The organism is Herbaspirillum sp. GW103 (genome assembly GCF_000261365.1).
Classification (GTDB): Bacteria; Pseudomonadota; Gammaproteobacteria; order Burkholderiales; family Burkholderiaceae_D; genus Herbaspirillum.
Genome location: NZ_AJVC01000003.1, coordinates 345199 through 456271, shown reverse-complemented (window position 1 = coordinate 456271; position 111073 = coordinate 345199). Strand labels below are relative to the sequence as shown.

At 62.5% G+C, this 111073-nt stretch carries 117 protein-coding genes (1 of these 117 cut by a window edge); 39 read left to right on the top strand and 78 right to left on the bottom strand.

What is annotated here, in order from left to right:
• The first annotated feature begins 83 nt into the window (after nt 1-83).
• Nucleotides 84-1013 (top strand): triacylglycerol lipase, encoded by a 930-nt coding sequence (locus tag GWL_RS05560; RefSeq protein WP_008327587.1) that lies wholly within the window; start codon nt 84-86, stop codon nt 1011-1013.
• Between the two features lie 101 nt (nt 1014-1114).
• Here GWL_RS05560 and GWL_RS05555 read toward each other — a convergent pair whose 3' ends face one another.
• Nucleotides 1115-1462 (bottom strand): hypothetical protein, encoded by a 348-nt coding sequence (locus GWL_RS05555; protein ID WP_034350146.1) that lies wholly within the window; start codon nt 1460-1462, stop codon nt 1115-1117.
• Between the two features lie 123 nt (nt 1463-1585).
• Complete coding sequence (locus GWL_RS05550) at nt 1586-2431, bottom strand: ferritin-like domain-containing protein (protein ID WP_008327584.1); 846 nt, start codon at nt 2429-2431, stop codon at nt 1586-1588.
• 159 nt (nt 2432-2590) lie between these two features.
• On the opposite strand from GWL_RS05550, the gene GWL_RS05545 reads away from it, so the two are divergent.
• The 4 genes from GWL_RS05545 to GWL_RS05530 are packed head-to-tail and all read left to right on the top strand — an operon-like array spanning nt 2591 to nt 4694.
• A complete protein-coding gene (locus GWL_RS05545) occupies nt 2591-3115 on the top strand; it encodes a gamma carbonic anhydrase family protein (protein WP_008327583.1) in 525 nt (174 codons plus the stop codon).
• Nucleotides 3116-3135: 20 nt separating this feature from the next.
• Nucleotides 3136-4065: an Hsp33 family molecular chaperone HslO gene (hslO, locus tag GWL_RS05540; protein ID WP_008327581.1), complete on the top strand. Its 930-nt coding sequence runs from the start codon at nt 3136-3138 to the stop codon at nt 4063-4065.
• Between the two features lie 14 nt (nt 4066-4079).
• Nucleotides 4080-4376 carry a hypothetical protein gene (locus GWL_RS05535; RefSeq protein WP_157174199.1) on the top strand — a complete coding sequence of 99 codons (297 nt, stop codon included), beginning with the start codon at nt 4080-4082 and terminating at the stop codon, nt 4374-4376.
• A 15-nt stretch (nt 4377-4391) separates the two neighbouring features.
• Nucleotides 4392-4694, top strand: a complete 303-nt coding sequence (locus GWL_RS05530; RefSeq protein ID WP_237713523.1) for a type II toxin-antitoxin system RelE/ParE family toxin — start codon at nt 4392-4394, stop codon at nt 4692-4694.
• Between the two features lie 8 nt (nt 4695-4702).
• Here the strand turns inward: GWL_RS05530 and GWL_RS05525 are convergent, their stop codons facing one another.
• Entirely contained in the window at nt 4703-5425 is a 723-nt protein-coding gene (locus tag GWL_RS05525; RefSeq protein ID WP_008327575.1) for a pseudouridine synthase, read from the bottom strand.
• Between the two features lies 1 nt (nt 5426).
• Complete coding sequence (locus GWL_RS05520; RefSeq protein ID WP_034350140.1) at nt 5427-6254, bottom strand: RNA methyltransferase; 828 nt, start codon at nt 6252-6254, stop codon at nt 5427-5429.
• 318 nt (nt 6255-6572) lie between these two features.
• Here GWL_RS05520 and GWL_RS05515 point away from each other — a divergent pair, with 318 nt between their 5' ends.
• The 5 genes from GWL_RS05515 to GWL_RS05495 all read left to right on the top strand — a co-directional run bounded on the left by GWL_RS05515 (nt 6573) and on the right by GWL_RS05495 (nt 11031).
• Nucleotides 6573-7370 (top strand): inositol monophosphatase family protein, encoded by a 798-nt coding sequence (locus tag GWL_RS05515; protein ID WP_006712869.1) that lies wholly within the window; start codon nt 6573-6575, stop codon nt 7368-7370.
• 86 nt (nt 7371-7456) lie between these two features.
• Nucleotides 7457-7981, top strand: coding sequence for a VOC family protein (locus GWL_RS05510; protein WP_008327569.1), 525 nt, complete (start codon nt 7457-7459; stop codon nt 7979-7981).
• A 32-nt stretch (nt 7982-8013) separates the two neighbouring features.
• On the top strand, nt 8014-8769 hold the full coding sequence (locus GWL_RS05505; RefSeq protein WP_008327567.1) for an alpha/beta fold hydrolase: 756 nt from the start codon (nt 8014-8016) through the stop codon (nt 8767-8769).
• A 173-nt stretch (nt 8770-8942) separates the two neighbouring features.
• Nucleotides 8943-10484 (top strand): DEAD/DEAH box helicase, encoded by a 1542-nt coding sequence (locus GWL_RS05500; protein ID WP_008327566.1) that lies wholly within the window; start codon nt 8943-8945, stop codon nt 10482-10484.
• A gap of 61 nt (nt 10485-10545) precedes the next feature.
• Nucleotides 10546-11031, top strand: coding sequence for an N-acetyltransferase (locus GWL_RS05495; RefSeq protein ID WP_008327565.1), 486 nt, complete (start codon nt 10546-10548; stop codon nt 11029-11031).
• Nucleotides 11032-11129: 98 nt separating this feature from the next.
• Here the strand turns inward: GWL_RS05495 and speB are convergent, their stop codons facing one another.
• Complete coding sequence (gene speB, locus GWL_RS05490; protein WP_008327564.1) at nt 11130-12083, bottom strand: agmatinase; 954 nt, start codon at nt 12081-12083, stop codon at nt 11130-11132.
• A gap of 137 nt (nt 12084-12220) precedes the next feature.
• Here speB and GWL_RS05485 point away from each other — a divergent pair, with 137 nt between their 5' ends.
• Nucleotides 12221-13120, top strand: a complete 900-nt coding sequence (locus GWL_RS05485; protein WP_008327563.1) for a LysR family transcriptional regulator — start codon at nt 12221-12223, stop codon at nt 13118-13120.
• Between the two features lie 78 nt (nt 13121-13198).
• On the opposite strand, the gene GWL_RS05480 is transcribed toward GWL_RS05485, so the two are convergent.
• The 6 genes from GWL_RS05480 to GWL_RS05455 all read right to left on the bottom strand — a co-directional run bounded on the left by GWL_RS05480 (nt 13199) and on the right by GWL_RS05455 (nt 19381).
• Nucleotides 13199-14332 (bottom strand): ABC transporter ATP-binding protein, encoded by a 1134-nt coding sequence (locus GWL_RS05480; RefSeq protein WP_008327561.1) that lies wholly within the window; start codon nt 14330-14332, stop codon nt 13199-13201.
• Entirely contained in the window at nt 14329-14979 is a 651-nt protein-coding gene (locus tag GWL_RS05475) for an ABC transporter permease (protein ID WP_008327559.1), read from the bottom strand. The genes GWL_RS05480 and GWL_RS05475 overlap by 4 nt, the downstream gene beginning before the upstream one ends.
• A 10-nt stretch (nt 14980-14989) precedes the next feature.
• Entirely contained in the window at nt 14990-15904 is a 915-nt protein-coding gene (locus tag GWL_RS05470; RefSeq protein ID WP_008327557.1) for a glycine betaine ABC transporter substrate-binding protein, read from the bottom strand.
• 72 nt (nt 15905-15976) lie between these two features.
• Complete coding sequence (locus tag GWL_RS05465) at nt 15977-16690, bottom strand: ABC transporter permease (protein WP_008327554.1); 714 nt, start codon at nt 16688-16690, stop codon at nt 15977-15979.
• 592 nt (nt 16691-17282) lie between these two features.
• Entirely contained in the window at nt 17283-17990 is a 708-nt protein-coding gene (locus tag GWL_RS05460; protein WP_008327552.1) for a DUF4197 domain-containing protein, read from the bottom strand.
• A 56-nt stretch (nt 17991-18046) separates the two neighbouring features.
• Entirely contained in the window at nt 18047-19381 is a 1335-nt protein-coding gene (locus GWL_RS05455) for an MFS transporter (protein WP_081486064.1), read from the bottom strand.
• A 338-nt stretch (nt 19382-19719) separates the two neighbouring features.
• On the opposite strand from GWL_RS05455, the gene GWL_RS05450 reads away from it, so the two are divergent.
• Nucleotides 19720-20118 carry a TM2 domain-containing protein gene (locus GWL_RS05450; RefSeq protein WP_008327547.1) on the top strand — a complete coding sequence of 133 codons (399 nt, stop codon included), beginning with the start codon at nt 19720-19722 and terminating at the stop codon, nt 20116-20118.
• 18 nt (nt 20119-20136) lie between these two features.
• Here the strand turns inward: GWL_RS05450 and GWL_RS05445 are convergent, their stop codons facing one another.
• The 8 genes from GWL_RS05445 to GWL_RS05410 form a co-directional block, all read right to left on the bottom strand.
• Entirely contained in the window at nt 20137-20331 is a 195-nt protein-coding gene (locus GWL_RS05445; protein ID WP_008327546.1) for a DUF1289 domain-containing protein, read from the bottom strand.
• A gap of 267 nt (nt 20332-20598) precedes the next feature.
• Nucleotides 20599-21966, bottom strand: coding sequence for a hemolysin family protein (locus GWL_RS05440; RefSeq protein ID WP_192811557.1), 1368 nt, complete (start codon nt 21964-21966; stop codon nt 20599-20601).
• A 133-nt stretch (nt 21967-22099) separates the two neighbouring features.
• Nucleotides 22100-23608 carry a sulfite reductase flavoprotein subunit alpha gene (locus GWL_RS05435; RefSeq protein WP_008327543.1) on the bottom strand — a complete coding sequence of 503 codons (1509 nt, stop codon included), beginning with the start codon at nt 23606-23608 and terminating at the stop codon, nt 22100-22102.
• Between the two features lie 5 nt (nt 23609-23613).
• The gene (locus tag GWL_RS05430; RefSeq protein ID WP_034350136.1) at nt 23614-24621 is read right to left on the bottom strand and encodes an FAD:protein FMN transferase; all 1008 of its coding nucleotides are present in this window, start codon (nt 24619-24621) and stop codon (nt 23614-23616) included.
• Nucleotides 24622-24695: 74 nt separating this feature from the next.
• A complete protein-coding gene (locus tag GWL_RS05425; RefSeq protein ID WP_008327539.1) occupies nt 24696-25526 on the bottom strand; it encodes a DUF4198 domain-containing protein in 831 nt (276 codons plus the stop codon).
• A gap of 64 nt (nt 25527-25590) precedes the next feature.
• Complete coding sequence (locus GWL_RS05420; protein WP_008327538.1) at nt 25591-26136, bottom strand: DUF2271 domain-containing protein; 546 nt, start codon at nt 26134-26136, stop codon at nt 25591-25593.
• Nucleotides 26137-26210: 74 nt separating this feature from the next.
• Entirely contained in the window at nt 26211-26879 is a 669-nt protein-coding gene (locus GWL_RS05415; RefSeq protein WP_008327536.1) for a PepSY-associated TM helix domain-containing protein, read from the bottom strand.
• Nucleotides 26880-27088: 209 nt separating this feature from the next.
• Complete coding sequence (locus tag GWL_RS05410) at nt 27089-27760, bottom strand: glutathione S-transferase family protein (RefSeq protein ID WP_008327535.1); 672 nt, start codon at nt 27758-27760, stop codon at nt 27089-27091.
• Between the two features lie 58 nt (nt 27761-27818).
• Here GWL_RS05410 and GWL_RS05405 point away from each other — a divergent pair, with 58 nt between their 5' ends.
• Entirely contained in the window at nt 27819-29261 is a 1443-nt protein-coding gene (locus GWL_RS05405) for a PLP-dependent aminotransferase family protein (protein WP_008327526.1), read from the top strand.
• A gap of 38 nt (nt 29262-29299) precedes the next feature.
• Here the strand turns inward: GWL_RS05405 and GWL_RS05400 are convergent, their stop codons facing one another.
• The 3 genes from GWL_RS05400 to GWL_RS05390 form a co-directional block, all read right to left on the bottom strand.
• Nucleotides 29300-29584: a helix-turn-helix domain-containing protein gene (locus GWL_RS05400; RefSeq protein ID WP_008327525.1), complete on the bottom strand. Its 285-nt coding sequence runs from the start codon at nt 29582-29584 to the stop codon at nt 29300-29302.
• Between the two features lie 11 nt (nt 29585-29595).
• Nucleotides 29596-31923 carry an FdhF/YdeP family oxidoreductase gene (locus GWL_RS05395; protein WP_008327522.1) on the bottom strand — a complete coding sequence of 776 codons (2328 nt, stop codon included), beginning with the start codon at nt 31921-31923 and terminating at the stop codon, nt 29596-29598.
• A 236-nt stretch (nt 31924-32159) separates the two neighbouring features.
• Nucleotides 32160-32648, bottom strand: a complete 489-nt coding sequence (locus GWL_RS05390) for an Lrp/AsnC ligand binding domain-containing protein (protein WP_034350541.1) — start codon at nt 32646-32648, stop codon at nt 32160-32162.
• A gap of 151 nt (nt 32649-32799) precedes the next feature.
• On the opposite strand from GWL_RS05390, the gene GWL_RS05385 reads away from it, so the two are divergent.
• Nucleotides 32800-34101 carry a D-amino acid dehydrogenase gene (locus GWL_RS05385; RefSeq protein WP_008327519.1) on the top strand — a complete coding sequence of 434 codons (1302 nt, stop codon included), beginning with the start codon at nt 32800-32802 and terminating at the stop codon, nt 34099-34101.
• Between the two features lie 93 nt (nt 34102-34194).
• On the opposite strand, the gene GWL_RS05380 is transcribed toward GWL_RS05385, so the two are convergent.
• Nucleotides 34195-35889 carry a methyl-accepting chemotaxis protein gene (locus GWL_RS05380; RefSeq protein ID WP_008327517.1) on the bottom strand — a complete coding sequence of 565 codons (1695 nt, stop codon included), beginning with the start codon at nt 35887-35889 and terminating at the stop codon, nt 34195-34197.
• A 162-nt stretch (nt 35890-36051) separates the two neighbouring features.
• The gene (locus GWL_RS05375) at nt 36052-36864 is read right to left on the bottom strand and encodes a helix-turn-helix transcriptional regulator (protein WP_034350538.1); all 813 of its coding nucleotides are present in this window, start codon (nt 36862-36864) and stop codon (nt 36052-36054) included.
• A 170-nt stretch (nt 36865-37034) separates the two neighbouring features.
• Here GWL_RS05375 and GWL_RS05370 point away from each other — a divergent pair, with 170 nt between their 5' ends.
• On the top strand, nt 37035-37925 hold the full coding sequence (locus GWL_RS05370) for a DMT family transporter (protein WP_008327514.1): 891 nt from the start codon (nt 37035-37037) through the stop codon (nt 37923-37925).
• Nucleotides 37926-37949: 24 nt separating this feature from the next.
• Here the strand turns inward: GWL_RS05370 and GWL_RS05365 are convergent, their stop codons facing one another.
• The 11 genes from GWL_RS05365 to GWL_RS05340 form a co-directional block, all read right to left on the bottom strand.
• Nucleotides 37950-38867: an SMP-30/gluconolactonase/LRE family protein gene (locus GWL_RS05365; protein ID WP_008327513.1), complete on the bottom strand. Its 918-nt coding sequence runs from the start codon at nt 38865-38867 to the stop codon at nt 37950-37952.
• A gap of 123 nt (nt 38868-38990) precedes the next feature.
• Nucleotides 38991-39272, bottom strand: a complete 282-nt coding sequence (locus GWL_RS22920; protein WP_081486033.1) for a YrhB domain-containing protein — start codon at nt 39270-39272, stop codon at nt 38991-38993.
• The gene (locus GWL_RS05360; protein ID WP_008327511.1) at nt 39262-39459 is read right to left on the bottom strand and encodes a hemagglutinin repeat-containing protein; all 198 of its coding nucleotides are present in this window, start codon (nt 39457-39459) and stop codon (nt 39262-39264) included. Before GWL_RS05360 ends, GWL_RS22920 begins: the two co-directional genes overlap by 11 nt.
• A 381-nt stretch (nt 39460-39840) precedes the next feature.
• Nucleotides 39841-40104: a hypothetical protein gene (locus GWL_RS22915; RefSeq protein WP_081486032.1), complete on the bottom strand. Its 264-nt coding sequence runs from the start codon at nt 40102-40104 to the stop codon at nt 39841-39843.
• On the bottom strand, nt 40101-40346 hold the full coding sequence (locus tag GWL_RS23295; protein ID WP_157174198.1) for a DUF4258 domain-containing protein: 246 nt from the start codon (nt 40344-40346) through the stop codon (nt 40101-40103). The genes GWL_RS22915 and GWL_RS23295 overlap by 4 nt, the downstream gene beginning before the upstream one ends.
• A gap of 45 nt (nt 40347-40391) precedes the next feature.
• The gene (locus tag GWL_RS05355; RefSeq protein WP_034350132.1) at nt 40392-40640 is read right to left on the bottom strand and encodes a MafI family immunity protein; all 249 of its coding nucleotides are present in this window, start codon (nt 40638-40640) and stop codon (nt 40392-40394) included.
• Nucleotides 40641-40744: 104 nt separating this feature from the next.
• Nucleotides 40745-41146, bottom strand: a complete 402-nt coding sequence (locus tag GWL_RS22910; protein ID WP_081486031.1) for a hypothetical protein — start codon at nt 41144-41146, stop codon at nt 40745-40747.
• Nucleotides 41147-41179: 33 nt separating this feature from the next.
• Nucleotides 41180-42637 carry a hemagglutinin repeat-containing protein gene (locus GWL_RS24010; RefSeq protein WP_008327509.1) on the bottom strand — a complete coding sequence of 486 codons (1458 nt, stop codon included), beginning with the start codon at nt 42635-42637 and terminating at the stop codon, nt 41180-41182.
• The gene (locus GWL_RS24005; protein ID WP_008327507.1) at nt 42597-43895 is read right to left on the bottom strand and encodes a hemagglutinin repeat-containing protein; all 1299 of its coding nucleotides are present in this window, start codon (nt 43893-43895) and stop codon (nt 42597-42599) included. Before GWL_RS24005 ends, GWL_RS24010 begins: the two co-directional genes overlap by 41 nt.
• Nucleotides 43896-44123: 228 nt before the next feature.
• Entirely contained in the window at nt 44124-44444 is a 321-nt protein-coding gene (locus GWL_RS05345) for a hypothetical protein (protein WP_192811556.1), read from the bottom strand.
• Nucleotides 44445-44485: 41 nt separating this feature from the next.
• Nucleotides 44486-45430 carry a hemagglutinin repeat-containing protein gene (locus tag GWL_RS05340; protein ID WP_237713522.1) on the bottom strand — a complete coding sequence of 315 codons (945 nt, stop codon included), beginning with the start codon at nt 45428-45430 and terminating at the stop codon, nt 44486-44488.
• Between GWL_RS05340 and GWL_RS05335 the strand changes: the two genes are divergently transcribed.
• On the top strand, nt 45386-46798 hold the full coding sequence (locus GWL_RS05335; RefSeq protein WP_008327505.1) for a ShlB/FhaC/HecB family hemolysin secretion/activation protein: 1413 nt from the start codon (nt 45386-45388) through the stop codon (nt 46796-46798). The two genes, GWL_RS05340 and GWL_RS05335, sit on opposite strands and share 45 nt — an antisense overlap.
• Nucleotides 46799-46842: 44 nt before the next feature.
• Here GWL_RS05335 and alkB read toward each other — a convergent pair whose 3' ends face one another.
• The 4 genes from alkB to GWL_RS05315 all read right to left on the bottom strand — a co-directional run bounded on the left by alkB (nt 46843) and on the right by GWL_RS05315 (nt 50248).
• Complete coding sequence (gene alkB, locus GWL_RS05330; protein WP_008327504.1) at nt 46843-47496, bottom strand: DNA oxidative demethylase AlkB; 654 nt, start codon at nt 47494-47496, stop codon at nt 46843-46845.
• Entirely contained in the window at nt 47493-48404 is a 912-nt protein-coding gene (locus tag GWL_RS05325; protein WP_008327503.1) for an alpha/beta hydrolase, read from the bottom strand. The genes alkB and GWL_RS05325 overlap by 4 nt, the downstream gene beginning before the upstream one ends.
• 53 nt (nt 48405-48457) lie before the next feature.
• The gene (ada, locus tag GWL_RS05320) at nt 48458-49570 is read right to left on the bottom strand and encodes a bifunctional DNA-binding transcriptional regulator/O6-methylguanine-DNA methyltransferase Ada (RefSeq protein WP_008327501.1); all 1113 of its coding nucleotides are present in this window, start codon (nt 49568-49570) and stop codon (nt 48458-48460) included.
• A gap of 159 nt (nt 49571-49729) precedes the next feature.
• A complete protein-coding gene (locus GWL_RS05315; RefSeq protein ID WP_008327495.1) occupies nt 49730-50248 on the bottom strand; it encodes an Lrp/AsnC family transcriptional regulator in 519 nt (172 codons plus the stop codon).
• Between the two features lie 147 nt (nt 50249-50395).
• Between GWL_RS05315 and hppD the strand changes: the two genes are divergently transcribed.
• A complete protein-coding gene (gene hppD / locus GWL_RS05310) occupies nt 50396-51520 on the top strand; it encodes a 4-hydroxyphenylpyruvate dioxygenase (protein WP_008327494.1) in 1125 nt (374 codons plus the stop codon).
• 181 nt (nt 51521-51701) lie between these two features.
• A complete protein-coding gene (locus tag GWL_RS05305) occupies nt 51702-52055 on the top strand; it encodes a FlxA-like family protein (RefSeq protein WP_008327493.1) in 354 nt (117 codons plus the stop codon).
• 33 nt (nt 52056-52088) lie between these two features.
• Here GWL_RS05305 and GWL_RS05300 read toward each other — a convergent pair whose 3' ends face one another.
• The 7 genes from GWL_RS05300 to GWL_RS05270 form a co-directional block, all read right to left on the bottom strand.
• A complete protein-coding gene (locus GWL_RS05300; RefSeq protein ID WP_008327492.1) occupies nt 52089-53459 on the bottom strand; it encodes an MFS transporter in 1371 nt (456 codons plus the stop codon).
• Between the two features lie 44 nt (nt 53460-53503).
• The gene (locus GWL_RS05295) at nt 53504-54343 is read right to left on the bottom strand and encodes an ABC transporter substrate-binding protein (protein WP_008327491.1); all 840 of its coding nucleotides are present in this window, start codon (nt 54341-54343) and stop codon (nt 53504-53506) included.
• A gap of 252 nt (nt 54344-54595) precedes the next feature.
• On the bottom strand, nt 54596-55300 hold the full coding sequence (locus GWL_RS05290) for an ABC transporter ATP-binding protein (protein WP_034350128.1): 705 nt from the start codon (nt 55298-55300) through the stop codon (nt 54596-54598).
• Nucleotides 55300-56076: a high-affinity branched-chain amino acid ABC transporter ATP-binding protein LivG gene (livG, locus tag GWL_RS05285; protein WP_008327488.1), complete on the bottom strand. Its 777-nt coding sequence runs from the start codon at nt 56074-56076 to the stop codon at nt 55300-55302. Before livG ends, GWL_RS05290 begins: the two co-directional genes overlap by 1 nt.
• Complete coding sequence (locus GWL_RS05280) at nt 56073-57299, bottom strand: high-affinity branched-chain amino acid ABC transporter permease LivM (protein ID WP_008327477.1); 1227 nt, start codon at nt 57297-57299, stop codon at nt 56073-56075. The genes livG and GWL_RS05280 overlap by 4 nt, the downstream gene beginning before the upstream one ends.
• 43 nt (nt 57300-57342) lie before the next feature.
• The gene (gene livH, locus GWL_RS05275) at nt 57343-58269 is read right to left on the bottom strand and encodes a high-affinity branched-chain amino acid ABC transporter permease LivH (RefSeq protein WP_034350126.1); all 927 of its coding nucleotides are present in this window, start codon (nt 58267-58269) and stop codon (nt 57343-57345) included.
• Between the two features lie 98 nt (nt 58270-58367).
• Nucleotides 58368-59498 carry a branched-chain amino acid ABC transporter substrate-binding protein gene (locus GWL_RS05270; protein ID WP_008327475.1) on the bottom strand — a complete coding sequence of 377 codons (1131 nt, stop codon included), beginning with the start codon at nt 59496-59498 and terminating at the stop codon, nt 58368-58370.
• Between the two features lie 412 nt (nt 59499-59910).
• Here GWL_RS05270 and GWL_RS05265 point away from each other — a divergent pair, with 412 nt between their 5' ends.
• A complete protein-coding gene (locus GWL_RS05265) occupies nt 59911-60723 on the top strand; it encodes a phosphodiester glycosidase family protein (protein WP_050978069.1) in 813 nt (270 codons plus the stop codon).
• Between the two features lie 549 nt (nt 60724-61272).
• Here GWL_RS05265 and GWL_RS05260 read toward each other — a convergent pair.
• Complete coding sequence (locus tag GWL_RS05260; protein WP_008327473.1) at nt 61273-61560, bottom strand: hypothetical protein; 288 nt, start codon at nt 61558-61560, stop codon at nt 61273-61275.
• Nucleotides 61561-61779: 219 nt separating this feature from the next.
• Between GWL_RS05260 and GWL_RS05255 the strand changes: the two genes are divergently transcribed.
• Together GWL_RS05255 and GWL_RS05250 are read left to right on the top strand one after the other, a co-directional pair.
• Entirely contained in the window at nt 61780-62631 is an 852-nt protein-coding gene (locus GWL_RS05255) for a M15 family metallopeptidase (RefSeq protein ID WP_008327472.1), read from the top strand.
• Nucleotides 62632-62777: 146 nt separating this feature from the next.
• A complete protein-coding gene (locus GWL_RS05250; RefSeq protein WP_008327471.1) occupies nt 62778-62978 on the top strand; it encodes a hypothetical protein in 201 nt (66 codons plus the stop codon).
• A gap of 153 nt (nt 62979-63131) precedes the next feature.
• Here GWL_RS05250 and GWL_RS05245 read toward each other — a convergent pair whose 3' ends face one another.
• The 12 genes from GWL_RS05245 to GWL_RS05190 all read right to left on the bottom strand — a co-directional run bounded on the left by GWL_RS05245 (nt 63132) and on the right by GWL_RS05190 (nt 73910).
• Nucleotides 63132-64067, bottom strand: a complete 936-nt coding sequence (locus GWL_RS05245) for a CysB family HTH-type transcriptional regulator (RefSeq protein ID WP_008327469.1) — start codon at nt 64065-64067, stop codon at nt 63132-63134.
• Nucleotides 64064-65143, bottom strand: coding sequence for a sulfate/molybdate ABC transporter ATP-binding protein (locus GWL_RS05240; RefSeq protein ID WP_008327467.1), 1080 nt, complete (start codon nt 65141-65143; stop codon nt 64064-64066). Before GWL_RS05240 ends, GWL_RS05245 begins: the two co-directional genes overlap by 4 nt.
• Before the next feature lie 9 nt (nt 65144-65152).
• Complete coding sequence (cysW, locus tag GWL_RS05235) at nt 65153-66058, bottom strand: sulfate ABC transporter permease subunit CysW (protein WP_008327466.1); 906 nt, start codon at nt 66056-66058, stop codon at nt 65153-65155.
• A 1-nt stretch (nt 66059) separates the two neighbouring features.
• Nucleotides 66060-66950, bottom strand: a complete 891-nt coding sequence (gene cysT / locus GWL_RS05230) for a sulfate ABC transporter permease subunit CysT (RefSeq protein ID WP_008327465.1) — start codon at nt 66948-66950, stop codon at nt 66060-66062.
• A 158-nt stretch (nt 66951-67108) separates the two neighbouring features.
• Complete coding sequence (locus tag GWL_RS05225; RefSeq protein WP_008327464.1) at nt 67109-67693, bottom strand: alpha/beta hydrolase; 585 nt, start codon at nt 67691-67693, stop codon at nt 67109-67111.
• Between the two features lie 107 nt (nt 67694-67800).
• Nucleotides 67801-68016 carry a molybdopterin-binding protein gene (locus GWL_RS05220; protein ID WP_006464491.1) on the bottom strand — a complete coding sequence of 72 codons (216 nt, stop codon included), beginning with the start codon at nt 68014-68016 and terminating at the stop codon, nt 67801-67803.
• A gap of 106 nt (nt 68017-68122) precedes the next feature.
• Nucleotides 68123-68956, bottom strand: coding sequence for an ATP-binding cassette domain-containing protein (locus tag GWL_RS05215; RefSeq protein ID WP_008327463.1), 834 nt, complete (start codon nt 68954-68956; stop codon nt 68123-68125).
• 30 nt (nt 68957-68986) lie between these two features.
• Complete coding sequence (gene ssuC / locus GWL_RS05210) at nt 68987-69832, bottom strand: aliphatic sulfonate ABC transporter permease SsuC (protein ID WP_008327462.1); 846 nt, start codon at nt 69830-69832, stop codon at nt 68987-68989.
• Nucleotides 69833-69839: 7 nt separating this feature from the next.
• Nucleotides 69840-71006: an FMNH2-dependent alkanesulfonate monooxygenase gene (gene ssuD / locus GWL_RS05205; protein WP_008327452.1), complete on the bottom strand. Its 1167-nt coding sequence runs from the start codon at nt 71004-71006 to the stop codon at nt 69840-69842.
• Nucleotides 71007-71111: 105 nt separating this feature from the next.
• Nucleotides 71112-72095 carry a sulfonate ABC transporter substrate-binding protein gene (locus GWL_RS05200; RefSeq protein ID WP_008327449.1) on the bottom strand — a complete coding sequence of 328 codons (984 nt, stop codon included), beginning with the start codon at nt 72093-72095 and terminating at the stop codon, nt 71112-71114.
• Between the two features lie 141 nt (nt 72096-72236).
• Nucleotides 72237-72833, bottom strand: coding sequence for an NADPH-dependent FMN reductase (ssuE, locus tag GWL_RS05195; protein WP_008327447.1), 597 nt, complete (start codon nt 72831-72833; stop codon nt 72237-72239).
• A 63-nt stretch (nt 72834-72896) separates the two neighbouring features.
• Nucleotides 72897-73910 carry a sulfate ABC transporter substrate-binding protein gene (locus GWL_RS05190; protein WP_008327445.1) on the bottom strand — a complete coding sequence of 338 codons (1014 nt, stop codon included), beginning with the start codon at nt 73908-73910 and terminating at the stop codon, nt 72897-72899.
• 331 nt (nt 73911-74241) lie between these two features.
• Between GWL_RS05190 and GWL_RS05185 the strand changes: the two genes are divergently transcribed.
• Nucleotides 74242-75027, top strand: a complete 786-nt coding sequence (locus GWL_RS05185; protein ID WP_008327443.1) for an IclR family transcriptional regulator — start codon at nt 74242-74244, stop codon at nt 75025-75027.
• A 111-nt stretch (nt 75028-75138) separates the two neighbouring features.
• Here the strand turns inward: GWL_RS05185 and pbpG are convergent, their stop codons facing one another.
• Together pbpG and GWL_RS05175 are read right to left on the bottom strand one after the other, a co-directional pair.
• Nucleotides 75139-76239, bottom strand: a complete 1101-nt coding sequence (pbpG, locus tag GWL_RS05180) for a D-alanyl-D-alanine endopeptidase (RefSeq protein ID WP_008327441.1) — start codon at nt 76237-76239, stop codon at nt 75139-75141.
• Nucleotides 76240-76655: 416 nt separating this feature from the next.
• Nucleotides 76656-77417, bottom strand: a complete 762-nt coding sequence (locus GWL_RS05175; RefSeq protein WP_008327440.1) for a class I SAM-dependent methyltransferase — start codon at nt 77415-77417, stop codon at nt 76656-76658.
• Nucleotides 77418-77546: 129 nt separating this feature from the next.
• Here GWL_RS05175 and GWL_RS05170 point away from each other — a divergent pair, with 129 nt between their 5' ends.
• Complete coding sequence (locus GWL_RS05170; RefSeq protein ID WP_008327439.1) at nt 77547-78347, top strand: helix-turn-helix transcriptional regulator; 801 nt, start codon at nt 77547-77549, stop codon at nt 78345-78347.
• A gap of 16 nt (nt 78348-78363) precedes the next feature.
• On the opposite strand, the gene GWL_RS05165 is transcribed toward GWL_RS05170, so the two are convergent.
• Together GWL_RS05165 and GWL_RS05160 are read right to left on the bottom strand one after the other, a co-directional pair.
• Nucleotides 78364-79263, bottom strand: coding sequence for a DMT family transporter (locus GWL_RS05165; protein WP_034350122.1), 900 nt, complete (start codon nt 79261-79263; stop codon nt 78364-78366).
• A gap of 43 nt (nt 79264-79306) precedes the next feature.
• Nucleotides 79307-80239, bottom strand: a complete 933-nt coding sequence (locus GWL_RS05160) for a histone deacetylase (RefSeq protein ID WP_175343163.1) — start codon at nt 80237-80239, stop codon at nt 79307-79309.
• Nucleotides 80240-80599: 360 nt separating this feature from the next.
• Here GWL_RS05160 and GWL_RS05155 point away from each other — a divergent pair, with 360 nt between their 5' ends.
• Nucleotides 80600-81163, top strand: coding sequence for a phasin family protein (locus tag GWL_RS05155; RefSeq protein WP_008327434.1), 564 nt, complete (start codon nt 80600-80602; stop codon nt 81161-81163).
• 87 nt (nt 81164-81250) lie between these two features.
• Here the strand turns inward: GWL_RS05155 and GWL_RS05150 are convergent, their stop codons facing one another.
• From GWL_RS05150 to GWL_RS05130, 5 genes are all read right to left on the bottom strand, one after another.
• Nucleotides 81251-82057, bottom strand: coding sequence for a molybdopterin-binding protein (locus GWL_RS05150; protein WP_008327433.1), 807 nt, complete (start codon nt 82055-82057; stop codon nt 81251-81253).
• A gap of 124 nt (nt 82058-82181) precedes the next feature.
• Nucleotides 82182-83027, bottom strand: coding sequence for an EI24 domain-containing protein (locus tag GWL_RS05145; protein WP_008327432.1), 846 nt, complete (start codon nt 83025-83027; stop codon nt 82182-82184).
• Nucleotides 83027-84013, bottom strand: a complete 987-nt coding sequence (locus GWL_RS05140) for a sterol desaturase family protein (protein ID WP_008327431.1) — start codon at nt 84011-84013, stop codon at nt 83027-83029. Before GWL_RS05140 ends, GWL_RS05145 begins: the two co-directional genes overlap by 1 nt.
• An 81-nt stretch (nt 84014-84094) precedes the next feature.
• Nucleotides 84095-84916 carry a polysaccharide deacetylase family protein gene (locus tag GWL_RS05135; protein WP_008327430.1) on the bottom strand — a complete coding sequence of 274 codons (822 nt, stop codon included), beginning with the start codon at nt 84914-84916 and terminating at the stop codon, nt 84095-84097.
• Between the two features lie 28 nt (nt 84917-84944).
• Nucleotides 84945-85928 (bottom strand): cytochrome D1 domain-containing protein, encoded by a 984-nt coding sequence (locus tag GWL_RS05130; protein ID WP_034350116.1) that lies wholly within the window; start codon nt 85926-85928, stop codon nt 84945-84947.
• A gap of 366 nt (nt 85929-86294) precedes the next feature.
• Here GWL_RS05130 and GWL_RS05125 point away from each other — a divergent pair, with 366 nt between their 5' ends.
• A complete protein-coding gene (locus GWL_RS05125) occupies nt 86295-86651 on the top strand; it encodes an FKBP-type peptidyl-prolyl cis-trans isomerase (protein WP_008327428.1) in 357 nt (118 codons plus the stop codon).
• 18 nt (nt 86652-86669) lie between these two features.
• Nucleotides 86670-86927: an acyl-CoA-binding protein gene (locus GWL_RS05120; protein WP_008327426.1), complete on the top strand. Its 258-nt coding sequence runs from the start codon at nt 86670-86672 to the stop codon at nt 86925-86927.
• 110 nt (nt 86928-87037) lie between these two features.
• On the opposite strand, the gene GWL_RS05115 is transcribed toward GWL_RS05120, so the two are convergent.
• The 4 genes from GWL_RS05115 to GWL_RS05100 all read right to left on the bottom strand — a co-directional run bounded on the left by GWL_RS05115 (nt 87038) and on the right by GWL_RS05100 (nt 92251).
• On the bottom strand, nt 87038-88018 hold the full coding sequence (locus tag GWL_RS05115; RefSeq protein WP_008327424.1) for a D-glycerate dehydrogenase: 981 nt from the start codon (nt 88016-88018) through the stop codon (nt 87038-87040).
• 46 nt (nt 88019-88064) lie between these two features.
• Nucleotides 88065-89477, bottom strand: a complete 1413-nt coding sequence (locus GWL_RS05110; protein WP_008327423.1) for a sodium:proton antiporter — start codon at nt 89475-89477, stop codon at nt 88065-88067.
• Nucleotides 89478-89626: 149 nt separating this feature from the next.
• Complete coding sequence (gene pncB / locus GWL_RS05105; RefSeq protein WP_008327420.1) at nt 89627-90802, bottom strand: nicotinate phosphoribosyltransferase; 1176 nt, start codon at nt 90800-90802, stop codon at nt 89627-89629.
• Nucleotides 90803-90997: 195 nt separating this feature from the next.
• Entirely contained in the window at nt 90998-92251 is a 1254-nt protein-coding gene (locus tag GWL_RS05100; protein WP_008327418.1) for an ABC transporter substrate-binding protein, read from the bottom strand.
• 381 nt (nt 92252-92632) lie between these two features.
• Here GWL_RS05100 and fdxA point away from each other — a divergent pair, with 381 nt between their 5' ends.
• The 5 genes from fdxA to nth all read left to right on the top strand — a co-directional run bounded on the left by fdxA (nt 92633) and on the right by nth (nt 97394).
• Nucleotides 92633-92956, top strand: a complete 324-nt coding sequence (gene fdxA, locus GWL_RS05095) for a ferredoxin FdxA (protein WP_034350114.1) — start codon at nt 92633-92635, stop codon at nt 92954-92956.
• Nucleotides 92957-93267: 311 nt separating this feature from the next.
• The gene (locus tag GWL_RS05090) at nt 93268-94341 is read left to right on the top strand and encodes an NAD(P)/FAD-dependent oxidoreductase (protein WP_008327414.1); all 1074 of its coding nucleotides are present in this window, start codon (nt 93268-93270) and stop codon (nt 94339-94341) included.
• A 317-nt stretch (nt 94342-94658) separates the two neighbouring features.
• Nucleotides 94659-95894: a polyhydroxyalkanoate depolymerase gene (locus GWL_RS05085; protein WP_008327412.1), complete on the top strand. Its 1236-nt coding sequence runs from the start codon at nt 94659-94661 to the stop codon at nt 95892-95894.
• Between the two features lie 130 nt (nt 95895-96024).
• The gene (gene rsxB / locus GWL_RS05080; protein ID WP_034350529.1) at nt 96025-96747 is read left to right on the top strand and encodes an electron transport complex subunit RsxB; all 723 of its coding nucleotides are present in this window, start codon (nt 96025-96027) and stop codon (nt 96745-96747) included.
• Nucleotides 96744-97394 carry an endonuclease III gene (nth, locus tag GWL_RS05075; RefSeq protein ID WP_008327408.1) on the top strand — a complete coding sequence of 217 codons (651 nt, stop codon included), beginning with the start codon at nt 96744-96746 and terminating at the stop codon, nt 97392-97394. The genes rsxB and nth overlap by 4 nt, the downstream gene beginning before the upstream one ends.
• A 7-nt stretch (nt 97395-97401) precedes the next feature.
• On the opposite strand, the gene GWL_RS05070 is transcribed toward nth, so the two are convergent.
• Nucleotides 97402-98583: a branched-chain amino acid ABC transporter substrate-binding protein gene (locus GWL_RS05070; protein ID WP_008327406.1), complete on the bottom strand. Its 1182-nt coding sequence runs from the start codon at nt 98581-98583 to the stop codon at nt 97402-97404.
• Between the two features lie 280 nt (nt 98584-98863).
• Here GWL_RS05070 and GWL_RS05065 point away from each other — a divergent pair, with 280 nt between their 5' ends.
• A complete protein-coding gene (locus GWL_RS05065; RefSeq protein ID WP_008327399.1) occupies nt 98864-99295 on the top strand; it encodes a DUF1841 family protein in 432 nt (143 codons plus the stop codon).
• A 76-nt stretch (nt 99296-99371) separates the two neighbouring features.
• On the opposite strand, the gene GWL_RS05060 is transcribed toward GWL_RS05065, so the two are convergent.
• From GWL_RS05060 to GWL_RS05050, 3 genes are all read right to left on the bottom strand, one after another.
• Nucleotides 99372-99725 carry a cytochrome c gene (locus GWL_RS05060; protein WP_008327398.1) on the bottom strand — a complete coding sequence of 118 codons (354 nt, stop codon included), beginning with the start codon at nt 99723-99725 and terminating at the stop codon, nt 99372-99374.
• Between the two features lie 14 nt (nt 99726-99739).
• The gene (locus tag GWL_RS05055) at nt 99740-100060 is read right to left on the bottom strand and encodes a cytochrome c (protein WP_034350112.1); all 321 of its coding nucleotides are present in this window, start codon (nt 100058-100060) and stop codon (nt 99740-99742) included.
• 366 nt (nt 100061-100426) lie between these two features.
• Complete coding sequence (locus GWL_RS05050; RefSeq protein WP_008327396.1) at nt 100427-102676, bottom strand: site-specific recombinase; 2250 nt, start codon at nt 102674-102676, stop codon at nt 100427-100429.
• A 193-nt stretch (nt 102677-102869) separates the two neighbouring features.
• Here GWL_RS05050 and GWL_RS05045 point away from each other — a divergent pair, with 193 nt between their 5' ends.
• Genes GWL_RS05045 through GWL_RS05035 form a run of 3 tightly spaced genes read left to right on the top strand, consistent with a single transcriptional unit; the run spans nt 102870 to nt 105550 of the window.
• On the top strand, nt 102870-103745 hold the full coding sequence (locus GWL_RS05045; RefSeq protein WP_008327395.1) for a MoxR family ATPase: 876 nt from the start codon (nt 102870-102872) through the stop codon (nt 103743-103745).
• A 26-nt stretch (nt 103746-103771) separates the two neighbouring features.
• A complete protein-coding gene (locus tag GWL_RS05040; RefSeq protein WP_008327394.1) occupies nt 103772-104359 on the top strand; it encodes a GNAT family N-acetyltransferase in 588 nt (195 codons plus the stop codon).
• Nucleotides 104360-104380: 21 nt separating this feature from the next.
• Nucleotides 104381-105550, top strand: a complete 1170-nt coding sequence (locus GWL_RS05035) for a VWA domain-containing protein (RefSeq protein WP_008327392.1) — start codon at nt 104381-104383, stop codon at nt 105548-105550.
• Nucleotides 105551-105554: 4 nt separating this feature from the next.
• Here GWL_RS05035 and GWL_RS05030 read toward each other — a convergent pair whose 3' ends face one another.
• Nucleotides 105555-105755, bottom strand: coding sequence for a heavy-metal-associated domain-containing protein (locus GWL_RS05030; protein ID WP_008327390.1), 201 nt, complete (start codon nt 105753-105755; stop codon nt 105555-105557).
• Between the two features lie 164 nt (nt 105756-105919).
• Between GWL_RS05030 and GWL_RS05025 the strand changes: the two genes are divergently transcribed.
• From GWL_RS05025 to GWL_RS05015, 3 genes are all read left to right on the top strand, one after another.
• Nucleotides 105920-108172 (top strand): cation-translocating P-type ATPase, encoded by a 2253-nt coding sequence (locus GWL_RS05025; RefSeq protein WP_008327388.1) that lies wholly within the window; start codon nt 105920-105922, stop codon nt 108170-108172.
• 2 nt (nt 108173-108174) lie between these two features.
• The gene (gene cueR, locus GWL_RS05020) at nt 108175-108597 is read left to right on the top strand and encodes a Cu(I)-responsive transcriptional regulator (protein ID WP_008327386.1); all 423 of its coding nucleotides are present in this window, start codon (nt 108175-108177) and stop codon (nt 108595-108597) included.
• A gap of 209 nt (nt 108598-108806) precedes the next feature.
• The gene (locus GWL_RS05015) at nt 108807-109709 is read left to right on the top strand and encodes an alpha/beta fold hydrolase (protein ID WP_034350527.1); all 903 of its coding nucleotides are present in this window, start codon (nt 108807-108809) and stop codon (nt 109707-109709) included.
• A 9-nt stretch (nt 109710-109718) separates the two neighbouring features.
• Here GWL_RS05015 and cadR read toward each other — a convergent pair whose 3' ends face one another.
• On the bottom strand, nt 109719-110171 hold the full coding sequence (cadR, locus tag GWL_RS05010; RefSeq protein ID WP_008327380.1) for a Cd(II)/Pb(II)-responsive transcriptional regulator: 453 nt from the start codon (nt 110169-110171) through the stop codon (nt 109719-109721).
• Between the two features lie 81 nt (nt 110172-110252).
• Between cadR and GWL_RS05005 the strand changes: the two genes are divergently transcribed.
• Nucleotides 110253-111073, top strand: partial view of a heavy metal translocating P-type ATPase gene (locus GWL_RS05005; protein WP_008327377.1) — the start only. The gene runs 1507 nt beyond the window's last position; the window shows 821 of its 2328 coding nt (coding positions 1-821); it begins with the start codon at nt 110253-110255; the stop codon falls past the right edge of the window.

The following is a 111073-nucleotide window of genomic DNA, read 5'->3' as shown; positions in this document are numbered from 1 at the left end:
GCCCCGCCGCGCTCTGTTATGCTCTCGGCCGAAGGGTTGCAGCCGCATGCCCTTGGACCTGACCGCCTCCGACCGACGCCCGCATGATTTCACGCATCTCCAGAACCCTGCTCCTCATCCAGTTCGGCATCGCGATCCTGTTCTACTTCCTGTTGCGGCATTTCGACTGGCCCATCCTGGCCGCTGCAGGAGGGGGCGTACTGATCGTGCTGCTGCTGCGCGCCCAAATCACCGCCAACAGCTTTTTCCTGACCTGGCCCTATCGCGGCCGCACCTCCAACCCGGTGGAGATCACCTGGCTGCAGATCGCCACGCTGTTCCTGCGCGAATTCCGCGCCACCATGCTGTGCTCGTCCTGGGGCATGCCCTTCCTGCGCTTCGAACAGTTCAGCTACCCCGACACGACCTCGCTGCCGGTGCTGCTCATCCACGGCTACGGCTGCAACAGCGGCTATTGGCGCTGGATGAGCCTGGAGCTGCGCGAAGCCCGCATTACCCACTACGCGCTGGACATGGAACCGGTCTTCGGCAGCATCGATGACTACGCGCCCCTGGTGCATGCAGCCGTGCAACGCGTACTGGCCGAGACCGGGCAGAAAAAGATCGTCATCCTCGCCCACAGCATGGGCGGACTGGCTGCCCGCGCCTACCTGCGCGATCACGGCTGCGACCGCGTGGCCCGCGTGATCACCCTGGGCACGCCACACCATGGCACGGCCATTGCCAACTTCGGCATCGGCATCAACTGCGGTGAAATGAACTGGCTGGGCCGCTACGAAGAAGGACGCAGCAGCGAATGGTTGCAAAAGCTGGCCGCCACCGAAGAAGCCGATGCGCTGGGCCACATCGTGTCGATCTATTCCCAGCACGACAACATCATCTCGCCGCAAAGCTCGGCCCACCTGGAGGGCGCCTGGAACATCCCGGTCATCGGCATCGGCCACGTCGCCCTGGCACTGGAACCCTCGATCCAGAAGATGGTGATCGACCTGATCCACAACGCCCGCGACTGAGCGCAGCGTCCGCTTGCGCCCTGCAAGCAAGAAGCCGTCCGGCGGGAGCGGGACGGCTTCTCGGATGAGGCTGCACCGCCTCCGGCGGGGCCAGGGTGGGCTTACTTCTTGGATGCGTCCTGCAGCTTCTGACCGGCTTCTTCCATCTTTTCACCGGTCTTCTGGGCCAGCTCCTTGGCGCCTTCCTTGGTCTTTTCGTAGGCTTCCTTGGCGTCGGCCTTGGCCTTGTCCATGGCGCCATCGAGCTTGGAACCGGACTCGGAAGCCTGGTCCTTGGTCTGGCCGCTCACTTCATCGAGTTTCTTGCCGGCGTCCTGCACCGCACCGTCGATCTTCTTGCCCAACGCTTCGGCCGGACCCGGCTCTTCCTTCTTCTGGCAGGCCGCCAGCAGGGTAATGGCCGCCAGACTCACCGCCACGCCGGCCAGCAGTTTGGACATCTTGTTCATGTTCTCATCCTTTCCATTCATGGTTGACGATCCCGAGCTATCGGGATGGGGGTGACGATAGCACAGCGGCAAGCGCCTGCCTGCCGCTGCGAAAATTGCTTACATTTCTTGCAAATCCGTCGATCATCGCGAAACGTCGCTGAACATCAACATTTCTTCATCAGAAAAGCCAGCCGCGCGGCGCGCCTCCAGATTGAAGGGGCCGCGCAGCGGCGGCGCCCGGTGGCGCCGGCACAGCTCGGCGAAGCTTGTCACGGGATCAAGCTGGCGCTGCGCGCACAGCCAGTTGAACCAGCGGTTGCCGATGAGTACATGGCCGACCTCGTCGCGCATGATGATATCCAGAATCTCGGCGGCCGCCAGGTCACCGGCCTGCGCCAGCTTGGCGCGCACCGGCGGCGCCGCGTCCAGCCCGCGCGCTTCGAGCGTACGCGGCACCAGGGCGATACGGGCCAGGACGTCGTCCTTGGTCGATTCGGCCATGTCCCACAAGGCGTTGTGGGCGGTGAAATCGCCATAGCGGTAGCCTAGCGTCTTCAGATGATCGGCCAACAAACTGAAGTGATAGGCTTCCTCGTCGGCCACCTGCAGCCAGTCTTCATAGAATTGGCGCGGCATGCCGGCAAAGCGCCAGAGCGCATCCAGCGCCAGGTTGATGGCATTGAACTCGATATGCGCCAGCGCGTGGATCAGCGCAGCCCTGCCCTCAGGTGTGCCCATGGAACGATGCTTCACCTCCAGCGGCGAAACCAGCTCGGGGCGCGCCGGGCGGCCAGGGATGCCGGTGGCAGATTCGGTGGCGGCCAGGTCGTCCGTTTCCAGCGCTACCTGCCCCGCCTGCCAGGCAAGGCGCAAGGCCCGCACGGAACTGCACTTGAGCGCAGGATGCGTTTCCCTCAGGCAAGACAGCGCGGCGCTACGCAGGCGGGTGAATGAAAAGACTTCATCTGGGGACGAGACGTGATCCAAGGAACTGACTTTCAGGGAAGGTAGAATACGCGGTTGAGGACGCCGACTTTGCCTCCATATGAAAAAATATGAAGATAAATGTCCAATAATGCAAGCCGGGACAAGGCAGAGCCGAGGCATCACCCACCGACCAGCAGGTAACGAGGAGACAATTTTATTATGGCGATCTACCAATTGGCAGAGGACATTCCCGAGATCCACGACACCGCCTTCGTGGCCGAGTCGTCCACGGTCGTGGGCAAGGTGAAGATGGAGGCGCATTCCAGCGTCTGGTTCAACGTGGCCATTCGTGGCGACAATGAGCTCATCACCATCGGTGAGAACAGCAACGTGCAGGAAGGGGCGGTGCTGCACACCGATGTGGGCTATCCGATGGTGATCGGCAAGAACGTCACGGTCGGGCACCAAGCCATGCTGCATGGCTGCACCATCGGTGAAGGTGCGCTCATCGGCATCCAGGCGGTGGTACTCAATGGCGCCAAGATCGGCAGGAACTGCCTGGTCGGCGCCGGTGCCCTGGTCACCGAGGGCAAGGAGTTTCCCGACAACTCCCTGATCATCGGTGCTCCCGCCAAGGCGGTGCGCCAGTTGAGTGAAGAAGATATCGCGCGCATGCGGGCGGGCACCGACAGCTATGTCCAGCGCGCGCAACAGTTCAAGACCCAGCTCAAGCGCATAGCCTGAGCGGTCAAGCAAAGGAAACGATGAAAGACACGCTGCAAAAATTCCTGGTCGACAACGCGCCCGTACGAGGCGAACTGGTCGAGATTTCCGATACCTGGCGCCAGGTGCAAGCGCGCCGCGACTATCCCGTTGCGGTCCGTACGCTCCTGGGCGAAATGCTGGCCGCCTCGGCCCTGCTGTCGGCCAATCTGAAGTTCAACGGCATGATCGTCATGCAGATCCATGGCGACGGCCCGGTCAAGCTGCTGGTGGTCGAATGCGACTCCGAGCTGCAACTGCGCGCCACTGCCAAGCTGGCTGACGGTGCCGAGATGGCTGACGATGCCACGCTGACCGATCTGGTCAACGCCAATGGTCATGGGCGCTTCGTCATCACGCTCGATCCCAAGGACAAGCTGCCCGGCCAGCAAGCCTACCAGGGCGTAGTGCCGCTGGATGGCGAGAGCGTGGCCACTGTCATCGAGAACTACATGCTGCGCTCCGAACAGCTCGATACCAAGCTGTGGCTGGCCGCGGACGAAAAGGTCTCGCGCGGCCTGCTGCTGCAGAAGCTGCCTTCCATTGGCGGTACCGCAGCGCCAACTGCCAAGCCGGAAGGTGAACTGGAAGACTGGAACCACATGGTCATGCTGGGCGATACCTTGAAGCGCGAGGAATTGCTCTCCACCGACATCGCCACGCTGATGCACCGCCTGTTCTGGGAGCAGACCATCCGCGTCTTCGACCCGGTGCATCCGCAATTCCACTGCTCCTGCTCGCGCGAGAAGGTCGGCAACATGTTGAAGATGCTGGGTCAGGAAGAAGTGGCTGAGGCACTGTCACAGATGGAAAAGCTGGCCATCGACTGCGATTTCTGCGGCCAGCATTACGAGTTCGATGCGGTCGATTGCGCACAGCTGTTCGTGGCCGATGTGGGTGGTGCGAGCGAGGCGAGTGACGCGCGGCATTGAGCGGGCGCGAGTGGGTGGGGCAGAAGAATTTCGGGAAAATCGGAAAGAACAAGGTTCCGGCAAAAACCGGCAGCGGTATTTCAAATGGCCAGGTCTATAATCGCCGAATGACTTCCGCCACCCACCTCCTCGCCGACAAATACCCTGTGGCCCGCGACGCCGGGCCGTCCGCCATCGGCCCGCGGACAGAGGAAGAGCAAAAGCTTCTGGCGCTGATCGACGAGGGCCTGCAATCCGGCCCCGCCATCGACATCACCATTGACGAGCTCGCCAGTCAACTACGCGAGCGCATCCGTAACAAGACAGCATGACAGGTGCGCATGCGCATGCGTTTGTCCCCCGTCGCGCAACGCGACATCCTCGACATCACCGACCATTACACTGAACTTTCGCCACACCTGGGCGAACGCTTCACGGAAGAACTCACCACCACCTTACACGACCTGACAAGGCAACCCGGCATGGGATCGCGGCGCTATGCCCACCTTCTGCCGGATCGCTCGCTGCGGATGTGGCGGCTGGATCACTTCCCTTACCTTCTGTTCTATCGCGCGCGCGATGACACCTTCAGTCTGCTGCGCGTGCTGCACGAACGCCGCGCCCTGTCAGCGGATGCCCTGCGTTACTGAGCCCTGGCTTACTCTGCATCCGGCACCAGCAAGGCCATCTGCCCGGCATCCAGATACGTCCACTCCCCTTCTTCCAGTTCCAGCGCCTCCAGCTGCAAGCCGCCGATGGCGGTGCGCTGCAAGGCGCTGCAATGGTTGCCGGCTGCGGCCAGCATGCGCTTGACCTGGTGATACTTGCCCTGCTCCAGCACGATTTCCAGCAGGTTCTCACCCAGTTGACGGCAACGGGTAGCCGCCAGCGGCGCCGGTTCGTCATGCAGTTGCACGCCGGCCTTCAGTTGCGCGATCAGGGCCTCGGTCACCGGCTCGGCCGTGGTGGCCGCATAGACCTTGGGCACGTGGCGCTTGGGTGAGGACTGCGCGTGAATGAACGCGCCGTCGTCGGACATCAGCAGCAGGCCGGTCGTGTCGTGATCCAGCCGCCCCACCGGCTGCACGTCGCGCCAGGTGAACTGTTCCGGCAGCAGCGTCAACACGCCCGGATGATGGCTGGGCTTGCGCGAGCATTCGATGTTCTGCGGCTTGTTGATGGCGATGTAGACGTGTTCGCGGTATTCCCACTCTTCCTCGAAGATGGTCAGCACCAGGCCGTTGGTATCCGGGGTGGCGCGGTAGTCGTCCACCACCTCGCCATGAATCGACACTTCACCATCCTCGATGAGTTCACGGCAATATTTGCGCGAACCGAACCCCTGCGATTGCAGGATGCGGTCCAGGGTCAGCTTGGCCATGTCAGCCTTCTCCTTGTTCGTTTTGTTCTTGCCGGCCGGCCTTGGCCTGCTTCGGTTCCAGAATCTGGCGGGCGATGCCGCGCAGGATGTTGACCTCTTCGGTCTCCAACTGGGCGCGCGAGAACATGCGTTTCAAGCGCGGCATCAGCTTCTTGGGATTGTCCGGGTTGAGAAAATCGATGGCCACCAGCGCCTGCTCCAGATGCGCGAACATGCCCTCGATCTCGGCCACGCTGGCGCTCTGCCCATGAAAGCCCACCTCACCCGGCGCGCGCGCATCACCGCTGGTCTGCATCGGGCCACCCTGCACTTCCAGCTCGGTCATGCGGCATTCATAGGCCAGCACCTGCACCGCCTGCGACAGGTTCAGCGAGGAATAGTCCGGGTTGGCGGGAATATTGAGCAAGGCATTGCACTTCTGCACCACCTCATTGGGCAGGCCGAAACGCTCATTGCCAAACAAGAGGGCGGCATTCAGGCCGGTATCACGGGAAAGCTGCCCCGCCAGCTCGCGCGGCGACACCACCGGCGGCGAGAATTCACGCAAACGGGCACTGACAGCGGCAGCGAAGTTGCATCCCTGCAACGCTTCTTCCACGCTGCCAACGATGCGTGCATTTTGCAACACATCCAGCGCGCCGCTGGCGAAGGCAATGGCTTCATCTTCCTTCACCGCGTCCGGAAAGCGCGGATTGACCAGCACCAGCTCCGAAAAGCCCATGGTCTTGATGGCCCGTGCGGCCGAGCCGATGTTGCCGGGACTGCTGGTATTGACCAGCACGAAACGCAAACGGCTGAAAAGAGATTGTCCTGACACTTGCTTGTTCATTTAAAATAGCGGGATTCGCGCCCCAGGATCAGATATTGGCAAAACGCCAATATTGCAGCAAGGCTGTCAACCCAGGTCGACTTTGTTAGCCGACTTGAACGGTGCCATTGCCCCTGGACTGCCTGGCAAACCCGCAAGCATAACAGCCGCGGGCGGCGCAACGCTCATTAATTTCATCGTCGCACTGGTTTGACTGCCGGGTTTCGCCTGGCCAGCTGTTCCGCATGCTTGTCGCGGAAAGCCGGCTGGTCGGCCATGGCGACGATGAGCAACGCAGCCATCGTCTTCGGTGGCCGCAATTTTAACGGAACCATCGGAATGATCATCCCACCCATGCTCAATACGGCGATCAAGGCAGCCCGCCGCGCCGCTACCATCATCAACCGCGCGTCCTTCGACGTGTCGCTGCTGAAAGTGTCGAAGAAGTCGCACAACGACTTCGTCACCGAGGTGGACAAGGCAGCCGAGGATGCCATCATCGACGTGCTCAAGAACGCCTACCCCGACCACGCCATCCTGGCCGAGGAATCGGGTGCGTCCGACAACCTGCACGATGAAAACGAAAACGTCTGGATCATCGATCCACTGGACGGCACCACCAACTTCATCCACGGTTTCCCGCAATACTGCGTCTCGATCGCCCTGCAACAGCGCGGCATCATCACGCAAGCCGTGGTCTACGACCCCACCCGCAACGATCTGTTCACCGCCTCCAAGGGTGCTGGCGCCTACCTGAACGAAAAGCGCATCCGCGTGGGCAAGCGCGACAAGATCGCCGATGCCCTGATCGGTACCGGCTTCCCCTTCCGTGACCTGGATGGCCTGAACGAATACGTCACCATGTTCAAGGTCATGACCGAGCACAGCGCCGGCCTGCGCCGCCCGGGCGCGGCCGCCCTGGACCTGGCTTATGTGGCCGCCGGTCGCCTGGATGGCTTCTTCGAAAAGGGCCTGAAGCCCTGGGACATCGCCGCCGGCTCCCTGCTGGTGACCGAAGCGGGCGGTATCGTGGGCACCTTCAAGGGTGACTCCGACTACCTCTACAAGGGCGACGTCATCGCCGGCAGTCCGAAGATCTTCGCGCAGCAAGTGAACCTGCTCTCCGAATTCGCCTGAACGACGCCATTGCAATAAACCCGTCTCCTCATGGCGTCCGGCATTGCTGCTATAGTGCGGCTACCGGCGCAGACCGAGGAGACGACATGAACATTCCTTCCCAGCAAGCCAGCAACGAGCAGGCCCATTGCGCGTTGCCGCCCGGCTACCACAGCGTCACTCCCTACCTGATCGTCAAGACCTCGGCTGATGCCATCGCCTTCTACCGGCGCGCCTTCGACGCGGCCGAGATCATGCGACTGGACGGCCCGCACGGCAAGGTCTGGCATGCCGAGATCCAGATCGGCAATGCCCGCATCATGCTGGCCGACGAACATCCCGAACTCGGTTTCCTGAGCCCGCAAACCCTGGGTGGCGCAGGCGTGAGCCTGCTGATCTATGTCGCCGATGTCGATACGGTATTCACCCAGGCGCTTGCCGCCGGGGCGGTACAACTGCGCCCGGTACAGAACCAGTTCTACGGTGATCGTTCCGGCACCCTGCGCGATCCCTTCGGTCATGTCTGGTCCATTGCCACGCATATCGAAGATCTCAGCAATGAAGAAATCTGCGCGCGCTCGCGCGAGATGCTGGCGCGCCGCTGCAAGAAGCTGGCCGACGAAAAGAACTGATCCATCCTGACCAGAATACGACCGGAAGCCCCATGCCCTTTGCCCTCAGCGACAACCGCAAGATTCACTACCAGGTCGAGGGCCGAGGCCCGTCCCTGCTGCTGCACCACGGCTTTACAAGCAGCCTGGAAGCCTGGCGTTTCTTCGGCTTCACGGCGGTGTTGCGCGAGCACTACCAGGTCATCCAGTTCGATGCGCTGGGCCACGGCCAGAGCGACAAGCCGCATGATCCAGCCGCCTACACCCAAGTGCAGCGTTGCCGCGATGCCCTGGCCGTGCTGGATGCAGTGGGCATTGAACGAACCCACTTCTTCGGTTATTCGCTGGGCGGCTGGGTCGGCTACGGCCTGGTGCGCCATGCGCCCGAACGGCTGCACAGCCTCATCCTGGGTGCTGCGCACCCGTATGAAGATCGCAGCTGGGATGGCTTCCACGGCATCGACGGACGCGATCCGGAAGCCTTCATCGCCACCTTCGAAGGCTTGCTCGACGAACAGATTTCAGCGCAAGTGAAGATGCTCATCCGTGCCAATGACCTGGAGGCGCTGGCCGCTGCCGCCCAGCAGCCGCGCCCCTCGCAGGAAGACCTGCTGGCCCGCATGGACCTGCCCTGCCTGCTCTTCTGCGGCGATGCCGATGCGCGTCATGCGGCAGTCCAACGTACGGCGGCCTTGTTGCCGCAGGGTGAATTCGTCAGCTTGCCGGGCGTGACCCACTTCGGCGGGCTGATGCAGAGCGCACTGGTTTTGCCGCCCGTGCTGAGCTTTCTGGCACAGCGTCAACGATGAGCTGAGCGCGGGCCTGTCTCAAAATAATTCACGTCGTACGCGGGCTGCGCTGTTATACTGCGGCCTGCGCGGCGTATAGCCAGTCAAGTCCGCGCCCTCCTCAAGTTCCAACCCGTTTGCCTGCGACTGGCGCCCGCAAGGGGCCACAGGCCAAACCCCAATTTCAGAGTCTCATGTCATTTTCCGCGCTCGGCTTGTCCGACGAAATCGTTCGTGCCGTTTCCGAACAAGGCTATACCTCCCCCACCCCGATTCAGGCCCAAGCCGTCCCCGCCGTGCTCTCCGGCGGTGACCTGCTGGCTGGCGCCCAGACCGGCACCGGCAAGACCGCCGGTTTCACCCTGCCGCTGCTGCAACGCCTCTCGGCCATGCCGCGCCAGAAGATCAACGGCCACCTGCCCATCCGCGCGCTGATCCTGGCGCCCACCCGAGAACTGGCAGCCCAGGTCGAAGAAAGCGTGCGCCAGTACGGCAAGTACCTGCCGCTGACCTCCGCCTGCATCTTCGGCGGCGTCGGCATCCATCCGCAGATCGCACTCTTGAAGCGCGGCGTCGATATTCTGGTCGCCACCCCCGGCCGCCTGCTGGACCACATGCAGCAAGGCACCGTGAACCTGCAGCACATCCAGATCCTGGTGCTGGACGAAGCCGACCGCATGCTGGACATGGGCTTCATCCGCGACATCCGCAAGGTGCTGGCCGCGCTGCCGCCCAAGCGCCAGAACCTGCTGTTCTCGGCCACCTTCGCCGATGAAATCAAGAAGCTGGCCGACAGCCTGTTGAACAACCCGGCCCTGATCGAAGTGGCGCGCCGCAACTCCACCGTGGAAGTGATCGCCCAGAAGATCCACCCGGTCGACCGCGACAAGAAGCACCCCATGCTGGCGCACCTGATCAAGACCCACCAGTGGAAGCAGGTGCTGGTCTTCACCCGCACCAAGCACGGCGCCAACAAGCTGGTCGAGCAACTGGCGCGCGACGGCATCACCGCCATGGCGATCCACGGCAACAAGAGCCAGTCGGCCCGCACCAAGGCCCTGGCCGAATTCAAGGACGGCAAGCTGACCGCCCTGATCGCCACCGACATCGCCGCGCGTGGCATCGACATCGACCAGCTGCCACACGTGGTCAACTACGATCTGCCCAATGTGCCGGAAGATTACGTCCACCGCATCGGCCGCACCGGCCGCGCCGGCGCTACCGGCGAAGCCGTCTCGCTGGTCTGCGTGGATGAGCGCGACCTGCTGCACGACATCGAGCGCTTCATCAAGCGCGAAATCCCTGTGGAAGTGATCGCCGGTTTCGAACCCGATCCGACCGCCAAGCCGCAACCGATCCAGCTGCGCAGCGGCCAGGGCCGTCACCAGAACGGTGGCGGACGTGGTGGTCAACGCAGCGCCCCGCGCAAGCCAGCCGGCAACGGCAATGCAGCAGCACCCAAGCCGACCGGTGGCAACGCCGGTCATGGTCAAGCCGCCAAGCCACGCGCAGCAGCCAATGGCAACGGTAACGGCAATGCCGCCCGCGGCCAGGGTGGACGTGGCAATGGCGGCGGCAACGGTGGCAATGCGGGCAACGGCGGCAACAATGCCAACCGCGCTCCCAAGCCTGCCAATGCCAACGGCCAGCCGCGCAATGCCGGCCAGCAGCAGCGCCAGGGTGGTCCGCGTCCGTCGGCCCTGACCCATGGCGGCCAGCGCGCAGCGGGCAAGTAAGTCCGCAGCCAGCCCCTGCTGATCAACAACGTTCATCATCCATCACAAGAAAAGGAACGACATGAGTGTGACCGTCATCAAGGCCGACCTCGGCAACGCCGCCCACGCGGCAGCGCTGTTCGAGACGCTCAATGCCTACGCTTGCGACGCCATGGGCGGCGGCAAGCAGCTCTCCGACTACGTGCGCGAGAACCTGGCCGCCGAACTGAAGAAACGTCCCACCGCCCATGTCTTCCTGGCCTTCGATGGCGAGACCCCGGCGGGTCTGGCGACCTGCATCGAAGGTTTCTCGACCTTCGCCTCCAAGCCGCTGCTCAATCTGCATGACCTGGCCGTGATGCCGGCCTATCGCGGCCAGGGCGTGGCCAGGCTGCTGCTGGCGGCGGTCGAAGAACAAGCCCGCCAGCTGGGTTGCTGCAAGCTCACGCTGGAGGTCCTGGAAGGCAATGCAGTGGCGCGCTCGCTGTATCGCGCCTGCGGCTTCGAGGGCTACGAACTGAAAGCCGAAACCGGCAAGGCCATGTTCATGCAGAAGCCGCTGAGCTGAACGCTGTCAATCTGATTGCCTGCAAAAAAGCCTGCATCGACCCATGCAGGCTTTTTGCTTTTTTGCCGGATCCTTCACATCCCGTTAGTTCCGCTGCCTCAGGCCCGGTATTTCACGCCCGGCAGGATGCACAACATTTCATACGCCAGATTGGCCGCCACCAGCGCGGTAGTCCCGGCCTGGTCATAGGGCGGCGACACCTCCACCACATCGGCCGAGACGATATCGAGCCCCTTGCATCCACGAATGATTTCCAAGCCCTGCTGCACCGTCAGCCCGCCAATCTCCGGCGTGCCGGTGCCGGGGGCAAAGGCGGGGTCCAGGCCATCGATGTCGAAGGTGAGATAGACCGGGCCATCCCCCATCTGGGTACGTACCTCTTCCATCAGCGGCACCAGCGAACGGTGCCAGCAGGCTTCGGCCTGCACCACCCGGAAGCCCTGGGCGCGGCACCAGTCGAAGTCGTCGGCGTGATAGCCGGTACCGCGCAGGCCGATCTGCACCACCCGCTGCGGGTCCAGCAAGCCTTCCTCGAAGGCGCGCCGGAACGGTGTGCCGTGGGCGATCTTCTCGCCGTTCATGGTGTCATTGACGTCAGCATGGGCATCCACGTGGATCAGCCCGACCGGGCCGCGATGACGCGCCATGGCGCGCAGGATGGGCAAGGTCAGCGTGTGGTCGCCTCCCAGGCTGATGGTCTTGCAGCCGGTGGCATAGATGCGCTCATACGCCTCTTCGATCATGCGCACTGAATCCAGCAGGCTGTAAGGATTGAGGGCGACGTCGCCCAGATCGGCCACCTTCAGGGAATCGAAGGGCGCAGCACGGGTGGCCATGTTGTAGGGGCGCAGCAGTACCGATTCCGTACGGATCTGGCGCGGCCCGAAACGCGTCCCCGAGCGGTTGGAGGTGCCGATATCCAGCGGTACGCCCACGAAACCCACATCCAGCCCGAGCGGATTGTCCACATGCGGCAGCCGCATCATGGTGGCGATACCACCAAAACGCGGCATTACGTTACCGCCGAGAGGTTGATAGAGATCATGTTCCATCGATGTGCATCCTTGAGTGTTCAGTAAGATGCAGTCGATTCTAGCGAGCCATTGAAGATGGAAATATCTCGATCTGACGACGCTTGCATCGACAATTATCGATGTAAAATCGACCACGCCTCCAACCCCGCACCCCCATGCTCAACAACATCTTCGATCTGGACCTGCGCCTGATCCGCGTCTTCCTGGCGGTGGTCGATTCCCACGGTGTCTCGGCGGCCCAGGCCCGGCTCAACGTCGGGCAATCCACCATCAGCACCCAGTTGAACACGCTCGAAACCCGGCTCGGCTACCGCCTCTGCGAGCGCGGCCGTTCCGGCTTCCGGCTGACCGCCAAAGGCGAGAAATTCGCCCTGGCGGCACGACGCATGATGGAAGCGCTTGATGAATTTGGCATGCAGGCGCGCCATCTCGACAAGCGCCTGGTCGGCACGCTGTCCATCGGCCTCATGGGCCACACTCCGGCGCAACACAATCACCGCCTGGCCGAGGTGATCCGTCGCTTCCGTGAGCGCGACGAAGCGGTACGCATCGAACTGCTGGTGCGCCCACCCGGCGAACTGGAAGAGATGCTGCTCAAGGGCAGCATCGCCCTTGCCATCGGCTACTTCTGGCGCCGTGTGACGGCCCTGCACTACACCCCGCTGACACTGGAACGCCAGGTGGCCTATTGCGCCCCGCCCCATCCCCTGTTCGACCAGCCCGGCGAGATCGCACCGGAACAGGCCGCCGCTTGCTCCTGGGCCTGGCGCGACTACCCGGTGCCGCCCGAACACCTGCCGCTACAACAACGCAACATCATGGCCATGACCGGCAACATGGAAGCCATGTCCATCCTCATCCTCTCCGGCCAGCACCTGGGCTACCTGCCCGAGGAAATGGGTCGCCAGTACGAGGCGCGCGGCCAGATGCGCGCCTTGAACCGGGCCAAGCTGGCCTATGACGTGGACATCAGCGTGGTCACCCATCGCAGCAGCGAGCGCACGCCCATCGTGGCAGCCTTCCTCGAAGACCTCGACCTCCCGCAAGCGCAATAAAAAAAGGGCGATGCCTGCGCATCGCCCTTTCCGTCTTCCTGCTTTTTTGCTTTTTGCTTCACATCAGGCCAAGCACGATCAAGCCGCCATCGCCATCCCGCGCGACTTCCCGGAGCTCAGATAGCTGGCGATGGAATCCTGCGTCACTTCGCCCACATAGCTGCCATCATTGGCGATGACCGGCATCCAGCTGGTGCTGTGCTTGTACATCTTGGAGAGCACCACCCGCAGGTTCTCTTCCGGATCGGCATTCATGGTGAAGGGACGCACCTTGTCCTCGGCCACCCCGGTGTTGCCGCGCACGTCGCGACGGGTCAGATAGCCCAGCGCCCGGTTGTCGGCATCGATGATGGTCAGATAGCGCGAATCCTGATCATCCATCAGCGCCAGGGCCTGGTCGCAGGACACATCCGGATGGGCCGTCGCCGGCGTGGTGGCGGCCTCGCCGGCACGTACCAGCAGCAGGCGCTTCAAGGTATGGTCCTGCCCCACGAAGGCGCTGACGAAATCATCCTTGGGACGCGCCAGCAAGGTATCGGGATTATCGAACTGCACCAGCTTGCCGGCGCGGAAGACGGCCACCCGGTCGCCCAGCTTGATGGCTTCGTCGATATCGTGGCTGACCATGATGACGGTCTTGTTGAGCTGGCGCTGCATCTGGAAGAACTCGTTCTGGATCGATTCACGGTTGATCGGATCGACCGCGCCGAAGGGTTCGTCCATCAACAGCACCGGCGCATCGGCCGCCAGCGCACGGATGACGCCGATACGCTGCTGCTGGCCACCGGAGAGTTCGCGCGGATAGCGCTTCAAGAATTTCTTCGGATCCAGCGCCACCATGGCCATCAGTTCGGTGGCACGCTCCTGGCAACGCTTCTTGTCCCAGCCCAACAGGCGCGGCACGATGGTGATGTTTTCCTCGATGGTCATGTTGGGGAACAGGCCGATCTGCTGGATCACGTAGCCGATGTGGCGGCGCAGTTCCACTTCATCGATGCCGGAGGTGTCCTGGCCGTTCAAGAGCACGCGGCCCGAGGTCGGGTTGATGAGGCGATTGATCATCTTCAGGGTGGTGGTCTTGCCGCATCCCGAAGGGCCGAGGAAGACGCAGATCTCGCCTTCAGCCACCTTCAGGCTGACGGCATCCACCGCCTTGACCTGCGTACCATCCTTTTGGGTGTAGGTTTTGCTCAGTTGGTCCAGTTCGATCATTTTTGTACTCCTTTGGGTGTCAGGATTTTCTGCAGACGTTCCAGCAGGGTGTCCGCGATGATGGCCAGCACGCTGATCATCACCGCGCCCACCACGAGTTTCTGCATGTTGCTCTGGCTGATGGCATGCAGGATCAGCACGCCCAGCCCACCGGCACCGATGATGGCCGCAATGGCCATGACGCCGATGTTCATCACCACGGCAGTGCGCACACCGCCCAGGATCACGGGAACTGCCAGCGGCAGGTCCACCATACGCAGGCGCTGCCAGAAGGTCATGCCGATGCCGATGCCGGCTTCCTTGATACCGGCCTCGATGTTCTCCAGCGCCAGATAGGTGTTGCGCATGATCGGCAAGAGCGAGTACAGGAACACGGCCGTGATGGCCGGCAAGGGGCCGATGCCGGCGCCAAATTGCGAGAACACCGGGATCATCAGGCCGAACAATGCAATCGAAGGCAGCGTCAGCACGATGGTCGCCAGTCCCATCAGGGGACCGGCCAGCCAGCGCACCCGCACGATCAGGATGCCCAGCGGTACGCCGATGGCAATGGCCAGGCTCACCGCGATGCCCACCAGCTCAAGATGCTGCAGGGTCAGCTCAAGGATGTTGCGCCAGTCCGATTGCAGGTAGTCGAAGATATTCATGGTCCCCTCCTCAGATCAGGCCGGCTTGCTTCAGGAAATCGGCAGCCACCTTGGCCACCGGTTCCTGGTCGATGTCGACACGCTTGTTCAGTTCGGTCATGGTCGCCGTGTCGATCTTGGCCGACAGGGCATTCAGTTGCGCGGCCAGCTCGGGATTCTTCTCAAGGATTTCCTGGCGCACCACCGGAGTGGCCTTGTAGGCGGCAAAGTAACCCTTGTTGTCATCCAGCAGTTGCAGATCGAAACCCTTGATGCGGCCGTCCGAGGCGTAGGTCAGGCCGACGAACAGCTGTTCATTCTTCAGCGCCGTGTAGACCAGACCGGGGTCCATCTGCTTGACTTCGCTGCGATCCAGCTTGAAGCCGTACAACTGCTGCATCGGGCCCAGGCCGTCGGGGCGCGAGGCGAACTCGTAGTCCACGCCCATGAGGTGCGGCTTGCCCCCCTCCTTTTCATCTTCGTTGATGCGCTCGGCCAGGTCCTGCAGCGAGCGGATGTGGTACTTCTCGGCCAGTTCGCGCGGCATGGCGAAGGCGTAGGTATTGTTGAGCTCCGATTGATTCAACCAGACCAGGCCGCGCGGCGCGTCCAGCTCCTTGACCTTCTGGTAGATCTGGTCGGCATCGAGCTTGTCCTCGATGTGGTTGTAGACGATCAGGGCGGTCCCGGTGTAGTCCCAGACGATGTCGAGCTGACCGCTTTCCAGCGCCGAACGCATCAGGGTGGTGCCCAGGCCGTTCTTCAGTTCGGTGTCATAACCCTTGGCGCGCAGGTATTGCGCGGTCATGTCCGAGAGCAGCAACTGCTCGGTGAAGTTCTTGCCGCCGATGACCAGGGTCTGCGCCTGCGCCCGGGCCGTGCCGAACATGGCCAGCGCCAGCGCCAGGGCGCACAGGGCGTATTTCGCAATGGTCTTGCTTGTCATGCTTTCCTCTCTACCGCTGTGCCCGATGCTGCCGGCGTGCGGTCGTTCTTGTGATGGAAATGAAATGTCGGATCAGGCCCGCAGTCCGCGACGCGCCAGGTAGAAGCCCGACAGCGAGGTCACCAGGGCATCCAGCACCAGTGCCAGCAAGGCGGTCGCGGAAGCCCCCAGCAGCAGCTGGCCATGGTTGTTGAGGTAGATGCCCGGGAAAATCAGCCCGCCCAGACTCTCGCCACCGATGAGCATCGACAGTGGTGCGCTGCCGACATTGATCGCCAGTGCCGTGCGCACGCCGCCCACGATGATGGGCAGTGCATTGGGCAATTCCACCCGCAACAGGATCTGGTACGGCTTCATGCCGATGCCGCGGGCCGCTTCCTTCATGGCCGCCGGCACGTTCTTCAAGCCCTCGTAGGTATTGCGCACGATGGGCAGCAGCGAGGCCAGCCACAACGCCAGGATGGTCGGACCATTGCCGATGCCGAAGGCCGCCAGTGCCAGCGCCAGCACCGCAATGGACGGAATGGTGTTGCCGATGTTGAAGATCTGGATGAACTTTTCTGCACTGCGTTGCGCACCCGGGCGGGACAGCGCAATCCCGGCCGGAATGCCGGTGAGCAGTGCCAGCACCATCGAACTGAAGACCAGTTCCAGATGCTTGCCGGTGTAGTAGACCAGGTCACCACGATACTTATGGATGACGTCCGGACCTATCCACCAGACCAGGCCTGCGATAACCAGCGCAAAACCAAGCGCGCCGGCGAAGACGTGACGAACACGTGTCATGTTACCCCCTGTTGGTATAGCCGAGGCGACATGACGCCGCTACGACGGGTTTCTGGAATCAATTTTTTAGAGGTTCGCTTGCCCCGTTGGGCGTATCGTTTGGATGCGAACCGAAGCTGCAAAGGCAGCGATGAAACCGAAGCGATGAAGCCAGCCTCGGCATGATGCTTACCGGACAGGGATGGGAACGGGTCACCGTGGAGAACGGGAGAGCATTCGCGCTGCCAGCCGGAAATTTGGACAACCCGCACATTGCGGATCGGACACTGCTATAGGGTCGTTGTTGAACAAGGATGTCGCATAGACAAACGATAGTTTAAAGCAATCGCTTAATGCTGTCCAGCAATGTAGCAATGTAAATCGATAACTTACAGATCTGAAGCACTTTTAAAAGTTCCCAACAGCATGCAATATGCTACTAAAAGTGGGCATCCCGAAAACCGCTAGTGCGGCGCTATCCCTTGCCCCACGCGGTTCCCGCCGAGCTTGACGATCCGACAAGAGCGGGCAAAAAAAATCGCCGGACCTCTGTACGAGGCCGGCGAAATTTTTTGGGGAAACGCGAGCAGAGGGCCGCGTCGCTGTCCTGCGTTCAGCGCATGGCGCCGAAGACCTTGCCGAGAATGGCACTGCCGCTGCCCACGGGATCCTTGCGGATGGCCTTTTCTTCCTCGCCGATCATGAGGAACAAACCGTCGAGGGCGCGCTGAGTGACATAGCCTTCGACCGTGCTCTGTGAGCTGCCCACCAGTCCGGACTTGGCGACCTGGCCCATGACGGCGTTGTAGCGGCCGGAGAGGCCGTTCTTGTCGGTGATCCGCTTGACGATGGGCAGGAACTTCACGGCCAGTTCACCCGAGGTTTTCTGACGGAAGAAGTCGGTGACGGAGGTATCGCCGCCGGCCAGGATATTCTTGGCGTCGCTCACGGACATGGACTTGACGGCGTTCATCAGCAGTGGCTTGGCCAGCGGGACGGCGGCTTCGGCGGCGTGGTTCATGTCGGCCACCAGGCCATCGACCTGGCTGCCCATGCCGGTCATGCGCAGGATGGGCATGGCCTGCTCCAGGGCGCCAGGCAGCTGGATCTTGACCTTGTCATTGCCGAGGAATCCATTGGGCCGCCCCAGGTTGGCCACGGCGCTGCTGGCCCCTTTCTCCAGCGCCGCTTTGAGGCCGGCGGTGGCGTCCTGGTTGCTCAGGTCCGAGAGAGAAAAGGCGAATGCGCCACTGCAGGTGAGCAGAAGGCCGACAGCCAAAGCGCGGCGCACGGCAGAGACGGGAAAACGGGAATTGGGCATGCGCGACTCCATGGTTCAGGATGCGGGGATGATAGCAGGCTGCCCCCACCTGCTCCTCATTTGCCGCGTGACAGCTCCAGCCCGGCATTGCGCGGCAGCTTGCCGCTGATCGGCACCGAAGCCACCGAAAACAGGCCGATGACCAGGAAGGCCGGCCAGAAGTCAGTTTCCACGATGGTGGCGTGGCCCTGCAGATGATTGGACAGTTGCAGCACGATACCGGCCACCGTCACGCCCAAGCCCAGCGAGAGTTGCTGGATCACGCTGGCCAGGCTGGTCACGCGGCCGGCGTCACGATTGTCGATGTCGGCATAGGCGATCGAGTTCAGGCAGGTGAACTGCAGCGCCGGGAACACCCCGCCCATCAACACGATGGTGACGATGAGCAGGTAAGGCGTATGAATGCTGAAGATGCCATAGGCCGCCAGCGCGATACCGGCGAACACCGCATTGACCATCAGCACCGTGCGAAAACCATAGCGACGCAGCACCCGGCTGGCCAGCAGACGGATGAAGAGCGAGCCGAAGGCCGAGGCACAGGTGATGCTGCCGGCCTGGAAGGCGGTCATGCCCAGTCCCTCCTGCAGGGCCAGCGGCAACAGGAAGGGCACCGCGCCCAGACCGATGCGAAACAGAGAGCCCCCCACCACGCTGGCATGCAGCGTGGGGATGCGCAGCAGGCGGAAGTCCAGCAAGGGATACGGGATCTGGGTGGAATGGCGGTAGTACATCGCCAGCGCGATGGCGCCGATGGAACACATGGCCACCGGCGTGGCGCCATCGACCAGGTGGCTGCCGAACAGCGACAGGCCCAGCATGATCATGGCCGCGCCCACCGAGGTGAGTACGAAACCCTTCACGTCCAGCGGTGCCGGATCGTCTTCCTTGAAGTTCTCGATGAAGCGGTGCGCCAGATACAACCCCAGGAAGCAGAACGGGATATTGATCAGGAACACCCAGCGCCAATGGAAGTAAGTCGTGATGAAGCCGCCCAGCAGCGGCCCGACCACCGGCCCCAGCAGCGCCGGCAAGGTGAGATAGCTGACCGCCTTGACCAGCTCGGACTTGTCCACCGAACGGGCGATGATGACCCGCCCCACCGGCACCATCATGGCCCCGCCGATACCCTGCAGGAAGCGCGCAGCCACGAAGGTCACCAAAGAACCCGAGACCGCGCAGAGGATGGAACCGGTCATGAAGACGATCATGGCCGAACTGAACACCTTGCGCGCCCCCAGCTTGTCAGCCATCCAGCCGGAAATCGGAATGAACACGCCCAGCGCCGCGACATAGGCAGTCATGGCCAGTTTGAGGGTGATCGGGTCCTGGTTGAGATCGCGCGCCAGCGCGGGCAGCGAGGTGGCCAGCACGGTGGCGTCCATGTTTTCCATGAACAGCGCACAGCCGACAATGAGCGGAATGAGCAGCGAAGGTCGCACAGTTGGCAACGGGGACAATGACAGTGGCGGAATTCCAGGGAGGCTCTTCGTTCTTCGGCCTCCTGAAGTTCAACAGTTTATACCAGTTGGCCTTTTCTTGCGGGCAAGCCGTCGGATCGCCACAACGATATGAACACTTTGGCAGACAGGCTGCCGCCTTCTGACAAGTAGCTTCACCTGGCCGGCGAGGCACTTTATCGATGCGCCCGTGGCACAATGCAGTGCGGCTTGCTGCACGAAGCAATCTTCATATCACCGCATTTCCAGCCACCCTCTCATTTGGAACCGGAATGAACAACGACACCCACAGCAAAACCTTGGGCTATCTGCTCTGGATCTTCGGATTCCTGGGCGCACACCGTTTTTACTATGGCAAGCCGGTCACCGGCACGATCTGGTTTTTCACGCTGGGCCTGCTGGGCATCGGCTGGATTGTCGACCTGTTTCTGATCCCGTCGATGGACCGCGAGGCTGATCGCCGTTTCGTGGCTGGCGAGATCAATTATTCGGTGGCCTGGTTGCTGCTGACCTTCCTGGGCATTTTTGGCGCCCATCGTCTGTACATCGGCAAGTGGATCAGCGGCATCGTGTATTTCTTCACGGGCGGTTTCTTCCTGCTGGGGGTGCTCTATGACTTCTGGACCCTCAACGCCCAGATCTCCGAGCGCAATCACGGCGGTCGCAGCTGAGCCCTGCGGTCCTGCGCCCTACTTCTTCTTCAATGCCTTCAGGCGCCTGGCAGCCAGCTCCACGGTGTGGAGCTGCTCCTTGCGCTTCATGGATTTCCAGTCCTTGATTTCCTCCCGGGTGCGGCCGCATCCGGTACAGACTTCGTGTTTGAGCTTGCACAGCGAGACACAGGGGCTCTTGACGTCTTTTCCCACTTCCGGTTTCCACTTCATTCATCTGCAGACACTCTCGACTGTACTGCAATGCTGCAAAGGCTGCTCACGCCGCGTCCAGACAAAAAAGCCCGCATCCTTGCGGATGCGGGCCAGCCCACGACTACCTCTGCTACGTTTTGCTACAGATTGCTACAGGTATCACAGCCGCCTGCTTTCCCCGAGTACCAGTCTTTCAAGCAAGCGACTGGACGGGAGTATCCAGATTTACACGGCCTTTGGGCATAGGAAAATTCTGAAAAATTGAAATGAATTTGTGGCGGGCTGCTATTCGGTTTTGCTCGCTTGCCGGTGTTGATCGGATTTGTCCGATTTGTCCGACTTGTCCGATTTTTCCGCCTTGTCCTGCTTGAAGCGCGTCACCAGCAACTGGTTGATGCGATTGCCCTCGATGTCCACCACCTCGAACTTGAAATCGGAAAAGAGCACGAAATCGGTCTTCTTGGGGATCTTGCGCAGCATGTACATGATGAAACCCGCGAGGGTTTCATAACCCACCGGATTGGGATATTCGTCGATGTCCAGCTCGTTCATCACATCATTCAAGGGCGTGAGACCATCCATGAGCCAGGAGTTTTCATCGCGTCGCACGATCTGCTGCTCTTCCTCGGTGATGGCCAGGAGATTACCCATGAGTACGCCCGTCACGTCGGTGATGCTGATGATGCCCACCACCAGTGCATATTCATTGACCACGATGGCCAGGTCTTCATCCATGGCCTTCATGCGTTCCAGCACTTCCCACAGGTTCAGCGAGTCGGGAATGGACAAGGGCGTATGTACCAGCCCCTTGTCGGTCAGGGAAAACTGTTCGCCCTTCAAGAGGCGCTTCAACACATCCTTGCTGTCGATATAGCCCAGCACCGCATCGATATGCCCATCGCAGACCAGGAAGCGCGAATGCGGATGGTCGATGATCTTCTGGCGGATCATGTCTTCGCTGTCGGTCAGCAGGAAATAGACGATGCTGTCACGCGGCGTCATGGCCGAGGGCACGTAGCGGCTTTCCAGTTCGAACACGTTCTCGATGAGGTGATGCTCCTGCGTGAGCAGCACACCGGCCTGGGCGCCGGCATCGACCATGGCGTGGATCTCGTTGGGCGTGATCACTTCCTGGCGCACCTGCGGCAGTCCGAACAGCGTGAAGATCCACTTCGACAGACTGTTGAAGAACCACACCAGGGGCTTGAAGATCGTCTCCAGCAGCAGCATGGGCTTGACCAGCGCCACCGCCGCGCGCTCGGGCGCGACCATGGCCAGGCGCTTGGGCATGAGGTCGGCAAAGAGGATGAAGAAGGCCGTCACCACCAGGAAGGACATGGCGAAGCTGGCATTTTCCAGCAGCGGGCCAGTATAGAAAGTGCTGATCAGCTCACGCATGTGCGGCGTGAGTGCGGGCTCACCCACCACCCCGCCCAGAATGGCCACGGCATTCAGGCCGATTTGCACTACCGTGAAGAAATTGCCCGGCTGGGCCTGCAAGGACAGGACGCGGTCGGCGTTCTGTACGCCTTCCTTGGACATCATTTCGAGACGGATCTTGCGCGAGGCGGCAATGGAGATCTCGGCGCAGGACAAAAAGGCGCTGACCACGACCAGGAGCAGGATCAGCAGCAGACTGGTGAATATGCTCATGTTGTTCATGTTGTTCTTATCTCATTGATTTGACGTGACATTCTCTCGCGCAACGGGGAGAAAAAGCAAATTTCACGCCAAACACGGATCAGATGAAGCCTTGTGCATGCCTGCCAGGCGTCCGCTCCCCGCCTCAATACACGTCGCGCCGATAACGGCCCTGCTCGGCCAGTGTCTGCAGGGCAGGTTCACCGAGGATCTCCTGCAAGGCCAGTGCCACGCCGCCGGCCATGCCCTGCAGGCTGCCGCAGACGTAGAGACTGGCGCCCTCCTGCACCCACTGCCGCAATGCGTCGGCGGCCTCGCGCACCTTGTCCTGCACGTAGATACGCTCGGGCTGGTCACGCGAGAACGCCAGGTCCAGCCGCTGCAACCAGCCCTGGGCCTGCCAGTCCAGCAGTTCCTGCTGATGGAAGAAGTCATGCTGGCGCGAACGCTCGCCGAACAGCAGCCAGTTGCGCCGCTGTCCGGCTGCCACGCGCTGGCGCAGATGCGCACGCAAGCCGGCCAGGCCGGTCCCGTTGCCGATCAGGATCAAGGGGCGATCATCGCCGGGACCGTGGAAACTGCCGTTGCTGCGCACGCGCAGGGCGATCTCCTGACCCGGCCGCGCATGCAGCCCCAGCCAGCCGGAGCCCAGGCCGGGGCGGCCATCGGGCAGGTGCATCAGGCGCACCATCAGTTCCAGCGCGCCATCGGCGGGCAGCGAGGCAATCGAGTAGGCACGATGCGGCAGCGCCGGCAAGGCTGCCAGCAATTCTTCATCGGGCAAGCTGCGCAATGCGGCGAGCTGGTCGGCCTCGTGCGGCAGCAGGCGAGTGGCCAGCGCAGCACGCAGGGACTCGCCCTGGCGCCCGATCGCATGCAGGAAGGCGTCCACGGCAGCCCCGCTGTTCTGCGGGCCGATCTCGGCGATATCGCCTGCCTGCCACTCTGGCGAGGGCAAGTCGAGCGGCGTCAGGCTCAGGTGAAACACCGGATCCCCCTGGCTGTCCGGATTGAGCACGCGCCGCCCGGCCAGACGCCAGCGGCCATAAGCGGGCGCGCTCCAGTCGGCTTCATCGCTGTGGCCGCTCAAGACACCCAGTTGATGCTGCCAGTGACGCAGCGCACCCTCGTCGCCGTTGTCGACCTCGATGGCATCGAATAGCGGCTGTGCGTGGCGGCGGCACAGCCAGGCGTGCAGCGCATGGCCGAACGCGCAGTATTGCTGATAGCTGCGGTCGCCCAGGGCCAGCACGCCGAAACGCAGGTCCGGCAAAGCGGCGCTGTCGCTGCTGCCCAGTTGCCGGGCCAGTGCGGAGGCATCATCGGGGGCGTCGCCCTCGCCTGTGGTGCTGGCCACGAACAGGGCCAGGCGCGTGGCTTGCAGATGGACATCGGTCAACTGTCCGGCAGGAAGCACGCACACCACCAGGCCACCTGCGCGCAAACTTTGCGCGGTCTGCCAGGCCAGTCGCTCAGCTGTACCGGTCTGGCTGGCAAAAACGACCAGTACGGTCTGCGGGCCAGTGGCCTGTACACTTCCCCACTCTGCTTGTCGACGCTGCTGCGCACGGCGATGGACGATGAAGGTCATCACGCAGAACACCAGGTAAGTCAGCGCCACCAGCGCGGCCATCAGGTAACGGGTCTGCATCATGCCGCTCACGCCAGCATGGCGGCCAGCGCCGGGGTCAGGCTTTCGCGGAAGCCATTGGCCTGGCGGCTGATGAACAGGGCGGCAACGCCGCGTTCACGGGCAAAGGACAGTCCGGCTTCTTCGCCCAGTACAGTGAGCACCGTCGCCAGCGCATCGGCCACCATACATTGCCGGTGCAGTACCGTAACAGAGGCCAGTGCAGTGCGCACCGGTGTACCGGTACGGGGATCGATGGTATGGGCAAGGCGCTGGCCGTCGCGGTCGATATAGCGACGATAGTCACCCGAGGTGGCGATGGCCAGGCCGTGCAGGGCCACCACCATGCCGGGATGATCATCCTGCGGCGGGCGTTCCAGCGCCACCCACCAGGGTTGGCCATCGGCCTTGACCCCTTCCCCCACCAGTTCCCCGCCCACCTCGGCCAGCCAGCTCACGCAAGCGCAGTCGCGCAGCGCCTGCGCCACCAGGTCCACTGCATACCCCTTGGCAATGCCGGAGAAATCCAGATGCACCCCGCCCGCCTGCTGCACCTGGCGCTGCGCCCGGTCGAGCAGGATGCGCTGCCAGCCGCAACGCTGGCGGGTGCGCTCCAGCAGCGCCGGTTGCGGCAGGCACAGGGCCTCCCGCGCAACGCTGCCGGCGCCGAAACCCCATAAATCCACCAGCGGACCGATGGTCGGATCGAAGGCGCCATCGCTGTCCACGGCCATGGTGAGCGCGGCATCCAGCACCGTGAAGAAGGCTTGCGGCAGCGCGTGCCAGCTGCCTGCCGGGGCGTGGTTGAAGCGGCTGATGAGGGAATCGGGCTCCCAGGTGCTCATCTCGTCGATGACCCGCTGCAACTGCGCCTCGATGGCTGCGGCAATGGTCTGCGGCGTGACGCTGCGCGGGGCCAGCGCCTGCACGCTCCAGGTGGTCCCCATGGTCTGCCCGGACAGGCGCCGGAGCGCCACATCGGGCGGCAGGATGGACGGGGCTTGCAGGTCGACGGGGATCAGGACGCGGTGGGACATCGTCATCTTCGGCAATGAAAACGGCGCCTGCAATACAGGCGCCATCGGGGTCAATCAAATGCAGTCAGGCGCGATCAGGGCAGCACTTCGACGGTCGCGATATAGGTCGCGCGACGCTGGGTCGCCTGCGGCAGCGAGGTCTTCTGGTCGGAGACGCTGGCTTCCATCCAGTACATGCCGGGACCTGCCCACTTCACGCTGAACTTGCCCTGGGCATCGGTCTTGAGCTTGGTGTCCTGCAGCTTGTCGCGGTAGCGGATGCCGCCGGGCACCAGCTCCACGTCCACATCCGACGCCGGCTTGCCGTCGAGCAGCAGCTGGAAGCTAGCGGTGTCGCCGACGACCAGGTCGGTGGGATGGGTCAGCGGTTGCAGCTCCAGGCCCACGCCGGTGGTGGCCAGCGCGGCCTGGCTCGGCTTGCCGGCCGTGACGAAGGTTTCCACGCGACTGTTCATCTGGGTCACCTTCAGGTCGGTGGCATTGGCCGGGATTTCCTTGGCCAGGGTCTCGGCGGTACCGCGCCAGCGTTTCTGCTGACCATCCACCTTGTAGCTGGCGAAGACGCCATGGTTGACCACGGCGATCTTGTAGGTACCCGGCTGGCTCAGTTGCACATCGAAGGTGCTGCGGTACTTGCCGGTAGAGGCATTGACGGCTTGCACCGGCTTGCCATCGGGACCGGTCACCACCAGCCCATCCAGGCGCAAGGGGAAGTGTTCGAAGTAGAACAGGTCATTGGAGACGGCGGCATCGACCGTGACCCAGGCTTGATTGCCCGAGAGAACGGTGGCCGAGGGCAGCAGCCACTGGCGGTGGGCATGGGCCGACAGTGGCAGGCTCATGGCCAGGGCCAGGGCGGCGATCTTCATGGAGCGAGCAGCGAAATGCGGGAGGGATAACGACATGGCAGCTTCCTTGTTCTGATTGATCTGATTGTTCTGGTGAGGAAATCAAAGCGGGTGGACGGGATCAGGGCTTCAGGTCCAACGTCACGGCCCCCAATTCGCTGCTGCCCTGAGCCTTGGCGCTCTGGGTCGACTTGGGCGGCCACTGGAACGGCAGCTTCACCAGTTCGCGGCCACCGACTTCACGCGCGGCTTCGACCATGAGCACGTAGTCGCCGGGAGCGAGGTTGGCGATCGGTCCCTTGCCGGAGCCGAAATTGAGTTTCTGTTCACCCGGGGCGCGGGTGGCACCGCTGACGCCATCGATGGGCATCTGCTGCTCGCGCCCGCTGCGACGCCACCACTGGCGCATGTCCTTCAACCACTTTTCGCCTTCCTTGTCCTTTTTCTTCATGTCGTACCAGACCGCCAGGTTGGCGGCCACGCTCTGGTCGGCACGCTCGATCCAGGCGGCCAGATAGGGACGGTGATACTCGGCCACGTTCAGGGTCGGGATATCGATCCGGAGAGTCATCTCCGCTGCACCGGCCGGGGCGGCAGCGGCAAACAGCGCCGCCATGGCCAGGGCCAGGGCAGTCGGTTTCAACAGGGCGGACTTGCTACGCTTCATGGGACCTCGCTAAAGAAGACAGAATGATTGGCTGCAAGCCGCAAGAGCTTGTCTGGCTGAGGGAAACGACGAATTCAGTGAATGAAGAGCAGCGCCAGCAGCAAGGGCGCCACCAGCCCCAGCGCCACCAGCGGCCAGGTCGCCGGGCGCTTGCCGGCGTGCATCTGCAGCAGGAACAGGCCGGTGATGCAGAACACCAGGCAGGCCACCGCAAACACATCGATGAACCAGCTCCAGGCCACGCCGGTATTGCGGCCCTTGTGCAGATCGTTGAAGTAGGAGATCCAGCCGCGGTCGGTCTTTTCGTATTCGACCTGACCATCCTCCAGCCCCACCCGCAGCCAGGCATCGCCGCCCGGTCGCGGCAGGGCCACGTAGAGCTCGTCGGCCGACCATTCGGCGTCGTGATGATCGACGCTCACCGCCAGCTCGCGCTCGGTCCAGTCACGCAGGGCCGCAGGCAGTGGCGACTTGCTGGCGCCGTTGGCATCGGCCGCTTCAGCCTGTTGGCGCAGCGATGCCAACAGGGGCGCGGGCAGCGTGGCCTTGCGATGGGTGACCTGGGGCTTGGCCTCGATCTGGGCGGCGTGGTTCAGCGTCAGCCCGGTGGCCGCGAAGACCAGCATGGCCACCAGGCAGATACCGGAACTGATCCAGTGCCACTGGTGCAGCTGCTTGAGCCAGAAGGCGCGACGTTTCTGGTCGGCGACGACGGGGAGCGAATGGGCGGCAACGGGCTTCATGAGACGGCAGCGAGGTCGGGAAAGAGAACGGCACGAGGATGGGCAGCCCCGCACCAAATAATAATAATTCTCAATTATATCTGGACTCATCCTTGCATCGCCAGCCATAGCAAGCACTTTTACTTTGCGATACATGAAGATACAAAAACGGCATCCCGCCCCACCGCAGTGGAAGGAGATGCCGTCAGGACTGCAATGCGAGGCGTGATTCAGCGCAGCAGCTCGTACGGTCCGCCCTTCTCCAACGCACGCTGATAGGCCGGCCGCGCGTGGATGGCTTCAAGGAACTTGAGCAGGTTGGGAGAGCGCCCATCCAGCCCGCCGCGCGCCCGCATGCCTTCCACCACGAAACTCATCTGGATGTCCGCGCCGCTCAGGGTCTGGCCGGCGAACCAGCCATCCTTGCCCAGTTCGGCTTCCATGTAGCGCATCTGGCGCTCGATCTGCGGCGCCACCAGGCGGCTGCGCATGCCGGTGGAGAGCATGTTGGCAATCGGACGGATCAGGGCCGGCACGGCCTTGGGCATCTTGCTGAAGATCAACCCCAGCAGCAGCCAGGGCATGGCCGAGCCCTCGGCGAAGTGCAGCCAGTAGCGGTAGCGCAGGCGCTCGGGGGTACCGGCTGCGGGCAGCAGGCCGCTGTCGGCACCATAGCGCTCCAGCAGGTACTCGACGATGTTGCCCGATTCGGCAATGGTCAGATCGCCATCGGTGATGACCGGGGATTTGCCCAGCGGATGCACCTTCAGCAGTTCCGGCGGGGCCAGCATGGTCTTGGGGTCGCGCTGGTAGAACTTGATCTCGTAGTCCAGGCCCAGCTCTTCGAGCAGCCACAGCACGCGCTGGGAGCGGGAGTTGTTCAGGTGATGCACGGTGATCATGGCGGCGTCCTTGTAGAATGCGGGGCTAGAACTCTAACATTGACCCGATCCCCACTCCATGGCCGTCACGCCTCTTTACAAACAATTTGCCGACCAGCTCGCGGCCTCCATCCGCGACGGCGTGCTGCGCCCGGGCGAGCGCATCGCTTCGGTACGCATCGCCAGCCAGCAGCACAAGGTCAGCGTCACTACCGTGGTGCGCGCCTACGAACTGCTGGAAAGCCGCGGCATCATCGAGAGCCAGCCGCAGTCCGGCTATTTCGTGCGCGAGCAGGCCGAGGCCGTTCCCCGCCCGGTCATCAGGCCGCCCTCGCAGGCCGATCACCCGGCATGGCAGGAATCCACCGAAGTCGACGTCAGCCGCCTGGTGCTGGCTACGCTCAAGACCATCCAGCAGGATGGCACCGTGCCGCTGGGCTCACCCTATCCCAATCCGGCGCTGTTCCCTTCGCACCGGCTGGCGCAATACGCCGGCCGCATCGCGCGTCACGCCAGCCAGTCCAGCGTGTTCGACGACCTGCCGCCGGGACATCCCGACCTGCTGCGCCAGATCGCCCGGCGCTATCTGGAAAACGGACTCAAGGTCGATCCCGAGGAAATCGTCGTCACCGTCGGCGCCACCGAGGCCATCAATCTCTGCCTGCAAGCCGTGGCCCGTCCCGGCGACACGATTGCGGTGGAGACGCCGACCTTCTACGCCATGCTGCACGCCATCGAACGTCTGGGCATGCGGGCACTGGAGATCCCGACCGATCCGCAACGCGGCATCGACGTGGGGGTGCTGGAAGAACGAATGAAGACGCAACCGGTGGCGGCCTGCATGGTGATGCCCAACTTCCAGAACCCGCTGGGCTTCCAGATGCCGGACAGCGAAAAGGAAAGACTGGTGCGCCTGGCCGAACAGCACCAGATGCCGCTGATCGAAAACGCCGTCTACAGCGAACTGTATTACGGCAATGCCCATCCTTCTTCGCTGAAGAACTACGACCGCGAAGGGCTGGTGCTGCACTGCTCGTCCTTCTCCAAGAGCCTGACCTCAGCGCATCGCATCGGCTGGGCCATGCCGGGACGCTATCGGGCGCAGGTCGAGAAACTCAAGTTTCTCAACACGCTGGCCACCCCGACGGCGCCGCAGCGCGCGATTGCCGAATACCTGACGCAGGGCGGCTATGAGCGCCACCTGCGACGCGTACGCCGCGCCTTCGCCCAGCAGCGCGACATGATGCGGCATTTCGTGCTGCGCTTCTTCCCGGCGGGCACGCAGGTGTCCGAGCCGCAAGGCGGGTATGTGCTGTGGGTGGAATTGCCGCACCGGGTCGATGCGATGGAGTTGTATCGCCGCAGCCTGGCGCTGGGGATCACGGTGGCACCGGGGCGCATCTTTGCGGCGACCAACCGGTACAGTCACTTCATTCGCTTGAATTACAGCTATGCCTGGTCGAAGGAAACCGAGCAGGCCTTGAAGCTGGTGGGGAAACTGGTGGAAGAACTGGCGGGGTGAGTGTGCGGCGCGCCTGATCGGTGCACCGCAAACCGCATTTACTGAGGCGACACCAGCAAGCTCACGCTGCCGGTCCCATCCTCATTCATCTCGACCTTCACCACACCAGCCTCTTCCAGCGCCGAGAGAAACCGCCGCAAGGTACTCATGCGCAATTGCGTGCGCTTGGACAAGCGCGCCAGCGACAGCGCCCCGCCCTCTTTCTCTTCGGCATCGGCCTGCAGGGTTTCGACGATCAGCAGCACTTCGGGCGGCACGCCCATCTGCTGCGCGCGGGCCTGCAAATCCGCATCCTGCGGGGCGGACATTTCGATGATGCTCATGTCCGCCTCCATCACGCCGCCGAACGCTGTACCGCCGAACGCGACAACAGCACCGGAATGGACTTGGAAGTAGGCGTACGCGCCTTGTCGGCAAAGCTTTCCAGCGGCACCAGCGGGTTGGTCTCGGGATAGTAACTGCCGATACAACCGCGCGGAATGTCATATTCCACCAGCAGGAAACCATCGGCGCGGCGCTCCACGCCGTCATCCCAGACGCTGGTGATGTCGACCCATTCACCATCCTTCAAACCCAGCATCTGCAGGTCCGCCGGGTTGATGAAGACCACGCGGCGCTGGCCAAACACGCCGCGATAACGGTCGTCCATGCCATAGATGGTGGTGTTGTACTGGTCGTGCGAACGGGTGGTCATCAGGGTCAAGAGCTTCTCGCCATGGATCGCGCGGGCGCGATGGATGGGCGTGTCCTTGGGGATCTCATGGACGATGAAGTTGGCCTTGCCGCTGCCGGTCTTCCAGACGCGGTCGCGCGAGGCCACGCCCAGGTGGAAGCCGCCCGGATTGGCGATGCGTTCGTTGTAGCCCTTGAAGGCGTCATATACCTTCTCGATGGCATCGCGGATGCGCGAATAATCCTCGGCGTACCACAGCCAGTCGATCTTCGGACCATTGTTGCGCGACTTCATGGTGGCTTCGGCCAGGTGCGCCACGATGGCCGTCTCCGACATCAGGTGTTCGGAAGCCGGCTTGTTGATGCCGTAGGAGACGTGCACCATGCTCATCGAATCTTCCACCGTCACGCCTTGCGGACCGGACTTTTGCAGGTCGATCTCGGTGCGGCCCATGGTCGGCAGGATCAGCGCATCGCGGCCATGCACCAGGTGGCTGCGGTTGAGCTTGGTGGTGATGTGCACCGTCAGGTTGCAGGAGCGCATGGCCTCGAAGGTGCGCGGGGTGTCGGGCGTGGCCATGGCGAAATTGCCACCCAGACCGATGAAGACCTTGGTGCGGCCTTCCAGCATGGCCATGACCGAACCCACGGTGTCATTGCCGTGATGGCGCGGGGCCTTGAAACCGAACACCTGTTCCAGACGATCCAGGAAGGCCGGGGTCGGTTTCTCGTCGATGCCGACCGTGCGGTCACCCTGCACGTTGGAGTGGCCGCGCACCGGGCACAGCCCGGCGCCCCGACGACCGATGTTCCCGCGCAGCATCATCATGTTTGACAGCAGCTGAATGGTAGCCACCGCGTACTTGTGCTGGGTCAGGCCCATGCCCCAGGTGGCGATCACGGCCTTGCCCTTGACGTAGACCTGGGCCAGTTTCTCGATGTCCTCGCGCGAGACGCCGGACTCGGCGACGATGTCGTCCCAGCTTTCGGCGCGCGCCTGGGCGGCGAATTCCTCGAAGCCGGCCGTGTGTTCCTCGATGAACTTCACGTCGATGACGCGCTCTGTACCGGCCACCTTGGCCGCGTCATCCAGTTCGATGGTGCGCTTGATGACGCCCTTGATCAGCGCCAGATCGCCCCCCAGCGTGGGGTGGATGAACATGGAACTGATGCGGGTGCTGCCCATGGTCAGCATCTCGACCTTGCTCTGCGGATCGGCAAAGCGTTCCAGACCGCGTTCCTTCAAGGGGTTGATGGCCACGATGGTGGCACCGCGCTTGGAAGCGTGGCGCAGCTCGCCCATCATGCGCGGGTGATTGGTGGCCGGGTTCTGGCCGAACAGCAGCAGCGTGTCGCAATGATCGAAGTCTTCCAGCAGCACCGTGCCCTTGCCGATGCCGACCGTGCCCGGCAGGCCCACGCTGGTGGGCTCGTGGCACATGTTGGAGCAGTCGGGGAAATTGTTGGTACCGTACTGGCGCACGAACAGCTGGAACAGGAAGGCCGCTTCGTTGCTGGCGCGGCCGGATACATAGAAGTCAGCCATGTCCGGATCGGGCAAGGCGTTCAGGTGCTTGGCCATCAGCTCGAAGGCGGCGGACCAGTCGATCTTCTTGTACTTGTCGGTGGCGGCGTCGTACACCATGGGATGGGTCAGGCGGCCGTGTTCTTCCAGCTCGTAATCCGATTGCTGCATCAGCTCGGTGACGGTGTGCTTCTCGAAGAACTCGGGGGTGACGCGCTTCTTGGTGGCTTCGGCGGCCACGGCCTTGACGCCGTTTTCGCAGAATTCGAAGGTGGAGGTGTGTTCGCGGTCCGGCCATGCGCAACCGGGGCAATCAAAGCCGTCAGGCTGGTTCTGCGACAACAGGGTACGCAAGCCCTTGCCGTCGGCCACGTGTTCCTTGACCAGGTTCAGCGCCACGTATTTCAGTGCGCCCCAGCCGCCTGCGGGTTGATTGTATTGCTCGATTCTTGGTTTGGAAGGCATGATGTCTCGGGTCGGAGTGGAGTCCAGTGTAGGTGAAGTCTAGGTCACACACGTCCCAACCGGAATGCACAGGAAGACACGACGGATTCAAGCACAGTGCCTGTCAAGCCGCGCACGCAAGGACATGGCAGCTATCTGTACTGTAGTGACTGATGCTGGTGTCTGCTTTGCGTACCGGAACTGTCCGGCCACTGTACTGTTATCCGTACGTCAATCTGTACAGGCCTCTGCCGGGCTCAATCATCCAGCGGCAGCGCCAGGGTTTCCTTGATCTCTTCCATCACCACATAGCTCTTGGACTGCGCCGCCCCGGGCAGTTGCAGCAGGATGTCGCCGAGCAGCTTGCGGTATTCGGCCATGCCGCGGATGCGCGCCTTGATGAGGTAGTCGAAGTCGCCCGAGACCAGGTGACACTCCTGCACCTCGGGAATGCGCAGCACCTCACGGCGGAACTGTTCGAACATGTTGCCGGACTTGTGGTTGAGCGTGATTTCCACGAACACCAGCAAGGTCGCCCCCAATGACTCCGGATTGACGCGCGCGTAATACCCGCTGATGACGCCATCGCGCTCCATGCGCCTGACCCGTTCGATGCAGGGCGTGACCGACAGGCCGACCTGCTCGCCCAGTTCCTTCATGGAGATGCGGCCATCCTTTTGCAGCACCGCCAGGATGCGATGATCGAGTTTGTCGAGGGTGCGGACGGACTGTTGCTGAGTTCTCATGAAATTTTCCCGTTTCAGCGCCATTTTCATGAATCGTTCATGAAATCAGCCATAAATACGCGAACAAACACTGCTTATTCACCCATATGATAGCTGAATCTTCTAATCCACCAGCCTATTGCAGCGGCATCATCAACACGGGGAGTTCAGCATGCGCGTCGTCATTCTTGGAAGCGGTGTCATCGGGGTCACCAGCGCCTGGTATCTGGCCAGGGCCGGCCACGACGTGACCGTGCTGGACCGCCAGCCCGGCCCCGCGCTGGAGACCTCCTTCGGCAATGCCGGCCAGATTTCCCCCGGCTACGCTTCACCGTGGGCTGCACCCGGCATTCCGCTCAAGGCCATCAAGTGGATGTTCCAGGAACACGCCCCGCTGGCCATCCGCCCGGACGGCACCCTCAATCAACTGCGCTGGATGTGGCAGATGCTGCGCAACTGCAATGCCGACAGCTACGCCGTCAACAAGGAACGCATGGTGCGCTTGGCCGAATACAGCCGCGACTGCCTGCGCGACCTGCGCGCCGACGTCGGCATCCCCTATGAAGGCCGCCAGCAAGGCACGCTGCAACTGTTCCGCTCGCAGGAGCAGCTCGATGGCGCCGCCAAGGACATCGCCGTGCTGCAGGAAGCCGGTGTCCCCTTCGAACTGCTGACGCCCGGGCAACTGGGCGGCGCCGAACCGGCACTGGAAAAAGTCCGCGGCAAGCTCACCGGCGGCCTGCGCCTGCCCAACGATGAAACCGGCGACTGCCAGCTCTTCACCACGCGCTTGGCGCAGATGGCCGAGCAACTGGGCGTGAAGTTCCGCTATGGCGTCTCCATCGACGCCCTCACCATGGCCGGTGGCAAGATCGCCGGCGTGGTCTGCGGCAAGGAACTGGTACAAGCCGACAGCTACGTGGTGGCCCTCGGTCCCTACTCGCCGCAGATGTTGCGCGAGGTGCCGGGGCTGCCTGCCATTCCGGTGTATCCGCTCAAGGGTTACTCGATCACCGTACCGATCACCGATGCCTCGGCCGCTCCGGTCTCGACCATTCTTGATGAGACCTACAAGATCGCCGTTACCCGTTTCGACGACCGCATCCGCGTGGGCGGCATGGCCGAGATCGTCGGCTATGACACGGCCCTCAAGGCCAAGCGACGCGCCACGCTGGAACTGGTGGTCAACGACCTCTTCCCCGGTGCCGGTGATACCAGTCAAGCCAGCTTCTGGACCGGGCTGCGCCCGATGACGCCGGACGGCACGCCGGTGGTCGGTGCCACGCCAGTGTCGAACCTGTACATCAACACCGGCCACGGCACGCTGGGCTGGACCATGTCCTGCGGCTCGGGCCAGTTGCTGGCCGACCTGATCTCGGGCCGCCGCCCCGCCATCGCCCATGAAGACCTGTCGGTAGCGCGCTACCTGTCCTCGGGCGGCCACGTGCAGACACCGCGCCTGGCAGGCGCCTGATGAGCGAACGGGTCCATCCTCGATAGTCTCTTCTGCATCCCTCGCAGAATGGTTGGCCGGAGTGAATTGCTCCGGCCTTTTTTATGCGTGCGGTCAGGTCAGCGACAGCGCAGCCGGTGCAGCCGAAATCACGGGTGCTGCCGAAATCACGGGTGCTGCCGAAATCACGGGTGCTGCCGAAATCACGGGTGCTGCCGAAATCACGGGTGCTGCCGCGCCCGTCTCACCGGGCAGTCTGAAGGACTGCATCAGCGTAACCAATTTGCTGGCCTGAGCGCTCAGGCTTTCCGCTGCGGCGGCGGATTGCTCCACCAATGCCGCGTTCTGCTGGGTCACATCGTCGAGTTGCTCCACGGCGGTGCCGACCTGGGAAATGCCCTGGGTCTGCTCCTGAGTGGACACACCAATCTCGCCGACCAGCGCCGCCACCTGACGCACCTGCGTCACCACACCTCCGATGGCCTCCGATGCCTCCTGCACCTTGGCATAACCGCTGTCCACCTTGCTCACGCTCTCCTCGATGAGGATCTTGATTTCGCGCGCAGCCTGGGCTGAGCGATGGGCCAGCGTGCGCACCTCCGACGCCACCACGGCAAATCCGCGCCCCTGCTCGCCGGCGCGCGCCGCCTCCACCGCCGCATTGAGCGCCAGAATATTGGTCTGGAAGGCAATGCCATCGATCACCGTGATGATCTCCTTGATGCGCGCCGAACTGGAGGCGATGTCGCCCATCAGCGCCACCACGCCCGCCACCGCTTCGCCGCCCTGGCTGGCGGCATGGCTCACCGCATCGGCACGCTGCACGGCCTGACCCACAGTCTGTGCGTTGTGCCTGACCGAGCCGGTCAGTTGCTCCATGGACGCCGCCGTTTCCTCCAGATTGGAAGCCTGTTCTTCGGTGCGCTGGCTCAGATTCAGATTGCCGTCGGCGATCTCGGAGGCGCCGGTATCGATGGCGTGGCAGCTTTTGTAGACCTCCTGCACCAGATGCGACAGACGCAAGCGCATGCCTTCCATGGCAGCCAGCAGGCTGTGACGGTCCCCCTCACGCAAGCGCACCGCACTGGCCAGATCGCCCTGCGCGATGGTCTGCGCCACTTCCATCGCATAACGCGGCTCGCCGCCCAGCTGGCGCGTGATCGAGCGCTGGATCAGCGCCGCGAAGGCCAGCCCCAGCACCACCATCGCGCCCAGCAAGGCCACCAGATACCAGGCTGTGCGTTCGACGCTTGCAGCCGAACGATCGATGTGGTCCTGCACCGCCTGGTCATAGATCTTGACGATCTTCAAGAAGACGTCGCGCAGCTTGACGTGCGCCGGATCGGTATTCTTCTGCAACTCGGCCAGCGCGCCTGCGGTATCGCCCTGGTCCGCCTTTTCCATCAAGGTCTGGAACGACTGACGATATACCGGCCAGGCCTGGTTCAGGGTCGCCACCAGCGGCTCCAGTTCGGGAGTCTTTTCAGCCCGCTGCAGATAATCAAAGGCAGCCTGGATCTGTGCTTCCGCCTTTTGATTGAAAGCCCGCGTACCGGCGCGGGAATTGGGGTCTCCCACATTCGGATAGAGGTAGGAATAACCGCGCCGGAAGTGGATCGCCATAGCCAGAGCGGCGGTATTGAGCGTCTGCATCGGCGCCACCTGCTCCTTGTACATCTGGCGCTCCTGGGCGCTGATGCTGCGCAGACTGAGGATGCTCCAGCTCACCATGAACAGCATGGCGACCAGGAATAAAGCGGACAGCAAGGCCAGCCGCGCAGACACGCGCAGCGATTGCAGAAATGACATGGTGAATCAATCCTCCCGAGTAAGGCGAACTATCGTTGTTGTTTGATCCGCAGCCCCTGCGCGGATGCCATCGTCACACCGGTGGTCCGGCAGGTTGTACGATGTCGGTCTAATTTACACCAGAGTGAGCCAGAATATGAAGGAATTTACCTAACAAGCGGCTTACGGGCTGCCACCATGCGCCGCCAGGGCCGCCACGTGGGCGGAGGGGACCTGCCCCGTCATGCGCCTGAACATGGTCGAAAAGGTCGCCGGCTGTTCATAGCCCAGGTCATAGGCAATGGCCGTCACCGAATGCCCCAGCGCCAGCCGCGAGATCGCGTTGACGATGCAGGCGCGCAGCCGCCATTGCTGGAAGCCCATGCCGGTCTGCGCCAGGAATTTGCGGGTGAAGCTGCGCTCGCTCATGTGCAGTTGCGCCGCCCACTCGGCCGGACGCGAGCGAATCGACGGCGCCCGCATGAAATCCCGGCACAGCGCCCCCAACTTCTCCTCCTGCGGCAGCGGCACGTGCATTGGAATCTCGCGGGCCCGGCCGATCTCCTTGAGCAGCAGGTGCATCAGGGTTTCTTCGCGGCTATGGGGTGCGTAGTGCGGATCGATGCGGGTGGCTTCGATCAGCAGCTCGCGCAGCAGCGGGTGCACTTCCAGCACCTGGCAGGTCTGCGCGGCGCGGGGCGCATGTTCGGGCTCGACAAAGGCGCTGCAGGTAGTCACCGGCAAGAGCATGCGGCTCTGGTGCTCGCGCCCGGAAGGAATCCACACCGCGTGCTGCGGCGGCACCACCCAGGCACCATCCTGCGTCACCACCTGCATCAATCCACCCAGTCCGAACAGCAACTGTGCCCGGCGATGGCTGTGCCAGGCCTGCAGCGAACCGCGCGCATAATCGGCCCCGGCCGCCACCACGGGGCGCGCGATACGATCCACGCGGTCGATGGGCAGCGGGGAACGGGAGGGAGAAGGCTTGCGCATGGTCTGGTCTCGCTTGGCGTACATTCGAAGATGAGCGCCCGATCATTGAAACACCGCCATCACGAAGCTCCCCTCGCAGTTTGGCGGAAATTCAAACATTCTTGACCCAAGTACGAAAGTCAGTCAACCCGACCTACCCTACTGTACGGTTTTCATTCAACGATTTCGCCATGCCTGCTCCGCTCCTCTCCGGCATCCTGGTCGCGCTGATCTGGGGTGTGCAGCCCGTGATCTCGCGCTATGGTTTCCAGCAAGGGCTCACGCCCCTGGATGCGACCTTGATGCGCTTTCTCACCAGCGGCCTGCTGATCCTGCCCTTCGCATGGCGGCGCGGGCTCTGGCATGCCTGCGGTGTTGGCTGGGGACGCGGGCTGGTGTTGTTCCTGCTGTCAGGTCCCTTGTTCAGCCTGGTGCTGGTGGCGGGCGTGAACTACGCACCGGCTTCGCACGGCGCGCTGATCCATCCGGCCTTGACACCCTTGTTCGGCATGGCGATCAGCCGCTTCGCTCTGGGGCAGCGCGAACGCATCTCTCTGTGGGGTGTGGCGCTGCTGCTGGCGGGGCTGGTACTGGTGGCGCTCAATGGCATCCTCGCCAGCGGCGCACTGGTTCCGGATGGCGCGTGGCGGGGCGATCTGCTGTTCGTGCTCTCGGCGCTGATGTGGTCGAGTTACCTGATGCTCAATCGCGCCTGGAAGATTGCGCCGCTGGATGCGGTGGCGCTCACGCAAGTGCTGTCACTGCTCTGCGTGCTGCTGGCGCTGCCGTGGCTGGGCACGCAGACCTTCAGCAAGCCGACGTCGGCACTGCTGCTGCAGAGCGCTTATCACGGCGTGTTGGTGAGCATCGTCAGTGTCGCCCTGTTCAACTGGGTGGTAGCGCGCCTGGGCGTGAAGGCGCTGATGTTGAATGCGCTCTCGCCCCTGTTTGGCGTACTGGCCTCGGCGTGGATCCTGGGCGAGACGCTGTCGGTGTCGATGATGACCGGTGCCGTGGCCATCGTCGCCGGACTGGGCGTGACCATGAAAAAGACGCGCCCGGTGCGCACACCGGGCCAGTGATGCAGACGGCGCGGCTGCGGCCGCTCAGGGCCGCACGGCCCCGTTGACCGCCAGGTACACCGCGTAGAGCGACGTGGTGGCGGTGATGAAGAGGCGATTGCCGCGCGCTCCGCCGAAGACCACATTGGACACCACTTCCGGAATCAGGATCTTGCCCAGCAAGGTGCCATCCGGCGCATAGCAATGCACGCCATCGCCGGCCGAGGTCCAGATGTTACCCTGCGCATCCAGCCGGAAACCGTCGGCCAGGCCCGGATCGATGGTGGCAAACACCTCCCCGCCCTTGAGCGTGGTGCCATCGACCACATCGAACACACGGATGTGATGTGGCCCGCCCGCACGGTGAGTCAGACCGGTGTCGGCGATGTAGAGCCGGCTTTCATCGGTGGAGAAGGCCAGGCCATTGGGACGCTCCAGGTCGCCGGAAACCAGACTGATCTCGCCGCTCGATCCATCGATGCGATAGACGTTGCAGGCGCCGATCTCGCTCTGGGCCTGGTAGCCTTCGTAATCGCTGTTTATGCCGTAGTCCGGATCGGTGAACCAGATCGAACCATCGGACTTGACCACCACGTCATTGGGCGAGTTGAGGCGCTTGCCCTGCCAGTGCGAGGCCAGCGTCGTGATGCTGCCGTCATGCTCGGTACGCACCACCGCGCGGTCGCCATGCAGGCAAGCGACGATGCGACCCTCGCGATCCAGCGTATTGCCGTTGTTGAAGTGGGAGGGCTGACGAAATACGCCCGCCCCGGCACCTTCGGACCAGCGCATCAGGCGGTTGTTGGGAATGTCGCTCCAGATCAGTTCCTGGGTAGCGGGCAACCACACCGGACCTTCGGCCCAACGGCAACCCCGGTAGAGGCAATCGACCTGAGCGGTGTCGATGACCATGCGGCGAAAGCGTGCGTCGAGATGCTGGAAGGGAGTTTCGGGCAGGGGCATGTGTTCTCCTATTGATGTTGGTAGCACTTTAGCGGCGTTGGGCCGCGGGCTTTTCCAATTCTTGGCGGTCCGAAAAATCTGGGGCAGGTCACAGCTCACGTCAAGGTCAACGGTTCATAAGGGTTACGCAAAGGGGCGTTCACTTCTTAAAAGCGGCATTCCCGGCCGACGGGATCCAACATAATCCCCCCTCCGACTTACAAATATTGGCCAGTTACCTACAAGTGAATCTCCAAAATTTCCTGTCACCATATACTTCGTAGACTGGTATGGAAAATACCAACCATCATCTTCTTCTCGAACAAGAGATTCAAATATTGCATATGGGACCCCGCCAGGTTCTTGGGAAAGACGCTCAAGATGATCAAGCGCCATTTTTTTAGCCATTGCAAAATCAATATTCATGGATATCCACACCCCAGGACGAGGACGACCGGTTACTATGCTGTTCGTCCGAGTTCTGCGCAGCGATGAGATTGATATCGTTGTCCGCCCTCAATGCCAGATCGCCCTTGGCGTTGATGTCGCTGCCCGCAATGGTGATGTTGCTGTTGGTGCCATATTTCCGACCCGTCCTCTTCGTCAGGGCCAATTAGAACCCATTTCATAAATAGGCGTGAGATGCGTTCTGTCCAGAAAGGGCGCTGGCAAGGCGCGCGACGCGTCGTGTGGCGGTGCCACACGCAAGGAGCGCAACGCGGCCAGCGCCCTTTCTGGACAGAACCCGGAGGGAGCGGCCCGTTTGGGCGAATTGCTGCGTTACGAATTTGGGTCAAGACGCCCAGTCTTGACCCAAATTCGCGCCTTGCACTTCATCCCAAACGGGACTCGCTCGCACTCACGCCTATTTATGAAATGGGTTCTAGTATTGATGCCCAAAAACCAAAATTTCTTTCATCTTCCGGCCAGTAATTTCGTAAATGGATATCTGACGAAAAAAATTCTTTTAGTTTAGCTTTCATATCAATCCATGCTAATCCATTGGAAGATTTACGAGCATTTTAGCAATCGCCATCGTATGACTTTCATTAACCTCTAATCCCATTCGTTCTATAACTATCCAGCAAAGATACTCATATATTTTTTCGACCGATTGAAACTCCCTCAGTAAACGACAAAGACCTAATACGTAACCATCGTATTCACTTTCTGCTTCGGGAATGTTTTGTATGCCAATAGGATCCCATTCCTTCAATAAAACTCTCTTGACTTCAATAGCAAATGTGTCTGTTTTCATTGCTTCCCAGGAATCACCGTTACGACACGGCCATTCGTTGAATTAACAATTATGCGAAGATTGCTCGTCATATCAAAATAGCCCGTAGTTCCTGGGCCAGTTGGAAAAACGGTTCCATTCTCAATGGCACTTTTCACTGCAGACGGAATGACTCCTCTGCCTTGCATTTGATCCAGTGCATGACCTGAATAAATGATGCCATCAACAACCATCTGAGCATTTGTACCAGGAGCGACATTCATAGGGCTTCCGCTACGCCCGACTGATGCACTAACCTCCTCGACTCTTTACGAAAAATCAAAATACTTAAAAGGTGGCATCAAAATATTAAAGTTCATCGCAATTAATATCGACTTTAAAAAACTTAGATCATCTTGACTAAGGGGAACATCATACTCAATCAAATGATCACAAAGTATCTCGATTGCAAGAGCTTCCTCATTATGATCCAGGTAATTCAACGCACCTTCTAGAAGCTCATCTTCCAGCTTTCCTGAGATACGACACGCAAAATCCTTGATTTTTTCTGAAAACATATTTTTCCTATTTAATAAGCTTTAAAGATGGTGGAACTGGATTAGAGTCAGGGAAAGCTGTTACTACTTTCCCTGTCGTCGGCTCACAGGTGATTTTTTCTTGCTTACGGCGCTACCAATTCCCCAGAGTCATTTACCCATATAACGCCTGGCATTTCATAAAAATAAATAGTCAAATTAGGATCGTCCTCATTTTTTGCATCTTTCGGCCACCGTTCACGAAAGTAATTAACTATTTCGCCTGCAGGCGCGTTCCACTGAGCATCAATGTCATAAATGGTAAAACGTGGATTAGGATTAGTAGACGAAACATAGCAATCTGCACCGGGAGCAATAAACTTAATTCTTCCGTTTTTTAGCATGTACTCAAGAAGAAAGAAAAATATTTCCTTTTGTTCGGCAAATGCGATTTCTGGATTCCATCCACTTATCGCACCAAACAAACTGGAAATCCACATCCCAAAAGAACTGTTAATAATTTCATCTAAATGTGCGATCTTCTTCATGGATTCGAATCTCTTAAAAATTTGATTTCAGGATTAGTTGCCTGCGGCAAGTCCAGTCGAATTCTTTGCAATAAAATCTGCCAGCTCTGGATTATTGACGTTAGGAAGTATCTCAATGGATGCAGTCCCGTCTGTCCGTACCGCAAAGGGCGGGTTCTGAATCTGGTTGTCAGTTAGCGGCAAGGTTGCAGAACCGTTCTTCAAAGGAAGGCCGTTAACGTAGATCTCTTGGGTGTCCGCTGGAACCAGGACATTTCCATTTTCATCAACCACGCCGGATCTTTGCAGCATCGCCAATATGTCTTGCTCGCTGTAGTTCAGACCTTTCTCTTTGGCCAGGGCGGCCAGCCTCTTCGCATTGTTTCGATCAACTTGGTGTAACTGCCTGTTGTTCAGGTCAACGTTATAAGCGCTCGCAGCACCTGCACCACCTCCAACCGCAGCACCCATTCCAGCCGCCGCAGCAAGTGACACGACACTCTGTACTTCCGTCGGAAGGCCTAACTTTTTGATCTGCTCAGCAACATCCGGCATCAACGCTGAACGGGCCGCTGCACCCAAGGCTCCTGAGACACCACCGGCCAGTAATCCAATGGCAGCATGAGCACTGGCACGATAGGCCCCACCTTCTTTCCACTGATCGGCATCAGCATTCAACTGATCGGCCTGCGTCTGATCTCCGTTCTGCGCAGCTGTGCTGGCTGCTTGCCTCAACTCCTTCTCTTTCGCATCCGCATAGCTACCCACCATCTTGGCCGCCTGCTGCCCAAACGCCTGCGTAATCTTCGCCTGCGCCTCCACATCCTCACGCAGCTGATTACCATCCCAGTTCTTCGCCAGGCTATTGCTGCTGTCCTTGCCAGTGCGTACCGACGTATCCAACGAGGCCACCGCCTGATCCGGACTCTGACCTGTCTTCGCCTGCTGCGCCTGTGCGTCCGTAATCGTCACGGCACTACCAGAAACACCACTACGCGTCACGCTCGTCTCGCTACCCGAGGCATTTCCGATGCCGATGCCGCCACCGGGCTTTCCGCCCGACGTGCCCGCACTCACGCTCTGACTCTGCGCCGAGTATTGACTACGATTCTGGAGATCACTGCTGGTCAGCGTTCCTGTGGTCAGGTTGTTCTTGCCCTGTTCCAACGCCTGATCCGTACTGGCAATCTGTGCAGCCTTCAGGTCTGTGTTGCCCTTGACGTTGATCTGGAATCCACCATTGCCTGCCGTGATCCCGGTCTGTTGACCCACGCTCGCGTAATCCGCATCCACACGACTACGGCTCGCGCTGACACTGGCGCCCGATCCATAACCGATGGTCGCACTGCCACCGATACTCTGATCCCGGCTCTTGAAGCTGCTCGTATCCTGCACGCTGGCAATGTTCAGATCACGCCCCACATTGGCCACGACCTTCTCACCCGAGACAGTTGCACCAACCAGATTCGTATCACGTCCCGAATCGATATTGACCTGCCCACCCGCACGCACCTGCGTTCATCACGTTGGACACATCCTTGCCATCGCTATTGCCGCGACTACCCGCAGCATTGGCCGTAAAGCCCAACTTGCTCTGGCTACCAATCTGCGCAGTGATGCCCACACCCCAGGACGAGGACGACCGGTTACTATGCTGTTCGTCCGAGTTCTGCGCAGCGATGAGATTGATATCGTTGTCCGCCCTCAATGCCAGATCGCCCTTGGCGTTGATGTCGCTGCCCGCAACGGTGATGTTGCTGTTGGTGCCATCGCCTGTAGCACGGATGCTCATGTTGCCACCCGAAGCAAGGGCAGAACCCCGCTGCGTCACCGTATTCTGTTCCGTGCGGTTGCTGTTCTGGCTGCTGCCAATCGTAGCGCTGATGCCGATGTTGGCTGAACCCTCGGTAGCGCCCTTCTGCATCTCTCCCACGGCGCTGTAGGCCGACATGCCTGCTGTCGCCGCAGCCAATGCCTTTACGCGACCATCCTTGGTCTTGCTCGCCGCTTCCGCCATCTGGCCTACCGTCTGGATAGCCGAAATCACCGGGCTGGTCACCGCCACCGTCAGGCCACTTTGCTTATACTTGTCTTCCGTGGTGCTCTTGCTGGCTTGCTCTGCCGCACGGATCTCGACCGACTTGGCCGCGATATCCACATCCCCCTTCGGCGCCAGCACATCGCTGCCGACTTGCGCATAGCGATTGCCCGCCACAACGCTGACGTTCCCATCCGTGCTACCCACGGTAGACGCAGAAGCCGTCTGGTCTTGTGTCTTTCCGTCATGGCTTTGCTCTCGGGTGCCTATGGTCACGCCGAAGCCTGATCCCATCACGCCGCTGGTTCTCTCCTGACGGAAATTGCTTTGCGTATTGTTATCAACGGCAGCCACGATGTTGATGTCGTTGCCTGCGGCAAGGCCAGTGCCTTCGGTGGAAACAACATTGCTACCTTTGACGTTGATGTCATTGCCCGCCCGCACCGCCACCGTATTGCCCGAGAAGGTTGTCCCCTGATTGATGGCCTGGCTGCTGCTGTCATCCGTGGTAACCGTGCGCGAGGCCAGCATGCCGCCGCTGTCGCTCTTCTTGTGCTGGTCTCGCGCGCTGGCCGTGCTCACATCGGTGCCGATGTTGATGTTGTTGGCCGCCGTGGCGGACAACGAGCCTTCGGCGTTGACGTAGGCTGCCTGAGCGTTGATATCGCGGCCTGCCGTGACGCTGATCTCCTTGCCTTGTACCGTGCTGCCGATGGCGTTGTCACGATTCACTTCGGCGCGGTTGTTGTTGTCCCAGGTGATTTTTTCTTGCGACGTTTCGTGAACGGTGGACAGGTTTACGTCACGCTGTGCAACCAGCGTGGCGTTGTCCGCAGAAGTGCTGCTGGCCTTGAGGTTAGAGAAATAATTTCTGAAAACAATAGCAATTAGCGATTTTTAGCTTTCGTTTTCAAATAATTCCAATTATTTGAAAATGGATTGAAAAGCCCGCCAAGGTTCCTACCGTGGATCCTTCTCCGGCAACCAACCCTGTTCAATACGGTTAATCAGCAATGTATCGTTCCACGTCCCTCTAATGGGCAGTCTCCTTTGCTCCTCTGTAATCGCACCTACCATCCACTCTTTCTCACCATCCCAAAACCACCAAGTTTCAACCTTCCCAGTTGATGGATCCACCACACCTGCCCTGAATAATGGAGTCTTGCGAGCATGCTCGGGAAGTTCGCAATGGGCAATCTTTTTAACAATTCCCTGCTTGTGAACCTCTGAAAGGGGGAAAAATATCCAGAAATTGGTTTCTATCGAAATAATCTCGTTCAAGTTCAAAGGCGTCTCAGAATAGGTACCAGGTAACACCCGAATCAAAGCACCTCTAGGGCGAATACCCCCACCGAACCTGAACTGCTCTGGTTGCTGCTGTGCTGTTCGGAGGTGTTCTGTGCTGCTAGCAAGCGCACTTCATTGGCGGCCTTCAGCGTGGCATTCACGCCGGCCTTGATATCGCTGCCCTGGATGACGATGTTGCTGTCCGCGCCGCCACCTTGGGAGCTGATGTTGACACTGCCGCCAGCGGTGACCGTTGATCCGCGTACCGTATTGCTGGTCTGCTCAGAGCGGCTTTCGCTACTGCTGCTACCGACGCTCAGGGCGAGATTGATACCACCCGCCTTCTCGGCATCCGTAGCATCCCGTGAAGGTGTCTTGCCAGTGGTCGGGTCGGTTGGTCCGGTGGCAATCTGGTTGGCCTTACCGTCAATCGTGCTGCCTTGACCGGCCTTGATGGCATCACCTGCGTTCTTGGCCGCAAATCCCATGTTGGCCACCGCCAGCGCCTGCATGCGACCATCCTTGGTCTTGCTCGCCGCTTCCGCCATCTGGCCTACCGTCTGGATAGCCGAAATCACCGGGCTGGTCACCGCCACCGTCAGGCCACTTTGCTTATACTTGTCTTCCGTGGTGCTCTTGCTGGCTTGCTCTGCCGCACGGATCTCGACCGACTTGGCCGCGATATCCACATCCCCCTTCGGCGCCAGCACATCGCTGCCGACTTGCGCATAGCGATTGCCCGCCACAACGCTGACGTTCCCATCCGTGCTACCCACGGTAGACGCAGAAGCCGTCTGGTCTTGTGTCTTTCCGTCATGGCTTTGCTCTCGGGTGCCTATGGTCACGCCGAAGCCTGATCCCATCACGCCGCTGGTTCTCTCCTGACGGAAATTGCTCTTGAGGAGGCCGACCGCTTCCGCTTTGCGCTCGACAGCGTGACCGGGCCGCAGGGTGCGACTGGCCGCTGCCTCGGTTCGCAAGGGGTCAACCTGGTGCTGGCTCGCGTGGAGAGCGCCATCGTCGCGCGCGGCTACACCACCACCCGCGTGCTGGCGCGTCCGCAGGACTTGTCCACGGGGCGGCTGGTGTTGAGCGTGGTGCCGGGCCGTGTGCGCCACATCCGCTTTGCGGCCGATGCCGACGCGCGCGGGACCGCCTTCAATGCCCTGCCGGTCAGTCCTGGCGATATCCTCAATCTGCGCGATATCGAACAGGGACTGGAAAACTTCAAGCGTCTGCCGACCGTCCAGGCCGATATCAAGATCACGCCCTCCGAGGATGAGGGCGCCCAGGCAGGTGACAGTGACCTGGTGATCCATTACCGGCAGTCCTTCCCCTTCCGTCTCACGGCATCGTTCGATGATGGCGGCAGCAAGGCCACCGGCAAATACCTGGCCGGGATTACTTTGTCCTATGACAATTGGTGGACCATCAATGACCTCTTCTACGCGAGCGTGAGCCGCAGCCTGCATCACGATGGCGATCACGGCAGCCAGGCCTACACGCTGCATTACTCCCTGCCCTGGGGCAACTGGATGGCCGCCCTCACCATGTCGGGCAACCGCTATCACCAGACGGTCGCCGGTGCCTTCGAGAATTTCGTCTACAGCGGGCGCGCCGAAACCACCGAGTTCAAGCTGTCACGCCTGCTCTCCCGCGATGCCGGCAGCAAGAGCGTGATCTTTGGCAAAGCCTTGCTGCGCAAGGCCTACAACGCCGTCGATGACCTCGAGATAGGCGCCCAGCAACGCCGCACCACGGCCTGGGAGGCGGGCCTGAATCACCGGCAGTTCCTGGGCGATGTGATTGCCGACGCCACTCTGGCCTATCGCCGTTCGCTCGATACGCAAGGGGCCGAACCGGCCTCCTCCTTCGACCTGCCGCAGATCGGTACCCGCTATGGTCTGTGGCTGCTGGATGCCTCGCTCAATGCGCCGTTCCGGCTGGGCGGTGCAAGGCTGCGCTACGACGGGACGCTGCGCGCGCAGTGGAACCGTGGCCGATTGCCGCCGCAGGATCAGTTCTCCATCGGCGGACGTTACACGGTCCGTGGTTTCGACGGCGAGCTGACCCTGCAGGCCGAACGCGGCTGGTTCCTGCGCGACGAGCTGGCGCTGGAAATGGGAGAGAGCGGGCAGGAAGTGTTTGCCGCCGTCGATACCGGCGCGGTAGCAGGCCCGACGACACAGTTCCTCACCGGCCAGCGCTTGACGGGCGCTGCACTGGGCTTGCGCGGCAGCGTAACCAGGCTGAGCTATGAGATGTTCGTGGGCACGCCGTTATCCAAGCCGCAAGGTTTCCAGACCGCCGCCGTGACGGGAGGCGTCAACCTGCAATGGACATTCTGAGGCGAGTTCTCTGCCGGCAAGACATGCTGCACGATGGGGAGCGCTCAACGGGCGCGGCGGAAAGTAAGGTTGTAGCGGCAGCGTCCGGTGAGCGCATGCTCGCCCTCGCGCAACGGATCGATGCCGTGGAAGGCCAGGCGCGCCGGGCCGCCCCACACCACCACATCGCCACTTTCCAGGCGCATGCGCTGCGGCTTGTCGGTGCGTGCCATGCCCCCGAAGAGGAAAGTCGCAGGCAAGCCCAGCGAGACCGAGACAATCGGTTGGGTCATGTCCAGTTCATTCTTGTCCTGGTGCAGCGACATGCGGGCAGCAGGTTCATAGCGATTGATGAGACAGGCGTCAGGATCGAATCCGGCGAAACCCGCCGCCGCCGCCGCCCGCCCGGCCAATGCCGCGAAGAGGGCGGGCATGGCCGGCCAGTCGCGCTCGACCAGCGGATCGCGTGACTGATAGCGATAGCCGCGACGATCCGTCACCCAGCCATACCGACCGCAATTGCTCATCGCTACCGACATGCGAAAGCCTCCCGGTGTCTGCATGTGGCGCAGGGGCGAAGCTTCCAGCACGGTGTCGATGGCGGCCATCAGCCGGATCGCTTCGTCCTCATCGACAAAGGCGCGCAGCAGCAGCGCGCCCTCGGTGAGGGTCTCCATCGAAGGATCACGCGCCAGGCCGGCGAAGAGATCGCCGCTCACCGCGCGGGCTCCGGACGTGGTGGGGGATTGTCGATGAAGTGGCTCACTTCATCCAATGTCGGCGCGATGAAGCGCAGCGGCCTGGCCAGACTGCCGACCAGCGAGGCATGCGAGGTGTTGTCGAAGTAGCGCTCCACCACCGGCACCTGCCGGGCGCGCAGCAGCCTGGCCAGGCCAGCGGTGTTGCGTTCGGCCGAGACCAGCCGATCCTTGTGCGAGGCGATCAGCAGCGCAGGGGGCGCACCCGCCTGCACGTGGCGCACCGGTTGCGAATCCGGCGGGGAATCGGGGGCGAAGAAAACCGGTTTCACGTCCGCGTTTTCGATGGGCAGGAAATCATACGGTCCGGCCAGTCCGATCCAGCCGCGCAGAGCATCCGGCGAGGCGCCCGCTGCGTGCAGCCAGCGTGGGTCCAGCGCCACCATGGCGGCGTTGTAGGCACCGGCACTATGTCCCATGACAAAGACGCGCTGGGGATCGCCACCCAGCTCGCGCACCGAACGCAGGGTCCAGGCCACGGCCTGGGCACTGTCCTTGACGAAATCCGGATAGCGGACTTCGGGATAGACGCGGTAGTCCGGCAGCACCGCGATGTAGCCACGCGAACTCAAGGCCTCGCCGACGAAGGCGTAGTCCTTGCGGCTGCCCTCGTTCCAGCTGCCGCCATAGAAGAAGACCACCACCGGCAAGCCAGGACCGGAACCGGCTTGCGGGGCGCCGACCGGGCGATAGATGTCGAGCTTTTGACGCGGGTTATCGGTGTTGGCATACGCCACGCCTTCGGTCTTGACGTAGGAGGAAGTGGGCGTGAGGGCATTGATGGCCGTCAGCGGTGAACAGGCGACGACGCCACCCAGGATCAGTACCGCGCCAGCGAACGCGAGACCGGCCTTGCCAAGTACGTGCATGCGCAACTCCAGCCATGAAGAAAAACCTATTGTAGCCGCGCACGACAAAGCCTTCAGGAGGGGGCGTCGTCCCGGCTCCCTGCTTCATGCGCGAGCAAGGCGGCCTTGCGCGCGATACCCCAGCGATAGCCCGAGGGCGTGCCATCCAGGCGCACGATGCGATGGCAGGGAATCAGCAAGGCGATCTCGTTGCGGGCACAGGCATTGGCCACGGCGCGCACGGCATTGGGCTGGCCGATGCGCGCGGCCAGTTCGGCGTAGGTCAGCGTGATGCCTGGCGGCACCGCACGCAGGGCTTGCCAGACGCGCTGCTGGAAGGCCGTGCCACGGATGTCCAGCGGCAAGGCAGTGCCCTGGCGAGGGTCGTCCAGCGCTGCCAGTACCTGCGCCAGAGTCTGCTCGAAGGCGGCATCACCGGGGGCGAGATCGGCGTGGGGAAAGCGGTCCTGCAGTTGCTGCAACAGAGGCTCGGGCTCGCTGCCCAGGGCGACAGCGCAGATGCCCTGTTCGGTCGCTGCCACCAGCAAGGCCCCCAGCCAGCATTGCGCCACCGCGAAGCGGATTTTCTCGCCCTGGCCGCCGCGCCGGTAGACGTCAGGCTGCATGCCCAACTGCGCGGTACTGCGGGCATAGAAGCCTCCGCTGGAAGCAAAGCCGACTTCGTAGAGCGTCTCGGTCACGCTGGCACTGCCGCCCAGTTGCGCGCGCAGGCGTGCGGCGCGGTAGGCCTCGGCATAGCCCTTGGGGGTGAGCCCCGTCTGTTGCTTGAACAGACGATGGAAGTGATAGCGACTCAGACCCGCGGCCTGGGCCAGGGTGGCGGTGTCAGGCGGTTCACCGGCCTGCTCGATCAGGCGGCAGGCCTGCGCGATGGCGCGGGCCTGGCGTTCGTGCAGGGGGGGCTGGTCCGGCTTGCAGCGCTGGCAGGGACGAAAACCAGCCGCTTCAGCCGCCGCACAGCTGGCATGGAAGTCCACATTCCTGCGCAAGGGCGTCCGTGCGCCACAGGAGGGCCGGCAATAGACACCGGTGCTGCGCACCGAATACCAGAACCGACCATCGAAGCCGGCATCGCGCTGCTGCACGGCTTGCCAGCAGGTTTGCGGGTCGAGGAGTGCAGCATCGGTGGCCGGGCCCGGCATGGGGGTAGAAGTCATGGTCAGCATGGAGTGCTCCCGGAATCAGATGGCACTGATTCTAGGCGCGTGCTACCGACGATGCACTCCGATCATTGCTTTTGAATTTCTGCGTGGATGAAACGCATCATCGGACAATTCAATGATGGCAGCCGTCCATCATTGAATTTTCACATCATGTGGTTCAGCTCATTGCGAGAAACGGATGCGCTGGCGCGACTTCACCGGCTGCATCACGTGTTCCAGCGGCAGCTCGTGCGATTGCTTGACCTTCTTCAAGGTGATGTTGGACTTGACGTTGGTCACGCCCGGCAGGCGCAGCAGCCGGGTCATCATGAATTCGGAAAACGCCGCCAGGTCGGGGGCGACGATGCGCAGGATGTAGTCGCCCTCGCCGGTGACGGAAAAGCACTCGGTCACTTCCGGCATGGATTCCACGGCTTTCTCGAAGAGTTCGCCACGGGTTTCGCCCTGGCGGTCCAGGGTCACGGTGGTGAAGGCGGTCACGCCCAGGCCGACCACGGCCGGGTCCAGCACGGCAGTATAGCGCTCGATGACGTGGGCTTCTTCCAGCCGTTGTACGCGACGGCTGATCTGCGAAGTGGACAGATGCACTTTCAGACCCAGCGCGCTATTGGTAATATGGCCGTCTCGCTGCAATTCGGTCAGCAAGGCCAGGTCGTAGCGATCCACGTTGATGATGCTCATTTGTCTCTCCAAAGTTCATATTTAAGAATTATTTGTGCATATTATCTAATATATCGCGCAAAAAACAATCACAAATTGCAGTCTTGACGCAATAAACTCCTCGCATGGGCCGCGCTTGTCGGCCCTCCCTATTCGAGGAGACACCAGATGGGCCACGCAGACACCCAGTTCGCCGCCGCAGCCGTCAATACCGCCAATACCGCCACCACCGTCAGTGGCGACCTGTTCGACAACCCCATGGGCACCGACGGCTTCGAGTTCGTCGAGTACACTGCCGCCGATCCGGCCGGCATTGCCGCCGTGCTGGAGCTGATGGGCTTCACGGCGGTGGCGCGCCACCGCTCCAAGAATGTCACCCTGTATCGCCAGGGCCAGATCAACTTCATCCTCAACGGCGAACCCCACAGCAATGCCGCCGCCTTTGCCCAGGTGCACGGCGCCTCGGTCAACGCCATGGCCTTCCGGGTGCGGGATGCAGCCCATGTGTACAAACGTGCACTGGAACTGGGCGCTGAAGGCGTGGAAGCCAAGCTCGGTCCGATGGAACTGAACATTCCTGCCATTCGTGGCATCGGCGGTTCGCTGCTGTATCTGGTGGATCGCTATGGCGACAACGGCTCCATCTATGACGTCGATTTTCAGTTCTTCCCCGACGTGGAGCGCAACCCCAAGGGCGTCGGCCTGACCTACATCGACCACCTGACCCACAACGTCATGCGCGGCGCGATGGATACCTGGTCTTCGTTCTACACGCGCCTGTTCAACTTCCGCGAGATCAAGTATTTCGACATCGAGGGCAAGGTCACGGGCCTGCGTTCGCGCGCCATGACCAGCCCCTGCGGCAAGATCCGCATTCCCATCAACGAGAGCGCCGACGACAAGTCGCAGATCGAGGAATTCATCAAGCAGTACAACGGCGAAGGCATCCAGCACATTGCCCTGGGCACCGACGACATCTACCAGACCGTGCGCGCCCTGTATGCACGGGGGGTGCCGCTGCAGGACACCATCGCCACCTACTATGACCTGGTGGAGCGGCGCATCCCCGGTCATGGCGAAGACCTCGATGCCCTGCGCGAGCTGAAGATCCTCATCGACGGCGCCCCCACGGCGGGCCAGGGTCTGCTGCTGCAGATCTTCACCCAGAACCTGATCGGCCCGGTGTTCTATGAAATCATCCAGCGCAAGGGCAATGACGGTTTTGGCGAGGGCAATTTCAAGGCCCTGTTCGAATCCATCGAGCTGGACCAGATGCGCCGTGGCGTGATCTGACCGCCGGGCGAACGCGCTCCTGCAGCCGCCATGCAAAAGACGCAGCGCCCTGGCCGGGCCTGCGTCTTTTCGTTTTTTTACTTTCCGAGACTCAAGATCGCGCCGGGAGCGCCGTAAATCCATGCAAAGGCAACACCGCTGTCCCCTTGCAATCCCTTGCGCCCAACGGGCCGGAGTCCGCATGAACGTCGCGTATGAACAAGAAAAACCTGCCCACGCCCCAGCTGAACCGGCCATGGCAGACACGCTGGACCATGACCCCGCCGAACTGGTGGCGCAATTGAGTCATCGTATCCTGCTGCTGCAACAGCAGACCCAATCCCTGGCCCGCTTCCCGGCCAACCGCGACGGCAAGCAGCAGCGTCAGTTGCTGCAGCAGCAGATCCGCACGCTCTACCAGCAGTTGTTCGTGCTGGAACAGCAGCAGGCGCGACAGCGCAGGCGCGGCGAAAACTATCTCAGCATGGCCCTGTCGGTGGCCGCCCATGCCGCACACCAGCATGCCCGTGGCGAGCTGGCGGCAGCGGTGCTTTGAGGACGGTTTTGCTTCCTTGAAGATTCTGCCGGCTCAATAACGCAGCCGCGACAGGCTCACCAGACAAGCCGCACCCGCCAGGGCGGCGGCAAAGCACAGTACCGGTGCATAGGGCGTGGCCGATATGCCCATGAGCATGGCCACCACCGAGGCACCCACAGTCTGCCCGGTCAGGCGTGCCGTTCCCAACATGCCGCTGGCACCGCCCGTACGCTCACGTGGCGCGGCGCTGATCATGGTGCGATTGTTGGGCGACTGGAACAGCCCGAAGCCAACCCCGCATACCGCAAACATGGCCAGCATCACGCCATCGGGCGTGCTGCGGTCCACCGTCAGCAGGGCCAGCAAGCCCAGGCACATCACCGCCAGCCCCACCCCGCCCAGCAAGCCTGCCGAGATGCGATCCGAGAGCTTGCCCGCCACCACACCGGTGAGCGCTACCGCAATCGGCCAGGCCGTCAGCAACAGACCGGCGCGCGCTGCGCTCATGCCGAGTTGATTCTGCAGCAGGAAGGGCAGCATCACGAAGACCGACATCTGCGCCGCGAAGGAGCAGAACGAAGTACCGATGGAGAGTGCAAACAGGGGAATGCGCAACAGGTCCAGCGGCAACATGGGCGCACTGGGCGATTGCAGCTTCAACAGCAGCACCAGGCTGACGGCAGTCAGCAGCGCGCACAGTGCCACCACCCAGCCGCCTTGCAGATGACCGACGGCATCGATGGTATAGAGCAGCAAGCCGATGAAGCCCATGCAAAGCAAGGCGCTCTGGCGATCAAAACGGCGTTCCGAGAGCGGATTGGCCGGCAAGGCGCGGCTGCCCACGGCCAGCGCTACCAGGCCGAGCGGGATGTTGATGAGGAACAGCCAGTGCCACGAGGCCAGATGCAGGATCAGGCCGGCCACGGTCGGCCCCAGGGCATTGCCGGTACCGGCTACCAGGGCGTTGTAGCCGATGGCACGACCCAGCAGGCGGGCTGGATAGATGAAGCGGATCAGTGCGGTATTGACCGAGAGGATCCCGGCTGCGCCCAGCCCCTGCAGTACCCGCGCCAGGCTCAGTTGCAGCATGTCGCTGCTGGCCGCGCAGGCCAGCGAGGCCAGCGTGAAGAGAAACAGCCCGCCCAGGTAGACGCGCCGGTAGCCGATCACTTCTCCCAGCGACGCCAGCGGCAGCAGGCACACCGCCATGGCGATCTGATAGCTGTTGATGACCCAGATCGCATCGGCGTTGCTGGCCTTGAGATCGGCCGCCATGGCCGGCAAGGCCAGGTTGGCGATGGAGCCGTCGAGCACGGCGATGGTCAGGCCCAACACCACCGTGGCGATGGCCAGCAGGCGCTGGCGCGGCGGCAGGCCGTCATGATCGGGAGAAACGCAAGGAAGAACGGGAGTAACAGACATGACTCTGCGCGGGGGCGCCGGGAAGACAGGGAAGAAAAGGGCGTTTAGCGGAACGCCGAAATGGGCGTCAACTTCTTGTCGCGGGGAATATTGAACTTGGTCTTGGGACCATACCACTTGGTCCACAGGGCATCTATCTCGCCCTCCTTTTCCAGTGCGGCCAGGGCCTGGTTGACGGCATCGAGCAGCCGGTGCTCTCCCTTCTTGACGCCCAGTGCAGTGGGCTCCCAGGCCAGTGCGCCTTCTACGAAGCGGAACCGTCCGCCCGACTCATTGACGAAACGAATGCCCGAGGGCATCGAAATGGCCAGCGCATCGACCTGACCCTGCGCCAGCGCCAGGAAGGATTGCGGTGTGTCGGTGAAGGTCAGCAAGCTGGCCTTGCGCAGCACGCGCCGCACCGCCTGCTCCGGAGTGGAATCGCGATTGGCGCTGATACGCTTGCCGTCCAGGTCGGAGACCAGGTTCAGGCCGGAATCACTCTGTACGATCAGCTTGATCGGGTTCTGGTAATGCGAGGCCGTGAAATCGATCAGGCGCGCGCGTTCGCGGGTATAGCCCAAGGCCGCCGAGACCAGGTCCACCTCCCCCTTCATGAGCGCCGGTAGACGCCCCTCCACCGTCACACTGCGGTGCTGCATCTGTACGCCCAGCTTGCGAGCGACCGCGCTGCACATGTCGACATCAAACCCGACGATCTGGCCGGTCAGCGGATCGGAAAATCCCAGCGGCTCATTCTTGGACAGCGTGGCGCAGATCAGCACGCCACGCGCCTCTATCTGCCCCAGGCGGTCTGCGTGCGCCGCAGCGGGAACCAGCCAGGCCCCGGCCAACAGCAGGCTGCCCATGCCCAGTTGCTTGAGTTGCTGCGAAATCTTTTTCATGCTTTTCCTCATCGAGCGTCGAGGATAGCCCGAAACAATCCCGGATGTCACTCGCAGCAGACACTCCCATACACTTTACAAACAAATCTCTCTACGCACCAATACAGTACCCTGACAGTTTTCGGCACACATCACCTGACATGACCTGTTCACCCTGCCCTGCCGCTTCATCTGGCCGGTCCACAAGACAACGGCCCGGTCGGGTGAGGACCGGGCCGTCATCGGACAGCGATCAGACAGTCAACGGACAGTTCAGCCGTGGCCCAGATAAGCCTTGCGCACGTCGCTGTTGGCCAGCAGGTTGGCACCGGTATCGGACATGACCACATGGCCGTTTTCCAGCACATAGCCACGGTCGGCCACGCCCAGGGCCTTGTTGGCGTTCTGCTCGACCAGGAACACCGTCACGCCGCTGTCGCGGATGGTGCGGATGATCTCGAAGATCTGCGCAATCACCAGCGGGGCCAGGCCCAGCGTGGGTTCGTCCAGCAACAGCAGGCGCGGCTTGCTCATGAGGGCGCGGCCAATGGCCAGCATCTGCTGCTCGCCGCCGGACATGGTCCCGGCCCGCTGGGCCGCTCGCTCCTTGAGGCGCGGGAAAAGGCCGAAAACGTACGCGATGCCCTGCTCGATCTCGTCATTGCTGGCGAAGAAGGCGCCCATCTGGAGGTTCTCCAGCACGGTCAGACTGGGGAAGACGCGTCGGCCTTCCGGCGAGATGGCAAGTCCCCGGCGCATGATCTCGTGGGTCGGCAGCTGGGTGATGTCCTGGCCCTCGAAGATCACACGACCGCCGGAGGCACGCGGACGTCCGCACAGCGTCATCAAGAGGGTGGTCTTGCCGGCACCGTTGGCACCGATGAGGGTGACGATCTCACCCTTTTCCACCTTCAGCGATACGCCGTGCAGGGCCTCGATGGCGCCATAGTGGGTATGCACCTTGTCAAACTGCAGCATCATTCTTCTCCCAGATAAGCCTTGATCACGCGCTCGTCGCTGCGCACCTGTTCGGGGGTGCCGGTGACGATGGGCTTGCCGTGCTCCATGACCAGGATGCGGTCGGAGATGCCCATGATGAGGCTCATGTCGTGTTCGATCAGCAGCACGGCCACACCGTGCTCGCGGCGCAGGCGGTCGATCAGTTGCGACAGCTCCTGCTTCTCCTGCGGGTTCAGGCCGGCAGCCGGTTCATCCAGCAGCAGCAGGCGCGGCCTGGTGATCATGCAGCGGGCAATCTCGACGCGGCGTTGCAGGCCATACGAGAGCGTGCCCGCCTCACGATTGGCCAGCGCCGTCAGACCCAGCTGGTCCAGCCAGTAGGCCGCACGCTGCAATGCTTCCTGCTCGGACTTGCGATAGGACGGGGTCTTCAGCAGCCCCGACAGCAGGTTGGTATTGACCTGCTGGTGTTGCGCCACCAGCAGGTTTTCCACCACGGTCATGGATTTGAAGAGGCGGATGTTCTGGAAGGTGCGCACCAGGCCCTGCTGCGCCACCTGGTGGCTGGGCTGGCGGGCAATGGAGACGCCATCAAGCGAAATCTCGCCCGAGGTCGGCTGGTAGAAGCCGCTGATGCAGTTGAAGACGGTCGTCTTGCCGGCGCCGTTGGGACCGATGATGGCGAAGACTTCGCGCTCCTGCACGGCCAGCGAGACGCCATCCACGGCCAGGAGGCCGCCGAAGCGCATCGACAGGTTGGACACTTCCAGCATGGTTTTCATGGACGAATTCATTGCGGCAACTCCACGTGCGGACGGGTTGCAGGGAGCAATCCTTGCGGACGCCACATCATCATCAGCACCATCACCAGGCCGAAGATCAGCATGCGGTATTCGGCAAAGCTGCGCGCCAGTTCCGGCAATACGGTCAGCAGGATGGCGGCCAGAATCACGCCCAGCTGCGAGCCCATACCACCCAGCACGACGATGGCCAGGATCAGGGCGGACTCGATGAAGGTAAAGGATTCCGGCGTCACCAGACCCTGGCGGGCGGCGAAGAAGGAACCGGCCAGGCCGGCGAAGGCGGCACCGAGCGTGAAGGCGGAAAGCTTCACGCGGGTTGGATTGATGCCCAGCGAGCGGCAGGCGATCTCGTCTTCACGCAGCGCTTCCCAGGCGCGGCCCATGGGCATGCGCAGCAGGCGGCTGGTGACGAACCAGGTAAAGAACACCATCAGCAAGGCCAGGAAGTAGAGGAAGATCACCATATGCGCGCCCTGATAGCTCAGGCCGAACATCTGGTGGAAGGTGGTGCCGCCTTCGGTCAGCGGATTGCGCGCCATCACCACGCCGAACACGGTCGGCTTGGGGATGCCGGAGATGCCATCCGGTCCGCCGGTCAGGCTGGTCATGTTGTTGAGCAAGAGACGGATGATTTCGCCGAAGCCCAGCGTGACGATGGCCAGGTAGTCACCGCGCAAGCGCAGCACCGGGAAGCCCAGCAGGAAGCCGAACAGTGCGGCGGCTGCCGCCGACAGCGGCACGCATTCCCAGAACGAGAGGCCGAAGTACTGGTTGCACAGCGCATAGGTGTAGGCACCCACGGCATAGAAGCCGACGTAACCCAGGTCGAGCAGGCCGGCGAAACCGACCACGATGTTCAGGCCCAGGCCCAGCACCACGTAGATCAGCGCCAGAGTCATCACGTCCACATAGCCGCGCGAACCGAAGAAGGGCCACACCAGCGCGGCCATCAGCAGGATCATCATGGCCGCGCGCTGCTGGCCCGGCTGCATGCGCGGCAGCGTCGGCAGCTTGATGCCGGCCGTGGTGCGCGAGAGCGCAGGCCGCGCCAGCTGGAACAGGAACACGGCCAGCACCGCGATGAGCACCGGGGTCCAGTGGGTATTGAGGACCACGCGGTAGCCCTCCAGCTGCAGCTGCATGCCCAGCAGCGGGATGGTCAATACGGCGGTCACCAGCGCCGCCGCCACGGCATTCTTGAAAGTCTCAGGCATCACGCCTCCTTGAATTTGTCGTTGTCCGTCGAGCGCAGCAGGCTCAGACCTTTTCGATGTCGGGCTTGCCCAACAGGCCCGTGGGACGGAACAGCAGGATCAGCACCAGCAGGCCGAAGGACACCACGTCCTTGTATTCGGAAGGCAGGTAGCCGGCCGCAAAGGTCTCGGCCAGCCCCAGCAGCACGCCGCCCAGCATGGCGCCGGGAATGCTGCCGATGCCGCCCAGCACCGCCGCCGTGAAGGCCTTGATGCCGGCGATGAAGCCGATGTAGGGATTGAGCTTGCCGATGGTCAGGGCGATGAGCACCCCACCCACCGCCGCCAGCATCGCGCCCAGGACGAAGGTGAAGGAAATCACCTTGTTGGTATCGATGCCGAGCAAGTTGGCCATGCCCATGTCTTCAGCGCAGGCGCGGCAGGCACGGCCCATGCGCGAGCGTGCGATGAACAGCGTCAGGGCCACCATCAGCACCAGCGTCACGCCCACGATGACCATGCGCGAATACGGCACGGTGACGGTGAAGTCGCTGCCCATCTGGAACTCCAGCGCGCCCGAGATCAGCACCGGCACCGACATGTCGCGTGCGCCCTGGCCGATCTGCACATAGTTCTGCAGGAAGATGGACATGCCGATGGCCGAGATCAGCGGCACCAGGCGCGGCCCGCCGCGCAGCGGACGATAGGCCACGCGTTCGACGGTCCAGCCATAGAGGCCCGTCACCAGGACCGAGACGATGAGCGCACCGCCCAAGAGCAGCGGCAAGGGATAACCGGACTGCACGCCGATGGCTGTGAGCGTCACCAGGCCGACGTAGGAAGCGATCATGTAGATTTCGCCGTGGGCGAAGTTGATCATGCCGATGATGCCGTAGACCATGGTGTAGCCGATGGCGATCAGGGCGTAGATCGCACCCAGCGAGAGCCCGTTGACGAGCTGCTGGGTCAGTTGAGGGAGCAATTCATTCATGAGGGAACCCGGAAAGTGGAAATGCCCCATTCCGAAGCAATGGGGCATTTCGCGGTTTGACGTCAGGTCAGACAGTCAGGCCAGCGATTCGAAGAGAATCACTTGGCTTCGGTCTTGGTGGCATCCTTGTGCCAGGTGAAGACCACGAACTTGAAGGCCTTCAGGTCACCCTTCTTGTCGTATTCGACGTTGCCGATGGGGGTCTTGAAGCTGTTGGCATGGATGTAGGCCGCGACCTTTTCGGGATCGGTGGACTTGCTGCCGGTGATGGCGTCGGCGATGATCTTCACGGCCGAGTAGGCCGGCATCTGGAACGGACCGTTGGCGTCACGCTTGGCGGCAGCGAAGGCCTTGACCAGGGCGGCATTGGCCGGGTCGGCGGCGAAGTCGGCCGGCAAGGTCACCAGCATGCCTTCGGAGGCCGGGCCGGCGATGGCGGTGATGTCCTTGTTGCCCACGCCTTCGGGGCCCATGAAGACGGCCTTGACGCCCTGCTCACGCGCCTGGCGCATGATCAGGCCCATCTCCGGGTGGTAGCCGCCGAAATAGACGAAGTCCACCCCCTGCGACTTCAACTTGGTGACGATGGCCGAGTAATCGCTGTCACCGGCGTTGATGCCTTCGAACACCACCACCGGCACCTTGGCCGCATCCAGCGCCGCCTTCACCGACGAGGCCACGCCCTGGCCGTAGGACTGCTTGTCGTGCAGCACGGCGACCTTCTTGGGCTTGAGCTTCTCGATCACGTAGCGGGCGGCGGCAGGACCTTGCTGGTCGTCGCGGCCGATGGTGCGGAAGATGAACTTGTGCGGCTTGGCTTCGGTCAGCTGCGGTGCAGTGGCCGAGGGGGTGATCATGACCACGCCTTCGTTCTCGTAGATATCGGAAGCCGGAATGGTGGAGCCGGAGCAGACGTGACCGATCACGTACTTGATATTCTGGCTGACGATCTTGTTGGCCACGGCCACGGCCTGCTTGGGTTCGCAGGCGTCATCCATCATGACGGCTTCGAACTTGTTGCCGTTGGCGCCGCCGGCGGCGTTGATCTGTTCGATGGCGGTGAGGGCACCGGCCTTGACCATGTCGCCGTACTGGGCCACGGCACCGGTCAGGGGACCGGCGATGGCGATCTTGACGGTTTCGGCGTGGGCCAGGCCGGCCGAGGCGGCACAGCCGGCGAAGGTGGCGGCGGCCAGGGCGATCTTGGTCAGACGGCTTGCAAACTTCATTGTCGTTTCCTCCGGGATGGAATGGATTCAAGAGGCGCCGTTACCTGGCCAGCAGGCCGGCGCGCGTAGGGTTGTGGATACCTGACCCCGTTTTACGGGAGGCTGGCCGCAACATGGGGGCAGAGTGTAACACTGCCGTCATTTGGGGCAAATTTTTTTTGAAATTTCGTCAAACCCCATCATTTATGCGCTGCCGCCTTCGATTTTTCGCACATTTCATGCTGTTTTTCTTCATTTTCCCACATTCGGTGCAGAACCGCACTGCAACAAGATCCAATTCGGTGCATTGTCCTGAAAGGCTTGATGGGACTGGCTTTTCGGCCTGATCCGGATTTCCCGTGGCAAGCCCGGCTTGCGCCATTTACAATACCGCCTCGCCCTCCGCATTCCCGCAGAACAAGACCTGGTTTCGATGCTTCGCTTCCCTCTTTTCCCCTCCCGCCACCTGCACCCTGCCCTCCTGCGACTGCTGGCCACAGCAAGCCTGGTACCGGGACTGCTCCTGGGAGGCAACAGCCCGCGGGCGCAGGCGGCAGAGGTGCGCCAGTACCAGTATCACCGGGTCTTCATCAGCACCTGCCGCGCCGATCCGCGCAGCGACAGCATCCGCATGTACTGGAAGGATGCCAACGGCACGCCGCTGGGCAATTTCAGCCGGCTCGACGCGCATTTACGCGATCAGGGTCAGCAGATGGTGTGTGCCACCAATGCCGGCATCTATGACAAGCAGTTGCAGCCGCTGGGCTTGTATGTGGAAGGCGGCAACCAGCTGCGCCGCCTCAATACGCGCAAGAACGCGTATGGCAATTTCTATCTGCAACCCAATGGGGTGTTCGTGTTGAGCGAGCGTCAGGCTTACATCGTCGAGACCTCCGACTATCAAGCCGAGCTGGGCCTGTGGAATGCCGTGACGCGCTATGCCACGCAATCAGGGCCCTTGATGATCGTGGACGGCCAGATCAATCCGCGCTTCGATCCCGATTCGGCCAACAAGGTGGTGCGCAATGCGGTCTGCCTGGACGCGGGCGGCATGGTCACGCTGGCCATAGCGCGCAATCCGATCAGCTTTTACGATTTCGCCAGTTTCCTTCGGGATGAACTCAAATGCAGTGACGCCTTGTACCTGGATGGCAGCATCTCGCGCATGTATCCCACGCTGGAAGCCAATATGGGTCCGGCGTTCGGGGCCATGATTGCGGTGGTGAAGGGGGATGGGGGGAAGTAGAGGCGAAAACCGCTACTTGAATGGCAGTACTGAACTTAGATCTTGACCAGCCAGCTTCTGGAAGAATTACCTTGCAGGGGTAAGCACCAGGATCTTGAGCCCAGCGAGCTATCTCGGTACTCGGCATCTTTTCAACCTACATCGAGATCTTTACGAGATCACTGACTTGCGTAGCAACATAGGTTAATTTGAGGACTTCGATGACCACGTAAGGCTCCCACAAGACAAAAAAAAGCCCGCAGCCAATACACTGCGGGCAAGTTCCCTATCAAGAGGGAGGTTGAAGGAACAGTTCAACCACCTGTACGACTACGGGCCGCAAAAAAAAGTTCGGAAAGATTTTTCGCGCACTGATACAGATCCGGCCTGCAAGCCAGGTCATCAGCAAGAAGCTTCACATTTCCCTGAAAAAGCCGCAATCCACCCTGCCCCCCCCCGCCAAACAAGAAAACGCCGCGACAGTCGCCCGTCGCGGCGTATGCAGTGCTGTTCCCACTGCGGGAGAGGGTGCGGCTGTTGCCGTTCTTGTTGGCTCTTATGATGTGGCGCTTACTTTTGCGTACCGCTGTCGCCAGTGGTGGCCGGCGGCGTGCTCGGGCTGGTGGCCGAGGAATCCGAAGGCGTGGTCGGGGTCGGAGCGGCCGGCATGGCGGTCGAGCCCGCAGCGGTACCGGAATCGGCCGGCGCCGGCGTGGTCGGGGCAGTGCTTGCCGGTGCCGGTTCCGATGCGGCCGGCGGGGCGGCAGCAGGAGCGGCCGGCGCTTCGTCGCGCTTGTTGCAACCTGCCAGAACAGCGGTGAATACGGCGGCAGCCAAGAGGGTGTGACGAATCTGCATGTGATGCCTCCTAAGGTTGTTGAAGGGATTTGCCGAAATGGCGGCCCGCCAGGCACAGAGCGCCCGCTTGCCAGAATTCGACAGCTTCTGGACCCCGATTATTCCCGCTCCGGCCCGCCCAGGCTGTCAGAAAACAGCGCATCTTGATGTCAGCCATCACAGGCAGTGTGGCATCCATGACAACACTTTCCCAGCGAAAAACCCGTATCATCGCCCTCCATGACGACTCTGACCGCCCGCTTCCCTGCCCTCGCCCGCTTGCCTGTCTGCCGCTTGCTGGCCATGGCCGCCAGCGTCCTGGCCACGTGCCTGCCGCTGGCCGCCCATGCCGACATCACGCCGGTCTCGCCCGCCCAGTGCGCCCAGATGCGCAACAACAAGGTCATCACCTCGGGCAATCCGGTGCGCTGCACGCAACTGGCCACGGTCAGCTTCGACTACACCGATTTCGACGGCGCCACCCGCCACGGCAGCGTGGTGGTGCTCGATGCCCTGGCGCCCCAGGTGGAAGCGCTGTTCGGCGAGCTGCTGCTGCGCTCCTTCCCGCTGGCCGGTGCCCAGCCGCTGGAAGCCTATGAAGGCGACGACCAGCGCTCCATGGCCGCCAACAACAGTTCGGCCTTCAATGGCCGACCCATGACGGGCGGTGGTGGCTGGTCCAAGCATGCCTATGGCGCGGCCATCGACATCAACCCGCTGCAAAACCCGTATGTCAGCAAGGCGGGCAGCACCGAACAGGAGGTCCTGCCGCCGAAGGGCGCAGCCTATCTGCAACGCATGCCGCTGCAACCGGGCATGGCCGAGGAGGTGGTGAGCGTCTTTTATGAACACGGATTCCTGGTCTGGGGCGGCCAGTGGAAACAACCCATCGATTACCAGCACTTCGAGATCGGCAGCCGCAGCTTCATCCTGAAACTGGCCAGCCTGCCCAAGGCCCAGGCACGCGCCGAGTTTGAACGCTACGTCGCCCGCTACCGGCGGTGCGCACATCCGGACGGGGCACAGGCCGATGACGATGCACCCGAAGATACCCGCCTGCGCGATCAGTGCGCCGCGCGCCTGCGCAAGTAAGCAGCGCACGCCGTCCATGCAGGACAGGTAAAGATGCGCAAGTTTCGGTAAACCGACGCAGCAGACACCAAGTCCCCCCCTATACTGCCCCGGCAATACCGGTCTGGGCGCTGCCCGGGGGACAGCCTTACTTGAGGAGTGTACGCATGTCGATCAATTCCATTTCCGCCATTTATCACGGCAACGCACCAGCCGGCGGCCAGCAGGCGCAGAAGAAGCCAGCCATCAATTTCAACGACATCCTGAAAGCCACCGGACAGTCCACCCAAGTGGCCCAGTCCACTACCGCCCAGCCCAGCAGTACGGATACCAGCACCTTCACCACGACACCGACCCGCACGGTGTAAGCGGCACCACCCCGCCCGCAATGACAAAGGCCGGACAGTGCGCAAACACTGCCCGGCCTTTGTTCTGTCACTTCGGGGAAGTGGCCCGGTACAGTTCCACTCCCCCGCGACATGCCACACCATCTGGCCAGCCTCCCCTGCCCGACCATCCCTTCAGGATTGCGCATTGGCCTCATTGAGCGCATTGACGATGTCGGCGCGCTTGAGCTCCGGCGCGAACTGCTGGATGAAATCGAAGGCATAGCCGCGCAGATACGCTCCCCGCCGCACTGCGAGCCGCGCGATATTGGCCTTGAACAGGTGCGAGGCATGGATGGCCACCATCTCCTGATGCTTGCCCTGATCCACCGCCATCGAGGCCACCAGCCCCACACCCATGCCCAGCGAGACGTATTGCTGAATCACGTCGGAATCCATGGCCGTGAGCACGATGTCCGGTTCGATGCCGGCCTGGCGGAAGGCTTCATCGATGTGGCCCCGGCCCGTAAAGCCGACGTCGTAGGTGATGAGCGGCCAGGTGCCGAGATCGTCCAGCGTGACCTGCTCCAGCCCCAGCAAAGGATGGCCTTGCGGCACCACGATCACGTGGCTCCAGGTATAGCAGGGGAAGGACACCAGTTCCTTGAACTGCGACAGGCCTTCGGTGGCGATGCCGATGTCGGCCTTGCCCGAGATGACCCATTCGGCGATGTGTTCCGGCGCGCTCTGCTGCAGGGCGATGCGCACCTGCGGGAAGGCATCGCGAAACGCCTGCACCACGCGCGGCAGCACGTAGCGCGCCTGGGTGTGGGTGGTGGCAATGGAGAGCGTACCGTTCTGCTCACCGGCGTATTCCTTGCTGGCACGGCGCAGGTTCTCGGCTTCCAGCAGGAGCCGCTCGACGATGCCGAGGATGCCCTTGCCGGGTTCGGTCAGGCCGGTCAGGCGCTTGCCGTTGCGCTCGAAGATCTCCACGCCCAGCTCTTCTTCCAGCTCACGGATCTGGCGGCTCACTCCGGGTTGCGAGGTGAAGAGCACATTGGCCACTTCGGTCAGGTTGAAGCCGCAACGCGCGGCTTCGCGGATGGAACGCAGCTGCTGGAAATTCATCGTGCCTGCCCTCCTTCCTGCTGTGCAAAGACCTGCAGGCGGCGCGGACGCACCACCAGCGTCTCGCCGTTCTTCAAGCCCAGTTGCGCGAAGCGTTCATTGGGGATGACGGCTTCGATCAGCTCGGCATTGTCATCGCGCTCCAGTTCCAGTTGCGCCAGCGGACCGATGGCATGCGCGCGCCGAAGTTGTACCACGATGCCTTCGGCACCGGGCGCATAGCGTTCCACGTCGAGATCATGCGGACGCACGAAACCGACGCCGGCTGCATCGCGGATATCGTCGTGGCCGGGGGCCTCGAAGCGCGCACCACCGGCATCGAGTACGCCTTCATGCAGGCGACCATGGAACAGGTTCACATTGCCCAGAAAGCCGTAGACGAAGGGTGAGGCCGGATGGTTGTAGACCGTCTCGGGCGTGCCGATCTGCTCGACCTGCCCCTTGTTCATCAGCACTACCTGGTCGGCCACTTCCAGCGCTTCTTCCTGGTCGTGGGTGACGAAGATACTGGTGACGTGCAGTTCATCATGCAGGCGCCGCAGCCAGCGGCGCAGTTCCTTGCGCACCTTGGCATCGAGGGCACCAAACGGTTCGTCCAGCAGCAGCACGCGCGGCTCCACCGCCAGTGCCCGGGCCAAGGCAATGCGCTGGCGCTGGCCGCCCGAAAGCTGCGGCGGATAGCGCTCGGCCAGCCAGTCCAGTTGCACCAGTTCCAGCAGACGCTTGACCTTCTCGCCGATGATGGCCTCCGAGGGACGTTGCGCACGCGGCTTGACGCGCAGGCCGAAGGCGATGTTCTCGAACACGGTCATGTGCTTGAACAGCGCATAGTGCTGGAACACGAAACCGACCTGGCGTTCGCGCACGTGGCGCGCCGAAGCGTCTTCGCCATCGAGCAGCACCTGGCCCGAATCGGGCGATTCCAGACCGGCGATGATGCGCAAGAGCGTGGTCTTGCCGCAGCCGGACGGCCCCAGCAGGGCCGTCAGTTCGCCCGTCGGAAAATCGAGCGAAACGTCGTTGAGCGCGGTGAAACTGCCGAAACGCTTCTGGATGTGATGGACTGCGATGCTCATGGTGACTCCTTAGACTTGTTCGCTGGCGCTGTGCTGCTGGTGCAGCCGCCACTCGATGACACTCTTGATCACCAGCGTGGCCAGGGCCAGGAAGGCCAGCAGCGACGCCACGGCGAAGGCGCCGGTGATGTTGAATTCGTTGTAGAGGATCTCGACCTGCAGCGGGATGGTATTGGTCTCGCCGCGAATATGACCGGACACCACCGAGACGGCGCCAAACTCGCCCATGGCGCGGGCATTGCAGAGGATCACGCCATACAGCAGGCCCCACTTGATGTTGGGCAGCGTGACGTGCCAGAAGGTGCGCCAGCCGGAGGCGCCCAGCACCAGCGCGGCTTCTTCTTCCTCGCTGCCCTGCGACTGCATCAGCGGGATCAGCTCGCGCGCCACGAACGGGAAGGTCACGAAGAGCGTGGCCAGCACGATGCCCGGCACGGCGAAGAGGATCTTGATGTCATGCTCGCGCAGCCAGGGGCCGAGATAACCTTGCAGGCCGAACAGCAGCACGTAGATCAGGCCCGAAATCACCGGCGAAACCGAGAACGGCAGGTCGATCAGCGTCAGCAGCACGTTCTTGCCACGGAACTCGAACTTGGCGATGGCCCAGGCGGCAGCCACCCCGAAGACCAGGTTCAGCGGTACCGCGATGGCGGCGGTGATGAGGGTCAGCTTGATGGCAGACCAGGCATCGGCTTCGGTGATGGACGCAACATAGACATCCCATCCCTTGCGCAGGGCTTCGTAGAACACGGCCACCAGTGGCACGAACAGGAACAGGGTCAGGAACACCAGCGCGATGCCGATCAGCAGCGCCCGGACCCAAAACGGTTCGGTGGTGGCAGCCGGCGTCAAGGGCGGTTCGCCACGCGCAATCGCCTGGGCCTGGTGGAGGACGGAACCGGGGGTGGCGCTCATCTCAGTTCCTCTCCGACTGGCCGCGCTTGCGGGTCCAGGCTTGCAGCAGATTGATGGTCAACAGCAGCAGGAAGGACACCACCAGCATCACCATGGCGATGGCCGTGGCACCGGCGTAGTCGTATTGTTCCAGCTTGGTGACGATGAACAGCGGCGTGATTTCCGACACCATCGGCATGTTGCCGGCGATGAAGACCACCGAGCCGTATTCACCGGAGGCGCGCGCAAACGCCAGTGCAAACCCGGTCAAGAGCGCCGGCAGAATGGTCGGGAAGATCACCCGGACAAAGGTTTGCCAGCGGCTGGCACCGAGGCTGGCGGCAGCTTCTTCCAGCTCGCGCTCGGCTTCTTCCAGCACCGGTTGCACGGTGCGCACCACGAAGGGCAGACCGATGAAGGTCAGCGCCACCAGCACGCCCAGCGGGGTGAAAGCGACCTTGATGCCCAGCGGCACCAGCAGCTTGCCCAGCCAGCCGTTCTGCGAATACAGCGTGGTCAGGGCGATGCCGGCCACCGCAGTGGGCAAGGCGAAAGGCAGGTCCACCAGGGCATCGATGATGCGCTTGCCGGGGAAGCGATAACGCACCAGCACCCAGGCCACGATGCCGCCGAAGATCACGTTGAGGAAGGCGCCGATCAGCGAAGCGCCGAAGCTCAAGCGATAGGAAGCCATCACGCGCGGCGAGGTCACCGCGTCGATGAAGCCGCTCCAGGTCAGGGTGAAGGTCTTCAGGAACAAGGCCGACAGCGGGATCAATACGATCAGCGCCAGGTAGAAGATGGTGAAGCCCAGCGACAGCCGGAAACCGGGCAGCACACGTCCACTGGTGCCGGCAGCGGCCTTGGCCGGCACCGCCCCGGGGGCGGCAAGGGATACAGGGGAAGAAGACATGTCGTTCTCTTGTTATTACCAATGCGACTATGGATGCGCGATATTCGCACCCGCTGGTTATAAAGAGAACGAAGCTTTTTGCATGTCTTTAGAAGAAAAGCGCATAAACCGCGGTCTTCACCGGGCCTGATGCGCTTGGGAACGGCGACAGCAAACGCTCAATTGATGCGTTCGAGCAACTCCAGCAGCCACTGTTGCCCTTCGGTCCAGTCGCCCAGTCCGGATTCGGAATTGATGTGGCCGCGTGCGCCCACCGAGCGGAACTGCGCGCCCCAGGCCTCGGCCCAGTGGCGGGCGCGCTCGGCGCTCATCCACGGGTCGTTCTCGCTGCTCACCACCAAGGCGGGATACGGCAGCTTGTGCCGCACCGCTGCGCTCAGGCTGAATTTGACCGGGTCAGCGGGCGCCACCAGCAAGGCCGCCGCGATGGGATGCGCAGAGCCCTCGGAGGCCGCCTGCAGGGCCGCCGTGCGATGCACGGTGGTCAGGCAGCCGAAGCTGTGCGCCACGATCACCGTAGGCCGGCCATCGCGCGCCAGCACTTCGCCCAGGCGGGCCGACCAGCGCGGCAGGTCGGGGGTTTCCCAATCCTCCTGCTGCACCCGTTCGAAGGCGGGATACAGCCGCTGCCAGCGCGACTGCCAGTGTTCCGGGCCGCTGTCGGAGAGGCCCGGTGCCACCAATACACGAAAATCCGCCAGCCGCGCCGGCGTGATGGAGGAAGAAGGAGAGGTCAGACTCATGCAGGCTCCACAGCGAGTGATGATTCATGCAGTATGCCTGAGGCCATGGGGCTGCGGGCAAAGATCCCGCGCCGCTGACGATACGCAGCGGCGGGGAGCTCATGCGATCACAACTTGGCGATCGACACCTCGGTGGCCTTGACCAGCGCCACCACTTCGCTGCCGATGGTCAGGCCCAGGTCCTTCACGGAGCGGGTGGTGATGACCGAGGTCACGATGCCGGCCGGGGTTTCCACATCCACTTCGGATACCACCGAGCCTTCGATGATGGCCTTGACCTTGCCCTTGAACTGGTTACGGACGTTGATTGCCTGAATGGTCATGCTTTGCTCCTTGATGAAACGGCGTCGGCACCTGCCGCGCCGCAGGGGTTGAAATGGGATACGACTACAGAACCGAAAATCGGGTCAAACCTTCATGCGCTCAAATTCACACCGCCCACTGCACCTGCTGTACGCCACGTGGCGTGAAGAAAGCTTCAGATGGCTCTGTCACCGCCTCGCTACCGGGGTGCCGCAGCACCCGCGCCAGGATGGCTTCTTCCAGCGCGGCAAACTGGGCCTGGCCGCGTGAACGCGGGCGCGCCAGGTCGATGCGCTGGTCCAGCGCCACGCGTCCATCCTCGATCAGCAGCACGCGGTCAGCCAGGGCGATGGCTTCCTGTACGTCGTGGGTCACCAGCAAGGCGGTGAAACCACGTTCGCGCCAGAGCGATTCGATCAGGGTCTGCATCTCGATGCGGGTAAGCGCATCGAGGGCGCCCAGCGGTTCATCCAGCAGCAGCAATTGCGGGTCGTGCACCAGCGCGCGCGCCAGCGCCACACGCTGACGCTGGCCACCGGAAAGCACCGCCGGCCATTCGTCGGCGCGCTGCTCCAGGCCGACCTGGCGCAACGCCTTGAGCGCTTGTGGCGCCGCCTGTGCCGGCAGGCCCAGCGCCACGTTGGCCTGGACCCGCTTCCACGGCAGCAGGCGCGCCTCCTGGAACATGATGCGAACCTCGGCCGGGCCGCTGCCGGCGTGTTCATAGCGGACTTCGCCGCCGCTGGCGCCATCGAGCCGGGACACCAGGCGCAGCAAGGTGCTCTTGCCGCAGCCGCTGCGACCGACGATGGCGACGAATTCGCCGGGTTCGATATCCAGATCGATGTCGTGCAGCACGCTGCGGCCGCTGAATACCTTGGACACGGCGCGCAGTCTCAGGCCCACGCCCCGGGCGGCGGTGCGGCTCAACTGCTGGTGTTCCTGGAGGTCATTGCGCATGATGGGTTCCTGATGCGTTCATGGGGGATGTCATTGGTAGCCGGGATGCCAGCGCAGCCAGTAGCGCTCCAGCACCCGCGCCGCGGTATCGGCCAGCTTGCCCAGCAGGGCGTACAACAGGATGCCCACCAGCACCACATCGGTCTGCAGGAATTCGCGGGCATTCATGGTCATGTAGCCGATGCCGGCCTGCGCCGAAATGGTCTCGGCCACGATCAGCAGCACCCACACCAGCCCCAGCGCAAAGCGCAGGCCCACCAGAATGGAGGGCAAGGCGCCCGGCAGGATCACGTCGCGGTACAGCGGCCAGCCCGACAGACCATAGCTGCGCGCCATCTCGATCAAACCCCGGTCCACCGCGCGGATGCCGTGGAAGGTATTGAGATAGACCGGGAAGAACACGCCCACGGCGACCAGAAACAGCTTGGCCGTTTCATCGATGCCGAACCACAGGATCACCAGCGGAATCAAGGCCAGCGCCGGGATGTTGCGCACCATCTGCAGGGTGGTATCGAGCAGCAATTCGGCCCAACGCAGGCTGCCCGAGAGCAGTCCCAGGATCAGCCCCAGCCCGGCACCGACGGCAAAGCCGGAGGCTGCACGCGCGCTGGAGACGGCCAGGTGGTGCCACAGTTCACCGGTGGCCGAGAGCTGCCAGGCAGCCTTGAGCACCGCGAACGGTTCGGGCAGGATGCGGCTGGAGAGCCAGCCGGCCTGGGCGGCGATTTCCCACCCCACCAGCAAGAGCAGCGGCAGGATCCAGCCAATCCAGGCATCGCGCTGCGGGCGCGATTTCTTGGCGACGGCCTTGGTCTTGGCCGATGGCTGCGCGGCGCTGGCAGCGCCCGGCAGTACGGTATCGGAGGCACTCGTCATGCTGACCTCAGCTGGCCGACACGCGCACCGGCGCGGCCTTGGGCAGTTCGGTATTGCCGACGATCTCGCCGAAGGGACCGGTCAGGTTGTAGCCGGTCGGGGTCCCGCGCCGGGCACGCGGCAACAGCGGGAACACCAGTTCGGCGAAACGGTAGGATTCTTCCAGGTGCGGATAACCGGACAGGATGAAGGTATCGATACCGAGATCCGCATATTCCTTCATGCGTGCAGCCACCGTCGGGCCGTCTCCCACCAGTGCCGTGCCGGCACCGCCGCGTACCAGGCCGACGCCAGCCCACAGGTTGGGGCTCACTTCCAGCTTGTCGCGTCTGCCGCCGTGCAGAGCGGTCATGCGCCGCTGCCCTTCCGAATCCATGCGGGCAAAGTTGGCCTGGGCCTTGGCGATGGTCTCGTCATCGAGACGGCTGATGAGTTCATCGGCGGCGCGCCAGGCGGCTTCATTGGTGTCGCGCACGATGACGTGCAGGCGGATGCCGAAACGCAGCGTGCGCCCTGCCCGAGCGGCGCGTTCGCGCAGGCGGGAGATCTTCTCGGCCACGGCGGCGGGCGGTTCGCCCCAGGTCAGGTAGACATCAACCTGCTCGGCGGCCAGGTCGATGGCCTCTTCCGAGGAGCCACCAAAGTACAGTGGCGGATAGGGTTGCTGCACCGGCGGATAGAGCGCCTTGGCGCCCTTGACGCTGAGGTGCTTGCCCGTGAAATGGGTCTCTTCGCCGGTATGGGTCTTGCTCAGGACCTCACGCCAGATCTTGAGAAATTCATCGGAGATTTCATAACGCTCGGCGTGGCTACCGAAGACACCATCACTCTCCTGCTCCACCGGATCGCCGCCGGTGACCACGTTGATCAACAGGCGGCCATTGGAGAGGCGGTCGAAGGTGGCGGCCATGCGCGCCGACAGCGTAGGTGCAGTCAGGCCGGGGCGCACCGCCACCAGGAATTTCAGGCGCCGGGTGGCATCGATCAGGCTGGCCGCGGCCACCCAGGCGTCTTCGCAGGAGCGGCCGGTGGGCAGCAGCACGCCGTCGTAGCCCAGCGTATCGGCGGCCACGGCGACCTGTTTCATGTAGTCATGGGTGACCGGGCGCGCCCCTTCGGCAGTACCAAGATAGCGGCTGTCGCCGTGGGTGGGGATAAACCAGAAAACGTTCATGAAAGACTCCTGTGCTTCGACAATTCAACCGGTGTGATAAAAATTATTTTAATTGTTAAAATTATTTAAATTATTTACATTATTTAAATAATTTAAAACTGCAGATCATTTGAGGACGGCATCACTGACCTTGAGCGGCTTGGGGATCAGCCTGAGCTGATAGAAGGCATCGGCGATCTTCTGCTGCTCGGCCAGCACTTGCGCATCGACCGGTTTGTAGATGTGGGCGTAGCGCTTCAGGCCGGTTTCGATGATGTCCGCATCCAAGCCCTGGATCGGGGCGAGCTGGGCCGCCGCCTCGGCGGTGTGAGTACGCACCCATTCCCCTTCGCGGGTCACTTCTTCCAGCAGGATCTTTTGCACCTGCGGGTTCCTGACCGCGAACGGACGCGCACTCAGGAAGAACTGATGATGACTGACCACCCCCGCGCCACTGGCCAGGCGGCGTGCGCCGATCTGTTTTTCGGCAGCGGCCTGGAACGGATCCCAGATCGCCCAGGCATCCACCGCACCGCGCTCGAAGGCGGCGCGGGCATCGGCCGGCGCCAGATAGACCGGCTCGATATCGCCGTATTGCAGACCGGCCTTCTTGAGCAAGGCCACCACCAGCCAGTGCACGTCGGAACCCTTGTTGAAGGCGACCTTCTTGCCCTTGAGTTCGGCCACGCTCTGGATGGAGGAATTCTTGGGGACCAGCAGTGCCTCGGCCTCCGGGGTCGGGATTTCATAGGCGGTGTAGACGAAGTCGGCACCGGCGGCCTGGGCGAAGATCGGCGGGGCTTCACCGACATAGCCGAAATCGACCGAACCGACGTTCAAGGCTTCCAGCAATTGCGGACCGGCCGTGAACTCGGCCCATTTCACTTCCACGCCCAGTGCTTGCAGGCGCTTTTCCAGCGCGCCATGGGCTTTCAACAGCACCAGGGTATTGGCTGCCTTCTGATAGCCGATGCGCAGCAGCCTGGTTTGCTGCGCCTGTACCGGGCTGCTGCCCAGGCCGATGGTCAACGCGCCCAGGGCGATGGCGGACAGTTGCCCCAGCGAGCGGCGACGGGAAAGTTGGATGCTCTTTTTCTTGTTGGCGGACACGTTTTTCTCCTGATTCCAGATGTTTGGACGTAGCGCGGCCCTTCCGCCATACCCGCCGGCGGTCTTGCCAGGCGCAGGGGCCGTGAGTTCGTTCGTTAGTTAGTTAGTTAGTTAGTTAGTTATTAGTTATTAGTTACTTACTTAGTAAGAGACGCTGTATTGCAGCTGCGAGAAGGGAATCTCGCCAAATTCTTCAGGTGCGACCTGATGCAGAGCCGACAGGCTGGCCGACAACTGCTCCACGCCCTCATTGACGCGGGCTTCGATGGGAGCGTCCAGCACCAGACCTTTTTCTTCACTCCAGCTCACTTGCGCCTCGGTAGCGTAGATGCTGGGCAGCACGTGCCGGGGGTTCAGCGACGACAGCACCGGGCGCAGCGCATAATCCAGCGCCAGCATGTGCGACTGGCTGCCGCCGGTGGCCAGGGGCAATACCAGCTTGTTGGTCAGCCCGAACTGCGGCAGCAAATCCAGGAAGGCTTTCAGGATGCCGCTGTAGGCCGCCTTGTAGACCGGGGTGGCCACCACGACGGCGGAAGCTTCTTCGACAGTGGCCAGCGCGGCCTGGATATGGGCATCGTTCCAGTCGGCGCGCAGGATGGCCTGCCCCGGCAGATCGCGCACGTCCAGGCGGGCGTAGCGGTGGCCGCGCCGGGCCAGCTTGTCGCCGACGTGGTGCAGCAGACGGGTGGAACGGGAGGGGGCCGAGGGGCTGCCGGCCAGTAACAGGATGCTCATGTCGTGTGCTTGTGCTGAGGGGTAGATGGAACCGGCCAGGCAGGTCCCTCTTGCAGGTTCAGGTCACTTCTTGTTGGGCGCGTAGAGCTGGTCGAAGGTGCCGCCATCGGCGAAGTGCGTCTTCTGCGCCTTCTGCCAGCCGCCGAACTCCTTGTCGATGGTCACCAGATTCAGCTTCGGGAATTGCGCAGCGTACTTGGCAGCGATCTTGGGATCGATGGGACGGTAGTAGTTCCTGGCGATGATCTCCTGGCCCGCGTCCGAGTACAGGTACTTCAGGTATTCTTCGGCTACCTTGCGGGTACCGCGCCGGTCGGCCACCTTGTCCACCACCGCCACCGGCGGCTCGGTCAGGATGGAAAGAGAGGGCGCGACGATATCGAACTTGTCGGGCCCCCATTCCTTCAGGGAGATCAGGGCTTCGTTTTCCCAGGCCAGCAGCACGTCGCCGATGCCGCGTTCGACAAAGGTGATGGTGGCGCCGCGAGCGCCCGAATCCAGCACCGGAACATTCTTGAAGAGCTTGGCGATGTAGTCGCGGGCAGCGTCGTCGCTACCGCCCTTGCGCTTGGCATAGGCCCAGGCCGCCAGATAATTCCAGCGGGCGCCGCCCGAGGTCTTGGGGTTGGGGGTGATGACGGACACACCTGGCTTGATCAGGTCGTCCCAGTCCTTGATGCCCTTGGGGTTGCCCTTGCGCACCAGGAACACGATGGTGGAGGTATAGGGCGAGCTGTTGTGCGGCAGGCGCTTTTGCCAGTCGGCCGGCAGCAGCTTGGCCTTTTCCGAGATTTCGTCGATGTCGTAGGCCAGCGCCAGCGTCACCACGTCGGCATCGATGCCGTCGATCACCGAACGGCCCTGCTTGCCCGAGCCCCCGTGGGACGCCTTGATGGTGACGTTGTCACCGGTCTTTTGCTTCCAGTACTTGGCGAAAGCCTTGTTGTAGTCGGCATAGAGTTCGCGCGTCGGGTCGTAGGAGACATTGAGCAGCGAAATATCGGCCGCCTGTGCCACGTGTGCGGCTTGTGCCAGCACCAGGGCGGCGGCGACCGATTTGATGATCTTCTTGAGCATATCCGTTCCCGCATGTTCTGTTGTTTTGGAGAACACAGGTTAATGAGCCGGCTGACCAAAAAGAACGAATACTTTCTTCTCTCGATATGCACAAAACAGATATGAAAGATCAGGGCGCAGCAACAAGACCACCGATCCATCTCGCCCAAGCCTTGCGTACCGGGACGAGCGTGCGGAAATACCACCATCCCACCCTCCCCGTCCGGCGCCACTTTGCGGGGGGATCGATGTTCCGGGTGAAGCTCCCGTCATTCAAGAAAAGCACGCTCGGACTTTTTGTTCTTTTCACATTGTGGTATAACCGTCATATTGCAACGCACCAGGCCGCGCCATGAAAAAAGAAGCTGCAGGCGAGACAGAACACATTTCCATCCAGGTCATCGAGCGCATGGTCTCGCTGCTCGACGCGCTGGCGGAGTATCCCGACCCGGTCAGTCTGAAGGAATTGTCGGCGGCGACCGATCTGCATCCGTCGACGGCGCACCGCATCCTCAACGATCTGGTGGTCAAGCGTTTCGTTGATCGCGTCGAGCCGGGTACCTATCGGCTGGGCATGCGCCTGCTGGAGCTGGGCAATATCGTCAAGAGCCGGCTGTCGGTGCGCGAGGCGGCGCTGGACTTCATGCGCGCCCTGCATCGCAAGACGCACCAGACGATCAACCTGTCGGTGCGCCAGGCGGACGAAATCGTATATATCGATCGCTCCTTTTCTGAACGTTCCGGCATGCAGGTGGTGCGCGCCATCGGTGGCCGGGCGCCGCTGCACCTGACCTCGACCGGCAAGCTGTTTCTGTCGGTGGATGATCCCAAGAACGTGCGCGCCTATGCCACCCGTACCGGGCTGGCCGGGCACAACAAGAATTCCATCACCGATCTGAGCAAGCTGGAGCGCGAACTGTCGATGGTGCGCGCGCTCGGCTACGCACGCGACAACGAGGAACTGGAGCTGGGCGTGCGCTGCATGGCCGCCGGCATCTGCGACGACAGCGGCAAGCTGGTGGCGGGCCTGTCGATCTCGGCACCGGCCGACCGCCTGCAGGATGAATGGGTGGATGACCTGGTGAGCACGGCCAGCCAGATTTCGTCGGCGCTGGGGTATCGCCAGGAGCGCGACTGAAGCTTCATGCTGCAGCTAATGGAAGAGAATGAAAAGAATGAAGAGAATGAAAGAGTATAAAAAAAGCGAACCCGCGGGTTCGCTTTTTTATTGGGAAAACGGAAGCAGAAATTAACCCTCGTCGGCCCGTACCATTTTTACGCGGGTCAGGTTGGGCTGGTCTTCCACCAGCCACTTGCGCATGCGCGTGGCATCGCCCACGTGAGACAGGCGGCCCTTGGAATCCAGGAATACCATCACGATGGGACGTCCCTCGATACGGGTGTACATCACCAGGCAGTGACCGGCTTCGTTGATGAAACCGGTCTTTTGCAGGCCGATGTCCCACTCCTTGTTGGAGGTCAGGCGGTTGGAGCTGTTGTACTGCATGGCGTGGCCGCTGGGCTCGACCATGTACTTGGGATCGGTGGAGTACTGGCGGATGATCGGATAGTGATACGCCGCCACCACCAGCTTGGCCAGGTCGCGGGCGCTGGCCACGTTCTGGCTGGACAGGCCGGTCGAATCGACGTAATGGGTATCCATCATGCCCAGCGAACGCGCCTTGGCGTTCATCGCCGCCACGAAGGCCGGCAGGCCGCCCGGATAGTTGCGTCCCAGGGCCGAGGCGGCACGGTTTTCGGAACTCATCAGGGCAATGTGCAGCATGTCGTCGCGGCTGAGGGTGGCCCCCACGCGCAGGCGCGAGCTGCTGTGCTTCTCACGGTCGACATCGTCATCGGTGACGGTGAGCACTTCTTCCATGTTCTGGCGCGCTTCCACCACCACCAGTGCCGTCATCAGCTTGGTGACCGAGGCGATGGGCAGGGCGACTGAAGAATTCTTCTCGAACAGGACTTGCGAACTCGCCTCGTCGATCACCAGAGCGACATTGGAGCGCAGGGCCAAGGGATCAGGGGTGAGGTTCAGCCCGGCCAGGTCGCCCGCCGTCATCACCGGCGGCACCACCGGCACCGAAGGCGCGGCCGAGACACGCTGGTAGCTGATATGACGCTTGCCCTTGACCACACTGACCTTGCGAACCAGTTTTTCGCGGCTGTTCAGGGAGCCCTTGGCCACCGTCTTGCTGACCGCCTGGGCCGGGCGCTTGGCGACGACTTTCTTGGCCGGCGCTTTCCGGGCGGCATTGTTGACCGTCTGGGCGGCGGCAGGTGCCAAACCAGCGTGGATGAACAGTAGTGATGTGAAAATGGCCAGCGCTGATTTGATCATAGGTGGAACTCCCCCCAATTTACCCTGAAAGTACACAAGAGAAACGTTGGCAGTGTAGCAAAATGCAGATTTTTCGCAAGAGAATTAAGACGTTAGCGCGTTTTTTTAAACGCGTTTCTATCTCCGCGACCGATACGGTGCCCCACACTTTTTCGGGATTTTCCTGCAATTTTGCCGGGTTGGTGCTCGATATTTTTCGATTTTTATCAAGCAATTCCCAGGCCAACGAAACGAATTGGCCGCCAGTGTAGCTGTCAGCTGCTTGTCACAATCGCGATAACAGACGGCAATAGCTGTCCCAGATATTCGCTTTACGATGTTCTGGAGTGAACGGATAACGGGGGAATGTCACCTGACGTTGACGCCCCGCCTGCATCGGCCAGGGGCCGGGCGGAGCGTCGGCAGAGGTCGGTTGATCAGGGCTTGCGCACATCCAGCATGGCCACGTCGATGGAGAAGGAACAGGCCTGGTCGAGCGCGAAATAGTCCTTCACTTCAGCCGGAGCGGCCTGCCAGAGCGCGCGGATGGCGGTGATATGGTCTTGCGGAGTGCGCATGCGGGCCACCCAGGAGTCGAATTCCAGGCGCAGCTTCCAGGTCTTGTCGCTGGTGACGGCAAAACCGGCGGCCACCAGCAGCTTGCGCCAGGAGTGGAGGCTGATATTGCGGACGTGGGAGGTATCGCGCAGCAGCTCGATGGCCTGCACATAGGTATCGGCCAGGACATCGGCCGGGGCGGCGGTATCGATGACGATGAAGCGTCCGCCCGGCTTGAGCACGCGCAGCACTTCATCCAGGGCCTGCGGCAACTGACGCCAATGGTGGGCCGAGAAGCGGGTGCAAACCAGGTCGAAACTGGCATCGGGAAAATCCAGGCGGTCGGCGCTGCCCTGGCGTACCGCCAGATTGTCCAGGCCGCGCTCGGCGGCCGCGGTGGCGACGACGGCCAGCATCTCTTCGGACAGGTCATAGGCAATCACCTTCTCCACCACCGGCGCCACGGCAAAACTGGCGTGGCCGCCACCGCAACCCAAATCCAGCACCCGTGCGCCCGGCAGGGAAGCGGCGATCTGCGCCAGTTCCTGCAGGTCCGCGCCCTGGGCGTGGACGCTGCTGGTGAGATAGGCGGCGGCGGTAGTGCCGAACTGTTCGGTGACGACTTGCTGATGGCTGCGCATGGCGGGGCTCCGGGGCGATATGAAGGAAAACACAGCTGTGCTGTGGAGGAATCGCCAGTCTAGCGATTTCTTATCCTGTTACAAGTGAAGCATTTATACTATTACCCCGACCACCACCCTACCCGCCTCATGGAACCCGATCTCGCCCGCCGCGCCCTCGGCGACTTTCTCAAATCCCAGCGCGAACAGACCGCTCCGGCCCAGGCCGGCCTGCCGCACCTGGCCCATGGCCGCCGCCGCACACCGGGTCTGCGGCGCGAGGAAGTGGCACAACTGTGCGGCATCAGCGTGACCTGGTACACCTGGATCGAGCAGGGACGCACCGATTCGGTCTCGCCCCAGGCACTAGCGCGCATCGCCGATGCACTGCACCTGCCACGCGCCAAGCGTGCCTATCTGTTTGAACTGGCGGGCAAGAAAGATCCGGCCTTGCCGGAGCAGCAGGCGGCCACGGTGGTAGCGCCGGAAATCCTGGAGGTGGTCAGCCAGTTCCGCACCCCCGCCTATCTGCTGGATCGCTACTGCAATGCGGTGGCCTGGAATCCGGCCGCCCGCAAGCTCTTCACGGGCTGGCTGGATGGCCGGGAAAAGCCGCCCAATCTGCTGCGCTTCATGTTCTCCAGCCCGGCCGCACGTAGCTTGACGGTGCAATGGGAACAGCGGGCGCGACGCCTGGTGGCGGAATTTCGGGCCGACAGCGCCAGCCTGCTGGATGATCCGGAACTGCTGGCGCTGGTGACGGAGTTGTCGGCGACCAGCCCGCTCTTCCAGCGGGCCTGGCATCTGCAGGATGTGGTCGAGCGCGAAGGCGGCGAGCGCCACTTCCAACATCCGCAACTGGGGGAGCTGCGCTATCACCAGGTCAATTTCCGCGTCGCCAACCGACCGGAGCTGAAGCTGGTGACGCTGATGCCGGCCAGCGCCGACTGAAGCAGGCCCGAGCTGCCTACTTGCGGACCACGAAGGCCACGCCGATCACGCCCACCAGCATGCCCAGCGCGCCGATGAGACTGAAGGCTTCGCCAAACATCAGCCAGGCCATGATGGCCGTGGTCGGCGGCGTCAGGTACAGCAGACTGGTGACGCTGGTGGCGGCACTGCGGCGGATCAGCGCGAACAGCAGGAAGATGGCGCCAATGGACAGCGCCAGGATCGACCACAGCAGTGCGCCGATGAATTGCGGGGTCCAGTGGACGTTGCCGAGGTGCCAGTCCAACCCTTCGATGGCCACGGCAAAGGGCAGCACCACCACGATGGAGGCCATGAACTGGATCACGGTGCCGGTGCGCAGATCGAAGTGCGAGCAATAGCGTTTCTGGTACAGCGTACCGGCGGTGATGCACAGCAAGGCGAACACGCACAGCGCAATGCTGGCGGTGGACAGGCCGATCAGGGAAATCTTGTTGGCCACCACCAGTCCAACCCCGCACAGCCCGAGGGCCAGGCCGACCCACTGCCGACCGCGCACCGATTCGCCCAGCAAGGGGGCGGCGAACGCGGTCAGGATGGGTTGCAGGCCGACGATCAGAGCCGACAGGCCGGCCGGCATGCCGATCTTGATGGCACACCAGACACCGGCCAGGTAACCGGCCTGCAGCAGCACGCCGGCCACGGCGACATGGCGGATCCGACCATGCGGCCAGGGAGCGCGAAACAGCAGTACCAGCGGCAGCAGCACGACCAGCACACCGGTAAAGCGCAGCAGCAGGAAGGTCAGCGGTGGTGCATACGGCAGGCCGAACTTGGCCACGATGAAGCCGGTACTCCAGATCAGCACGAACAACAAGGGCACCAGGCTCATCAGGAGCTGGCGAGGCCGGCGGGCACCGGCGGCGGATTGCATCATTTCTTTTCCATCAGCGGGCGCACGCCGGTGCGCCCGGGTCATCTCATCGTTCGCTCCAGCGGGCGGCATGGAGGCTGGCGAGTCTTATCGTTTGTATATGGACGGCCACGGTCTGTTCGATATCTCTTCCGTAACCGCCCGCCATCGTAACCGCAACCGGGATTTTGTGCTCGTGGGCGTAGCCGAAGACAGTCTCGTCCCGCGCCGCCAGGCCCGCCAGGCTCAGTTTCATCTTGCCCAGACGATCCCCCTCGTGCGGGTCCGCGCCGGCCAGGTAGATCAGCAACTGCGGCGCGAAGCGCTGTTGCAGCGTATGCAGGGCCAGGCGCAGGGCTTGCAGGTAATCGGCGTCGCCCACGCCGTCGGGCAGGGCCACGTCGAGATCGCTCTGCTCTTTCTCGAATGGATAATTGTTCTGTCCGTGCAGCGACAAGGTGAAGACGGATTCATCGCGCGCGAGTATCGAGGCGGTGCCGTTACCCTGGTGCACGTCCAGATCGACAATGGCTACGCGCGCGGCACGACGTTCAGCCTGCATCAGTCGGGCCGCGATGGCAGCGTCGTTGAAGACGCAGAAACCGGCGCCATGATCGGCATAGGCATGATGGGTGCCGCCAGCCAGGTTGACGGCCAGGCCCTCGCTGAAGGCGGCGCGGCAGGCGGCGATGGTGGCGCCGGAAGACCGGCGCGAGCGTTCCACCATCTGCGGCGACCAGGGGAAGCCAATCTCGCGCTGCTCGGCAGATGTGAGTTGGCCAGCACTGGCACGGGCGATATAGTCAGGATGGTGCGCCAGCGCCAGTTCGCCATCACTGGCAGGCTGGGCTTCGTGAAAATCCAGATCCGGTACGGCTGCCGCCGCGCCCTCACGGATCATCCGATACTTCACCATCGGGAAGCGGTGCCCCGGTGGCAAGGGCAAAACGAAGTGATCACTGTAGTAAGCCTTCACAATTTTTTCCCATCTTGTTTTCATGCTTGCCGCACCGCAACAAGAACGCTTGCTGCGCAGCGCAAACGATTGCGCGACGCGGAACGATAACTGCTTTTGATGCTGCAACGCAAAAGGTAGTCCGGAATGGCATCTCTTTTCAGAAAATCCTCAAAAATGCGCTAAGTCCTTGATTAGACTTGGATCAATTTTGAAGCGCTTTTCGTGATTCCCGCGCGATGAAACGTTTGACTTTATGCACGATTGAACTAGAATCCGTTTGTGCATCGCATCATATTCAAACAAGAAATTACATCGGAGATCCACCTTTCAACACTGATCGGTCCGTAAGCAATCACTGTCGCTGCCTTGTCATCAACCCATCAACGAGAAGGATGTTTCAACATGACGACCTACACCGAGCAATTTTCCGCTGCTGCCAAAGCCAACGCTGAAGCGCAAATCGCTTTGTTCAGCCAGCTGGCAAGCAAGACCTTTGAAGGCATGGAAAAACTGGTGGACCTGAACCTGAAGGCGGCCAAGTCCTCGCTCGAAGAAAGCCAGGCCGCAGCCCAGAAGCTGTTTTCGGCCAAGGATCCGCAGGAATTTTTCACTCTGACCAGCTCGCACGCCCAGCCGACGCTGGAAAAGTCGGTCGCCTATGGCCGTCACCTCAGCGGTATCTTCTCCAGCACCCAGGCTGAACTGACCAAGGCTGCCGAAGCCCAGATCGCCGAAGTCAACCGCAAGGTCGTGGCGATGATCGACGAAGTGGCCAAGAACGCCCCGGCTGGTTCCGAGCAGGCCATCTCCATGTTCAAGTCGGCCATCGGCAACATGAGCGCCGGCTACGAACAGTTCACCAAGAACGCCAAGCAGGCTGCCGAAGTGATGGAAGCCAACGTCACCAATGCCGTGGAACAGATGTCCCAGGCCGGTGCCAAGGTGACCCGCGCTGCCAAGAAGTAATCTTCGGGTTCGCCCGCAGAAAGCAATGCCCCGGTCTGGCCGGGGCATTTTTTTTGACCTGCGTCTTCACCCGCGCTTGCCGTCGCCTCAGTTGCTGATCTGGAATTCGGCACGCAGCGCGCGCAAGCCTTCCTGCATCGTCTCGAAAGCCGGCTCCACCTGGGACGGGTCCCCCTTGACGCCCAGGTCGATGTGGCGGCGGGTCTGGTTGTCGCCCACGTGCGGCAGGCTGAACACCTTCACCAGCGGGAATTGCGCCTCGATGGCTTCCATCAGTGGCGTCAGGGTCGACTCCATCGCCTCGAACACCAGCATGGAGCGCTCGGCCCAGGCCTGGCGGTGGAACTGGTCGGCGTAATAGGTTTCCAGTACCCATTCGAACATCGGCCAGGCCATCACCGGGAAGCCCGGTGCAAAATAGTGCGCGCCGGTGCCGCTGGTGTTGTTGAGCCAGAAACCGGGGATCTTGTTGTAGGGGTTGGGAATGATGGAGGCGCCCTGCGGGAATTCACCCATCTTGAGACGGTGCAGGTTGTCGGGGGCATTGAAGTCGGGCGTGGTGCCGGCTTCGCGGCCCATGTCGGCGATGCGCTCCTGGATCTTCTCCCTGGCCTCGGGGTGCAGGACCACCGGTACGCCCAGCGCCGCCGCGGCACACTGGCGGGTATGGTCGTCGGGCGTGGCACCGATGCCGCCGGTACAGAACACCACGTCGCCACTGGCCAGGGTGCGCTTCAAGGTGGCGGTGATGCGCTCGGGGTCGTCGCCGAGGTACTCGGCCCAGGACAGTTGCAGTCCGCGCTGGCCGAGCAACTCCAGGACCTTGGGAAAATGCTTGTCAATACGGCGGCCCGAGAGGATCTCGTCGCCGATGATGATGAGTCCGAATGCCATGAGTCTGTCTGCCCGAAAGGTTGATGAAACACTGCGGCGATTATGCCCGATTCAGGCCCCGGACGGATCGCCCTGCCCCGCCTTCGTCTCAGGCAGACGCCATCAAACCAGGGTCAAGGTGGCGTCAACGTGGCGTCACGTCGATGACGTCCACCTGCGCTGGAGCATCGGGCGCCTGGCCGCTGCGGTAGCGCAGCAGCGCTTCCAGGCAGTAGAACTGGAACCACAAGCCGGTGAAGACGAACACCACCACATACAGCCAGATCGCCACCGCCGCCAGCGCGGGCAGCAGAATCACCGACAGCACCCCGCCCAGCCACAGCAGCGTGGGCGCCGCGCCGAGCGCACCGGCGATGGTGCCCACGGCCAGCAGCGGCCAGCGATGCAGGTGCAGCACGGCACGCCGTTCTTCGGTGCTGGCGTAGTCGGCCAGGGTGTCATAGGCCATCACCCGATAGGTCAGCCAGCCCCACAGCAGGGAATGGATCACGAAGGCCAGCGGCGGGATCAGGAATACCCAGATCGTGGCCAGCCACAGCACCGTGAAGACGGCGAAGCACCACAGCGAAGTCCAGAGACTGCCGGCTACGCTGCCGCCATGGCGCTTGTCCAGCATGGGATAGTGGCGGGTACCGATATGGCGGGCGATGGCCGGGATGGTGAACAGGCCCACGAATACCAGGGCGGTAAGGATCATCAGGGGCAGCAGCGTCCACATGGCCAGCAATGGCACCAGCACCGTCTTGAGCGCCCCCATGCCGAACCAGGCCAGCATGCCGCCGATCTCGCCGAACATGCCATGCGAGACGAAGTAGCCCTGCAGCCAGTCGATGATGGGTTGCAGCCCCAGCCACAGGCACACCGCCCACAGACCCAACGAAACCACGAAGGGGAGCGCCGTCAGCCAGAGCATGCGGATATGCAGCTGCGCCAGCAGGGCGCGCCCGAAGGAGGCGATGAAAAGACGCATCAGCGGGGCTTCCTGCGGGTCAGTTCGACCAGGCGTTTCAAGCCCAGCCACTGCTGTGCCCAGAAGCCGCGTCCGTAGTCGCGGCCCTTGCCGGCCGGTGGCGGCAGCTGGTCGCGCACGCCGGTCATGGCGAAGCTCTGGCTGAAATGGGCGGTACGGAAGAGCAGATCCCAGATCGACAACAGCACCCCGAAGTTGTGTCCGCCCAAGGAGTTGCGGCCCCGGCTTTCATGCCCCACACCGATGGCGTGATGGGTGCGATGGAAGCGCGGCGACACCAGCAGGTATTCGCCCAGGCGGCCGAAGTGGATGCGCACGTTGGCATGCTGCAGGCTTTGCAGCATGCGCGAGAGCGAGATGAGCAGGATGTACTGCGAGGGTTCCACACCAATCACCAGGGCGATGAGACCGAAGATGATGTCGTGCACCAGGTTGTCCAGCATATGGTTGCGGTCGTCGCTCCACAGGTTCATGTTCTGCTGGCTGTGGTGCAGGCTATGCAGCGCCCACATCCAGCGCACATTGTGCTGGGCCCGGTGGTAGAGGTATTCAAACAGGTCCAGCACCACCATGTAGAGCAGGAAGCTGACCAGGGCGCGATCGGTCACGCCAGGCCAGATCTGGTCGAGATTGAAAGTGCCCCAGCCTTCCAGGTGCAGGGCGTCCTGAAGATAGGACAGCGTCGGATCCAGCAGCAGGAAGGCGAGGATGGGAATGATGCCCAGGCGCTGCAGCACGGTGTAGATGAAATCGTTCCAGCGCGCGCGCGGGTCGGTGATGGGATGGACCGGGATCATGGACTCCAGCGGGCGCAGAATCAGGAACAGGATCACCAGTTCACAGAGGCCCACCAGGACGAATTCGGTGCCGGTGAAGGCTTCCTCGACGAATTCGCCCATGCCGGTGAAGAACACCAGCGGTTGTACCAGGGTCTCGAAGAGCCAGCCCTGGACGGTGGCAAAGAGGTCGGAAATGGTCTGGATCATGGATAGCATGGATTCGGTAAGACGGTGCCGACAGCAGCTCCCCTCCCCTGGGCCGGCGCCGGCTTGGACTGACGTGCGGGCTCAGTGTTCCTTGGCGGCGGCAAACAGATGTCGGTAGGACGGATGATCGCGCAGGGTGGCAAAGCAGAACCCCTTCTGCTCCAGCCCGCTGATGAGCGGCTCCAGCACGGCTGGCGCCCACGGATCCTGGCGCGACCAGATGCCCATATGGGCCAGGAAGATATCACCATCCTTGAGTCCGGCGAGCGCTTTCTTCAACAGCATCTCGTTGGGAAACCTGTCGCTGGGCAGTTCATCGCCCGAAAAACCGGCCGGGGCCCAGGCCACGTGGGCATAGCCGCAGGCCTGTCCGGCCTTGAGCAGGTTGGGCGTCAGCCGTCCCCCGGGCGCCCGCCAGAGCGGATCGAGCTTGTGGCCGGTCAGTTGCTGGAAACGCTGGTCGACGCGCTTCATTTCCTCGCAATACTGGGCCGGCGTCCACTGTAGCTTCTTGCCGGCCTGGGCACCGAATTGCGGCCGCACCTCGATGCGGCCTTCGGGCAGGTCGCGCAGCACGTAGACATGGTCGAAGGTATGTGTACCGAAGGCGTTTCCCTCGGCCACCAACCGCTTCCACAAGGGCGCCCAGGCAGGGTCGAGGGAATAGTCGCCGTGGATGGTCTTCTCGTTGGCGAGGAAGAAGGTGGCCTTGATATGGTGGCGCAGCAGGGTCTGCTCGATCAGCTCGGCCTGGGACTGGCTGCCGGTATCGAAGGTGAGATAGATCCTGCCCTTGCAGGCGGGCACTTGCGGGCTTGCCGGTTGCGCAACGGCCTGCCCTGCCGCCAGGATGGCGAAGAGGAACAGGCCGCGCAGGGAGGGATTGACAGGACGCAGCGTCATCGGTCGGTCCTCCTGGGTGAACAAGGCATTACAGGTCCGGGGCGCGGTTGTAGAGGTAGATGCCGTGCGGCGAGCGGCCCACCGGAATCACCTTGGTCACCGAGCGGCTGGCCAGGTCGATCACGGCGACCTTCTTGCTCCAGCGCAGGGTGGTCCACATGGTCTTGCCATCGGCGGTCACTTCCATGCAGTCCGGCCCCCCGGGGACCTTGATGGTGCCGACGTTTTCCAGCGTCGTCATGTCGACCACGCTGATGGTATTGGCCACGCGGTTGGAAACATAGACGTAGCGCTTGTCACCCTGGCCACGGAAGTTGTGGGCGCCGACGCCGGTCTTGATCTTCTTGACCATCTTCTGGGTGCGCCAGTCGATCACCTCGACATAGTCGCTGCCCATGATGCCCACCATCAGGTACTTGTTGTCGGGGGTCATGATGATGCCGGCCGGCAGCTTGCCTACCGGCATGGTCCACTTGACCTGCTGGGTGGCCAGGTCGATGGCGCTGATCTGGTCGCTGCCCTGCTGGGTCACGAAGGCGGTAGTGCTGGCATTGTCAAAGGCGATGTGGCTGGGGGTCCGGGCCAGCGGGATGCGCCTGGACAGCTTCAGATCGTGGCCGTCATAGCTGTAGACATCGACACGGTCCAGGCGCAGGCCGGTGGCGACGAACCACTTCTGGTCGGGGCTGAAGCCGATCTGGTAGGGATCGATGATGTCGCGCAGCTTGCGCTGCACGGCACCGGTCCTGGGATCGAGGAACAAGAGCTGGTTGCCGGTGGCGCTGGCCACGATCAGCGACTTGTTGTCCGGGGTGGCCATCAGGTGGTGCGGCTCCTTGCCCACAGAGAAGGTCGACAACTCCTTCTCGCCGGTTTCGTCCAGCAGCGACACCGATGCGTCACCGGAATTGAGCACCACCACCACGTTGGCATGGGCCGACACGGCCAAGATCGCCGAGACGCATGCTGCGCGGAAGGAAAGGGATAAAAGTTGGCTGAATCGACGCAACATGACGAACTTTACTCAAAAATGCCTGATCTATCGTGATAGGGCCTGTTCACACTTGATCTGCACATCTCGCAGATCAAGTGTGAACAGGCCATAGGGCACGTCCTCGGCTCTTAACGCTGGCTGACACGTTCCCGCTGACAGCCCACTGAGGCAATATGAAAAATTTCTAGATTTTTGGTTTACACTGCCTGCCGATCCGGTCGCATGACGCGCCGGGGCGGCCTGAAAGCCAGTCGCAGCACGCCTGCGGCACCTGATGCACGAGCTGGTGCGCAAGATGTTTCCGGTGGACATCCTGCGTCGTCAGCTTCGGTCAGGATACGGACGATCCGGCTGCCAACCCATCCCCTCACCGAAAGGAAACCGATGTCCACGATCACGACAGCTTCCGGGCTGCAATATGAAGAAATCAACGTTGGCGCTGGCGATGAAGCCAAGGCCGGCAGCCACGTCAGCGTGCACTACACCGGCTGGCTGCAAAATGCAGACGGCAGTGCCGGCAGCAAGTTTGACTCCAGCAAGGACCGCAATGACCCGTTCGCGTTCCCGCTGGGTGCCGGCCACGTCATCAAGGGCTGGGATGAAGGCGTTCAGGGCATGAAGGTTGGCGGTATCCGCAAGCTCATCATTCCGGCCGGCCTGGGCTATGGCGCCCGTGGCGCAGGTGGTGTGATTCCCCCGAATGCTACCCTGATCTTCGAAGTCGAACTGCTGGCCGTCTGAGCCTGAGGGAGGAGAGACATGAGCACCCTGCAAGAACAGTTCGAAGCCGCCGTCGCAGAATCCAAGACCCTGCCCGAGCGTCCCGACAACATGACCCTGCTGAAGATGTACGGTCTCTACAAGCAGGGCAGCAATGGCGACGTCCAGGGCGAACGCCCCGGCATGACCGACTTTGTGGCCCGCGCCAAGTTCGACGCCTGGGCCGCGCTCAAGGGCAAGCCACAGGCCCAGGCGCAGCAGGAATACATCGACATCTTCAATGAACTGAAGGGTTGATGCGGTCACGACGGCGGCCTCCTCCAGAGGCTCCGTCTGCCGAAGAAGAAACGGGCGCACCTGGGATCAGGTGCGCCCGTTTTGCTTCAGGGCCGGGCTTGCTGGCCGCATCAGCGCGCAGCCACGTCGGGATTGAGCAGATTGGGCGGACGCTGGCCCGACAGCGCCGCAATCAGGTTGTCGGCCGCACAATTGGCCATGGCCAGGCGCGTGGGCGTGGAGGCGCTGGCAATGTGCGGAGTCAGCACGACGTTGCTCAGGGTGAGGAATTCGGGCTTGAACGCCGGTTCATTCTCGAACACATCCACCCCGGCCGCCGCGATGCGGCCTTCGCGCAGGGCGGCGATCAGTGCCGCGTCATCGACGATGCCGCCGCGCGCGATGTTGGTGAGCGTGGCGGTCGGTTTCATCAAGGCCAGCTCGGGGGCGGCGATGGTGTGATGCGTCTGCTTCGAGTAGGGCAGCACCAGTACCACGTGGTCCGCCTGTTGCAGCAATTCTTCCTTGCTGACGTAGCGGGCGTTGTTGGCGCGCGCTTCCAGCTCGGGGGTCAGGCGGGAACGGTTGTGGTACAGCACCTGCATGTCGAAGCCCAGCGAACGGCGGGCGATGGCCTGGCCGATACGGCCCATGCCGATGATGCCCAGCGTGGCGCCGTGGATGTCGGGGCCGACGAAGCTGTCATAGCTCCACTTCTTCCACTGGCCGGCGCGCAGGAAGTGCTCGGATTCGGTGATGCGGCGCGCCGCCGCCATCATCAGCGCCCAGCCGAAGTCGGCAGTGGTTTCATTCAATACATCGGGCGTATTGGTGGTCATGACGCCGGCCTGGGTGGCGGCAGCCACATCGATATTGTTGTAACCCACGGCCATGTTGCAGACCGCCTTCAGTTGTGGATTGGCAGCGAAGAGCGCAGCCGTCACCGGTTCGCTGGGGGTGGTGAAGAGGCCATCCTTGCCGCGGGCCTTGGCCAGCAGCTCATCGGCAGTGTAGATGCGGTCATCCTGGTTGGATTCGACCTCGAAGTGCTGTTCCAGGCGGGCAAGGACTTCAGGGAAGACGGCGCGGGCGACGAAGATCTTGGGTTTCATGCGGGGTCTCGTGGTCTGGTTTTCGTTATCGGAAGGGGTGAAACACTCAGAAGAACAGGAAGCTCATGACGATGAACAGCGGCACCAGGATGCCCACCGACCACGCCATGTAGCCGAAGAAGCTGGGCATGCGAATGCCGCGCTCCTCGGCGATGGCCTTGACCATCATGTTGGGCGCATTGCCGATGTAGCTGTTGGCCCCCATGAAGACCGCGCCGGCGGAGATGGCCGCCAGCGTCGAGGCCAGCGGCCCCATCAGTTCCCGTGCATCGCCGGAGGCAGTGTTGAAGAACACCAGGTAGGTCGGCGCATTGTCCAGGAAAGACGACAGCAAGCCTGTCATCCAGAAGTACATCACATCGTCCGGCTTGCCGTCAGGCCCCGTGACGGCGCGTACCACGGCGGCAAAGGCGCCGTGCTCGCCTGCGCGCAGCATGGCGATCACCGGGGCGATGGTCAGAAAGATGGCGGCAAAGAGCTTGCCCACTTCCAGCATCGGTCCCCAGCCGAATTCATTGCCGCTGCGTGCCGTCTTCGGCGTCAGCCATAGCGAAAGCAGAATCACCACCAGCAAGGCGCCATCGCGCAGCAGGTTCTGCCATTCCAGCGGCGTGCCCAGCAATTCGGTGGCCACGCCCGGTTTCCACAGGCCGCTCATGAGCACCAGGCCGACCACGGCCCCCAGCAGCAGGAAATTGAGCTTGCCCTCCAGCTGCAGCGCCGAGTCGGGCGTGGGATCGAACGGGCGACGCTCTTCGCGGTTGAGGTAGAAATGGCGGTCCAGCAGGTAGAACACCAGCAGCAGCGCGCCGCACAGGAAGGCCATCGGCCCCAGCAGGTGGCGCGCGGTCCAGAAGAAATCGACCCCCTTGAGGAAGCCCAGGAACAACGGCGGATCACCCAGCGGCGTGAGCGAGCCGCCGGCATTGGCGACCAGGAAGATGAAGAACACCACCACGTGGACCGTGTGCCTGCGATCGTCATTGGCGCGGATGAGCGGGCGGATGAGCAGCATGGCCGCGCCCGTGGTCCCCATGATGCTGGCCAGCAGCGTGCCCAGCGCCAGCAATCCCGTATTCAAGGCGGGCGTGCCATGCAGGTTGCCGCGCACGCAGATGCCACCGGCCACGGTGAACAGCGCCGTCAACAGGATGATGAAGGGCAGATATTCCGCCACCAGTGCATGCACGCTGATGGCCAGCGCCGCATGCGCACCGTGCGCGGCGGCAAAGGGCAGCAGGAAGGCCAGCGCCCAGGCTGCGGCGACCTTGCCGAAATGGTGATGCCACAAACGCGGTGCCAGCAACGGCAGCACGGCAATGGACAGCAGGACACCGGCAAAGGGCAAGGCCCAGGCCAGCGAGAGAACGGCACCATCCAGCTCGGCACTCCATCCCGGCAGGGGAAGCAGCGCAGCCACGATGGCAAAGAGGGCGGGGGCAGTCGGTCGTGTCAGCAAATGTGGTCCTGATGGGATGCAGATGAATAAACTCTTCGGGACAGCTGCCGGCGCAGGCCATCCCGAGGGGTCACACTATAGCAGCCGACCTGCCGCGCGCGCACAAAAACGCCCGAGTGGAAAAACTTTCAGGTATCGTTCAAATCCGGTCAAGCCTTGATCTGGAACACCTGGCGCAGATAATTCACATAGGCCGGGTCGTCACACATGTTCTTGGACGGCGTATCGGACAACTTGGCCACCGGCTGACCGTTGCAGCGAACCATCTTCATGACGACCTGCAAGGGCGTATAACCGAGGTCATTGGTCAGATTGGTCCCCACGCCGAAGGCCACCTTGGCGCGATCCTTGAAGCGCAGGTAGAGCGCGCGCACCTTGTCGAAATCCAGGCTGTCAGAGAACACCAGCACCTTGCTGGAAGGGTCGACGCGATTGTCGCGATAGTGCTGGATCAGGCGCTCGCCCCACTCGAAGGGATCGCCCGAATCATGGCGCGCACCATCGAAGAGCTTGCAAAAGTACATGTCGTAGTCGCGCAGGAAGGCATCCATGCCATAAACGTCCGAGAGCGTAATGCCGAGGTCGCCGCGATACTCGCGCGCCCACATCTCGAAGGCGAAGGTCTGCGAATCGCGCAGGCGCGGCCCCAGCGCCTGGCAGGCCTGCAGGTATTCGTGGGCCATGGTGCCCAGCGGGGTCAGGTCGTGCTGCATGGCGTACATCACGTTGGAGGTGCCGGCGAAGTGGCTCCCCATGTGCTGCTTCATCTCGTCGATGACTTCGGCATGCCAGCTGCGCGAGAAACGGCGGCGGGTGCCATAGTCGGCAATCTTGCAGCCGGCCAGCTCGGGGTCATCGGTGATGACCGACATCTTCTTGCGCAGGCGCGCCCTGCCCTCTTCCAGGTCCGGCGAACGCTGGGTGGCGCGGAAATACACTTCATTGACGATGGCCAGCACCGGCACCTCGAACATGATGGTGTGCAGCCACGGCCCCTTGACCTGGATGTCGATCTCGCCATTGCCGGCCGGATCAGGCTGGACGGTGATGTACTTTTCGTTCAGGTGGAACAGGTCGAGGAAATCGACGAAGTCGCTCTTGATGAAGCGCAGGCCGCGCAGATAGTTCAGTTCCTCTTCCTTGAAGCGCAGCCGGCAGAGTGCGGCGATCTCCGCACGGATCTCGTCGACGTAAGGGGTCAGATCGATGTGCTCGTTGCGGCATTTGAACTTGTATTCGACCTGGGCGCCGGGGAAGTGATGCAGAACCACCTGCATCATCGTGAATTTGTACAGGTCGGTGTCGAGTAGGGATGTGATGATCATGAAGTCCGGATGCGGACAGGCCGCATGCTGCCATGTTGATGGTCCACGTGCATGGCGGGCCGCCCCGGAGCGGTCCGCACGATGCGTTGGCCACGCCCTGAAGCGTCGCGACCGCTATCTTAACCGAGATCGCCCAAGGCAAAGCCCCCTGCCCTGAGGGGGCTTTGCGGTATGGATGCGGTGCGAAAGCGCGACTTACCTGCCCGCCGAAGCCGGACGCCGTGTGCGTACGTAGGTCGGTGGCGGCAGGTAGGGCGTACCGTCCAGGTAGCGCCATTGGCGCATCGTGCTGCGACCGTCCTTCTGCGAGACCAGACCGATGAAGGCCCCCATCGAGGCTTGCTGGTCCAGTGCGCGCAAGCTCAGCTCACCCAGCGGCGAAGACCAGCGCAGGCCGCGCAACGCGTCCAGCAGCGCGTCTCCTGGCGTGCCCTCGCTTTTCTTCAGACCGCCTGCAATGGCCATCATGGTGCTGTAGCCAATGAGCGCCGACAATTGCGGCGGCTCGCTGAATTTCTTCAGATAGGCATCCAGGAAGCGCTGGTGCTCGGGCGTATTGATCTGGTCCCAGGGGTAGCCGACGGCGACCCAGTCGTGGATCGCTTCACTCTGCCCGGGCTCCACGATTTGCCCAACGGGCGAGGTCATCGACACCACCTGCACGCCCTTGAACAACTGCTGGTCATTACCCGCCTGCACGAATTTTTGCAGGTCTTCGCCGAAGGTGGCGTTGAAGATGCCATCCGGACGCGATTGACGGATCGCCCGTACGACGTCATCGGCCTTGATCTTGCCCAGCGCCGGCCACTGGTCGCTGACGAATTCCACATCCGGACGCGCCTGCTTCAACAGCATCTTGAAACTGGCCACCGCACTCTGGCCGTATTCATAGTTGGGCGCCACCATGGCCCAGCGTCGGCCCGGCATGCGCGCGGCTTGTTCGGCCAGCATCGCGGCCAGCATGTAAGTGGAGGGACGGACGCGGAAGGTGTAGCGATTGCCCTTGTCCAGGGTCACGGCATCGGAGAGTGCATCACCCACCACCAGCACGGTCTTGCTGCGGGCGGCCTGGCGCGCGACCGCCAGGGCCACGTCGGAGGGCATGGTGCCGGTCAGCACTTGCACATGCTCCTTGCTGACCAGTTCGCGTGCATTGCGGGCAGCCTGGTCGGCATCGCCCTCATCGTCACGGCTGATCATCTGCAAGGGATGACCGTGGATGCCGCCGGACTCGTTGATCTGCTCCAGCGCCAGTGCCAGGCCGTTGCGGTAGGCTTGTGCGGCAGCCGCGGCGTGCGCCTGGCTGTTGATCTCGCCGATGAGGATAGGCTCGGCAGCACCGGCGGCCAGTGGCAGCGCCAGCGCAACGGTCACCGCCAGCCTGCCCAGCAGGGCCGGCAGCAGGGAAAGACGGAATCGGGGGGAGGACTGGGGGCCTGCAGCGTTCACGCCGGAACTTCCTTGTATTGATGTGCGGTAAGCCGCGTCCTGTCGGCGGACCTGCTCCATGGGCTGGAGCGGCAGGCCACGGGACCCTGGCGACGGCTGGGCTTATCGCGCGCTTGTTTATTTACTTATACGTAATCTGTATAAGCCTCATTTGTGGGAAAAATCGAATTACCTTAAAATGCAAGGCTTTGCGGCGGGTTGCGCAGCGGCATCTCGAAAGCCTTCAAGGGCCTCCTCCAGGCGTCCACAAGACGCCAGATACCGGCAAAAGCACCTCAACAAAGGTTGACCAGCCGCAACATGATTTTAACCGTGCCATATTGCCATCAATTGCGGCGCAGTTAGCCATCGGTTTGAAGAAATTTTACAGATAGGACAGTTATGACCCACGTTGTCACCGATTCCTGCGTCCGTTGCCGCTATACGGATTGTGTGGATGTTTGCCCGGTGGATTGTTTCCGCGAAGGCCCCAATTTCCTCGCGATTGACCCCGATGAGTGCATCGACTGCGCCGTCTGCGTGGCCGAGTGCCCGGTCAATGCGATCTACGCGGAAGAAGACGTGCCGGCCGACCAGCAGCAGTACATCGCCCTGAACGCCGATCTGTCCCGCAACTGGCCCTCCATCACCAAGACCAAGGCACCGCTGCCGGAAGCCGAGGAATGGAAGGACAAGACCGACAAGCTGCAATACCTGCAGCGCTGATTCCTGCGGAGAATCAAGTGGGCCGGGCCTGTCCCGGTCGACAATGGCGGTTGCGCATCCAGCCCGGCAGCTTCATCGCCCACGCCAGATGCGCAGCCGTTTGCATTTGGCCGCCAGCAATACCCCTGAGAGCCGCATGGCCGGGCTGAACTGCCCGCTGCTTTGCAGTCCTGTGCGCTCTTGGCAAGCATCTCGCATCTCTTTTACCTGGCCTCTCCCCCGCCAGCGGCCCCGCCGCCAGCCAGCGCGCCGCGCAAGGGAAAAGCCGCCCTACTGATCTGATCTACTGAAACAGGAATATCAAGAAAATCATGGAAAACAATGTCCAGACTGCGGCAGTCAACGGTGTCATCGATGCCGATGCCGTCATCATCGGCGCCGGCCCGGTGGGCCTGTTCCAGGTATTCGAACTCGGCCTGCTGGAAATCAAGGCGCACGTGATCGATTCGCTGCCCGTGGTCGGTGGCCAGTGCGTGGAGCTGTATCCGGACAAGCCCATCTATGACATCCCGGCCGTGCCCGTCTGCACCGGTCAGGAACTGACCGACAACCTGTTGAAGCAGATCGAGCCCTTCTCGCCGACCTTCCACCTGGGCCAGGAAGTGACCCTGGTGAACAAGCGCGAAGATGGCCGTTTCGACGTCGAAACCTCCACCGGCACCAAGTTCATCACCAAGACCATCTTCATCGCCGCCGGCGTGGGCTCGTTCCAGCCGCGTACCCTGAAGGTCGAAGGCATCGAACAGTTCGAAGGTTCGCAGGTGTTCTACCGCGTCAAGGACCCGGCCCTGTTCGAAGGCAAGAACATCGTCATCTGCGGCGGCGGCGACTCCGCGCTGGACTGGGCGCTGAACTTCGTGGGCAAGGCTGAATCGGTGATCCTGCTGCACCGTCGTGAAGAATTCCGCGCCGCCCCGGCTTCGGTGGCCAAGATGAAGGAACTGTGCGAACAGTATGAAATGCAGCTCCTGATCGGCCAGGTCACCGGCACCGAGATCAAGGATGGCAAGCTGGCCGAAGTCAAGGTCACCGGCGCCGACGGCGTCACCCGCCGTCTGCCGCTGGACATGCTGCTGGTCTTCTTCGGCCTGTCGCCCAAGCTGGGCCCGATCGCCGAGTGGGGCCTGGAAATCGAGCGCAAGCAGCTCAAGGTGATGGATACCGAGAAGTTCGAGACCAACGTCCCGGGCATCTTCGCCGTGGGCGACATCAACACCTATCCGGGCAAGAAGAAGCTGATCCTGTCGGGCTTCCACGAAGCCGCGCTGGCTGCCTTCGGCGCTGCGCCCTACATCTTCCCGGAAAAGAAGATCCACATGCAGTACACCACCACCTCGCCCAAGCTGCACAAGATCCTGGGCGTGGAAAGCCCGGTGTTCGACTGATTATTGGTCGCAACATCATCAGCGCCGCTGCAAGCGGCCGGCAGAGCCCCCGTCCGGTACGGGGGCTTTTCATTTATGAAGGTTTTTGCAGAAACCTGTGGGACTGGCACCACTGGTCTGACCAGCAAGCGGGGCGTAAGGCAAAGCATGCTATGCTACTGCGTCGCAACAAGGAAGAAGTTGACAAGTTAAACACAATATGAACTTTGTCAGCCGATGATCGTCGCCAAACGTTTGTGGCACATGCTTGCTGCGCACCTGGTCCGGGTTATCCGCCCGGACGGGAAAGCCAGCCGGTGCTTGTATAAAGGTCAGCTATGCTTTATCAACTGCATGAACTCAATCGCGCGTTCCTGAACCCCATGATGCAATGGGCCGAAACCTCGGCCAAACTGTTCTCGGACCCGGTTTCCCCGCTCGCCCACACCCCCTTCTCGCAACGCATTGCCGCCGGCTATGAGCTGTTGTATCGCCTGTCCAAGGAATACGAAAAGCCGCAATTCAACATCGGCGAAGTCGCTGTCGATGACAAGCCGGTCGGCATCACCGAGGAGGTGGTCGAAACCAAACCCTTCTGCCGCCTGATCCACTTCAAGAAGGACCTGTCGGCCCGCCAGAGCGCCGCGTTGAAGCAGCCCACCGTGCTGGTGGTAGCGCCCCTGTCCGGCCACCATTCCACCCTGCTGCGCGAGACCGTCAGGGCGCTGCTGCAGGAACATGACGTCTTCATCACCGACTGGACCGATGCGCGCATGGTTCCGGTCGAACAGGGTGACTTCCACCTGCACGATTATGTTTATTACGTGCAGGACTTCATCCGCACCCTCGGTCCGGACGTGCACGTGATCTCGGTCTGCCAGCCCACCGTACCGGTACTGGCGGCCATTTCGCTCATGGCCAGCGCCAACGATCCCAAGCTGCCCAAGAGCATGACCATGATGGGCGGCCCCATCGATGCCCGCAAGTCGCCCACGGCGGTCAACGACCTGGCCACCGAAAAGCCCTTCTCCTGGTTCGAAAACACGGTGATCTACAGCGTACCGGCCAACTACCCCGGCTTTGGCCGCAAGGTCTACCCCGGCTTCCTGCAACATGCCGGCTTCGTGGCCATGAACCCGCGCCGTCACGCCCAGAGCCACTGGGATTTCTACATGCACCTGCGCGATGGCGACGATGCCTCGGCCGAGGAACACCGCAAGTTCTACGACGAGTACAACGCCGTGCTGGACATGCCGGCCGAGTTCTACCTGGAAACCATCAAGGTCGTGTTCCAGGACTTCAATCTGGCCCGTGGCACCTGGGAAATCGAAGGCCAGCTGGTACGTCCGCAGGACATCAAGTCGGTCGCCCTGTTCACCATCGAAGGCGAGTTGGACGACATCTCCGGCTCCGGCCAGACCCAGGCGGCCCAGGAACTGTGCAGCAGCATCCCGAAGTCGCGCAAGCAGCACTTCACCGTGCCCAAGGCCGGCCACTACGGGATCTTCTCGGGCCGTCGCTGGCGCGAGATCGTCTGCCCCAAGATCGGCGAATTCATCCGCGCCAACGCGTAAGTACCGCCATCACGGCAAGAACGGCGCCCCGTCCCGACGGTGGCGCCGTTTTGCTTTGAGCTGCCGGCATGACTTGGCGGCGGTTTGGCCGGATAATAGCGCCCTTATTCCGTTGAACTGCCTGACCGCCGTGCCGCCATCCGCCACCACCGCGTCCGCCACCCTGGCCGACCGCCTCGAAGACCTGCTGCCGCAAACCCAATGCACCAAGTGCGGTTATCCGGCTTGCCGTCCCTATGCCGAAGCCATGGCCGAAGGCCGCGCTGCGTACAATCAGTGCCCGCCGGGCGGTGCCGAAGGCGTGGCGCGGCTGGCGCAATTGCTGGGCCAGCCGGTGATCCCCTTGAATCCCGCCCACGGCAGCGAGCAGCCACGCCGTGTCGCGGTGATCGATGAAGCCATCTGCATCGGCTGCACGCTCTGCATCCAGGCCTGCCCGGTCGATGCGATTGCCGGTGCGGCCAAGCAGATGCACACCGTCATCGAATCGCTGTGCACCGGCTGTGATCTGTGCGTGGCGCCCTGCCCGGTCGACTGCATCAACATGGTCGAGGCCACGCCCGGTCGCACCGGCTGGCAGGCATGGCGCCAGGAGCAAGCCGACGCCGCCCGTGCGCGCCACGACTGGCGCACCTTGCGCCTGAAGCGCGAGAAGGAAGAAAACGACGCCCGCCTGGCTGCCAAGGCCGCCGCCAAGTTGCAGGAAGTGGAAGCGGCCGCGGCCGGCACGCCCGAAGAACAAGCCGAACTGGCCCGCAAGAAAGCCATCATCCAGGCCGCCATGGAGCGTGCGCGCCTGAAGAAACTGCAAGCCGAACAAGCCAGCCCCACGACCGGACGCGAACAGCCATGAACCCGACCAAACGCCGCGAGATCTTCGAGCGCCTGCGCCAGGCCAATCCCACCCCCACCACCGAACTGGAATACACCACCCCGTTCGAACTGCTGATCGCCGTGCTGCTCTCGGCCCAGGCCACCGACGTCTCGGTCAACAAGGCCACGCGCAAGCTCTATCCGGTGGCCAACACGCCCGAGGCGATCTACCACCTGGGGGTGGAGCAGCTCATGCCCTACATCCAGACCATCGGGCTGTACCGCACCAAGGCCAAGAACGTCATCGAGACCTGCCGCATCCTGATCGAGCAGCACGGCGGCGCGGTACCGGAGTCGCGCGAGGCGCTGGAAGCCTTGCCCGGCGTGGGCCGCAAGACCGCCAACGTGGTCCTGAACACGGCCTTCGGCCATCCCACCATCGCGGTGGACACGCACATCTTCCGGGTCTCCAACCGTACCGGCATTGCACCAGGCAAGGACGTGGACGAAGTCGAACGCAAGCTCATCAATTTCGTCGCGCCTGAATTCCGCCAGGATGCGCACCACTGGTTGATCCTGCATGGCCGCTACACCTGCATCGCGCGCAAGCCCCAGTGCTGGAATTGTCTGATCGCCGACCTGTGCGAATTCAAGCAGAAAACGCCACTTCCGGCCAAGGGCGTGTAAACAGGCCCTAGCGAGGAAGCCCGTTCAGACGGGCGATGGGCACCCAGCGCTGGTCCTGAACTTCATAGAGGGTAAAAGTCGGGTTGAGCAGGTCGCCTTCCTCGTTGAAGGCGACCGGTCCACTCACGCCCTCGAAGCGCAGGCGGTGCATGGCGCGGGCAATCACCTCCGGATCGGTGCTGCCGGCATGGCGCAGACCGAGGATGATGGATTGCGCCGCCTCATAGGCAAAGACCGCATAGAGGTCGATTTCCGAATCGAAGGCATCGATGTAGCGCTGGCGGAAATGCCGCCAGCCCGGCATCTTGTCCTGCGGCGGACCGGGTTCCAGCACCAGCGCCCCGTTGGCATCGGGTCCGGCGCGCATGAGGAAGGGCAAGCCCAGCGTACCGGGCGAGGTCATCAGGCGCGCCTCCAGTTTCAATCGACGGATGGATTTGGCCAGCACGCCGGCCTGCCAGTCCAGTCCGCCGAAGAAAATCAGGTCCGGCTTCAGGCCGCGGGCCTGCAGCAGCGGGGCGTTGAAGTCGGAGGTCTTGTCGCTGACGTCGTACCGGGCCAGCACCTTGCCGCCCTGCGCCTGTACTTCGCGGGCGAACTGTTCGGCCAGGCCCTGGCCGAAGGGCGTGCGGTCGTCCAGGGTGACCACGGTGCGCACACCGAGCTTCTCGACCGCGTAGCGGGCCGACCAGCGGCCGATGCTCTCGTTGTTGGGAATGGTACGGAAGATGCGCGGATAGGACAGCGCCGTGAGCGTGCGGCTCATCGCCGAGGGCGTGACCTGGATCACGCCTGCCGCATGGTAGACCGGAGCAGCGGCCAGGCTGGTGCCGCTGGTCCAGTGGCCGACCACGCCGATGACGTGCTGGCTCACCAGATAGCGCGCCACATATTGCGCCGTACCGGGGTCGGCGCGATCGTCCTGCGCGATCAGCTTGAGACGGTAGCGCGTGCCACCGATGACCACACCGCGCCGGTTGGCCTCGTCCAGCGCCAGTTGCACGCCATTGCGCATGCTGCGACCAACGCCCAGCGACGGCCCGCTCAGGGGGCCGGCAAAGCCGATGGCCAGCGTTGCTTCATCGCCCGACGGCTCGTCGCTGGTCATGGCCGCCTTGCCGGCGGCCGAAGGCGCCGCCAGCGCACCCTGCGCCAACCAGCCCGCGGCAACCAGCGCCACGCACAACAACGGTCTTGTCCATGACCACGACACTGAGCGGCGCACAGGCCGAATCCGGCCTTCACCAAAACGCATGCCTTATCCCTTCTCGCTGCCCGGCCTTGCGTTTCCCCCCATCGCGTCACGGCGATGCGGCCGGGTACTGCCTTGGATGGATTATTTTGATGCTTGTCTTAGGGAAAGAATATTACTTCATATCCGCCTGCCATGTCGCCGCTCCGGAGGCGGCTCCTGATGCGGCGGACAGACCGGCGTAGAATAGCGCTTTATCTCCGATTGATGCACCGCCATGTTCACGCCGTCCCAGCACGATGTCCGCCGCTTCTTCTGCGAAGCCTACCGCAAGCACCAGGGCAATCAGGTGCTCACGCCCCTGGAAGCCATCGCCCGCGACTGGATCGTCCAGCATCCGGAATACCATGAAGCCCTGCGCGACGTGGACGAAGCACTGGCGGCCGACTATTCCATCGAGCGCGGCCACAGCAATCCCTTCCTGCATCTGTCAATGCACCTGTCGATCACGGAGCAGATTTCCATCGATCAGCCCCCCGGCATCCGCGGCGCCTTTCAGTTGCTGGCGCAGCGCCGCGGCTCGGAGCATGAGGCCCATCACGAGATCATGGAAGCCCTGGGCGAGATGATCTGGAACGCCCAGCGCAGCGGCTTGCCGCCGGACGGGGCAGCTTATATCGACAATATCAAGCGACGGGCACAGGGATAGAAGCGCGCAAGACAACAAAAAACCACGCCGCAACACCCCGCCGGCGTGGTTTTTTTCCCTGCAGAACGGGCCCTTCTTATTTGCGCAGCACCAGGCTCCCCGGCAGGCTGTGCAGATACGCGGCGATGTCGTTGATGTCTCGGTCGGTCAGCGGCTTGGCCTGGGCCGACATGATGGCGTTGGTGCGACCATTCATGGCAGTGTCGCCACGGCGGTAGGCCGTCAGCGCATGCTTGAGGTAGTCCGCATGCTGGCCGGCCAGCTTGGGATAGCCCGGGTCGATGGGCGAGTTGTAGTCCTTGCCGTGGCAGGAGGCGCAATTGTACTTCTCCACCAGCGCGCGGCCATGGGCCACGTCGGCAGCGCTGGCCGCTTGCGACAGCAGGGCCGTGGCGGCCAGCAGCGTCAGGGCAATCAGATTGTTCTTCATCTCGTGGCTCCCCCTCACTTCTGCTGCGAATAGTAGGCGGCCAGGTCGGCGATGTCCTGGTCCGACAGGCTGGCGGCCACGCCCATCATGGTCGGATGCTTGCGCTCCCCCTTCTGGTAGGCGCGCAGCGCATTCTCGAGGTACTTGGCAGACTGCCCGCCCAGCATCGGCACCTGGTAGACCTCGGGATAGCTGGCTTTGTAGCCGGGGATGCCATGGCAACCGATGCACATGGAGACTTTGTTTTCAGCAGCCTTGGCATTGCCGACAATGTCGGCCGCAGACGCACTGCCAAGCATGCCGGCCAGGGCAAGAAACACGAGGTGTTTTTTCATGTGAGCAGGGTAAGTGAGTGAACTTGCCATCCGCCCCGCCTCAACGACGGCGCGACGGACACCCGACGAAACGCATCTTTTTTGCTGCCAGCGGCAAACTTTATCGTGCTTGTTCGATTGCCCTGGTATTGCAGGTTTGGCTGTTCTGCTATGGCTGAACCGATGTTTCGGCTCAAGCTTGTCTCTCCACTCCCCCTGCCTTGCGCAAAAAACGCTTCCGATTCTAACCAATAAAACCGGCAGCGTCATCCCTGCCTGCAAACCCGCACCATCAGACGCAATCGCCCGCCAGGCAAGGCCGGGCGGGCGATTCACGGATTATATGCGCTGCAATATTAACGCTATGGCATCTGGCTGATGCCAAGCCTAGGCGACATGTTGTGTGGCCTGAACCTGCATATCTTGCTTGTGCTCAAGTGAAGCCAGGCGCGGCTGCGGCTCATCCTCGGGGGACCCGCCCTGGCCGTCATCGTCGCCTTCCTCGTCGTCTGCGGAGTCATCCTGCACTGCCGCATCGGTCTTTTGCGGAAGGATGAAGAACAAGGGCCGCGCGACGAATCGGCGCAACACCGCCCGCATGGCGATATTGCGGGCCCGACGCGGCAGGTCGCGCGAGCGCAGCGCCAGCGCCAGGGCACAGGCGAAGGCGACCGCCACCGACAACAAGGCCGTGACGACCACGCCACCGGCCGCCAACCAGAAGGCCGGCGTCATCAGCGCATCCCAGCCCAGGCTGAAGACCGCCGCCGTCAGCGTGCCGGCGGCCAGCGTCACATGGCGGATATCCAGCGGCAGACTGAAGAAAGCGGCCACGACCGGCGCCATCCCCAGCAGCAGGGCCAAGGCCAGGCTACCGGCGATGGTGGCGACATTGCGCTCCAGCCAGGCGGCGCAGCGCTGGGCACGCAAGGCACCCAGTGCGTGCACCAGGCGACGATGGTTGGACACCACCTCGCGTACCCGGCGCAGGGCGAACCAGTTGTCGGCAAACCCCGCCGCCAGGCTGGCCAGCCAGAGCAAGACACCGGTCAATGCGGCATACAACGGGGTAGGCCCCACCAGCGAAAGCGCGCTGATGGCCTGGCGCGCCTGGTCAAGCGGCATGGGCCTGGCGCCCAGCGCAAACCAGCCCAGCGCGCACAAGGCGGCCGTCACCGGAATCACGGCCAGCAGGTTGCCGAAGATGCCCGCCGACTGCGAGCGCAGCAGCTGGCCGGATTCGGCGATGAGATCGCGCATGCCCTCGCTATCGAGGTCCCCCATCCGGGAGGCCAGCGCGGGGGCCGTCACGGCCGGCTGGCGGGTGGCCAGCACACCGCCCAGCGCGGCAATGAGCAGGAAGCTGGCGGCGTAGTTGAGTGAAGCCAGAGCGCCATCGACGAAGTGCACCACGCCCAGCGTGGACAGGCTCTGCTTGAGCAGCGCGGTGGCGGCGATGACCGCCCCGCCCAGCAGGCCCGCGCGCATCACGCGGCGGTAACCGGCACCGTCACGGGCAATGGCCTGCTCGCGATGATCGGCATTGCGCTCCACCATCTTGCGCGCCAGCAGGGCAAAGCTGCGTCGCATCAGGCCGCGTACCGAATCGCGATGATGATGGGCGGAGATCAGGTCGCACAGCAGCAACTGCATGCGCCCTGCCCCGGCCAATGCAGCCGGCCTGGCCACCATGCCGGGGATGGCCGGGCTGATGACCGGGCCGGGCACGCCGGAACGCACGTCGATGAGCCGCCCGATGCGCTGCAGGTGCGCGCGCATGCGCTCGACCCGATACACCAGGCTGACCGAGACCCCGTACTCATCCAGGTGCGCATAGATACGATCGGTCTGGGCATGACATACCGCCACCAGCATGCGCACGCTGCGCAAGGCACCCAGATCGCCCGGCTGGGCGCGCAACCAGGTTTCCATCTCGCGCCGCAGCGCCAGGAAGGGCGTGGCGCGCATCGGCATCTTGGGTTCCAGGCGCTGGCGGAAGGCCGGGCTGATACCGTCGGCCACCACGGTCGTGGTCAGGTAGGTGATGGCTTCCTCGATCTGCTGCCAGTACATGTGGGAAATCCCATCATCGGCCATCAGTTTCCACAGCCGTTGCAGCAGGTCATTGTCCAGCTCCAGCAACCAGGCGGCGTCGTCCGGATCGGGGAACATGGCCGTGAAGAGCGAGGACAGATCGGTCGGCGAGAGGTGGCGCGGCAGGACCAGCCGGGCCAGGCGTTCGCTCAGTTCGCCGAAGAAGCCAGGCTCGTGCGGCAGGCCGGTGGTGGAAAAGAGTTCGGGGCCGGTGGCTTCGCGCAGGGTCTTTTGCAACGCGTTCTGGACCGCGCGCCGCACGTCGCGGTGCTGATCCAGCCAGTCCAGCATGATGGCCAGACGTTGGCGCCGCACCTGGTGCCAGGCCTGACGATCCAGCAGCGAGACGGCCGGACGATGGCGCAGCCATTCGGCCACGTCGATCATCCAGTTGGCCCGCTCATGCCAGCTGGCGGCGGGATCGATGCGGCGCATCAAGACCTCCAGTTGCCGGCCGACATCATGGCGATCCATGTAACGCGCCTGCATGCCGTGACGCATTCGTCTCCACACCACCAGCATCTTGAAGAAAAGAAATTTCATGGGCAGTGAGCGCCTGGGGCGCTGTCAGTTTGTTGCATGCGTAGCCCTTGATATAGGAACGTTTTCACCAATTTCAAGCGGTCGCGGAGGTGTGCAGCTTTTCCCTTATACTCATGGAAACGTCCGGCACGGCTGCTGCAATGCCGCATCCTGTCGGCACGCCGACCACTGCAACCTGACAAGGACAGCATCCATGCCAGATCATTCCACCGCTTCCGCCAAGCCGGGCAAATTCACCGGCAGCGAGCATTATGTAGCCACTGATGACCTCAAGCTGGCCGTCAATGCCGCCCTCACCCTGCAACGTCCGCTGCTCATCAAGGGCGAACCCGGCACCGGCAAGACCATGCTGGCCGAGGAAGTGGCGGCCGCCCTGGGCCGCCCGCTGCTGCAGTGGCACATCAAGTCCACCACCAAGGCCCAGCAGGGCCTCTACGAATACGATGCCGTGTCGCGCCTGCGCGATTCGCAACTGGGCGACGAGCGCGTCAAGGACATCCACAACTACATCGTCAAGGGCGTGCTGTGGCAGGCCTTCACCGCCGAGGAACCGGTGGTGCTGCTGATCGACGAGATCGACAAGGCCGATATCGAGTTCCCCAACGACCTGTTGCGTGAAATCGACCGCATGGAGTTCTACGTCTACGAGACGCGTGAACTGGTGCGCGCGAAGCACCGCCCGCTAGTGGTCATCACCTCCAACAACGAGAAGGAATTGCCGGACGCCTTCCTGCGCCGCTGCTTCTTCCACTACATCAAGTTCCCCGACAAACAGACCATGCAGCAGATTGTCGATGTGCACTTCCCGCACATCAAGCGCGATCTGCTGGCGCGCGCGCTGGAGGCGTTCTATCAGGTGCGCGAGGTACCGGGCATCAAGAAGAAGCCCTCGACCTCGGAACTGATCGACTGGCTCAAGCTGCTCATGGCCGAGGATATCGCGCCCGAGACCCTGCACAATCCCGACAACAAGGCCGTGGTGCCGCCTCTGCATGGGGCCCTGCTCAAGAACGAGCAGGACGTGCATCTGTTCGAGCGGCTGGTCTTCATGTCGCGCAACAATCGCTGAAGCTGTCTCCATTTTCGGGAGCCGTCATGCAATTCCTTTCGCCGATCACCCTGAAGGGCCAGTTTGCCACTGTCGAGCCGCTGCATGCCGAGCATCACGATGCGCTCATCGCCGCCGTCTCGGACGGCAAGCTGTGGAAGCTCTGGTACACCGCCATCCCCAAGCCGGAAACCATGCGCGCCGAGATCGAACGCCGCCTGCATCTGCAGCAGCAGGGCAGCATGCTGCCCTTCGTGATCCGCCGCAATGACACCGGCGCGCTGTGCGGCATGACCACCTACATGAACGCCGACGTGGCCAACCGGCGCGTGGAGATCGGCTCCACCTGGTATGCCGCCAGCGCCCAGCGTACCGGCATCAATACCGAGTGCAAGCTGATGCTGTTGACGCACGCCTTCGAGGACATGCACTGCATCGCCGTCGAATTCCGCACCCACTGGATGAACCAGCAATCGCGTGCGGCCATCGCGCGACTGGGGGCAAAGCAGGATGGCATCCTGCGCAATCACCAGCGCATGCCGGACGGTTCCTACCGCGACACGGTCGTGTTTTCCATCATCGAATCGGAGTGGCCGACGGTGCGTCGTCATCTTCAATTCAAGCTGGGCCGCTGAGACGGCGGCCAGACGGGTGCCATGCTGATCGACTTCTTCTACACCGTGAAACAGGCTGGCGTACCGGCCTCGATCAAGGAATTCCTCACCTTGCTGGAGGCGATGGACAAGCAGGTCATTTCACCTTCGCTGGATGAGTTCTATTTTCTCTCGCGCCTGACGCTGGTCAAGGACGAGGCCCACTTCGACAAGTTCGACCGCGCCTTCGGAGCCTACTTCAAGGGCATCGAAACGATCTTCGAGAAGCGGCCGGAGATTCCGCTGGAATGGCTGGTCAAGCAATTGCAGCGCGACCTCACGCCCGAGCAGAAGGCCGCCATCGAGAAGTTCGGCTACGACAAGCTGATGGATCGCTTGAAGCAATTGTTGGAAGAACAGAAGGAGCGCCACGAAGGCGGCAGCAAATGGATCGGCACCGGCGGGGTATCGCCCTTCGGCCACGGCGGTTTCAACCCGGAAGGCATCCGCATCGGCGGCAAGGGCGGCCAGCGCAGCGCGGTGAAGGTGTGGGAGGAACGCGAATACAAGGACTACGACGGCGAACGCGAACTGGGCACGCGCAACATCAAGGTGGCGCTGCGCCGCCTGCGCCGCTTTGCCCGGGAAGGACTGGAGGAAGAACTGGCGCTGGACGACACCATCCGCGCCACTGCCAGCAATGCCGGCTACCTCGACATCCGCATGCAGCCCGAGCGCAAGAACAAGATCAAGGTGTTGATGCTCTTCGATGTGGGCGGATCGATGGATGACCACATCGCCCGCACCGAAGAACTGTTCTCGGCGGCCCGGACCGAGTTCAAGAACATGGATTTCTTCTACTTCCACAACTGCGTGTATGACTATCTGTGGAAGAACAATCGCCGCCGCCACGCCGAGCGCTTCCCGACCTGGGATGTGCTGCGCAAGTACACGCCCGATACCAAGCTCATCTTCGTGGGCGATGCCACCATGAGCCCTTACGAAATCGTGCAGCCGGGCGGCTCGGTGGAATACAACAATGCGGAAGCGGGCGCCGAATGGCTGCAGCGCTTCACCAGCACCTTCCCGCACTTCGTCTGGCTCAATCCCGAGCCGGAAGGCCTGTGGCAATACCGGCAATCGATCGCGCTGATCCGCCAGCTCATGAACAACCGCATGTTCCCGCTGACCATGGATGGGCTGGAGGGAGCGATGCGATTGCTCAGCAAGTAGGTCCTCAGGCCGCGACCGGGGTATAGCCTGCTTCCTCGATGGCCTCGGCAAACTGTTGCGCCGGCAGGCTGCTGTCGATGACCACGCGCTTGTCGGCCACGGCAATATCGACCCTGGCATTGGCGTCTACCTCCTTGACGGCCTTGGTGATGACGCCGGCGCAGTGGTTGCAGGTCATGTCGTTGACGGTGAAGGTGGTGCTCATGGCGTTTCCTTTCATGAAATGAAGTCAGTGACGGAAGCTTAAACCTTCCTGCCATGGCAAGGTCAAGCGCAAGAACAGGCATCCATGCGAGAATCGGGCTTGACCTTACCATCATGGGAAGGATGATGATACAGGCTTCGATCCATCCTTCCGGAGTTGTCGCCATGTCCACTTCCACCCCAGCTGCCGCCGAGATCAGCCTCGACATCGAAGGCATGAGCTGTGCCTCCTGCGTGATGCGCGTGGAGAAGGCCCTCAAGAAAGTCCCTGGCGTAACCGACGTCAGCGTCAACCTGGCCACCGAACGCGCCAGCATCGCCACGGCCGATACCGTGGCCCCGGCCATCCTGATTGCCGCCATCGAAAAGGCCGGTTATCAGGCCCGCCAACACATTCCCGAAGAGACTGCCGCACCGGCCGCCACCGCACGAGGCCTGCCCAGCTGGTGGCCGGTGGCGGTCGCGGCCGCGCTGTCGCTGCCGCTGGTCTTGCCCATGCTGCTGGCCCCGCTGGGCATCACCTGGAGCCTGCCCCCGCTGTGGCAATGGCTGCTGGCCACGCCGGTACAGTTCTGGCTGGGCTGGCGTTTCTATCATGCGGGCTGGGGTGCGCTGCGCGCCCGCTCGGGCAACATGGACCTGCTGGTGGCCCTGGGCACCAGTGCGGCCTACGGACTGTCGCTGTGGCAATGGCTGAGCCTGCCGGCCATGACCGATCACGCCATGACCATGCCGCATCTCTACTTCGAAAGTTCGGCCGTGGTCATCACCCTGGTGCTGCTGGGCAAATGGCTGGAAGGCCGCGCCAAGCGGCAGACCGCCGATGCCATCGCGGCGCTCAACGCCTTGCGGCCGGACCGTGCCCGGGTACGCCGTGACGGACAGGACATCGACGTGCCGCTGGCGCAGGTGCGCGTGGGGGACCTGGTTGTGCTGCGTCCGGGCGAGCGGGTCCCGGTCGACGGCATCGTCAAAGAGGGTCGCAGCCATTTGGACGAAGCCTTGCTGACCGGCGAGAGTCGTCCGCAGGCCAAGCAAGCCGGCGACCAGCTCGCCGCCGGCGCCATCAATACCGACGGTGTGCTGGTCTTCGAAGCCACCGCCATCGGTGCCGAAACCATGCTGGCGCGCATCGTGCGCATGGTGGAACAGGCCCAGGCAGCCAAGGCGCCGATCCAGCGACTGGTGGACCAGGTCAGTGCCGTCTTCGTCCCTGCCGTGCTGCTGATCTCGGCCATCACCTTCTGCGCCTGGGGCCTGGCCACAGGACACTGGCAACAGGCCCTGCTCAATGCGGTGGCGGTGATGGTCATCGCCTGCCCTTGCGCGCTGGGCCTGGCCACGCCCACGGCCATCATGGCCGGGACCGGCGTGGCGGCGCGTCACGGCATCCTCATCAAGGATGCGCAGGCGCTGGAGATTGCGCATCGGGTCGATGTGATCGCCTTCGACAAGACCGGTACGCTCACCGTGGGCCGTCCGCGCCTGACCGAACTGTACGGCGCAGCCGCCACCGCAGAGGATCAGCAAGACCACTTGCTGGCCCTGGCCGCCGCCCTGCAGGCACGCAGCGAACATCCGCTGGCACGCGCCGTACTGGAGGCGGCAGCGGCCCGCCAGTCCTTGTCCGTGCCACCGGCCGGCCAGGTGCGCAGCGTGGCCGGACTGGGCATCGAAGGCGAAGTCGCAGGCCGGATGCTCTGTCTGGGCAGCAGTGGCTGGATGCAGCAGTTGCAGGCCAGCGCGCCAGCCCTGCAAGCACGGGCCGACGCGCTGCAGGCACAGGGCCGCACCCTGTCCTGGCTGGCCGAACGCCAGGCCGGGGAAGTCCGTATCCTGGGCCTGCTGGCCTTCGGCGACGAGATCAAGCCGGGCGCACGGGAAGCCATCGCCGCCCTGCACGCCCTGGGCATGCGCACCGCCATGCTCAGTGGCGACAACCGGGGCGCGGCGCAACAGGTCGCTGCGGCACTGGGGATCCGGGAGGTACGTGCCGAAGTGCTGCCGGGCGACAAGGCCGAGGCGGTAGCGGCCTTGCGTGAAGGCGGCAAGCACGTGGTGGCCATGGTCGGGGATGGCGTCAATGATGCGCCCGCGCTGGCCGCCGCCGATGTGGGCATGGCCATGTCCAGCGGCACCGACGTCGCCATGCAGGCCGCCGGCGTGACGCTGATGTATGGCGACCCGGGTCTGGCGGCCGATGCCATCGACATCTCCCGCCGTACCTACGGCAAGATCCGCCAGAACCTGTTCTGGGCCTTCATCTACAATCTGGTCGGCATTCCGCTGGCCGCCTTCGGTCTGCTCAATCCCATGCTGGCGGGCGCGGCGATGGCCTTTTCCAGCGTCAGCGTGGTCAGCAATGCCCTGCTGCTGCGCCGCTGGCGCCCGCATGGGCCCGCTACAACGGAGAAGTGAACATGAATATCGGACAAGCCGCCAGCGCCTCGGGTGTCTCGGCCAAGATGATCCGCCATTATGAAGAAACGGGACTCATCCCCAAGGCCGGGCGCACCGATGCCGGTTACCGCGTCTACGGCGAGCGCGAGGTGCACCTGCTGCGCTTCATCCGCCAGGCCCGGCAACTGGGGTTTTCCATGGCCCAGGTGAGCGACCTGATCGGGCTGTGGCTGGACCAGTCGCGCTCCAGCCGCAAGGTCAAGCAACTGGCGCAGACCCACATCGGCGAACTGGAGCAACGCATCCGCGAACTGCAAGGCATGAAGACCACGCTGGAACGGCTGGTGCAGGACTGCCATGGCGACAGCCGCCCCGACTGCCCCATCCTCGATGCGCTCGGGGCCGCAGCACCGTGCTGCACCGATGCGCAGGCGCGCACATGACGATGCCGCCCTGGCCGCCGACGAGCACCGCGTGGATGAGGCAAGCCATCCTGGCAAAACGGTGAAATCCTTCACCAGAGCAAAAAATGCCAGGCTTGCAGCGCGCAACCGGACTTGAGATGATAATTACCCTTCATATGTCACTCAAAATTACGTTATCCGGGTAGGGTCAAGATCACCCGCATAAAGATAAAGGGGGGATGTCCGCGATGCCACAGAGCAATCACTTGAGTTTCGTTGAAACCGACAGGCTGCGCATCGGCTTTGAGACCAGCGGCCCGCCCGAGGCGCCTGCCGTGATCCTGCTGCATGGCTGGCCGGATGACGTACGCACCTGGGACTCCTTCCTGCGGCCCTTGCGGGCGGCCGGCTACCGGGTGATCCGGCCCTACCTGCGCGGCTACGGTCCGACCTCTTTCCTGTCCGAATCGACGCCCCGCAGCGGCCAGCTGGCCGCACTGGGCAGCGACCTGATGGCCTTTGCCGATGCTCTGGGGCTGGAGCGCTATGGCGTCATCGGCCACGACTGGGGCGCGCGGGCGGCCTACATTGCGGCCTCGCAGACGCCCGCACGCATCAGCCACTGCATCGCCCTCTCCGTGGGCTGGGGAACCAATACGCCGGACCAGAAACTGTCACTGCAGCAATCGCGCAACTACTGGTATCACTGGTTCTTCGCCACCCCGCGCGGTCAGGCCGAACTGCGCGAGGACCGCCGTGGCTTTGCACGCTTCATGTGGAATACCTGGTCACCGTCGTGGAAATTCGCCGAGAGTGAATTCGCCAATACCGCCGCCTCCTTCGAGAATCCTGACTGGGCCGATATCTGCGTGCATTCCTATCGTCATCGCTGGGGCTTTGCCGAAGGCGATCCCGCCTATGCGGCACTGGAAGCCAAATTGCTGGAGACGCCGCGCATCATGGTGCCCACGCTGGTGCTGCACGGCACCGAGGATGGTGCCAATCATCCCTCGACTTCGGAAGAACGGGAGCAGTACTTCGGCCAGGCCTACCGCCGTGTGCTCATCCCGGGCGCCGGGCATTTTCCCCAGCGTGAAAAACCCGATGAAGTGATCGAGGAAGTGCTGGCCTGGCTGGCACGCCCGGCCTGAAGACGGGCCTCAATGGCAGCCGCCGCCATGGCTGCCCAGGTTGGCCGGCTTGAGGTCATCGGGCAGGCTGGCCAGCCCTTGCAGGATGCCGCAATCGCGCGCCGGTTGCTCCACCTCGCACTGGGCGCGCAACTGCTGCAGCTGCGCCTGCAGCGCCTGCAACTGCGCAATGCGCTGGGCCACGTGGCCGATGTGCTTGTCCAGCAGCGCGTTGACTTCCCCGCAATTCTGCTCGGGCGCATCGCGCAGGCGCAGCAGCTCGCGCACCTCGTCGAGCGTCATGTCCAGCGAGCGGCAATGACGGATGAACTGCAAGCGCTCCACATGCCGCACACCATAGAGGCGGTAGTTGGACTGCGAGCGCGTGGGCGCGGGTAACAGCGCCTGCTTCTCGTAATAACGGATGGTTTCCACCGGGCAATCGGCCTGAGTGGCCAGGTCGCCGATCTTGAGCGTATCCATGATGATCCTCGCTTGACCTTGTAGTTACTTCAGGGTTTTTAATATACCCCTGAAACCTGTTGGCTGCACAAGGAGCGCTCAATGACTGCCCATTCGCACAAGCACAAGCACGATCACCATCACTCGCATGACCAGCATGACCACGACCACGCGCATGCTCCCCGGACACAGGCCCACGGCTGCTGCGCCGGCCATGGCTGCGCCAGCAACGAGGCGGTCTCTGCCCCGGTGGCGGCGGCGCAGCTGGAGGGGGCGACCGAAGAGGCGGTCTTCTTCATCCAGAAGATGGATTGCCCGACCGAAGAAAAGCTCATCCGCGAACGCCTCGCGCAGATGCCCGGCGTGGGTACGCTGGCCTTCAACCTGATCCAGCGCGAGCTGACCGTGCAACACCAGTTGCCTTCCATCGCCCCGCTGGTGGACACCTTGAAGGCACTGGACATGCTGCCTGCCGTGAAGTCCGACTCGCTGGACGCCGAAGCCGGACGTGACGCCCCCGACCAGGCCGCCGCCTATCGCATCCCGGCGCGCCGCTGGGCGCTGCTGGGTCTGGCCGGCGTGGCCGCTCTGGGCGCCGAAGTGCTGGCCTGGACCAGCGGGGATGAACGCTCGCTGCCCGTGATCGCCCTGGCCATCGCCGCCATCCTGCTGGGCGGACTGGGCACGCTCAAGAAGGGCTGGATCGCGCTGCGCAATGTCTCGCTGAACATGAATTTCCTGATGTCGCTGGCCGTCATCGGCGCCGCCGCGATCGGCCAGTGGCCGGAAGCTGCCGTAGTGATCGTGCTGTTCACCCTGGCCGAGATGATCGAAGCCCTGTCACTGGACCGCGCCCGCCATGCCATTGCCGGACTGATGGCGATGACGCCCGACATGGCGACCCGGCGCGGCGAGGACGGTGT

Coding starts and splice junctions, on each gene's coding strand:
- GWL_RS05040 (WP_008327394.1), top strand. CDS start 103,772: ATGCAATTCCTTTCGCCGATCACCCTGAAGGGCCAGTTTGCCACTGTC.
- GWL_RS05545 (WP_008327583.1), top strand. CDS start 2,591: ATGGCGATCTACCAATTGGCAGAGGACATTCCCGAGATCCACGACACC.
- GWL_RS22920 (WP_081486033.1), bottom strand. CDS start 39,272: ATGAATATTGATTTTGCAATGGCTAAAAAAATGGCGCTTGATCATCTT.
- GWL_RS05450 (WP_008327547.1), top strand. CDS start 19,720: ATGAACAACGACACCCACAGCAAAACCTTGGGCTATCTGCTCTGGATC.
- livG (WP_008327488.1), bottom strand. CDS start 56,076: ATGAATTCGTCCATGAAAACCATGCTGGAAGTGTCCAACCTGTCGATG.
- GWL_RS05155 (WP_008327434.1), top strand. CDS start 80,600: ATGACGACCTACACCGAGCAATTTTCCGCTGCTGCCAAAGCCAACGCT.
- GWL_RS05510 (WP_008327569.1), top strand. CDS start 7,457: ATGAACATTCCTTCCCAGCAAGCCAGCAACGAGCAGGCCCATTGCGCG.
- cueR (WP_008327386.1), top strand. CDS start 108,175: ATGAATATCGGACAAGCCGCCAGCGCCTCGGGTGTCTCGGCCAAGATG.
- GWL_RS05390 (WP_034350541.1), bottom strand. CDS start 32,648: ATGAGAACTCAGCAACAGTCCGTCCGCACCCTCGACAAACTCGATCAT.
- GWL_RS05530 (WP_237713523.1), top strand. CDS start 4,392: ATGCGTTTGTCCCCCGTCGCGCAACGCGACATCCTCGACATCACCGAC.
- GWL_RS05380 (WP_008327517.1), bottom strand. CDS start 35,889: ATGTCATTTCTGCAATCGCTGCGCGTGTCTGCGCGGCTGGCCTTGCTG.
- GWL_RS05305 (WP_008327493.1), top strand. CDS start 51,702: ATGAACGTCGCGTATGAACAAGAAAAACCTGCCCACGCCCCAGCTGAA.
- GWL_RS05405 (WP_008327526.1), top strand. CDS start 27,819: ATGGCCGTCACGCCTCTTTACAAACAATTTGCCGACCAGCTCGCGGCC.
- GWL_RS05025 (WP_008327388.1), top strand. CDS start 105,920: ATGTCCACTTCCACCCCAGCTGCCGCCGAGATCAGCCTCGACATCGAA.
- GWL_RS05420 (WP_008327538.1), bottom strand. CDS start 26,136: ATGAAGCGTAGCAAGTCCGCCCTGTTGAAACCGACTGCCCTGGCCCTG.
- GWL_RS05190 (WP_008327445.1), bottom strand. CDS start 73,910: ATGCTCAAGAAGATCATCAAATCGGTCGCCGCCGCCCTGGTGCTGGCA.
- GWL_RS05030 (WP_008327390.1), bottom strand. CDS start 105,755: ATGAGCACCACCTTCACCGTCAACGACATGACCTGCAACCACTGCGCC.
- GWL_RS05385 (WP_008327519.1), top strand. CDS start 32,800: ATGCGCGTCGTCATTCTTGGAAGCGGTGTCATCGGGGTCACCAGCGCC.
- GWL_RS05085 (WP_008327412.1), top strand. CDS start 94,659: ATGCTTTATCAACTGCATGAACTCAATCGCGCGTTCCTGAACCCCATG.
- pbpG (WP_008327441.1), bottom strand. CDS start 76,239: ATGATCAAATCAGCGCTGGCCATTTTCACATCACTACTGTTCATCCAC.
- GWL_RS05185 (WP_008327443.1), top strand. CDS start 74,242: ATGAAAAAAGAAGCTGCAGGCGAGACAGAACACATTTCCATCCAGGTC.
- GWL_RS05505 (WP_008327567.1), top strand. CDS start 8,014: ATGCCCTTTGCCCTCAGCGACAACCGCAAGATTCACTACCAGGTCGAG.
- speB (WP_008327564.1), bottom strand. CDS start 12,083: ATGGAACATGATCTCTATCAACCTCTCGGCGGTAACGTAATGCCGCGT.
- livH (WP_034350126.1), bottom strand. CDS start 58,269: ATGAATGAATTGCTCCCTCAACTGACCCAGCAGCTCGTCAACGGGCTC.
- GWL_RS05375 (WP_034350538.1), bottom strand. CDS start 36,864: ATGCGCAAGCCTTCTCCCTCCCGTTCCCCGCTGCCCATCGACCGCGTG.
- pncB (WP_008327420.1), bottom strand. CDS start 90,802: ATGATCATCACATCCCTACTCGACACCGACCTGTACAAATTCACGATG.
- GWL_RS23295 (WP_157174198.1), bottom strand. CDS start 40,346: ATGAATGTCGCTCCTGGTACAAATGCTCAGATGGTTGTTGATGGCATC.
- ada (WP_008327501.1), bottom strand. CDS start 49,570: ATGCTGACCATGACTTCTACCCCCATGCCGGGCCCGGCCACCGATGCT.
- GWL_RS22910 (WP_081486031.1), bottom strand. CDS start 41,146: ATGAAGAAGATCGCACATTTAGATGAAATTATTAACAGTTCTTTTGGG.
- GWL_RS05370 (WP_008327514.1), top strand. CDS start 37,035: ATGCCTGCTCCGCTCCTCTCCGGCATCCTGGTCGCGCTGATCTGGGGT.
- GWL_RS05150 (WP_008327433.1), bottom strand. CDS start 82,057: ATGGCATTCGGACTCATCATCATCGGCGACGAGATCCTCTCGGGCCGC.
- GWL_RS05460 (WP_008327552.1), bottom strand. CDS start 17,990: ATGCCCAATTCCCGTTTTCCCGTCTCTGCCGTGCGCCGCGCTTTGGCT.
- GWL_RS05135 (WP_008327430.1), bottom strand. CDS start 84,916: ATGACGCTGCGTCCTGTCAATCCCTCCCTGCGCGGCCTGTTCCTCTTC.
- GWL_RS05325 (WP_008327503.1), bottom strand. CDS start 48,404: ATGCACGTACTTGGCAAGGCCGGTCTCGCGTTCGCTGGCGCGGTACTG.
- GWL_RS05160 (WP_175343163.1), bottom strand. CDS start 80,239: ATGAAAACAAGATGGGAAAAAATTGTGAAGGCTTACTACAGTGATCAC.
- GWL_RS05035 (WP_008327392.1), top strand. CDS start 104,381: ATGCTGATCGACTTCTTCTACACCGTGAAACAGGCTGGCGTACCGGCC.
- GWL_RS05355 (WP_034350132.1), bottom strand. CDS start 40,640: ATGTTTTCAGAAAAAATCAAGGATTTTGCGTGTCGTATCTCAGGAAAG.
- GWL_RS05255 (WP_008327472.1), top strand. CDS start 61,780: ATGACGACTCTGACCGCCCGCTTCCCTGCCCTCGCCCGCTTGCCTGTC.
- GWL_RS05500 (WP_008327566.1), top strand. CDS start 8,943: ATGTCATTTTCCGCGCTCGGCTTGTCCGACGAAATCGTTCGTGCCGTT.
- GWL_RS05520 (WP_034350140.1), bottom strand. CDS start 6,254: ATGAACAAGCAAGTGTCAGGACAATCTCTTTTCAGCCGTTTGCGTTTC.
- GWL_RS05515 (WP_006712869.1), top strand. CDS start 6,573: ATGATCATCCCACCCATGCTCAATACGGCGATCAAGGCAGCCCGCCGC.
- GWL_RS05055 (WP_034350112.1), bottom strand. CDS start 100,060: ATGAAAAAACACCTCGTGTTTCTTGCCCTGGCCGGCATGCTTGGCAGT.
- GWL_RS05485 (WP_008327563.1), top strand. CDS start 12,221: ATGCTCAACAACATCTTCGATCTGGACCTGCGCCTGATCCGCGTCTTC.
- GWL_RS05015 (WP_034350527.1), top strand. CDS start 108,807: ATGCCACAGAGCAATCACTTGAGTTTCGTTGAAACCGACAGGCTGCGC.
- GWL_RS05140 (WP_008327431.1), bottom strand. CDS start 84,013: ATGATCCAGACCATTTCCGACCTCTTTGCCACCGTCCAGGGCTGGCTC.
- fdxA (WP_034350114.1), top strand. CDS start 92,633: ATGACCCACGTTGTCACCGATTCCTGCGTCCGTTGCCGCTATACGGAT.
- GWL_RS05480 (WP_008327561.1), bottom strand. CDS start 14,332: ATGATCGAACTGGACCAACTGAGCAAAACCTACACCCAAAAGGATGGT.
- GWL_RS05130 (WP_034350116.1), bottom strand. CDS start 85,928: ATGTTGCGTCGATTCAGCCAACTTTTATCCCTTTCCTTCCGCGCAGCA.
- GWL_RS05430 (WP_034350136.1), bottom strand. CDS start 24,621: ATGTCCCACCGCGTCCTGATCCCCGTCGACCTGCAAGCCCCGTCCATC.
- GWL_RS05045 (WP_008327395.1), top strand. CDS start 102,870: ATGCCAGATCATTCCACCGCTTCCGCCAAGCCGGGCAAATTCACCGGC.
- GWL_RS05265 (WP_050978069.1), top strand. CDS start 59,911: ATGCTTCGCTTCCCTCTTTTCCCCTCCCGCCACCTGCACCCTGCCCTC.
- GWL_RS05260 (WP_008327473.1), bottom strand. CDS start 61,560: ATGCAGATTCGTCACACCCTCTTGGCTGCCGCCGTATTCACCGCTGTT.
- GWL_RS05470 (WP_008327557.1), bottom strand. CDS start 15,904: ATGACAAGCAAGACCATTGCGAAATACGCCCTGTGCGCCCTGGCGCTG.
- GWL_RS05290 (WP_034350128.1), bottom strand. CDS start 55,300: ATGCTGCAGTTTGACAAGGTGCATACCCACTATGGCGCCATCGAGGCC.
- GWL_RS05145 (WP_008327432.1), bottom strand. CDS start 83,027: ATGCGTCTTTTCATCGCCTCCTTCGGGCGCGCCCTGCTGGCGCAGCTG.
- GWL_RS05315 (WP_008327495.1), bottom strand. CDS start 50,248: ATGAGCATCATCAACGTGGATCGCTACGACCTGGCCTTGCTGACCGAA.
- GWL_RS05495 (WP_008327565.1), top strand. CDS start 10,546: ATGAGTGTGACCGTCATCAAGGCCGACCTCGGCAACGCCGCCCACGCG.
- GWL_RS05475 (WP_008327559.1), bottom strand. CDS start 14,979: ATGAATATCTTCGACTACCTGCAATCGGACTGGCGCAACATCCTTGAG.
- hslO (WP_008327581.1), top strand. CDS start 3,136: ATGAAAGACACGCTGCAAAAATTCCTGGTCGACAACGCGCCCGTACGA.
- GWL_RS05415 (WP_008327536.1), bottom strand. CDS start 26,879: ATGAAGCCCGTTGCCGCCCATTCGCTCCCCGTCGTCGCCGACCAGAAA.
- GWL_RS05465 (WP_008327554.1), bottom strand. CDS start 16,690: ATGACACGTGTTCGTCACGTCTTCGCCGGCGCGCTTGGTTTTGCGCTG.
- GWL_RS05125 (WP_008327428.1), top strand. CDS start 86,295: ATGTCCACGATCACGACAGCTTCCGGGCTGCAATATGAAGAAATCAAC.
- GWL_RS05410 (WP_008327535.1), bottom strand. CDS start 27,760: ATGATCACCGTGCATCACCTGAACAACTCCCGCTCCCAGCGCGTGCTG.
- GWL_RS05175 (WP_008327440.1), bottom strand. CDS start 77,417: ATGCGCAGCCATCAGCAAGTCGTCACCGAACAGTTCGGCACTACCGCC.
- GWL_RS05250 (WP_008327471.1), top strand. CDS start 62,778: ATGTCGATCAATTCCATTTCCGCCATTTATCACGGCAACGCACCAGCC.
- GWL_RS05395 (WP_008327522.1), bottom strand. CDS start 31,923: ATGCCTTCCAAACCAAGAATCGAGCAATACAATCAACCCGCAGGCGGC.
- GWL_RS05120 (WP_008327426.1), top strand. CDS start 86,670: ATGAGCACCCTGCAAGAACAGTTCGAAGCCGCCGTCGCAGAATCCAAG.
- GWL_RS05425 (WP_008327539.1), bottom strand. CDS start 25,526: ATGTCGTTATCCCTCCCGCATTTCGCTGCTCGCTCCATGAAGATCGCC.
- GWL_RS05280 (WP_008327477.1), bottom strand. CDS start 57,299: ATGCCTGAGACTTTCAAGAATGCCGTGGCGGCGGCGCTGGTGACCGCC.
- ssuE (WP_008327447.1), bottom strand. CDS start 72,833: ATGAGCATCCTGTTACTGGCCGGCAGCCCCTCGGCCCCCTCCCGTTCC.
- ssuC (WP_008327462.1), bottom strand. CDS start 69,832: ATGACGAGTGCCTCCGATACCGTACTGCCGGGCGCTGCCAGCGCCGCG.
- GWL_RS05060 (WP_008327398.1), bottom strand. CDS start 99,725: ATGAAGAACAATCTGATTGCCCTGACGCTGCTGGCCGCCACGGCCCTG.
- GWL_RS05050 (WP_008327396.1), bottom strand. CDS start 102,676: ATGAAATTTCTTTTCTTCAAGATGCTGGTGGTGTGGAGACGAATGCGT.
- GWL_RS05090 (WP_008327414.1), top strand. CDS start 93,268: ATGGAAAACAATGTCCAGACTGCGGCAGTCAACGGTGTCATCGATGCC.
- GWL_RS05455 (WP_081486064.1), bottom strand. CDS start 19,381: ATGGAAAACATGGACGCCACCGTGCTGGCCACCTCGCTGCCCGCGCTG.
- GWL_RS05240 (WP_008327467.1), bottom strand. CDS start 65,143: ATGAGCATCGCAGTCCATCACATCCAGAAGCGTTTCGGCAGTTTCACC.
- GWL_RS05245 (WP_008327469.1), bottom strand. CDS start 64,067: ATGAATTTCCAGCAGCTGCGTTCCATCCGCGAAGCCGCGCGTTGCGGC.
- cadR (WP_008327380.1), bottom strand. CDS start 110,171: ATGGATACGCTCAAGATCGGCGACCTGGCCACTCAGGCCGATTGCCCG.
- GWL_RS05365 (WP_008327513.1), bottom strand. CDS start 38,867: ATGCCCCTGCCCGAAACTCCCTTCCAGCATCTCGACGCACGCTTTCGC.
- GWL_RS05525 (WP_008327575.1), bottom strand. CDS start 5,425: ATGGCCAAGCTGACCCTGGACCGCATCCTGCAATCGCAGGGGTTCGGT.
- GWL_RS05560 (WP_008327587.1), top strand. CDS start 84: ATGATTTCACGCATCTCCAGAACCCTGCTCCTCATCCAGTTCGGCATC.
- GWL_RS05445 (WP_008327546.1), bottom strand. CDS start 20,331: ATGAAGTGGAAACCGGAAGTGGGAAAAGACGTCAAGAGCCCCTGTGTC.
- GWL_RS05295 (WP_008327491.1), bottom strand. CDS start 54,343: ATGAAAAAGATTTCGCAGCAACTCAAGCAACTGGGCATGGGCAGCCTG.
- GWL_RS05215 (WP_008327463.1), bottom strand. CDS start 68,956: ATGCGCAATGACCTCCAGGAACACCAGCAGTTGAGCCGCACCGCCGCC.
- GWL_RS05225 (WP_008327464.1), bottom strand. CDS start 67,693: ATGAGTCTGACCTCTCCTTCTTCCTCCATCACGCCGGCGCGGCTGGCG.
- GWL_RS05170 (WP_008327439.1), top strand. CDS start 77,547: ATGGAACCCGATCTCGCCCGCCGCGCCCTCGGCGACTTTCTCAAATCC.
- cysW (WP_008327466.1), bottom strand. CDS start 66,058: ATGAGCGCCACCCCCGGTTCCGTCCTCCACCAGGCCCAGGCGATTGCG.
- GWL_RS22915 (WP_081486032.1), bottom strand. CDS start 40,104: ATGAAAACAGACACATTTGCTATTGAAGTCAAGAGAGTTTTATTGAAG.
- GWL_RS05220 (WP_006464491.1), bottom strand. CDS start 68,016: ATGACCATTCAGGCAATCAACGTCCGTAACCAGTTCAAGGGCAAGGTC.
- GWL_RS05270 (WP_008327475.1), bottom strand. CDS start 59,498: ATGAAGTTTGCAAGCCGTCTGACCAAGATCGCCCTGGCCGCCGCCACC.
- ssuD (WP_008327452.1), bottom strand. CDS start 71,006: ATGAACGTTTTCTGGTTTATCCCCACCCACGGCGACAGCCGCTATCTT.
- cysT (WP_008327465.1), bottom strand. CDS start 66,950: ATGTCTTCTTCCCCTGTATCCCTTGCCGCCCCCGGGGCGGTGCCGGCC.
- GWL_RS05065 (WP_008327399.1), top strand. CDS start 98,864: ATGTTCACGCCGTCCCAGCACGATGTCCGCCGCTTCTTCTGCGAAGCC.
- nth (WP_008327408.1), top strand. CDS start 96,744: ATGAACCCGACCAAACGCCGCGAGATCTTCGAGCGCCTGCGCCAGGCC.
- GWL_RS05435 (WP_008327543.1), bottom strand. CDS start 23,608: ATGATGCAGACCCGTTACCTGATGGCCGCGCTGGTGGCGCTGACTTAC.
- GWL_RS05440 (WP_192811557.1), bottom strand. CDS start 21,966: ATGAGCATATTCACCAGTCTGCTGCTGATCCTGCTCCTGGTCGTGGTC.
- GWL_RS05300 (WP_008327492.1), bottom strand. CDS start 53,459: ATGTCTGTTACTCCCGTTCTTCCTTGCGTTTCTCCCGATCATGACGGC.
- GWL_RS05555 (WP_034350146.1), bottom strand. CDS start 1,462: ATGAACAAGATGTCCAAACTGCTGGCCGGCGTGGCGGTGAGTCTGGCG.
- GWL_RS05400 (WP_008327525.1), bottom strand. CDS start 29,584: ATGAGCATCATCGAAATGTCCGCCCCGCAGGATGCGGATTTGCAGGCC.
- GWL_RS05115 (WP_008327424.1), bottom strand. CDS start 88,018: ATGAAACCCAAGATCTTCGTCGCCCGCGCCGTCTTCCCTGAAGTCCTT.
- hppD (WP_008327494.1), top strand. CDS start 50,396: ATGGGCCACGCAGACACCCAGTTCGCCGCCGCAGCCGTCAATACCGCC.
- GWL_RS05165 (WP_034350122.1), bottom strand. CDS start 79,263: ATGATGCAATCCGCCGCCGGTGCCCGCCGGCCTCGCCAGCTCCTGATG.